At 67.5% G+C, this 114,169-nt stretch carries 110 protein-coding genes and 2 pseudogenes (1 of these 112 only partly in view); 39 read left to right on the top strand and 73 right to left on the bottom strand.

Annotated elements, in window-relative coordinates; translation table 11 throughout:
* Both gltB and AU185_RS02180 read right to left on the bottom strand, forming a co-directional pair.
* Positions 1–3,191, bottom strand: the 5' portion of a protein-coding gene (gene gltB / locus AU185_RS02185) for a glutamate synthase large subunit (protein ID WP_059156938.1). The gene continues 1,393 nt to the left of window position 1, outside the view; 3,191 of the gene's 4,584 nt are visible here — the first part of the coding sequence; the start codon lies at positions 3,189–3,191; the stop codon falls past the left edge of the window.
* A gap of 412 nt (positions 3,192–3,603) precedes the next feature.
* Positions 3,604–5,682 (bottom strand): heavy metal translocating P-type ATPase, encoded by a 2,079-nt coding sequence (locus AU185_RS02180; protein ID WP_059100663.1) that lies wholly within the window; start codon positions 5,680–5,682, stop codon positions 3,604–3,606.
* A 61-nt stretch (positions 5,683–5,743) separates the two neighbouring features.
* Here AU185_RS02180 and AU185_RS02175 point away from each other — a divergent pair, with 61 nt between their 5' ends.
* From AU185_RS02175 to aqpZ, 3 genes are all read left to right on the top strand, one after another.
* Entirely contained in the window at positions 5,744–6,559 is an 816-nt protein-coding gene (locus tag AU185_RS02175; protein ID WP_059100662.1) for a PaaI family thioesterase, read from the top strand.
* 12 nt (positions 6,560–6,571) lie between these two features.
* Positions 6,572–7,963 (top strand): chloride channel protein, encoded by a 1,392-nt coding sequence (locus tag AU185_RS02170; protein ID WP_059100661.1) that lies wholly within the window; start codon positions 6,572–6,574, stop codon positions 7,961–7,963.
* Between the two features lie 103 nt (positions 7,964–8,066).
* Positions 8,067–8,855 (top strand): aquaporin Z, encoded by a 789-nt coding sequence (aqpZ, locus tag AU185_RS02165; protein ID WP_059100660.1) that lies wholly within the window; start codon positions 8,067–8,069, stop codon positions 8,853–8,855.
* Here aqpZ and AU185_RS02160 read toward each other — a convergent pair.
* The 3 genes from AU185_RS02160 to AU185_RS02150 all read right to left on the bottom strand — a co-directional run bounded on the left by AU185_RS02160 (position 8,848) and on the right by AU185_RS02150 (position 10,775).
* Positions 8,848–9,405 (bottom strand): Dps family protein, encoded by a 558-nt coding sequence (locus AU185_RS02160; protein WP_059100788.1) that lies wholly within the window; start codon positions 9,403–9,405, stop codon positions 8,848–8,850. The genes aqpZ and AU185_RS02160 overlap by 8 nt on opposite strands.
* Positions 9,406–9,485: 80 nt before the next feature.
* Positions 9,486–10,397, bottom strand: a complete 912-nt coding sequence (locus AU185_RS02155) for a DNA-3-methyladenine glycosylase family protein (protein ID WP_059100659.1) — start codon at positions 10,395–10,397, stop codon at positions 9,486–9,488.
* Positions 10,398–10,406: 9 nt separating this feature from the next.
* Positions 10,407–10,775, bottom strand: coding sequence for a DUF427 domain-containing protein (locus AU185_RS02150; protein ID WP_059100658.1), 369 nt, complete (start codon positions 10,773–10,775; stop codon positions 10,407–10,409).
* A gap of 82 nt (positions 10,776–10,857) precedes the next feature.
* On the opposite strand from AU185_RS02150, the gene AU185_RS02145 reads away from it, so the two are divergent.
* Together AU185_RS02145 and AU185_RS02140 are read left to right on the top strand one after the other, a co-directional pair.
* Positions 10,858–11,331, top strand: a complete 474-nt coding sequence (locus AU185_RS02145) for an SRPBCC family protein (RefSeq protein WP_059100657.1) — start codon at positions 10,858–10,860, stop codon at positions 11,329–11,331.
* Positions 11,332–11,334: 3 nt separating this feature from the next.
* Positions 11,335–12,012, top strand: coding sequence for an enoyl-CoA hydratase-related protein (locus AU185_RS02140; protein ID WP_059100656.1), 678 nt, complete (start codon positions 11,335–11,337; stop codon positions 12,010–12,012).
* Between the two features lie 55 nt (positions 12,013–12,067).
* Here AU185_RS02140 and AU185_RS02135 read toward each other — a convergent pair whose 3' ends face one another.
* The 4 genes from AU185_RS02135 to AU185_RS02120 form a co-directional block, all read right to left on the bottom strand.
* Complete coding sequence (locus AU185_RS02135; RefSeq protein WP_059100655.1) at positions 12,068–12,886, bottom strand: class I SAM-dependent methyltransferase; 819 nt, start codon at positions 12,884–12,886, stop codon at positions 12,068–12,070.
* Between the two features lie 64 nt (positions 12,887–12,950).
* Positions 12,951–13,955, bottom strand: coding sequence for an NAD-dependent epimerase/dehydratase family protein (locus tag AU185_RS02130; protein WP_059100654.1), 1,005 nt, complete (start codon positions 13,953–13,955; stop codon positions 12,951–12,953).
* A complete protein-coding gene (locus AU185_RS02125; RefSeq protein ID WP_059100653.1) occupies positions 13,952–14,458 on the bottom strand; it encodes a nuclear transport factor 2 family protein in 507 nt (168 codons plus the stop codon). Before AU185_RS02125 ends, AU185_RS02130 begins: the two co-directional genes overlap by 4 nt.
* 40 nt (positions 14,459–14,498) lie before the next feature.
* A complete protein-coding gene (locus AU185_RS02120) occupies positions 14,499–14,900 on the bottom strand; it encodes a hypothetical protein (RefSeq protein WP_059100787.1) in 402 nt (133 codons plus the stop codon).
* 80 nt (positions 14,901–14,980) lie between these two features.
* On the opposite strand from AU185_RS02120, the gene msrA reads away from it, so the two are divergent.
* A complete protein-coding gene (msrA, locus tag AU185_RS02115) occupies positions 14,981–15,496 on the top strand; it encodes a peptide-methionine (S)-S-oxide reductase MsrA (RefSeq protein WP_059100652.1) in 516 nt (171 codons plus the stop codon).
* Between the two features lie 30 nt (positions 15,497–15,526).
* Here msrA and AU185_RS02110 read toward each other — a convergent pair whose 3' ends face one another.
* A complete protein-coding gene (locus AU185_RS02110) occupies positions 15,527–16,858 on the bottom strand; it encodes a cytochrome P450 (RefSeq protein WP_059100651.1) in 1,332 nt (443 codons plus the stop codon).
* Between the two features lie 9 nt (positions 16,859–16,867).
* Positions 16,868–18,232, bottom strand: coding sequence for a cytochrome P450 (locus AU185_RS02105; RefSeq protein WP_059100650.1), 1,365 nt, complete (start codon positions 18,230–18,232; stop codon positions 16,868–16,870).
* A gap of 95 nt (positions 18,233–18,327) precedes the next feature.
* Here AU185_RS02105 and AU185_RS02100 point away from each other — a divergent pair, with 95 nt between their 5' ends.
* On the top strand, positions 18,328–18,930 hold the full coding sequence (locus AU185_RS02100) for a TetR/AcrR family transcriptional regulator (protein WP_059100786.1): 603 nt from the start codon (positions 18,328–18,330) through the stop codon (positions 18,928–18,930).
* 3 nt (positions 18,931–18,933) lie between these two features.
* Here the strand turns inward: AU185_RS02100 and AU185_RS02095 are convergent, their stop codons facing one another.
* Entirely contained in the window at positions 18,934–19,503 is a 570-nt protein-coding gene (locus AU185_RS02095) for a TetR/AcrR family transcriptional regulator (RefSeq protein WP_059100649.1), read from the bottom strand.
* A 73-nt stretch (positions 19,504–19,576) separates the two neighbouring features.
* On the opposite strand from AU185_RS02095, the gene AU185_RS02090 reads away from it, so the two are divergent.
* Positions 19,577–20,224, top strand: a complete 648-nt coding sequence (locus AU185_RS02090; RefSeq protein ID WP_082683694.1) for a class I SAM-dependent methyltransferase — start codon at positions 19,577–19,579, stop codon at positions 20,222–20,224.
* Here AU185_RS02090 and mmpH read toward each other — a convergent pair whose 3' ends face one another.
* The 3 genes from mmpH to manT are packed head-to-tail and all read right to left on the bottom strand — an operon-like array spanning position 20,225 to position 23,251.
* Complete coding sequence (gene mmpH / locus AU185_RS02085; protein WP_059100647.1) at positions 20,225–21,304, bottom strand: MMP endo-(1,4)-3-O-methyl-alpha-D-mannosidase; 1,080 nt, start codon at positions 21,302–21,304, stop codon at positions 20,225–20,227.
* Complete coding sequence (locus AU185_RS02080) at positions 21,291–22,022, bottom strand: class I SAM-dependent methyltransferase (protein WP_059100785.1); 732 nt, start codon at positions 22,020–22,022, stop codon at positions 21,291–21,293. Before AU185_RS02080 ends, mmpH begins: the two co-directional genes overlap by 14 nt.
* Entirely contained in the window at positions 22,016–23,251 is a 1,236-nt protein-coding gene (gene manT / locus AU185_RS02075; protein ID WP_059100784.1) for an MMP alpha-(1->4)-mannosyltransferase, read from the bottom strand. The genes AU185_RS02080 and manT overlap by 7 nt, the downstream gene beginning before the upstream one ends.
* Positions 23,252–23,474: 223 nt before the next feature.
* On the opposite strand from manT, the gene AU185_RS02070 reads away from it, so the two are divergent.
* The 5 genes from AU185_RS02070 to AU185_RS02050 all read left to right on the top strand — a co-directional run bounded on the left by AU185_RS02070 (position 23,475) and on the right by AU185_RS02050 (position 28,761).
* Positions 23,475–23,876 carry a DUF3224 domain-containing protein gene (locus tag AU185_RS02070; protein ID WP_059100646.1) on the top strand — a complete coding sequence of 134 codons (402 nt, stop codon included), beginning with the start codon at positions 23,475–23,477 and terminating at the stop codon, positions 23,874–23,876.
* A 222-nt stretch (positions 23,877–24,098) separates the two neighbouring features.
* Positions 24,099–25,457, top strand: coding sequence for a type VII secretion-associated serine protease mycosin (gene mycP / locus AU185_RS02065; protein ID WP_502687721.1), 1,359 nt, complete (start codon positions 24,099–24,101; stop codon positions 25,455–25,457).
* Complete coding sequence (gene eccE / locus AU185_RS02060) at positions 25,454–26,851, top strand: type VII secretion protein EccE (RefSeq protein WP_059100645.1); 1,398 nt, start codon at positions 25,454–25,456, stop codon at positions 26,849–26,851. The genes mycP and eccE overlap by 4 nt, the downstream gene beginning before the upstream one ends.
* A 27-nt stretch (positions 26,852–26,878) precedes the next feature.
* Entirely contained in the window at positions 26,879–28,423 is a 1,545-nt protein-coding gene (locus AU185_RS02055) for a PPE domain-containing protein (RefSeq protein WP_059100644.1), read from the top strand.
* Complete coding sequence (locus AU185_RS02050; protein WP_059100643.1) at positions 28,420–28,761, top strand: YbaB/EbfC family nucleoid-associated protein; 342 nt, start codon at positions 28,420–28,422, stop codon at positions 28,759–28,761. The genes AU185_RS02055 and AU185_RS02050 overlap by 4 nt, the downstream gene beginning before the upstream one ends.
* Here the strand turns inward: AU185_RS02050 and AU185_RS02045 are convergent.
* The 4 genes from AU185_RS02045 to AU185_RS02030 all read right to left on the bottom strand — a co-directional run bounded on the left by AU185_RS02045 (position 28,758) and on the right by AU185_RS02030 (position 31,967).
* Positions 28,758–29,252, bottom strand: a complete 495-nt coding sequence (locus AU185_RS02045; protein WP_059100642.1) for a TIGR04338 family metallohydrolase — start codon at positions 29,250–29,252, stop codon at positions 28,758–28,760. The two genes, AU185_RS02050 and AU185_RS02045, sit on opposite strands and share 4 nt — an antisense overlap.
* Positions 29,249–30,028: a DUF2786 domain-containing protein gene (locus AU185_RS02040; protein ID WP_059100641.1), complete on the bottom strand. Its 780-nt coding sequence runs from the start codon at positions 30,026–30,028 to the stop codon at positions 29,249–29,251. The genes AU185_RS02045 and AU185_RS02040 overlap by 4 nt, the downstream gene beginning before the upstream one ends.
* A gap of 116 nt (positions 30,029–30,144) precedes the next feature.
* Positions 30,145–31,149, bottom strand: coding sequence for an alpha/beta hydrolase family protein (locus AU185_RS02035; protein WP_156425359.1), 1,005 nt, complete (start codon positions 31,147–31,149; stop codon positions 30,145–30,147).
* Positions 31,128–31,967, bottom strand: a complete 840-nt coding sequence (locus tag AU185_RS02030; RefSeq protein WP_059100639.1) for an alpha/beta hydrolase — start codon at positions 31,965–31,967, stop codon at positions 31,128–31,130. The genes AU185_RS02035 and AU185_RS02030 overlap by 22 nt, the downstream gene beginning before the upstream one ends.
* A gap of 47 nt (positions 31,968–32,014) precedes the next feature.
* Here AU185_RS02030 and AU185_RS02025 point away from each other — a divergent pair, with 47 nt between their 5' ends.
* From AU185_RS02025 to AU185_RS02010, 4 genes are all read left to right on the top strand, one after another.
* Positions 32,015–32,998 carry a sigma-70 family RNA polymerase sigma factor gene (locus AU185_RS02025; protein ID WP_502687978.1) on the top strand — a complete coding sequence of 328 codons (984 nt, stop codon included), beginning with the start codon at positions 32,015–32,017 and terminating at the stop codon, positions 32,996–32,998.
* 141 nt (positions 32,999–33,139) lie between these two features.
* Positions 33,140–34,264, top strand: a complete 1,125-nt coding sequence (locus AU185_RS02020; RefSeq protein WP_059100637.1) for an NDMA-dependent alcohol dehydrogenase — start codon at positions 33,140–33,142, stop codon at positions 34,262–34,264.
* 18 nt (positions 34,265–34,282) lie between these two features.
* A complete protein-coding gene (locus AU185_RS02015) occupies positions 34,283–35,047 on the top strand; it encodes a pirin family protein (RefSeq protein WP_059100636.1) in 765 nt (254 codons plus the stop codon).
* A complete protein-coding gene (locus tag AU185_RS02010; RefSeq protein ID WP_059100635.1) occupies positions 35,025–36,329 on the top strand; it encodes a PQQ-dependent sugar dehydrogenase in 1,305 nt (434 codons plus the stop codon). The genes AU185_RS02015 and AU185_RS02010 overlap by 23 nt, the downstream gene beginning before the upstream one ends.
* Here AU185_RS02010 and AU185_RS02005 read toward each other — a convergent pair.
* Positions 36,326–36,613: a GlsB/YeaQ/YmgE family stress response membrane protein gene (locus AU185_RS02005; protein WP_059100634.1), complete on the bottom strand. Its 288-nt coding sequence runs from the start codon at positions 36,611–36,613 to the stop codon at positions 36,326–36,328. The two genes, AU185_RS02010 and AU185_RS02005, sit on opposite strands and share 4 nt — an antisense overlap.
* A 240-nt stretch (positions 36,614–36,853) precedes the next feature.
* Here AU185_RS02005 and AU185_RS02000 point away from each other — a divergent pair, with 240 nt between their 5' ends.
* Positions 36,854–37,882 (top strand): phosphodiester glycosidase family protein, encoded by a 1,029-nt coding sequence (locus AU185_RS02000; RefSeq protein WP_502687979.1) that lies wholly within the window; start codon positions 36,854–36,856, stop codon positions 37,880–37,882.
* Here AU185_RS02000 and AU185_RS01995 read toward each other — a convergent pair.
* From AU185_RS01995 to fadD5, 14 genes are all read right to left on the bottom strand, one after another.
* Positions 37,879–38,568 carry a YoaK family protein gene (locus AU185_RS01995; protein ID WP_059100632.1) on the bottom strand — a complete coding sequence of 230 codons (690 nt, stop codon included), beginning with the start codon at positions 38,566–38,568 and terminating at the stop codon, positions 37,879–37,881. The two genes, AU185_RS02000 and AU185_RS01995, sit on opposite strands and share 4 nt — an antisense overlap.
* 7 nt (positions 38,569–38,575) lie before the next feature.
* Positions 38,576–39,538, bottom strand: coding sequence for a prolipoprotein diacylglyceryl transferase (locus tag AU185_RS01990; RefSeq protein ID WP_059100631.1), 963 nt, complete (start codon positions 39,536–39,538; stop codon positions 38,576–38,578).
* Complete coding sequence (locus tag AU185_RS01985) at positions 39,505–40,056, bottom strand: Rv1363c family protein (protein WP_059100630.1); 552 nt, start codon at positions 40,054–40,056, stop codon at positions 39,505–39,507. The genes AU185_RS01990 and AU185_RS01985 overlap by 34 nt, the downstream gene beginning before the upstream one ends.
* Positions 40,053–41,036, bottom strand: coding sequence for an RDD family protein (locus AU185_RS01980; protein ID WP_082683693.1), 984 nt, complete (start codon positions 41,034–41,036; stop codon positions 40,053–40,055). The genes AU185_RS01985 and AU185_RS01980 overlap by 4 nt, the downstream gene beginning before the upstream one ends.
* On the bottom strand, positions 41,033–41,677 hold the full coding sequence (locus tag AU185_RS01975) for an Rv1363c family protein (RefSeq protein WP_059100629.1): 645 nt from the start codon (positions 41,675–41,677) through the stop codon (positions 41,033–41,035). Before AU185_RS01975 ends, AU185_RS01980 begins: the two co-directional genes overlap by 4 nt.
* Positions 41,647–43,212 (bottom strand): MCE family protein, encoded by a 1,566-nt coding sequence (locus AU185_RS01970; RefSeq protein ID WP_059100628.1) that lies wholly within the window; start codon positions 43,210–43,212, stop codon positions 41,647–41,649. The genes AU185_RS01975 and AU185_RS01970 overlap by 31 nt, the downstream gene beginning before the upstream one ends.
* A gap of 3 nt (positions 43,213–43,215) precedes the next feature.
* Positions 43,216–44,370: an MCE family protein gene (locus AU185_RS01965; RefSeq protein ID WP_059100627.1), complete on the bottom strand. Its 1,155-nt coding sequence runs from the start codon at positions 44,368–44,370 to the stop codon at positions 43,216–43,218.
* A gap of 62 nt (positions 44,371–44,432) precedes the next feature.
* Positions 44,433–46,085 carry a virulence factor Mce family protein gene (locus AU185_RS01960; protein ID WP_059100626.1) on the bottom strand — a complete coding sequence of 551 codons (1,653 nt, stop codon included), beginning with the start codon at positions 46,083–46,085 and terminating at the stop codon, positions 44,433–44,435.
* Between the two features lie 3 nt (positions 46,086–46,088).
* Positions 46,089–47,663: an MCE family protein gene (locus AU185_RS01955; protein ID WP_059100625.1), complete on the bottom strand. Its 1,575-nt coding sequence runs from the start codon at positions 47,661–47,663 to the stop codon at positions 46,089–46,091.
* Positions 47,660–48,691, bottom strand: coding sequence for a virulence factor Mce family protein (locus tag AU185_RS01950; RefSeq protein ID WP_059100624.1), 1,032 nt, complete (start codon positions 48,689–48,691; stop codon positions 47,660–47,662). Before AU185_RS01950 ends, AU185_RS01955 begins: the two co-directional genes overlap by 4 nt.
* The gene (locus AU185_RS01945) at positions 48,688–49,899 is read right to left on the bottom strand and encodes an MCE family protein (RefSeq protein ID WP_059100623.1); all 1,212 of its coding nucleotides are present in this window, start codon (positions 49,897–49,899) and stop codon (positions 48,688–48,690) included. The genes AU185_RS01950 and AU185_RS01945 overlap by 4 nt, the downstream gene beginning before the upstream one ends.
* Before the next feature lie 4 nt (positions 49,900–49,903).
* A complete protein-coding gene (locus AU185_RS01940) occupies positions 49,904–50,773 on the bottom strand; it encodes an MlaE family ABC transporter permease (protein WP_059100622.1) in 870 nt (289 codons plus the stop codon).
* A 1-nt stretch (position 50,774) separates the two neighbouring features.
* On the bottom strand, positions 50,775–51,569 hold the full coding sequence (locus AU185_RS01935; RefSeq protein WP_059100621.1) for an MlaE family ABC transporter permease: 795 nt from the start codon (positions 51,567–51,569) through the stop codon (positions 50,775–50,777).
* 211 nt (positions 51,570–51,780) lie between these two features.
* Positions 51,781–53,454 carry a fatty-acid--CoA ligase FadD5 gene (gene fadD5 / locus AU185_RS01930; protein ID WP_059100620.1) on the bottom strand — a complete coding sequence of 558 codons (1,674 nt, stop codon included), beginning with the start codon at positions 53,452–53,454 and terminating at the stop codon, positions 51,781–51,783.
* Between the two features lie 134 nt (positions 53,455–53,588).
* Between fadD5 and AU185_RS01925 the strand changes: the two genes are divergently transcribed.
* Positions 53,589–54,281, top strand: a complete 693-nt coding sequence (locus AU185_RS01925) for a GntR family transcriptional regulator (protein WP_231740369.1) — start codon at positions 53,589–53,591, stop codon at positions 54,279–54,281.
* A gap of 79 nt (positions 54,282–54,360) precedes the next feature.
* Here the strand turns inward: AU185_RS01925 and AU185_RS01920 are convergent, their stop codons facing one another.
* A complete protein-coding gene (locus AU185_RS01920; RefSeq protein WP_059100618.1) occupies positions 54,361–54,801 on the bottom strand; it encodes an SRPBCC family protein in 441 nt (146 codons plus the stop codon).
* Positions 54,802–54,817: 16 nt separating this feature from the next.
* On the bottom strand, positions 54,818–55,255 hold the full coding sequence (locus AU185_RS01915) for an acyl-CoA thioesterase (protein WP_059100617.1): 438 nt from the start codon (positions 55,253–55,255) through the stop codon (positions 54,818–54,820).
* A 30-nt stretch (positions 55,256–55,285) separates the two neighbouring features.
* Between AU185_RS01915 and AU185_RS01910 the strand changes: the two genes are divergently transcribed.
* Positions 55,286–56,392 (top strand): alcohol dehydrogenase catalytic domain-containing protein, encoded by a 1,107-nt coding sequence (locus AU185_RS01910; protein ID WP_059100616.1) that lies wholly within the window; start codon positions 55,286–55,288, stop codon positions 56,390–56,392.
* Here AU185_RS01910 and AU185_RS01905 read toward each other — a convergent pair.
* From AU185_RS01905 to AU185_RS01895, 3 genes are read right to left on the bottom strand one after another with little or no spacing between them, the layout of a single operon-like run.
* Positions 56,376–57,266: a mechanosensitive ion channel family protein gene (locus tag AU185_RS01905; RefSeq protein WP_059100615.1), complete on the bottom strand. Its 891-nt coding sequence runs from the start codon at positions 57,264–57,266 to the stop codon at positions 56,376–56,378. The genes AU185_RS01910 and AU185_RS01905 overlap by 17 nt on opposite strands.
* A 48-nt stretch (positions 57,267–57,314) precedes the next feature.
* Positions 57,315–59,123 carry an acyl-CoA dehydrogenase gene (locus tag AU185_RS01900; RefSeq protein WP_059100614.1) on the bottom strand — a complete coding sequence of 603 codons (1,809 nt, stop codon included), beginning with the start codon at positions 59,121–59,123 and terminating at the stop codon, positions 57,315–57,317.
* Positions 59,120–59,803 (bottom strand): TetR/AcrR family transcriptional regulator, encoded by a 684-nt coding sequence (locus AU185_RS01895; RefSeq protein WP_059100613.1) that lies wholly within the window; start codon positions 59,801–59,803, stop codon positions 59,120–59,122. Before AU185_RS01895 ends, AU185_RS01900 begins: the two co-directional genes overlap by 4 nt.
* A gap of 137 nt (positions 59,804–59,940) precedes the next feature.
* Between AU185_RS01895 and AU185_RS25495 the strand changes: the two are divergent.
* A pseudogene (locus AU185_RS25495) lies at positions 59,941–60,051 on the top strand (CAP domain-containing protein); the annotation flags it as partial.
* 8 nt (positions 60,052–60,059) lie between these two features.
* On the opposite strand, the gene AU185_RS01890 reads toward AU185_RS25495, so the two are convergent.
* The 3 genes from AU185_RS01890 to AU185_RS01880 are packed head-to-tail and all read right to left on the bottom strand — an operon-like array spanning position 60,060 to position 62,953.
* Positions 60,060–61,493 carry an NAD(P)(+) transhydrogenase (Re/Si-specific) subunit beta gene (locus AU185_RS01890; RefSeq protein ID WP_059100612.1) on the bottom strand — a complete coding sequence of 478 codons (1,434 nt, stop codon included), beginning with the start codon at positions 61,491–61,493 and terminating at the stop codon, positions 60,060–60,062.
* Complete coding sequence (locus tag AU185_RS01885; protein ID WP_059100611.1) at positions 61,490–61,816, bottom strand: NAD(P) transhydrogenase subunit alpha part 2; 327 nt, start codon at positions 61,814–61,816, stop codon at positions 61,490–61,492. The genes AU185_RS01890 and AU185_RS01885 overlap by 4 nt, the downstream gene beginning before the upstream one ends.
* A gap of 9 nt (positions 61,817–61,825) precedes the next feature.
* Positions 61,826–62,953 (bottom strand): Re/Si-specific NAD(P)(+) transhydrogenase subunit alpha, encoded by a 1,128-nt coding sequence (locus AU185_RS01880; protein ID WP_059100610.1) that lies wholly within the window; start codon positions 62,951–62,953, stop codon positions 61,826–61,828.
* A gap of 113 nt (positions 62,954–63,066) precedes the next feature.
* On the opposite strand from AU185_RS01880, the gene AU185_RS01875 reads away from it, so the two are divergent.
* The 3 genes and pseudogenes from AU185_RS01875 to AU185_RS01865 all read left to right on the top strand — a co-directional run bounded on the left by AU185_RS01875 (position 63,067) and on the right by AU185_RS01865 (position 66,567).
* A complete protein-coding gene (locus tag AU185_RS01875; protein ID WP_231740368.1) occupies positions 63,067–63,963 on the top strand; it encodes a DUF4436 domain-containing protein in 897 nt (298 codons plus the stop codon).
* A 48-nt stretch (positions 63,964–64,011) separates the two neighbouring features.
* Positions 64,012–65,154, top strand: a complete 1,143-nt coding sequence (locus tag AU185_RS01870) for an acyl-CoA dehydrogenase family protein (RefSeq protein WP_059100608.1) — start codon at positions 64,012–64,014, stop codon at positions 65,152–65,154.
* A 63-nt stretch (positions 65,155–65,217) separates the two neighbouring features.
* A pseudogene (locus AU185_RS01865) lies at positions 65,218–66,567 on the top strand (cytochrome P450).
* Here the strand turns inward: AU185_RS01865 and AU185_RS01860 are convergent.
* Positions 66,564–67,742, bottom strand: coding sequence for a sensor histidine kinase (locus AU185_RS01860; protein WP_059100607.1), 1,179 nt, complete (start codon positions 67,740–67,742; stop codon positions 66,564–66,566). The pseudogene AU185_RS01865 and the gene AU185_RS01860 overlap by 4 nt on opposite strands.
* Before the next feature lie 6 nt (positions 67,743–67,748).
* The gene (locus AU185_RS01855; RefSeq protein WP_286142906.1) at positions 67,749–68,399 is read right to left on the bottom strand and encodes a response regulator; all 651 of its coding nucleotides are present in this window, start codon (positions 68,397–68,399) and stop codon (positions 67,749–67,751) included.
* Between the two features lie 177 nt (positions 68,400–68,576).
* Here AU185_RS01855 and AU185_RS01850 point away from each other — a divergent pair, with 177 nt between their 5' ends.
* Positions 68,577–68,819: a hypothetical protein gene (locus AU185_RS01850; protein ID WP_059100606.1), complete on the top strand. Its 243-nt coding sequence runs from the start codon at positions 68,577–68,579 to the stop codon at positions 68,817–68,819.
* A gap of 55 nt (positions 68,820–68,874) precedes the next feature.
* On the opposite strand, the gene ahpD is transcribed toward AU185_RS01850, so the two are convergent.
* Together ahpD and AU185_RS01840 are read right to left on the bottom strand one after the other, a co-directional pair.
* The gene (gene ahpD, locus AU185_RS01845) at positions 68,875–69,405 is read right to left on the bottom strand and encodes an alkyl hydroperoxide reductase AhpD (protein WP_059100780.1); all 531 of its coding nucleotides are present in this window, start codon (positions 69,403–69,405) and stop codon (positions 68,875–68,877) included.
* Positions 69,406–69,407: 2 nt separating this feature from the next.
* Positions 69,408–69,995: a peroxiredoxin gene (locus AU185_RS01840; protein ID WP_059100605.1), complete on the bottom strand. Its 588-nt coding sequence runs from the start codon at positions 69,993–69,995 to the stop codon at positions 69,408–69,410.
* A gap of 224 nt (positions 69,996–70,219) precedes the next feature.
* Between AU185_RS01840 and AU185_RS01835 the strand changes: the two genes are divergently transcribed.
* The 3 genes from AU185_RS01835 to AU185_RS01825 are packed head-to-tail and all read left to right on the top strand — an operon-like array spanning position 70,220 to position 72,569.
* On the top strand, positions 70,220–70,474 hold the full coding sequence (locus tag AU185_RS01835) for a hypothetical protein (protein WP_059100604.1): 255 nt from the start codon (positions 70,220–70,222) through the stop codon (positions 70,472–70,474).
* 35 nt (positions 70,475–70,509) lie between these two features.
* On the top strand, positions 70,510–71,775 hold the full coding sequence (locus AU185_RS01830) for an acyl-CoA dehydrogenase family protein (protein WP_172800366.1): 1,266 nt from the start codon (positions 70,510–70,512) through the stop codon (positions 71,773–71,775).
* Positions 71,772–72,569 carry a tyrosine-protein phosphatase gene (locus AU185_RS01825; protein ID WP_059100602.1) on the top strand — a complete coding sequence of 266 codons (798 nt, stop codon included), beginning with the start codon at positions 71,772–71,774 and terminating at the stop codon, positions 72,567–72,569. The genes AU185_RS01830 and AU185_RS01825 overlap by 4 nt, the downstream gene beginning before the upstream one ends.
* Before the next feature lie 84 nt (positions 72,570–72,653).
* On the opposite strand, the gene AU185_RS01820 is transcribed toward AU185_RS01825, so the two are convergent.
* From AU185_RS01820 to AU185_RS01780, 9 genes are all read right to left on the bottom strand, one after another.
* Positions 72,654–73,817 carry an LLM class flavin-dependent oxidoreductase gene (locus AU185_RS01820; RefSeq protein ID WP_059100601.1) on the bottom strand — a complete coding sequence of 388 codons (1,164 nt, stop codon included), beginning with the start codon at positions 73,815–73,817 and terminating at the stop codon, positions 72,654–72,656.
* 9 nt (positions 73,818–73,826) lie between these two features.
* Positions 73,827–74,312 carry a DUF456 domain-containing protein gene (locus AU185_RS01815; RefSeq protein ID WP_059100600.1) on the bottom strand — a complete coding sequence of 162 codons (486 nt, stop codon included), beginning with the start codon at positions 74,310–74,312 and terminating at the stop codon, positions 73,827–73,829.
* 10 nt (positions 74,313–74,322) lie between these two features.
* On the bottom strand, positions 74,323–75,072 hold the full coding sequence (locus AU185_RS01810; RefSeq protein ID WP_059100599.1) for a methyltransferase domain-containing protein: 750 nt from the start codon (positions 75,070–75,072) through the stop codon (positions 74,323–74,325).
* Between the two features lie 25 nt (positions 75,073–75,097).
* A complete protein-coding gene (locus AU185_RS01805; protein ID WP_059100598.1) occupies positions 75,098–75,802 on the bottom strand; it encodes a haloacid dehalogenase type II in 705 nt (234 codons plus the stop codon).
* Positions 75,803–76,768, bottom strand: a complete 966-nt coding sequence (locus AU185_RS01800) for an NADPH:quinone oxidoreductase family protein (protein ID WP_059100597.1) — start codon at positions 76,766–76,768, stop codon at positions 75,803–75,805.
* A 10-nt stretch (positions 76,769–76,778) separates the two neighbouring features.
* Complete coding sequence (locus AU185_RS01795) at positions 76,779–77,642, bottom strand: SDR family oxidoreductase (RefSeq protein WP_059100596.1); 864 nt, start codon at positions 77,640–77,642, stop codon at positions 76,779–76,781.
* Between the two features lie 72 nt (positions 77,643–77,714).
* Positions 77,715–79,115 carry an aldehyde dehydrogenase family protein gene (locus tag AU185_RS01790; protein WP_059100595.1) on the bottom strand — a complete coding sequence of 467 codons (1,401 nt, stop codon included), beginning with the start codon at positions 79,113–79,115 and terminating at the stop codon, positions 77,715–77,717.
* A 113-nt stretch (positions 79,116–79,228) separates the two neighbouring features.
* Positions 79,229–80,164: a class I SAM-dependent methyltransferase gene (locus tag AU185_RS01785; RefSeq protein WP_059100594.1), complete on the bottom strand. Its 936-nt coding sequence runs from the start codon at positions 80,162–80,164 to the stop codon at positions 79,229–79,231.
* A gap of 66 nt (positions 80,165–80,230) precedes the next feature.
* Positions 80,231–80,866, bottom strand: a complete 636-nt coding sequence (locus tag AU185_RS01780) for a TetR/AcrR family transcriptional regulator (RefSeq protein ID WP_059100779.1) — start codon at positions 80,864–80,866, stop codon at positions 80,231–80,233.
* A 132-nt stretch (positions 80,867–80,998) separates the two neighbouring features.
* Here AU185_RS01780 and AU185_RS01775 point away from each other — a divergent pair, with 132 nt between their 5' ends.
* Both AU185_RS01775 and AU185_RS01770 read left to right on the top strand, forming a co-directional pair.
* Positions 80,999–81,565, top strand: a complete 567-nt coding sequence (locus AU185_RS01775) for a TetR/AcrR family transcriptional regulator (protein ID WP_059100593.1) — start codon at positions 80,999–81,001, stop codon at positions 81,563–81,565.
* Positions 81,566–81,580: 15 nt separating this feature from the next.
* Positions 81,581–83,749 (top strand): FUSC family protein, encoded by a 2,169-nt coding sequence (locus tag AU185_RS01770; protein WP_059100592.1) that lies wholly within the window; start codon positions 81,581–81,583, stop codon positions 83,747–83,749.
* On the opposite strand, the gene AU185_RS01765 is transcribed toward AU185_RS01770, so the two are convergent.
* Entirely contained in the window at positions 83,730–84,698 is a 969-nt protein-coding gene (locus AU185_RS01765; RefSeq protein WP_059100591.1) for a pirin family protein, read from the bottom strand. The two genes, AU185_RS01770 and AU185_RS01765, sit on opposite strands and share 20 nt — an antisense overlap.
* 92 nt (positions 84,699–84,790) lie before the next feature.
* On the opposite strand from AU185_RS01765, the gene AU185_RS01760 reads away from it, so the two are divergent.
* Positions 84,791–85,060: a hypothetical protein gene (locus AU185_RS01760; protein WP_059100590.1), complete on the top strand. Its 270-nt coding sequence runs from the start codon at positions 84,791–84,793 to the stop codon at positions 85,058–85,060.
* Here the strand turns inward: AU185_RS01760 and AU185_RS01755 are convergent.
* Positions 85,057–85,371, bottom strand: a complete 315-nt coding sequence (locus tag AU185_RS01755) for a hypothetical protein (protein WP_059100589.1) — start codon at positions 85,369–85,371, stop codon at positions 85,057–85,059. The two genes, AU185_RS01760 and AU185_RS01755, sit on opposite strands and share 4 nt — an antisense overlap.
* Positions 85,372–85,597: 226 nt before the next feature.
* On the opposite strand from AU185_RS01755, the gene AU185_RS01750 reads away from it, so the two are divergent.
* From AU185_RS01750 to AU185_RS01740, 3 genes are all read left to right on the top strand, one after another.
* Entirely contained in the window at positions 85,598–85,897 is a 300-nt protein-coding gene (locus AU185_RS01750; RefSeq protein WP_059100588.1) for a hypothetical protein, read from the top strand.
* A 102-nt stretch (positions 85,898–85,999) separates the two neighbouring features.
* Entirely contained in the window at positions 86,000–87,382 is a 1,383-nt protein-coding gene (locus AU185_RS01745) for an acyl-CoA dehydrogenase family protein (protein ID WP_059100587.1), read from the top strand.
* A 24-nt stretch (positions 87,383–87,406) separates the two neighbouring features.
* Positions 87,407–88,219 (top strand): DUF427 domain-containing protein, encoded by an 813-nt coding sequence (locus AU185_RS01740; RefSeq protein ID WP_059100586.1) that lies wholly within the window; start codon positions 87,407–87,409, stop codon positions 88,217–88,219.
* A gap of 15 nt (positions 88,220–88,234) precedes the next feature.
* On the opposite strand, the gene AU185_RS01735 is transcribed toward AU185_RS01740, so the two are convergent.
* Both AU185_RS01735 and AU185_RS01730 read right to left on the bottom strand, forming a co-directional pair.
* The gene (locus AU185_RS01735) at positions 88,235–89,719 is read right to left on the bottom strand and encodes a neutral zinc metallopeptidase (RefSeq protein ID WP_059100585.1); all 1,485 of its coding nucleotides are present in this window, start codon (positions 89,717–89,719) and stop codon (positions 88,235–88,237) included.
* A gap of 86 nt (positions 89,720–89,805) precedes the next feature.
* Positions 89,806–90,723, bottom strand: coding sequence for an FHA domain-containing protein (locus tag AU185_RS01730; protein WP_059100584.1), 918 nt, complete (start codon positions 90,721–90,723; stop codon positions 89,806–89,808).
* A gap of 589 nt (positions 90,724–91,312) precedes the next feature.
* Here AU185_RS01730 and AU185_RS25490 point away from each other — a divergent pair.
* The 4 genes from AU185_RS25490 to AU185_RS01710 all read left to right on the top strand — a co-directional run bounded on the left by AU185_RS25490 (position 91,313) and on the right by AU185_RS01710 (position 96,352).
* On the top strand, positions 91,313–92,077 hold the full coding sequence (locus AU185_RS25490; RefSeq protein WP_059100583.1) for a sensor domain-containing protein: 765 nt from the start codon (positions 91,313–91,315) through the stop codon (positions 92,075–92,077).
* Positions 92,078–92,171: 94 nt separating this feature from the next.
* Positions 92,172–92,915 carry a sensor domain-containing protein gene (locus tag AU185_RS24495; protein WP_172800124.1) on the top strand — a complete coding sequence of 248 codons (744 nt, stop codon included), beginning with the start codon at positions 92,172–92,174 and terminating at the stop codon, positions 92,913–92,915.
* Between the two features lie 113 nt (positions 92,916–93,028).
* Entirely contained in the window at positions 93,029–94,246 is a 1,218-nt protein-coding gene (locus AU185_RS01715) for a DUF7373 family lipoprotein (protein WP_059100581.1), read from the top strand.
* Between the two features lie 78 nt (positions 94,247–94,324).
* On the top strand, positions 94,325–96,352 hold the full coding sequence (locus AU185_RS01710; RefSeq protein ID WP_059100580.1) for a serine/threonine-protein kinase: 2,028 nt from the start codon (positions 94,325–94,327) through the stop codon (positions 96,350–96,352).
* Between the two features lie 44 nt (positions 96,353–96,396).
* Here the strand turns inward: AU185_RS01710 and AU185_RS01705 are convergent, their stop codons facing one another.
* The 13 genes from AU185_RS01705 to AU185_RS01645 form a co-directional block, all read right to left on the bottom strand.
* Positions 96,397–97,107, bottom strand: coding sequence for a sensor domain-containing protein (locus AU185_RS01705; protein ID WP_059100579.1), 711 nt, complete (start codon positions 97,105–97,107; stop codon positions 96,397–96,399).
* A gap of 7 nt (positions 97,108–97,114) precedes the next feature.
* Entirely contained in the window at positions 97,115–98,641 is a 1,527-nt protein-coding gene (gene eccD, locus AU185_RS01700) for a type VII secretion integral membrane protein EccD (RefSeq protein ID WP_059100578.1), read from the bottom strand.
* Entirely contained in the window at positions 98,638–100,065 is a 1,428-nt protein-coding gene (locus AU185_RS01695; protein WP_059100577.1) for a MinD/ParA family ATP-binding protein, read from the bottom strand. The genes eccD and AU185_RS01695 overlap by 4 nt, the downstream gene beginning before the upstream one ends.
* A 102-nt stretch (positions 100,066–100,167) precedes the next feature.
* On the bottom strand, positions 100,168–100,461 hold the full coding sequence (locus tag AU185_RS01690; RefSeq protein WP_059100576.1) for a WXG100 family type VII secretion target: 294 nt from the start codon (positions 100,459–100,461) through the stop codon (positions 100,168–100,170).
* 39 nt (positions 100,462–100,500) lie between these two features.
* Positions 100,501–100,830 (bottom strand): WXG100 family type VII secretion target, encoded by a 330-nt coding sequence (locus tag AU185_RS01685; RefSeq protein ID WP_231740367.1) that lies wholly within the window; start codon positions 100,828–100,830, stop codon positions 100,501–100,503.
* Positions 100,831–100,915: 85 nt separating this feature from the next.
* A complete protein-coding gene (locus AU185_RS01680) occupies positions 100,916–102,217 on the bottom strand; it encodes a PPE family protein (protein ID WP_231740366.1) in 1,302 nt (433 codons plus the stop codon).
* Between the two features lie 41 nt (positions 102,218–102,258).
* The gene (locus AU185_RS01675) at positions 102,259–102,552 is read right to left on the bottom strand and encodes a PE family protein (RefSeq protein WP_059100573.1); all 294 of its coding nucleotides are present in this window, start codon (positions 102,550–102,552) and stop codon (positions 102,259–102,261) included.
* 145 nt (positions 102,553–102,697) lie between these two features.
* Positions 102,698–104,479 (bottom strand): type VII secretion protein EccCb, encoded by a 1,782-nt coding sequence (eccCb, locus tag AU185_RS01670; protein WP_059100572.1) that lies wholly within the window; start codon positions 104,477–104,479, stop codon positions 102,698–102,700.
* Complete coding sequence (gene eccCa, locus AU185_RS01665; RefSeq protein ID WP_059100571.1) at positions 104,476–106,710, bottom strand: type VII secretion protein EccCa; 2,235 nt, start codon at positions 106,708–106,710, stop codon at positions 104,476–104,478. The genes eccCb and eccCa overlap by 4 nt, the downstream gene beginning before the upstream one ends.
* Positions 106,707–108,188 (bottom strand): type VII secretion protein EccB, encoded by a 1,482-nt coding sequence (gene eccB, locus AU185_RS01660; protein WP_059100570.1) that lies wholly within the window; start codon positions 108,186–108,188, stop codon positions 106,707–106,709. Before eccB ends, eccCa begins: the two co-directional genes overlap by 4 nt.
* A 2-nt stretch (positions 108,189–108,190) precedes the next feature.
* On the bottom strand, positions 108,191–109,912 hold the full coding sequence (gene eccA / locus AU185_RS01655; protein WP_059100778.1) for a type VII secretion AAA-ATPase EccA: 1,722 nt from the start codon (positions 109,910–109,912) through the stop codon (positions 108,191–108,193).
* On the bottom strand, positions 109,905–110,360 hold the full coding sequence (locus tag AU185_RS01650) for a secretion protein EspD (RefSeq protein WP_082683686.1): 456 nt from the start codon (positions 110,358–110,360) through the stop codon (positions 109,905–109,907). The genes eccA and AU185_RS01650 overlap by 8 nt, the downstream gene beginning before the upstream one ends.
* The gene (locus tag AU185_RS01645; protein ID WP_172800139.1) at positions 110,350–111,126 is read right to left on the bottom strand and encodes an ESX secretion-associated protein EspG; all 777 of its coding nucleotides are present in this window, start codon (positions 111,124–111,126) and stop codon (positions 110,350–110,352) included. The genes AU185_RS01650 and AU185_RS01645 overlap by 11 nt, the downstream gene beginning before the upstream one ends.
* Before the next feature lie 737 nt (positions 111,127–111,863).
* Between AU185_RS01645 and AU185_RS01640 the strand changes: the two genes are divergently transcribed.
* Entirely contained in the window at positions 111,864–113,300 is a 1,437-nt protein-coding gene (locus AU185_RS01640) for a MinD/ParA family ATP-binding protein (RefSeq protein ID WP_059100568.1), read from the top strand.
* Between the two features lie 10 nt (positions 113,301–113,310).
* On the opposite strand, the gene AU185_RS01635 is transcribed toward AU185_RS01640, so the two are convergent.
* Complete coding sequence (locus AU185_RS01635; protein ID WP_059100567.1) at positions 113,311–114,042, bottom strand: hypothetical protein; 732 nt, start codon at positions 114,040–114,042, stop codon at positions 113,311–113,313.
* Positions 114,043–114,169 lie beyond the last annotated feature (127 nt).

Raw genomic sequence — 114,169 nt, 5'->3', positions numbered from 1 at the left:
GTGCCGCCGTCGTGACCGGAGATCAGCACGACATCCGCATGTGCTTTCGAGACGCCTGCGGCCACGGTTCCCACTCCATTTTCGGAGACCAGCTTGACGTGTACCCGCGCCTGCGGATTCGCGTTCTTGAGGTCGTGGATCAGCTGCGCCAGGTCCTCGATCGAGTAGATGTCGTGGTGCGGCGGGGGCGAGATCAGCCCGACGCCGGGCGTCGAGTGCCGCACCTCGGCCACCCACGGGTACACCTTGGCGCCCGGAAGCTGGCCGCCCTCACCGGGTTTCGCGCCCTGGGCCATCTTGATCTGGATGTCGGTGCAGTTGCTCAGATAGTGGCTCGTCACGCCGAACCGGCCGGACGCGACCTGCTTGATGGCGCTGCGGCGCCAGTCACCGTTCTCGTCGCGGTCGAAGCGTTTGACGTCTTCGCCGCCCTCACCCGAATTCGACCGCCCGCCAAGGCGGTTCATTGCGATGGCCAGTGTCTCGTGGGCCTCGGCGGAGATCGAGCCGTAGCTCATCGCCCCGGTGGAGAACCGCTTGACGATCTCGCTGGCCGGTTCCACCTCGTCGAGCGGAACCGGCGAACGGACGCCGTCGCGGAACTTGAGAAGCCCACGCAGCGAGGCCATCCGCTCGCTCTGGTCATCGACAAGCTTGGTGTACTCCTTGAAGATCGAGTACTGGCCGGTCCGGGTGGAGTGCTGCAGCTTGAACACCGTGTCCGGGTTGAACAGGTGGTATTCACCCTCGCGGCGCCACTGGTACTCGCCGCCGACCTCGAGTTCGCGGTGCGCCCACTCGTCGGGGCGATCGAGATATGCCAGGGAGTGCCGGGACGCGACGTCGTCGGCGATGTCGTCGAGCTCGATGCCGCCGACCGGGCACGTCAGCCCCGTGAAGTACTCGGCGAGCACCTGCTGGCTGATGCCGATGGCCTGGAACAGCTGTGCGCCGGTGTAGGAGGCCAGCGTCGAGATGCCCATCTTCGACATCACCTTCAGCACGCCCTTGCCGGCGGCCTTGACGTAGTTGGACTTGGCCGCATCGCTGCTGATTCCGGTGATCACGCCGCGGTCGACCATGTCCTCGATCGACTCGAACGCCATGTAGGGGTTGATCGCCGCCGCGCCGAAACCGACGAGGCAGGCCATGTGGTGCACCTCGCGGGCATCGCCGGCCTCGACGACCAGGCCCACCTTCGTGCGGGTGCGTTCCCGCACCAGGTGGTGATGGACGGCCGAGACCGACAACAGCGACGGAATCGGCGCCATCTGCTCGTTGGATTCGCGGTCGGAGAGCACGATGATGCGGGCACCCTCGCGGATCGCGGTCGACACCTTGGCCCGCACGTTGTCCAGCGCCTCCTTGAGGCCCTGCCCGCCGCGGTTGACCGGATACAGACATCGAATCACCGCCGCGCGCATACCGTGCTTGTGGCCGCGGATCTCGTGGTCGGGGTCGACGCAGATCAGCTTCGACAGTTCGGCGTTGCGCAGGATCGGCTGCGGCAGCACGATCTGGCGGCACGACTCGGCGTTCGGGTTGAGCAGATCGCCCTCGGGACCGAGCGTGCCTTGCAGGCTGGTCACCACCTCTTCGCGGATGGCGTCCAGCGGCGGGTTGGTCACCTGAGCGAACAGCTGCTGGAAGTAGTCGTAGAGCATCCGCGGCCGCGTCGAGAGCACCGCGATCGGGGTGTCGGTGCCCATCGAACCGATCGGCTCGGCGCCGGTGCGCGCCATCGGCGCCACCAACAGGTTGAGCTCCTCGTAGGTGTAGCCGAAGATCTGCTGGCGCAACACCACTCGGTGATGCGGCATCCGCACGTAGTCGCCGGGCGGCAGCTCGTCGAGGTGGAACAGACCGGCGTCGAGCCACTCCCCGTACGGCTGCTCGGCGGCCAGTTCGGCCTTGATCTCCTCGTCGTCGACGATGCGGCCCTTGGAGGTGTCGACCAGGAACATGCGGCCGGGCTGCAGGCGCATCTTCTTCACGACGGTCGACGGGTCGAGGTCGAGCACTCCGGCCTCGGACGCCATCACGACCAGGCCGTCCCTGGTGACCCAGATGCGCGACGGCCGAAGGCCGTTACGGTCCAGGACGGCGCCGATCACCGTGCCGTCGGTGAACGTCATCGACGCCGGGCCGTCCCAGGGCTCCATCAACGACGCGTGGTACCGGTAGAAGGCCCGCCGGGCGGGATCCATCGTCTCGTGCCGCTCCCAGGCCTCCGGGATCATCATCAGCACGGCGTGCGGAAGGCTGCGGCCACCGAGATGCAGCAGCTCCAGCACCTCGTCGAACCGCGCGGTGTCCGACGCTCCGGGGGTACACACCGGGGTGATCTTGTCGAGATCCTGATTCGGGCCGAACACGTCCGTCTTGATCAGCGCCTCGCGCGCGCGCATCCAGTTCTCGTTGCCGGTGACGGTGTTGATCTCGCCGTTGTGGGCGATGCGCCGGAACGGATGGGCCAGCGGCCACGACGGGAACGTGTTGGTCGAGAAGCGCGAGTGCACGATGCCCAGCGCGCTGGTGAGCCGATCGTCCTGCAGGTCGAGGTAGAACGCCTTGAGCTGCGGGGTGGTCAGCATGCCCTTGTAGACGAACGTCTGGCCGGAAAGGCTTGGGAAGTAGACGGTTTCGCGTCCCGGGCCGTCCTGTCCCGGCCCCTTGGTGCCGAGCTCGTGTTCGGCCCGCTTGCGCACCACGTAGGCGCGGCGTTCCAGTTCCATGCCCGAGGCGCCCGCCAGGAACAGCTGCCGGAACGTCGGCATCGCGTCGCGGGCCAACGCGCCCAGCGGTGAATCGTCGATGGGCACCTCGCGCCAGCCGAGCACCTCGAGCCCCTCGGCCTCGGCGATCTTCTCGACGGCCTCGCAGGCGGTCGACGCATCCTTCGACGACTGCGGGAGGAACGCGATACCGGTGGCGTAGCTGCCCGGTTCGGGCAGGTCGAAGTCGACCACCGCGCGCAGGAAGTCGTCCGGGACCTGCAGCATGATGCCCGCGCCGTCGCCGGTGTTCGGTTCGGCACCCTGGGCACCACGGTGCTCCAGGTTCACCAGGGCGGTGATGGCCTTGTCGACGATGTCGCGGCTGCGGCGCCCGTGCATGTCGGCGACCATGGCCACGCCGCATGCGTCATGCTCGAACGCGGGGTCGTAGAGCCCCTGGCTGTTGGGCGCCATTCCCACCTACCCTTTTTCCGCACGTCTCACGAAGCTTCTGCCTGGCAGCCGTAGACCATGGCGTTTCGCCGGCCCCGGCTATGGAGTGCCTTCGTGCAGCATCGAACGCCGGCCTTTTCCCACTTGCCTCAAGTGAAGAAAACGATATGACAAACACCGGGTGACATGCCAACTTAGCGGCCCCTAACCATGGCTGGCCGACGGTGCAGGCGACGTTCGGTGCCCAGCCCGCCGACCAGCGAAATCCCGTGTCCCGATGGTGTTTTCGTGGGTTACCGGCGAGCACCAGCCAGGTGCGGTATACATCACATCAGGCTTCCGCCGCCGCACACGATTTGCTGTGCTGCGAGTAACGGGCGGTTGGCCTGGTGTGATGACCTCATTGGTATTTGCTGAAAGCCTAGTCAGATTCTTAAGAAACCGCTTTCAGGCTGGCTTCGGGGTCGAGGTCGAGCCGACGTAGCAATTGCGCGTTCAGCGCCACCACCACGGTCGAAGCCGACATCAAGATCGCACCGACCGACATCGGCAGCACGAAGCCGACCGGCGCCAGCACGCCCGCGGCAAGCGGCACCGACACAATGTTGTAACCCGCTGCCCACCAAAGGTTTTGCTTCATCTTTCGATACGACGCCCGCGACAACAGGATGACCGACAACACCGAGCGCGGATCCGAGCCGGCCAGGATCACGCCGGCCGAGGCGATCGCCACGTCGGTACCCGCACCGATCGCAATGCCGACGTCGGCCTGCGCGAGGGCGGGGGCGTCGTTGACGCCGTCTCCAACCATCGCCACCTTTCGGCCTTCGTCCTGCAGTTCGGCGACCTTCGCCGCCTTGTCCTCGGGGCGGACACCGGCAAACACCCGCTCGATGCCCAGTTCAGCGGCTACCGCTCGCGCGACCGGCTCCGCGTCGCCGGTGATCATCACCACTTCGACACCCAGTTTGCGCAGCGCCGTGACCGTCTGCCGGGACTCCGGCCGCACCTCGTCGGCGAGCTTCACCGCGCCGACGACCTCGCCGTCGGCCACGACATGCAGGACGATCGCGCCCTCGTCGCGCCACTGCGATGTTTCGGGCAGCTCGGCCAGACCCGCCTCCGCCAGCATTCGCGGTCCACCGACCTGCACGGTTCGCCCGTCGACCGTGGCCGTGACGCCGACCGCGGGTGAGGAGCTGAACTCTGTCGCCGACGCCAGCGTGAGATTGCGGTGACGCGCGGCCGCGACGATCGCGCGCGCCAGCGGATGCTCGGAGTCCGCTTCGGCGGCCGCGGCCAGCCCCAGCACATCGTCGGCGGCATCGGCATGCACCGTTGCGACCGCGGTGACCGTCGGTTCTCCCCTGGTCAGCGTGCCGGTCTTGTCGAAGAGTACGGCGTCGACGGTCCGCATGCTCTCCAGCGCGAGCCGGTCCTTGACCAGCACGCCCCCACGCGCGGCGCGTTCGGTGGCGATGGACACCACCAGCGGGATCGCCAGGCCAAGCGCGTGCGGGCAGGCGATCACGAGCACGGTGATGGTCCGCACGACCGCTTCGTCGGGCATTCCGAGGAACGACCACACCACCGCGGTGACGACCGCCGCGGACAGCGCGAACCAGAACAGCCAGCCGGCCGCCTTGTCCGCCAGCCGCTGCGCCCGGGACGACGAGTTCTGCGCCTCGGCGACCAACCGCTGGATACCGGCGAGCGTGGTGTCGTCGCCGACCGCGCTGACCTTCACCCGCAACGCCGAATCGGTGGCGACGGTGCCGGCGACGACGTGGTCGCCCACGGCCCGCCGGACCGGGCGCGATTCGCCGGTGACCATCGACTCGTCGACGTCCGCGGCACCGTCGACGATGTCGCCGTCGGCCGGCACGTTGCCGCCCGGCCGGACCAGCACGACGTCGCCGAGTTTCAGCTCGGCCGGCGTGACCGTCTCCGTGCCGCCGTCGACGATCCGTTCGGCCTCGTCGGGCAGCAGCGCGGCCAGGGAATCCAGCGCGGAGGTGGTCTGCGCGAGCGAGCGCATCTCGATCCAGTGACCGAGCAACATGATCACGATCAGCAGGGCCAGCTCCCACCAGAAATCGAGCTGGTGGTGCAGCACGCCGAGGCTCGCACCCCACGACGACAGGAACGCCACGGTGATCGCCAAACCGATCAGCAGCATCATCCCCGGTGCGCGGGAACGGATCTCACTGATCGCACCGGACAGGAAGGGGCGTCCTCCCCAGACGTACATCACGGTGCCCAGCACCGGCGACACCCACGTGATTCCGGGAATGTCGGGGATGGAGTAGCCGACGATCATCGCGAACATGCCGGACAGCGCGACGGTCGGAACCGCGAGCACCAGCATGCTCCAGAACAATCGCCGGAACACTGCGACGTGCCCAGCGTGCCCGGCGTGGTCGCCGTGACCGGCGTGGTGGCCGTGGCCGTGTTCGGTGTGCCCGGCCGTCGCAGTATCTGGCTGGTGTTGGCCGTGATCGACGTGCGTCATGCCGCCATCGTATACCCCCTAGGGGTATAAAGCCACCGCCGATCGGCGACGCTGGATCCCGATGTCACACCCTCTGAACACTCCCCTGGGCCGGTTCGGCATCGTGACGTCGCGCGACGCGGCCCACGAGTGTGTGGCCTCGATTCCGGTCGGCGCGATGGTGAACCCACTGAACGGCGCCCCGACCATCGCACCGCTGGCGATGCTGGTCGATCACGCCTGCGGCCTCGTCAACCACCGGCGACGCGCCGCCGACGAGTGGACGGTATCCAGCGAGCTCTCGCTGGAGGCCGACCCCGACGCCGCTGACATCGTCGCGACCGCACCGGAAATTCCGGTGATGGCGACGGCGCAGCCGTTCGGCAGGAAGAGCAACGTGGTGTTGGCGACATGCGCGCTCGCGCACCGCGACACCGTGCTGGCCACCGCCACGGTTCGTTCGTTCTACATCCGCTCGCCCGACAACCTCGCACCGTTTCCCGACGGGCCGACCGGACCACTGCCGGCGGGCACGCTGGCCGACCGGATGGCGGTGCGGGTCGCCGAGAGCGGCGGGGCGGGTCCGGTTCTGCTGCAGGACGAAGACCCCGTGCTGAACAACTCGATCGGCGTCGTGCACGGCGGCGTGTCGGCCATGGCGCTGGAACTGGTGGCATCGGCGGCACTCAACACCGACCGCCTCGACCGGCCGCTACGGACGTCGTCGCTGCACGTCAATTTTTTGCGGCCGTTCCATAGTGGTACCGAATCCCGTTATGTCGGAACGGCTTTGCGTATCGGACGCAGTATGGGCGTGAGCGAGGCGAAAGCCGTCGAGCCGGGTGGCGAAGCGGCGATCATCGCGAGACTGACCGCGTACCGCGCAGGATCGCACTAGCATCTGGAGACCATGCCCGAGACCCGCGAATCCGGCGGCGGTCTGGGCGGATTCATTCGTCGCTCCGGGTACATCCGGAAGTGGGTGATCCTCGGGATCGCGATCGGCGTCATCGCCGGGCTCGGCGCGGTGGTGTTCTATCTGGCGCTGGACTATGCGGGCCGCTTGCTGCTCGGTGAACTCGCCGGCTATCGCATTCCCGAACCAGTCGGCGACGGCGGCGATCCGGGCTCGGCCGACTTCGACCGACCGTGGGCGATCCCGCTGGTGGCGTGCGGCGGCGCGCTCGTATCGGCGTGGCTGGTATCGAAATTCGCCCCGGAGGCCGAGGGGCACGGCACCGACAGCGCGATCGAGGCGGTGCACACCGATCCCCGCGCCATCCGCGGTCGGGCCATCGTGGTCAAGACCATCGCCAGCGCGTTGACCATCGGTTCGGGCGGCTCGGGCGGTCGCGAGGGTCCCGCGGCGCAGATCTCGGCGGGCTTCGGGTCCATGCTCACGCGCTCGCTGGACCTCTCCGACGAGGACGGGCGCATCGCGGTGTCGCTCGGCATCGGCTCGGGTATCGGGGCCATTTTCGGGGCGCCGCTGGGCGGCGCAGTCCTGGCCGCCTCGATCGTGTACCGGCGGGACTTCGACTACAAGGCGCTCATCCCCGGCTTCATCACCTCGGCCACCGCCTACGCCGTGCTCGGATCGATCCTGGGGTTCGACCCGCTGTTCGGGTTCGTCGCCGCCGACTACAGGTTCGACCACCCGCTGGACCTGAGCTGGTTCGTCGTGCTCGGCATCGTCGCCGCCGGCGTCGGATACCTCTACGCCCGCATCTTTTACGGCACGGTCGCGCTGACGAAGCGCCTGCCCGGCCACACGGTGCTCAAACCCGCGCTGGGCGGGCTGGCCGTCGGACTGCTGGCGCTCGTCATCCCGCAGATCCTGGCCAGCGGCTACGGCTGGGCGCAAAAGGCCACCGCCACTGATACTTTGATGGCCATCCCGCTGTGGATCGTTCTGGTTCTGCCGCTGGCGAAGATCGTCGCGACATCGCTGTCGATCGGCACGGGCGGGTCCGGCGGCATCTTCGGACCGGGTGTCGTGATCGGCGCGTTCGTCGGTGCTGCGGTGTGGCGCCTCGGCGACCTCGTGCAGGCACCAGGCATTCCCGACACTCCAGCCGTCTTCGTCGTCGTCGGCATGATGGCCTGCTTCGGCAGCGTCGCCCATGCGCCCCTGGCCGTGATGATCATGGTGGCGGAGATGACCGGGTCCTTCTCGGTGATCCCGTGCGCGATGGCGGCGGTCGGAATCGCCTATCTGCTGATATCGCGCACCGACGTGTCGATCTACCAGGCGCAGCGCCTCGACCGCGAAACCGAGCAGGCGCAGCAACGCGCCGACTGACACCGGTCACGGCAGGGTCGCGATCGGATGGTGACCGTCTCTGTCGCGCCACGATTCGGCCACGAACGTTCGCAACGGTTGCCACACATGTGACCCTCACCGTATGGACGCCCCCACGATGCTGCACCGATTGGCAGCGGAATTCATCGGAACGTTCTGGTTGGTCCTCGGCGGTTGCGGCAGTGCGGTGTTCGCCGCGAAGTTCGTCGACGCTGATGGAACCTCGCTGGGCATCGGATTCCTCGGTGTCGCATTGGCATTCGGCCTCACGGTGCTCACCGGCGTGTACGCGTTCGGCACCATCTCCGGCGGCCACTTCAATCCCGCCGTCACCCTCGGCGCGGCACTGGCCCGGCGGGTCGAGTGGAAAGCGCTGGCGCCCTACTGGATCACCCAGGTGATCGGCGGGGTCGCTGCGGGCTTGATCATCTATGTCATCGCCAAGGGCCAGCCAGGTTGGACCGCAACGGGAAACATGGCGGCCAACGGCTACGGCGCCCACTCGCCCGGCGGTTATTCGCTGTGGGCGGTGCTGATCACCGAGGTGGTGCTGACCGGTCTGTTCATGTTGGTGATCCTCGGCTCGACCGACGACCGCGCGCCGAAGGGCTTCGCCGGCTTGTCGATCGGGTTGACCCTGACGCTGATCCACCTCATCTCGATCCCGATCTCCAACACGTCGGTCAACCCGGCACGCTCGACCGGGGTCGCGTTCTTCAACGGCGACGGCGCACCCGCGCAGTTGTGGGCGTTCTGGCTCGCACCGTTGGTCGGCGCAGCACTCGCGGGCGTCGCCTACCCGTACCTGTTCGGCCGTAGAGAGGAGCTGGCCGACCGGCCGGTGCGAGACGATGCCCTCGGGGATGCCCTCGGGGATTCGCCGGCTACTTGACCGGCGACTTCTTCTTGGCCTGGCTGGCGGCGCCCTTCTCCGTCGAAGCGCCCTTGTTGGCCAGCTGACCGCCGGAGCTCTCCAGATGCGCTCGCACGAACCACTGGAACTTCTCCAGCTCGGCGGCGTGGCCGATCAGCATGTCCTGGGTGACCGGGTCCGGCTCGTCGGTCTCCTCGATGTTTCGGCGGGTGTCCTCGATGACGCCGTCGTAGACCAGATCGAGCGCCGCGAGGTGGGCCTGCACAGTGTCGCGCTCGATGGAGTAGTCGTCCCAGGACCGGTCCTCGATGATCGCGCCCGGGGTGCCCTTCGGCGCGAAACCGAGGGTGGCAATGCGCTCGGCGACCTCGTCGGCGTAGCCGCGCACCAGGTCCACCTGCGGGTCGATCATCTCGTGCACGCCGATGAAGTTCGGCCCCACCACATTCCAGTGAATGTGCTTGAGGGTCAAATGCAGGTCGTTGTATCGGCTCAACTGCTTCTGCAGGAGTTCGGCGACCTGGGTGGCCTGCTTGTCGGTCATGCCGGGGACGGTGTACTCAGACATCAAAAGCTCCTTCGCACGCATAAGGTGTCGACCGTCGGTCTACCCGCTGCCGCTGGGCGGTAATCACGCCGCTGCGCACGTCACATATCGACGAGGTTCGGTATCGCCATGCGTGGCCCGAACCGCGGCAGGACCGCCAGCCCGCTGACTTCCAACAGCCGCACCGCGCGGTGGCGGTGCGGTCGAAGCGGCTCGAGCAGCTCGACCATCGCGGCGTCGTCGATGGGGTGACCCAGCAGGGTCCAGCCGACCATCTTCGCCAGGTGGTAGTCGCCGACCGACAGCGCATCGGCGTCACCGAATGCACGCTGCGCCGTCTCCGCCGCGGTCCACTCACCGACCCCGGGCAGCGACGCCATCGCGGCTCGGGCCCGCGCGGGTGAGCGGGCGCCGAGTCGTTCCAGCGAGTCCGCGCGCTGCGCGCATCCGACGACCGTGCGGGCGCGGCGCGGGTCGACGTTGGCCCGGTGGAACTCCCACGACGGGATCCGGCGCCAGATCTCGCCGGGCGGCGGAACGCGCATGTGTGCGGGCGCCGGGCCGGGCGCCGGCGCGCCGTACTTCGTCACCAGAAGGCGCCAGGCGCGGCGAGCGTCTTTGCCGTAGACCCGCTGTTCGAGCACGGCGGGAATGAGCGCTTCGAGGACCCGGTCGGTCCGGCCCAGCCGCAGATGGCGCACTCGACGCTGGGCCGCGGCGATCGTCGGGTCGCCGGGTCGGAAGCCGAGGCTGTCGTCGTACCCGCCGAGTTGAGCCGGCAGTGCCTCGACGAATTCGGCGGCGCCGGCGCCCCAGGCTTCGCAGTCGACGGCGCCGGGTGCCGATTTCGTGATGCGCGCTGTCACCGGGCCGCTGCGCATGAGGCTGGTCCGCCAGATCGCGCCGTCGGGTGCGTCGAAGTAGCAGGGGTCCTTACGGCCGCGACGCAGCGGCGCCAGCGTCAATCCGGGGCTGGCCGGTCCGTCGAAGACGACGCTGGCCGAGGTGTGCACCGACCAAGGCTATGTGACGACGACGTCGGCCTTGTCCGGATAGAACGCGACGTGGCCGGCGATCGGTGCGACGGCGGGATACGGCTTCTCGTAGGTCCACACGGCGTCTTCGACGGTCGCGCCGCCTTCGGTGACGACGTGGTAGTAGCCGGCGTCGCCCTTGAAGGGACAGTAGGTTTCGGTGTCGCTGGGCCGGAGCCGGTCGGCGACGACGTCGTCGCGCGGAATGTAGTAGACCGCCGGGTAGGTGGACTCCTGCAGCTTCACGGCGCGATCGGTTTCGGCGACGACCTCGCCGGCCACCCGCACGGTGACGTGTCTGCCGGTCGGCTCGACGGTGATCGGGTGCGAGGCGCTGGGCTTGAGGACAGGTCTCATGTGATTGCCAACGCGCGAACCACCGCTGAGGATTCCTGATTTGTCGTACTACGTTCTGACCGGTCCGCCCTAGGATCGGCGCATGAGCGAAACAGGTCCGGCCACCGCACAGGCAGAAGTCACCATCGACGCCGACCCCGACACGGTGTACCGGTTGATCACCGACCTACCGACGCTGGCATCGCTGGCCGAGGAGGCGCATGCGATGGAGTGGCGCAAGGGCGATGCGGCGCGGCCGGGTGCGGTGTTTCGGGGCCATAACCGCAACGGGTCACGCACCTGGACCACCACCTGCACCGTCACCGCCGCCGAACCCGGCAGGGCCTTCGCGTTCGATGTGCGCAGTGCGGTGATTCCGGTCGCACACTGGCGCTATGACATCACCGCGACCGACGGCGGATGCGCGGTGACCGAGCGGACGTGGGATCGGCGGCCCGGCTGGTTTCGGGTGCCGGCCGGTTGGGCCACCGGCGTGAAAGACCGCGAAGCCGCCAACGCCGAGCACATCCGCCGGACGCTGCAGCGGTTGAAGGAAAAAGCCGAGGGATCGCGGTAGCCGATGGCCGATCTGCACAAACGCGGCGCGGTGTTCGTACTGACCCTCGGTGCCGACGAGAACCGCTTCCACCCGGACAGGTTGGCGGCGATCAATTCGGCTCTCGACGAGGTGGAGGCCACCGACGGACCGAAGGCCGTGGTCACGACGGGCGAGGGCAAGTTCTACTCCAACGGGCTCGACCTGGACTTCATGGCGGCCAATCCGGATGCCGCAGAAGCGAATCTGGCCGACGTGCATGCCCTGTTCGCCCGCGTGCTGGCCTTCCCGGCACCGATCGTCGCAGCGGTGCAGGGCCACGCGTTCGCCGCGGGAGCGATGCTGGCGCTGGCTCACGACCTGATCGTCATGCGCGCCGACCGCGGCTACTTCTGCCTACCGGAGGTCGACCTCTGCCTACCGGAGGTCGACCTCGGCATCCCGTTCACCGCGGGGATGAACGCGCTCATCCGGTCCCGGCTGCCGATCGCCACCGCGCACGAGGCGATGACGACCGCGCGACGCTACGGCGGTGATGACGCGCTCGCGGCGGGGATCGTCGCGCAGACCGCGGGTGAGGCGGACGTGGTCGACGCGGCGGTCGACCGGGCGCAGGCATTGGCCGCGAAGGCCGGCGCGGTGTTCGGCACGATCAAGGCGCGGCTGTACGCCGAGGTGATCGCCGAACTCAACGTTCGCTAGCCGCCGAGACTGAGCTTGTGCTCGCGAATCCGATCTTCAGTTTCGACCGCAACGCTCAGAACGCGTAGCGGTGATACTGCGCCATGTAACGCAGCGACGGCAGCAACGACATCGCCCGACCCAACGCCCGGTAATACCACGCGACTGCACGGAACGACGGCGGGTCGAACGGCGACATCCAGGCCAGCAACCGGACGCCGGGCACCGCCTCGATGATGTCGTCGGGACCGTCGATACCCCAGTACAGCGTCGCGCCTGCGCGCCGCACCACCGCGTTCATCCACTGCGACCGGATGCCGAGTCGGTTGAATGCGTCGAAATGCAGTTCGCCGGACGGGAAACCGTCGACGATGCGCCGCAGCAGCGCAACGCCGTCCGCCTCGGTCAGGTACATGGTCAGGCCCTCGCCGATCATCAAAGCCGGTCGGTCGGAGGGTATTTCGGTCAGCCACGCCGGATCGGTGACCGATGCGGCGATGACGCGGTAGTGCTCACGCTCGGGGTAGAGCTGCTTACGCAGATCGGCGACGTCGGGATAGTCGATGTCAAACCAGTCGACGCCCGGCCCGGGATCCACTCGGAACGCGCGCGCATCCAGCCCACATCCCAGATGCAGCACGACGGCTTCGGGATGCACCGCCAGGAATTGGCGCGCCCACGTGTCGAAGTGGGCGCTGCGAGTGGTCACCGACGCTGAATTGGCCGCGGTGATCGATGTCTTCGACCAGTCGTAGTCGATCCGGTCCACGATGTCCTTGGCGAACCGGTCACCGAGGATGGGCGCGGGTAGATCGGCATCGAGCGCCTTGGCGTAGAAGGTCGCCAGCATGGTCTGCGGCGCACCGGACAGATCGACATGCAGTTTGTCGGGCATCTCTGCGACGCTAGTCGCGATCGAATCGACAACGCCAGCAGTTGAACACGCGTCGGCGCGCCGTTCAGCCGGCCTTGCTCTTGCGTCGCGCGTCCCGCAGGGTGGCCCAGAACCGTGCCGCCTCCCGGATCGACTCTTCGACCGGCCTTGGCTCCCAGCCGAGTTCGCGTCTGGCCTTGCTGCAGTCCACCGGCGCCTCGGCACGCATCAGCCGCAGCGACTCCAGCGACAGCTTCTCGTCGGTGCCGGTCAGCCGCGACTTCACGGTGCCCATCGTGGCCATCGCGTACGAGACCGGCAGCGGGATCGACTTCGTCGGCGCCGGCATCCCCGCCGCCTCGGCCGCGATGCGGACGACCTCGGCATTGGTGATCATCTTCTCCGAGATCAGGTAACGCTCGCCGACACGGCCGCGTTCGGCGGCCAGGATCATGGCGCGCGCGGCGTCGTCGACGCCGACGGCCTCGAGCTCGATGCCGCCCATCACGAACGGCAGCTTGCCGAACGCCGCTCCGGCGATGATCGCGCCGTGCGGGGTACGGCCCCAGTCGCCGCTGCCGTAGGTCGTCGATACGCACATCGCCACAGCGGGCAGGCCGTGTTCACGCGCGTACCGCAACACCAGCGTCTCGGCCTGGACGCGCGACCGCACGTACGGTGTCAGCCCCTTGTCGACGATCGTGTCGTCCTCAGTGGCCACATGCCCGCGCCGGCGTCCGACCGTCACGTAGCTGCTCGTGTAGACGAACCGGTGCAGGTTCATGTCCTTCGCGATCTCGAGCACATTGCGGGTGCCGTCGACGTTGGTGTGAAACAGCGGGGCGGGGTCCGTGAGCCAGCCGCGGGTGTCGACGACGCAGTAGTACACGTCGTCGACTCCGGTCATGGCGGCGCGCAACGTGTCGTCGTCCCAGATGTCGCCGTGGAACCGTGCCACGGACAAATCGTCGATGCCCGTCGTGTTCGCGTTCGGCCGGACCATGACGCGGACGTCGTGCCCGTCGCCGACCAACTGCCTGGTGACGTGCGAGCCGAGGAAACCGTTGGCCCCGATGACCAGCTTGCTCACCGGCCGCCTCCGTACTGGCGCATCCAACTCGCCGCCTCGTCGGGCAGCGTGCCCAGTTCGGCGGCCTTGTTACACCATTTGACCGTCGCCTTGACGAACCGCAGGGGGTTGTAGACGTCCTCCTGCCGACGCCACAGCCCGTCGCCTGCGTAGGTGAGGATCGAGAGGTTGGTGGCGCTGATGATGGTGCCGTCGCCGGGATCGCGCATCGGGTTGTCGAGCTCGCAGATGACTCGGCCGGTCGGCTCGTCGAAGACCGCCCACAGTGACGGGAACGACGTCATGTAGCTGCCGGGGAACGTCTCCATGGTCTTCCAGATCCAGGCCCGAACCTCCTCGCGGCCGCGCATGGTGCCCGCCGCGTGCTCGACGTAGACGACGTCGGGGGTGTACTGCTCAACCCAGGGATCCCAGTCTCTCGTCTGGGCGGCGCGGTCGACCGTGGCCTCGAACTTCTCGAACGCCGCGGCGAGTTCGTCACGGCTGAAGGTGCTGCTCGTCACAACCAGAACTAGAACACGTTCTACTGACGTTTGTCGAGTGTCAGAACGCGGTCAGCACCTGCCGGGCGCCCAGCGGATGCTGCAGTGCGATGTCGAGGGTACCCGACACGGCGATCATGATGCACGCGCGGCCAACGGCTTCGGGAAGCGTGCCGCCGCGCAGCGCGACGGTCACGACGTCGGGAGTCTCCTGGACCGTCGCGTGCACGCCGTAGCACTGCGGCGTGCCCGTGGTGAAATGCACCGCGATCACGCGGTCGTCTTCGGATCGGCTGAACGACTCAGCGCGCATGGGATGGGCGTCGACGATCGCCGGGTTGTCGGCGAAGACGACACCCTGGTAGCCGGGCCGTTCGGGGAGCACCGCGGTCTCCGCAGATGCCGCCGGTGCGGCCCACCCGGCCAGCACGGCGACCCCGATAGCGGCCGCGACTGTGCGCATCACCCAACCGTAATCGTCGACAGGCACTATGGGTTGTATACAGAAATTGTCTCGACAGTGTTCGACAGTGAAGGAGCGGCATGAGCACCACCAAGACGGCCATCCTGGCGGGCGGTTGCTTCTGGGGCATGCAGGATCTGATCCGCAAGCAGCCCGGAGTGGTGTCGACGCGCGTCGGCTACACCGGCGGCGAGAACGCCAACGCCACCTACCGCAACCATCCCGGCCATGCCGAGGCGATCGAGATCGTCTACGACCCGGCGCAGACCGACTACCGGGCGCTGCTGGAGTTCTTCTTCCAGATCCACGATCCGACCACCAAGAACCGGCAGGGCAACGACGTCGGCACCAGCTACCGGTCGGCGATCTTCTACCTCGACGACGAGCAGAAGCGCATCGCGCTCGACACCATCGCCGACGTCGACGCCTCCGGCCTGTGGCCCGGCAAGGTCGTCACCGAGGTGACACCGGCGAGCGACTTCTGGGAGGCCGAGCCCGAACACCAGGACTACCTGGAGCGGTTCCCGAACGGCTACACCTGCCACTTCCCGCGTCCGGGCTGGAAGCTGCCCAAGCGCGAAACGGCCAGCCAGTAACCCGCCGAGCAGCCGTGGCCCCAGCTCGCGCTAAGTCCGGTGTCGCACCACGACCCGGCCGCCGTCCTTCGGCGTGAACGCGATCCCGCGGAAGTGCACCTTCTCATCGGGGGCGCGGTCGGTCTCGATCACGAAGTGTCGCAGCACCGTTCGTAGCACGACGTCCATTTCGACGTTGGCGAACGCCGCCCCGATGCACCGGCGGGTGCCGCCACCGAAAGGCACCCACGCCGTCGGTGGTCGCTTCCCCAGGAAGCGGTTCGGGTCGAAGCGCTCGGGGTCGGGGAAGACCTCGGCGTTGGCGTGGATGTTCGCCAGCGCCACCATCACGGTGTAGCCGTGCGGAATCCGCCATTCGCCGAGGTCGAAATGCGGTGCGGCGACGTGGCGTCCGGAGAAGTCGATGACGGTGCGGTTGCGTTGCAGTTCGTTGATGAACGCCTGGCGGTACTCGTTGCCACCCTCGTCGTTCTCCCTGACCAGCTCGGCGAGCACCTCGGGATGACGGCGCAGCCGCTCGAAGGCCCAGCCCAGCGTCGATGCGGTCGTTTCGTGGCCGGCCCCCAACAGCGTGAGCAGTTCGTCGGAGACGTCCTGGCGCGACATCGGCGTGCCGTCCTCGTAGGTGCTGCGCAGCAACAGCGCCAGGATGTCGGTGCGCTCATCACGCGCGGGATCGGCTTCGGCCTTGTCGATCAACGCGAAGACGGTGCGGTCGAAGTGGCGGCGGAAGGTCGCCAGCCGTCCCCACGGACTGAACCGTCCGGTGCTGAACGGCGGTTCGGGCAGGGTCGCCATGCGGGAGCCCAGCTTGGCCCACGGCGGGATGATCTCTCGCAGAAAGTCGAGTTCGGCTCCGTCGGCCCCGAACACCGTGCGCAGGATGACGTTCAGCGTGATCCTGTTCATCGGCTCGAGGGTGGGGAACTCGACGCCTTCGGGCCAGGTCGCCGTCTCGCGGAGTGTCTCCTCCTCGATGATCTTCTCGTAGTTCTTGATGCTCTGACCGTGAAACGGTGGGGCGAGCAGCTTGCGGCGCTTACGGTGCTCGACACCGTCGAGGGCGAAAACCGAACCGGGACCGAAGATCCGGCTGAGGTTCGGTTGCACGTTGATCAGGTCGTCGGTGCTCGCGAGGTAGACCTGCCGCAGCAGCGCGGGATCGGCGACCACCACGCTGCGACCGAAGAACGGCACATTGATCGCGAACACCTGCCCGTACCGCTTGATGGCCTTGGCCAGATACCAGCGGCGGAACGCCGCCATGAGCACCAGCTGAACGGGCTTGGGTAGCGGCACCGCCGGGGGCGTCCTGCCGGGTGCGACCGCTGCGTCCTGCTTGGCTACGGCGGCGTTCGTCATCGGTTCCTCCTAGGCGAGCGGCGTCTCTCGGCGGTGCACCACGATGCGGCCGCCGTCCTTCGGGGTGTAGGCCACACCGCGGGAGTGCACCTTCTCCGCGGGAGCCGTGGTGGTGTCGATCACGAAGTGGCGCAGCACCGTCCGTAGCACCACGTCCATCTCGACATTGGCGAACACGGCGCCGACGCAGCGCCTGGTGCCCCCGCCGAACGGGATGAACGCGAACGTCGGGGGCCGGCCATCGAGGAAGCGCTGCGGATCGAAGCGATCGGGGCCGGGGAATTCCTCGCCACGGTCGTGCATCAGCGAAATGCTGGCCAGCATCGAATACCCCTGCGGTACAACCCAATCACCGATTTCGAATGTCGGCGAGTAGACGTGCCTGCCCGCGAAGTCGATGACCGTCCGGGCCCGCTGCACCTCCAGGATGGTGGCCTGCCGGTACTCGTTGTCGCCGGTGCCGGCTTCGTCGACCAGCTTCGTCAGTACCTCCGGATGCCGGGTGATCCGCTCGAAGGCCCATGCCAGGGTTGACGCGGTGGTCTCGTGCCCCGCAGCCAGCAGGGTCAGCAACTCGTCGCCGATATCGTTGCGCGACATCGCCGTACCGTCTTCGTACGTGCTGCGCAGCAGCAGTGCCAGCACATCGTCGCGGCTCTCGAAGTTCGGGTCGGCGGTGACCCAGTCGATCAGCTTGTCGATGACCGCGTCGTACTGTCTGCGATATTCGGCCAGCCGGCCCCACGGGCTGAACCGGCCGTAGGTTCGCGACGGGGTGGGCAGCGTCGACACCCGGGAACCGAGCGTCACCCAGGGCGGGATGATGCGGCGCAGTTCGTCGAGGTGTTCACCGTCGGCACCGAACACGGCGCGCAGAATCGCATTGAGCGTGATCCGCATCATCGGCTCGAGGCTCGGAAACGCTTGCCCCGTCGGCCAGTTCGCCGATTCCCGCAGTGTCTCCTCTTCGAAGATGCGCTCGTAGTTCTTGATGCTCTTGCCGTGGAACGGCGGGGTCAGCAGCCGGCGGCGACGGCGGTGCTCAGCTCCGTCGAGCGCGAACACCGAGCCGGGCCCGAGCACCCGGGACAGATTCGGCTGGATGTTGCCGACGTCGTCGGTGTTGGCCATGCACAGCTGCTTGGCCAGCTGTGGGTCGCCGATGACGACCGTGCGCCCGAACACCGGAAGGTTCAGCGTGAACACGGGCCCGTAGCGGCGGGCGATCTGGGCGACGGTCCACCGCCGTGAGATGGAGAATGCGGCGCCCAGTACGGGCTTGGGGATCTTTGCCTGCGGCGGCAGCCTGACCGCGCGGGACGGCGTGGCTTCGGCGGGCGTTGCTGTGCCCTTGATGACCGTGACTTCGCTCATGACGCTCCCAGCCATATCTCGGTACTACGATGTACCGCGGGTGTGTGATGTACGGTACCGGTTGGTACCAGTTGTCGCAAGGGTCTGGAGGCGAGATGACGTCAGCGCTCGACAACGGCGCTACCACCGTCGCCGACCCGTTCCGCGATCGCGTTCTCGACGGCCTGGCCGCCTCCATCAACGAGCGCGGCTACCGCGACACCACGGTGGCCGACATCGTGCGGCACGCCCGCACCTCCAAGCGGACCTTCTACGAGCAGTTTCCGAGCAAGGCCGAATGCCTGATCGAGTTGCTGCGCCGCAACAACGAGGATCTGATCGCGAGCATCCGGGCGGCGACACGGCCGGAAGATGACTGGCATGACCAGATTCGGCAGGCGGTGACCGCGTACGTCGACCACATCGCGGCGCGTCCGGCGATCACGCTGACCTGGATCCGCGAGGCGCCCGCGCTGGGCATCGCCGCCCAGCCGTTGCATCGGCTGGCCATGGAGCACCTGACCGACATGCTCGTCGATCTCAGCGGCAGCCCCGGGTTTCTGCGTGCGCAACTGCCCGCGATCTCGCGGCCGCTGGCGCTAATCCTGCTGGGCGGCCTGCGCGAGCTGACCGCGTTGTTCGTCGAGGACGGCCGCGACCTGCGGGGGATCGTCGAGCCCGCGATCACCGCGTCCGAGGCGATTCTCGGCTCGCGCTGACGGTCAGCTCAGGATCAACCGCGCGGATTTCTCCAGCCGCTCCGCGATCTCGGTGTACGACGCGTAGCCCATGCCTGCGCGGACCAGCGCGCCGGAGTACAGCATCTCGAGCGAGTCGATGACGTCGGCATCGACGTCGGAGCCCAGCGCCGCGGCCAGTCGGGCGCGGATCTCGCGGCCGATGCGCAGCCGCAGCACCTCGACGTCGGGGTCGCGGCCCAACAGCGCGGTCGTCACCGCGCCGGCGAACTCGGGTTCATCGGCGACCAGCAGCGAGATGTGCCGCAGCACCTCGATGACGCGGGCGGCGGGATCGTCCGACTCGTGCGCGGCCGGCGGCGACGCCGAAAGCCGTCGCCAGAACACCTCGGCGACGAGGTGCTCCTTGGAGGAGAAGTAGGTGTAGGCGGTGGCCGCCCCGACGCCCGCGTCGGCGGCCACCCGGCGCACGGTGAGACCAGCGAAGCCCTCGCGGCCGAGGAGTTCGACCGCGGCCCGGCCGAGGCGGTCCACGGTGTCCGCCTGCTTGGCGGTCAGACGGCGCCGGGTCGACTCCAGGGCCGTGTCGGACACATGTCCGGACGCTACTACAACGAACCGGCACCAGCAATGAATCGTCGTGCCGGCGCCGGATAGATTGACAACGATGCGTACCACCGATGAACTCTTCGCCCTGGCCGAGCAGGTGACCGGTTTCATGCCCGCCGACGAGGGCCGCGCCCTGTTCGATGCGGCCGTGAAGTATCTCGGCGACGGCATCGGCGTCGAGATCGGAACCTACTGCGGCAAGTCGACCGTGCTACTCGGCGCGGCCGCACAGCAGACCGGCGGCGTGCTCTACACCGTCGACCACCACCACGGTTCCGAGGAACACCAGCCCGGTTGGGAGTATCACGACGCCTCGATGGTCGATGCGGTCACCGGCCTGTTCGACACGTTGCCGACGGCGCGGCACACGCTGGACGCCGCAGGCCTGGACGACCACGTCGTCGCGGTGGTCGGCAGGTCACCGGTCGTCGCGCGCGGTTGGCGAACGCCGTTGCGCCTGTTGTTCATCGACGGCGGCCACACCGAGGAGGCCGCGCAGCGCGACTTCGCCGGCTGGGCGAAGTGGGTGGAGGTGGGCGGCGCGCTCGTCATCCACGACGTCTTCCCCGGCCCCGAGGAAGGCGGGCAGGCGCCATTCCACATCTACCGGCGGGCCTTGGACGGCAACAACTTCCGCGAAGTCTCGGCAACCGGATCCATGCGGGTGCTGGAGCGGACACAAGGCGTGGTCGGCGAGCCGCTGTAGTCAGCGGTCGCTCGTCGCGCACTCGCAGTCGTATTCGCCCTCGAGGCCGCGGGGTAGGTCGTCGCCCCGGAAAAGGCCGCTGGCCGCCGTGGTGCAGGACAGCGCATCGGCGGCGAGGATCATCGCAGCACCGGTCCACGTCGTGCGTTCCTCCGGCCAGCGCTTGCCGTCGGCGAACACCAGGCCCGTCCAGTAGGAACCGTCGTCCTCGCGTAGATGGTGCATTGCGGCGAACTGTTCACGAGCGCGGACCGTGTCCCCCATCGCATCCAAAGCCAGGACGAGCTCGCAGGTTTCGGCGCCGGTCACCCACGGCCGGTCGTCGACACAGCGGATCCCGAGGCCGGGTACCACGAAGTCGTGCCACCGTTCGTCGATGCGAGCCGTCGCCGCCGCACCGCGCACGGCGCCGCCGAGCACCGGGTAGTACCACTCCATCGACCAGCGGTCCTTCACCGTGAACGCCTCGGGGTGGTGGGCTATCGCATGGCCGAGCCGGCCGACGGCCACCTCCCATTCGGGCTGCGGGTCGTCGAAGTAGTCCGCGAGCGCCAACGCGCACCGGATGCTGTGGTAGATGCTCGCGCACCCGGTCAACAACGCGTCGGGCTCGATCGCCGAAGGGCTTCTCGCCCAGGCGATCTCACCACCTTCGAGCTGCATGCCGAGGACGAAGTCGATGGCCTTGGCGACCACCGGCCACATCGTCTCGGCAAATCGGCGGTCGCCGGTGGTCAGCACGTGGTGCCAGACGCCTGTCGCGATGTAGGCGCAGAAGTTGCTGTCGCTGTTGGCATCTTCGATGACGCCGTTGCGCAACTGGATGGGCCAGGATCCGTCGGGCCGCTGGGTCGTGCGCGACCACTCGAATGCAGCGCGCGCCGGTTCCAGCAGACCGGCGGCGGTCAGCGCCATCGCGTTCTCGATGTGGTCCCAGGGATCGGTGTGGCCACCGTCGAACCACGGAAGCGCGCCCGAGGATTCCTGTGTCGCCGCAATCGACTTCGCGGTCTGCCGGCACTGCTCGGGCGTCAAGACACCCGGGACGCCGGGAACGCCGTCGAGTTTAGGTATCAGCACCGACGACCGCCGGTTTGTCGAAGTACAGCGCGACACTCTTGCCGATCAGCGGGTTCAACAGCGACTCGGCCGTCCGGGTCAGCCACGGCCGGCTCATCATGTCCCACACCAGCATGCGGTGGTACGCCTTGACCGCGACGTGATCCGAATTATCGGTTCCCACTGCACATTTCAGCCACCAATACGGGGCGTGCAGGGCGTGCGCGTGGTGGGTGTGCTCGAGTCGCAGGCCGTGGGCGAGCACCTTGTCGCGTAGGCGGTCGGCGTGATAGATGCGCACATGCCCGCCCTCGTTGGCGTGGTATTCGTCGGAGAGCACCCAGCAGAGCTTCTCCGGAAGCCAGCGGGGCACCGTGATCGCCAGCGTTCCGCCCGGCTTGAGCACCCGGACCAGTTCGGCGATCACCTTCTCGTCCTCGGGCACGTGCTCGAGAATTTCCGAGGCGATCACGCAGTCGAAAGTGCCGTCGGTATAGGGCAGATCGAGCGCATCGCCCTTGACCGCCTCGGCCTTCGCCGTCGGCGGCGCCTCGCCCTGCTCGCGCATTGCGGTCAGGATCTCGTCGACGTCGTTGAGGTCGGCCGCGTTCTGGTCGAAGGCCACGACGTCCGCGCCGCGCCGGTACGCCTCGAAGCTGTGCCGGCCGGCGCCGCAGCCCACGTCGATCACCTTCGTGCCCGCGCCCACCCCGAGGCGGTCGAAGTCCACCGTCAGCATGCGCCGACCCGGTTCCGAGCCTGCTCGTACACCGCAACCGTCTGCGCCGCAACGGATTGCCAACTGAACACCTCGAGCGCGCGCTTGCGTCCGTTGGCGCCGAGGCGGGCCAGTTCGCGCGGGGAATCGAGCAGGTCGCCGAGCACCGCGGTCAGCTCCTCGACGTCTGCGGGCCGCACCAGCCGGGCGCATTCGCCGTCGGCGCCGACCACCTCCGGCAACGCACCGGCACGGCTGGCGACGATCGGTGTACCGCTGGCCATCGCTTCCACGGCAGGTAGCGAGAAGCCTTCGTAAAGCGAAGGGATGCAGGCCACTTCGGCCGAGGCGAGCAGGTCGGCCAACTCCCGGTCGGACAGCCCGCTCGAGCTGTGCACGATGTCGGAGATGCCGAGTTCGGCGATGAGCTTCTCGGTCGGGCCGTTCGGTTCGAGCTTGGCGACCAGCTGCAGTTCGAGGTCGCGCTCGACGCGTAACCGCGCGACCGCGTGCAGCAGGTGCCGGACCCCCTTGAGCGGCACATCGGCGCTGGCGATCGCGATGATCCGGTTGCGCACGCGCTGTTCGGCCGGTTTGAACATCGCCGTGTCCACCCCCAGCGGCACGACGTGCAACTGATCCGGCGCAACACCGAAGTCCTCGGAGATGTCGGCCGCCGAGGTCGATGACACCGTGAGCAGTTCGGGGATCTCGCAGGCGACCTGCTTCTGCATCTCGGCGAAGCCGTACCACCGTCGCACCAGCGGCTTGCGCCACCACTTGGCGGCGGCGATGTCGACCACCTTGTCGCGGGTGATCGGATGATGCACCGTGGCCACCACCGGAAGCCCGAGGGCAGCGATTTTGCGTAAGCCGGTGCCGAGGCACTGGTTGTCGTGCACCACATCGAACTCGTCGCGGCGCTCGGCCAGCACGCGAGCGGCGCGCAGGCTGAACGTGCGCGGCTCCGGGAAGCCCGCCGTCCAGGTGGTCAACAGCTCGAGTAGGTCGATGGAGGTCTTGATCTCGGTCGGCCACGGAATGCGGAACGGATCGGGTTCGCGGTACAGATCCAGGCTCGGCACCTCGGTCAGCCGGACCCGGGGGTCGAGGTCTTCCGGATAGGGCTGACCGGAGAACACCTCGACGTCGTGGCCCAGGTCGGCGAGACCGCGGCTGAGGTAGCGGACGTACACGCCTTGCCCACCACAGTGGGTCTTGCTCCGGTACGACAACAGGGCGATGCGCATCTTCAACTCACGCCGATGCACTAAAGCGGATATATCCAGGGCCGGTGAGCTGGACGAATCGTGTCACGCAACAACTCCGAACCTTCTGGACATGTGTCCAGACTATAGTTTGACCTGCTATCGGACGCAACGCGACCGTGATGCCTTGACTATCACAGTGGCTGGCGGCCCCGCCTGTCGGCCTCTCGGTTCACCCGGCCCGCCGATCGGGTATCCGCCCCCCATGAGTAGACATATCGAGGCGACTTTCGAGATCGGCAGCTGGGATGAGACGCCATTCGAGGACGGCGACGACGCCACCAAACTGACCGAGGCCCTGGTCGCCAAACGCTACAACGGCGACATCAAGGGCACGTCGACGACGAAGTGGCTGTTGGCCTACGCGCCAGACAAGAGCGCGCTGTTCGTGGGCATCGAGCACATCACGGGCACCATCGGCGGCAACCCGGGCAGCCTCGTGTTGTTGCACGACGGCTCCTATAGCGATGGTGTCGCCAGCGCCGACGTGCGGATCGCATCCGGCACCGGCGGGTTGGCCAACGCGGCCGGCAGCGGAAAGTTCCGCGCCGATCCGGCCGGCGCGATCACCCTCGACATCGACGGCTTGGACACCGCCGTCCCCTGACGAGGGTCGCAGCACGACAGGTCCCCTCGGCGCCGGCGCGGGCCGGCCACCGGGGACAGATAGCGCAATGACCCACCCCGACCGCCCCTTAAGATTGGCTGCGTGCAATCGGCCGATTGGCGTGACGTGAGAGTTTGCGCCGCTCAGTGGGCGGTGCGCAGTTTGCTCCGCAACTTCCAGCACACTGCCCGGCGGTCCTCGTGCCAGGGAGGTGCGTAGCGCGTGCAGCGCATCTTCGCGCGCGTCGTCGCGCTGATGGCGGCGCTGCTGCTGGCCTTGTTCAGCGCCCCCGCGGCCACCGCGATCGAGCCACCGGCTATCGATCCCGCGGCCGTGCCACCCGATCAGACCGGGCCCGACCAGCCGATGGAACAGCGTCGCGTCTGCTCGGCGCCGACGACGTTTCCCAACTCGAATTTCGTCGACCGGCCGTGGGCAAATGACTATCTGCGGCTGTCGGAGGCGCGGAAGTTCGCGACCGGTGCGGGCGTCACCGTCGCGGTGATCGACACCGGTGTCATCGGCTCACCGCGGGTGCCTGCCGAACCCGGCGGAGACTTCGTCGACCAGGCCGGCAACGGGATGTCGGACTGTGACGCCCACGGCACGCTGACCGCGTCGATCATCGCGGGACGGGCCGGGCCGACGGACGGATTCGTCGGCGTCGCACCCGATGCCCGCATCCTGTCGCTGCGGCAGACCTCCGAGGCGTTCCAACCGGTCGGCTCGCGCCAGGACCCCAACGATCCCAACACCACGCAGACCGCCGGGTCGCTGCGCAGCCTGGCCCGGGCGGTGGTGCACGCGGCGAACCTCGGCGCGCAGGTCATCAACATCAGCGAAGCCGCGTGCTACAAGGTCACCCGCCCGATCAACGAGACCGGCCTCGGCGCCGCGATCAACTACGCGGTCAACGTCAAGGGTGCGGTCGTCATCGTCGCCGCGGGCAACACCGGTCAGGATTGCGCACAGAACCCGCCGCCGGACCCGGCGGTCCCGGCGGATCCGCGCGGCTGGAAGCAGGTGCAGACGATCGTCAGCCCGGCGTGGTACTCGCCGCTCGTGCTGACCGTCGGCGGCATCGGTCCGACCGGCCAGCCGAGCTCGTTCTCGATGTCGGGTCCCTGGGTGGGCGCCGCCGCCCCGGCCGAGAATTTGATCGCGCTCGGCTATGACGGCAATCCGGTCAACGCGTTGCACGGCCAGGACGGTCCGATCCCCATCAGCGGGACATCGTTCGCGGCGGCTTACGTCTCCGGATTGGCCGCGCTGCTCAAACAACGCTTCCCGGCACTGACGCCGGCCCAGATCATCAACCGCATCACCGCCACGGCGCGCCACCCCGGTGGGGGCGCCGACAACTACGTCGGCGCCGGGCCCATCGACCCGGTCGCGGCACTGACGTGGGACGTGCCCGCGGGCCCGGAACGTGCGCCGTACAAGGTCAAGGAGATCCCGCCGCCGGTGTTCACCCCTCCGCCGGATCGCGGCCCGATCACCGCGGTCGTCATTGCGGGGGCCGTGCTCGCGGCGGTCCTGGGTCTCGGCGCCCTGGCTCGTCGCGCACTGAGGCGCCGATGAACAAGATCCTCGGCATCTTCGGGCTGCGGTTCACGACGGGCCACATGATCTGGGCGGCGGCGCTGATCCCGGCCGGCATTCTCTTGTTCGCCAGCCTGGACCTGCTCTGGCTCGGGATCACGCTCGCGGTGCTGATCGCGCTCGGTTCCGTGGTGACGATCCGCGGTCGACGGGTCACCGGATGGGTCGCGGCGGTGTTCGCCTGGCGCCGGCGGCACCGCAATGTGCCGACGCGGCCGTCGGAGCCCGCGGTGGGCGCCACGGTGATGCCGGGTGACCACGTCGCGGTGCGGTGGCAGGACGAGTACCTGGTGTCGGCCATCGAGTTGGTGCCCCGCCCTTTCACCCCGACGGTGATCGTCAACGGGGCGGCGTTCACCGACGACGTTCTCGACACCCGGCTGGTCGAGCAACTCGTCGCGGCGCACTGCCCGGATCTCCAAGCCGACGTGGTGTCCTCGGGCTACCGGGTAGGCAAAACCGCTCCGGCGACGCTGGTTTCGCTGTACGAGCAGGTGGTCGGCCCCTATCCGGCACCGGCCAATCGGCGGACATGGATCGTGTTGCGGGCCGACCCGGAGACCACCCGCAAGTCGTCGCAGCGCCGCGACTCCGGCGTCGCGGGACTGGCCCGCTACCTGGTGGCTTCGGCGACGCGAATCGCAGACCAGTTGGCCGGCAACGGAATCGACGCTCGCCCGGCGCGCAGCTTCGACGACCTCGACCGGGCCACCGAGATCAGCTTCGAGCGCGAGATGTGGTCGGCGATCAAGGGGCGCAGCACGTTCACCGCCGCCTACAGCGCACCCGGCGGTCCAGATGTGTGGTGGTCGGCACGCGCCGACCACACGATCACCAGGGTCCGGATCCGGCCCGGAGAAGCCCCCACGTCGACGGTGCTGTTGACGACGTTGGCCAACCCCACGACGCCGCGGGGCTTTTCGTGCCTGTTCGGTGGTCAGCGGGCGGCGCTGTACGGCATCAGCCCGGTCAATGACCGCCACTACGAACTCCCGATCGGATCGGCCGGGGTGCTGGTCGGCGAGACCGCCGACCGCTACCCGGTCTACATGCCGTTCGATGATGTCGACGTGAGCATCAACCTCGGCGATGCGCGACTGTTCACCCAGTTCATCGTGCGCTCGGCGGCGGCGGGCGCCGTCATCACCCTGCTGCCGCAGTTCACCGAGTTCGCCGGGTTCGTCAATGCGCGGATCGGTGAAGAGGCCAAAGTTGTCTGGCCCAACGCGACGACCTACCTCGGCCCGCATGCCGGCGTCGGCCGAGTCATCTTGCGCGACAACTTCATCGACACTCCACGTCACCGCCAGCTCCCGATCCGGCTGATCAACCCGCGGGAGGAAAGCCGCTACCAGATGGTCCTCGAGGGCTGAGATCGCCATGCGGACAAAGGGATAGCCATGGGCGAGGTACAGCGGGTCGACCCGGTGGAACTCACCAGGCAGTCCGCCGAGATGCAGAGCCAGAACTGGCACAACCCCGCCGCCGAAGCGGTGGTGCCGCCCGACGCGCTGCCCTCGTCGGCCGCCGCGGTCGCCAACCTCAACGACAACGCCCAGTCGCTGCTCGGCTTCCAGCGGTGGGCCGAAGCGGAGAACCAACGCATCGCCGAGATGCTGCAGATCGCGGCCGACGCCTACACCAAAGTCGACGAGACCTACGGCAGGGTGATCGAGGACCCCGAGCGCCGGGCCGCGGTGGAAGCGATCACGGTGCCCGCCCCGTCGACGCCGCCGCCCCCTCTCCCGACACCCGTCGGAGCGCCGCGGAGCCTCGACGCCGACGGCTACAGCGATGTGCACAAGACGCAGGTCGACCTGAGCGCCGGGGACAACGGCGCGTCGTTGAAGACGGCGATGCTGCAGTGGAGCGTGGCGGCCACCCGGATCAGAGGCAACGCGCCGCGTCCGCCGGCCGGCGACTGGGAGGGCGCCGCGGCCGACGCGGCCTACGCCCGGATGGCGGAGTTCGGCGGCTGGCTTCAGCAGCTCGCCGAAGGCTGGCGGGAGCTGGCCGAATCGGCCGCCAAAGTCCTTGAGGCGCACGACAACGCGAAGAGCGAGCACACGGGTATCCACAGCGAGTACGTCACGCTGGAAACGCAGCTGCGCCAGCTCGCCGCGCAGATGACCCCGAGCAACTCCGTCGCGACGCAGAACGAGATGGCGAAGGTCCAGAAGCGGATGCAGGAGCTGCAGCAGCGCTCCGACGAAGTGCGCCGGCAATATGCCGGCGATGCGACGTTCTCACCCGTCCGCCCGGCCATGCCGTCGCGCGGCGACGCCGAGGGTGCGGCCATGGCCGGCGGCGGCGGCGGTGGCGGTGGGCGGCCCGGCGGAGATCCCGCGGGTATGGCCGAGACGACGGCCGCGCCCCAGGGGCAGCCGCGAACGGCCGCGGCGGAACGCCAACCCGGCGGCGGGGCGCGCGGCGGTGCCCCCACCGGTGGCGGCGCGCCCTCGGGCGGTGGCGCGCCGACCGGAGGCAGTGGTGCCGGCGCGGGCACGCCGAGCGGGCCGTCCGGTGGCGCACCGTCGACTCCGAAACTGCCGACCGATCCGAGCCTGCGGCCCGCTGCGGCCTCCGGTGGCGGTGGGTCCGGCGGCGGCTCCGGCGGTGGCGGTGGCGACATGCCGGCGACACCGATGTCGGCGCCGGTGACGGCCGAGACGGTGGCGCCCGCGCCGACGACGCCGGCCACGGCCAGCGCGACGGCGGGCCCCTCGGCGGACCGCACCGCCGGGGTCATGGGCGGCGGCATGGCGCCGATGGGCCACGGTGCGGGCGCGCAGCAGGGCCAGGAGAAGCGGCGCGATCCGCGGTTGGCCCCCGACGAGGACCTGTACACCGAGGACCGGCCTTGGACCGAGGCCGTCATCGGCAACCGCCGGCGCAGGGACGTCGGCGACGGCGGCGGGGGCGGCGGGGTCAAGGACGCCACGTGACCGATGAGATGCACCCCGAAGTCGCCGCCGTGCTGCAGCAAGCGCAGCGGCTGCAGTCGATCATGGACGATCAGCTGCACCGGATGAGCACTCAAACCTTCACGGCCGCAGACGAAACGGGGACCGTCGAGGTGACGTTGAACGGTCACCACCACCTGACGGGCGTGTTCATCGAGGATGGCCTGCTGCGCCTCGGTGTCGAGACCGTGCAGCGGCGTCTCAACGAGGCGCTGCAGAACGTCAACGCCGCGGCCAGCGCCTCAATCGAGGCGGACCGTGAGCGCATCGACGCCGCCGTCGCTGATATCGCCGGCGACCCCAGCGGCGAAAACCGTTAGCGCACACCTTCTTTCGCGTATACCACGCGCAACACGTGGGCGACCTCTGGACCCATCACCGCGTCGGCGAGGTCGCAGAAGGTCGCGGCGAATTCGGGCCCGTGCGGGGGCGGAACCGTACAGAGGTGATGTGCGACCTCGTGCAGAACGACCAGCTCACGCAGCGCCCAGCGGGTCCCAACTTCGGGCACCGCGATGACGGCGCCGTCCTCGCCGCCTTCGTAGTGCGCGGCGGCGGCTCCGCGTCTGGCCCGCACGGCCAGCGGCGCCGCGTGCGGCCACCGTCGCCGCACCGCCGCCAACGTCAGCACGTCGTCGACATAGCGCTGCACCGATTCCACCGACGCAAACCGCGCCTCCGGTGGCAGCGTGAGCGAGGTGCCGAAGAATTGCACGGCGCGGTTGCCGTGCTCGGCCGCCCGGTCGAACAGTGTGCGCACGAACTCCTCGGCGGCGTAGACCTTCGCGCGTTGGATGTCGCGGCCGGTCACTTCTCCCCGGAGGCGCTGCGGCGCCGACTTCCGTCCAGCGCCGAGCGCGCCCCCGCGAGTTCGGTGCTGGGTCCGAGCCTGGCGTTGCGCCCGGCCCGGTCACCCGCGCGCCGGGCGGCCGAGGAGTAGCCGGCGGTCGCGCTGGTGGCCCGCCAGGTTCCCCGCGCCTCCGAGGATTTGCGGTAGAAGTCGCGTAACTCGAGATCCTTGTCGCGCAACGCGATCGCGGTTCCCGGCCGACTGTCGCGGCTGCTGGTGGCCTCGTCGCGGGCCTGTTCGCGGGCCTGCGCCAGCCGCTGCCCGATGCGCGCGCCGAACGCCAACTGGAAGTTGATCCGCGCGGTGATCGTCGGCGTCGGCCGATGCGCACCGGAGGCGATGTAGCCCTGCGAAGCGCGGACCATCTGCATCACCAGGCTGGCATAGAGCGCGTGGCTGGCGTCGATGTCCTCGGGAAAGCCGTAGGCGTAGACGAACGTCGAATTCGACGCGACGTCGCACTTCACGTCGTTGGCAAGCGCGATCACCGTGAACAACTGCGCAAAGGTGCGCAGGCCTCTGGTGCCCGCGTTGCCGATCGTGATGGTCCGCTGCACCGGCATCTGCGCCTTGGTGCGCAACTCGGAATGCGACCGGGCGACGGCGAGGTCGATCGAGGTCGCCGTCGCCAACCGCTGCGCGGCGGCCATGAACGCATCGGCCTCGTGCGGGTTGTCGGTGCCCTCGGCCTGACGCAGCAGGGCGGCGATGCGGGCCAGCATCTTGTCGTCGGTCATGCCTCGACTCCCGCTCGTCCCGCTCCTCGCTCGTTCCTCATCCCCTGCCCTTCGGGCGTGGGCCCAGCGATCCTCGCTCGCGGTCGTCTTCGGATCCTCATGGCGCCAGATTAGGGCTATTCGGCGACAAACCCGTTCAGCGCTTCGACCACCTGTGGAGAAAGCGGATCTTGTGAGGCGTAATTGGCGACGTTGTCGCTCGGGTCGTCGCGCAGCACGTGGTTGACGCCCTCGAGTTCCACCAGCGTCAGCGCGGTGTGGCGCAGCGCATCGGCGAGTGGCTTGATCGCGGTGCAGTCGGCCTGACCGTCGGAGTCCGAGCAGGTGAGCAGGACCGGCGTGCCCGCCGGAATGTCGGCCGCCAGCGTCAGCGGGTCGATCTTGTCGGCCTGGATGACGGCGTTGACGTTGCCGGGGTTGAGCAGCGCGCCGAGACCCTCGGGGAGGTTCGGGGGCACAGTCCCCTTCGTCCGGACCTCGTCGACGGCCTTAAGCCACGTCGACAGGGCCGCGGGGCTGGCGTTGGCGCGCACGCGGTTGGTGATGATGTCCAGGTAGCGGCCGGGCAGGGGCTGAAAGAGGCCCAGCGAGTGGATCTTCGGCGCATCGGGACCGGTGTCGCCGGCCAACTGCATCGCGTGGATGGCGCCCTCTCCCAGCGCGTAGACCGAGATGCGGTCGCCGTCGGTGCGGGGCTGACCGGCCAAATAGCGAACGGCGGCCTTCGCGCCGGAGGTGTACACGGCGCTGACCACCTCGGTGGGCCGCTGCGCGTAGGGACCCAGACCGGTCTTGCCGGTGCCGATCTTGTCGTAACGCAGGCTTGCGACGTCGCGGTCGGACAGCAGTTCGGCGAGTTGGCGCATGTTGCCGACCGGGCCGGCGACCTGGTTGTCGCCGTTGCGGTCGGTGGCGCCGCTTTCGGAGATCAGCAGCGCGGCGGGACCCGGCGTCTCGCCGGACGGATGCCGGTAGGTGCCGTGGACCGTCAGGCCGTCGGCGGTGAAGGTGACCTCCTCGTCGACCCATTGGGTCTGACCCGACGACGAGCACGCGGCCAGCGTAAGGGCGAGTGAAAGAAGGCCGGCGGCAACGCCTTTCAAAGCTTGGCCTCGATCCACGAGGTGACGTCGTCGAGCACCAGGTCGCGCTCGGGCTCGTTGAACACCTCGTGGTACAGCTCGGGATAGACCTTCAGGTGCGCGTCGCTGGAGCCGACGCATTCCAACAGGTGGCGGCTGCCGGCGACGGGGATCAGCTTGTCCTGCTCGCCATGCACAACCAACAGCGGCGCGGTGAGCGCAGAGGCCCGCTGCGGCATGGATTCGCCCACCTTGATCAGCGCCTTGGCGATGCCCGCGGGCAGCTTGCCGTGATGCACCATCGGGTCGGCCATGTAGGCGGCCACGACCTCGGGGTCGCGGGACACCGCTTCGGTCGGCAGCTGTTCGACGGGCAGGCCCGGCAGGATGCTGCCGACGACCTTGGCGACGGCGATCATGAACGACGACACCGCGTCCTGCGCGTAGACGGCAGGCCCGGACAAGACCATCGCGGTGTAGTCGCCGGGGTGCTCGACGCCGTAGGCGAACACGACCCCGCCGCCCATGCTGTGGCCGACGACTATCCGCGGCAGTTGTGGGTGCTCGGCGGCGGCGAGGCCGACCAGGCTGCGGAAGTCCTCGGTGTATTCGCCGATGTTGCGCAGATACACCCGCTTGCCACCGGACCGGCCGTGGCCGCGCAGGTCGAGGGCATAGGTGACCAGTCCGGCCTCGCCGAACCGGGCCGCGACGTGGTCGTAGCGGCGGGCGTGCTCGGCGTATCCGTGACAGAGCACGACCACACCGCGGGGGTCACCCTCGGGGGTCCAGACGTCATAGACGATGCGCGCGCCGCCGACACCGGCGAAAGTGTGTTCGCTGCGGGTAGTGGCCACTCGCCGAGACTATCCGTTTGTCATACCCACTGATTAAGCTCGGCGACGTGACGGTGCTGGCCCACGATGTCGACGACAGAAGCGCCCAGGATGCCTTCCTGGCCGACGCGCAGCGGTACCGCCGCGAGTTGCTCGCGCACTGTTACCGGATGACCGGCTCCCTGCATGATGCCGAGGACCTGGTGCAGGAAACCTATCTGCGCGCGTGGAAGTCGTACGACGGATTCCAGGGCAAATCGTCGGTGCGGACGTGGCTGTACCGGATCGCCACCAACACCAGCCTGACGGCGCTCGAAGGCCGACAGCGGCGGCCGCTGCCGACCGGGCTCGGCGCGCCGAGTTCGGATCCGGTCGACGACATCGTCGCGCGCGACGAGGTGCCCTGGCTGGAGCCGCTCCCCGACGATTCGACCGACCCGTCGAACATCGTGGGCTCGCGTGAATCCGTGCGGTTGGCGTTCGTCGCGGCACTGCAGCATCTGTCGCCGCGGCAGCGCGCGGTGCTGGTGCTGCGTGAGGTACTGCAGTGGAAGGCCGCCGAGGTCGCGGATGCGATCGGCGCTTCCACCGCGGCCGTCAACAGCCTTCTGCAGCGGGCGCGTGCGCAACTGGATGCCGTCGGCCCGAGTGAGGACGACCAGCTGCAGCCGCCGGAGACGCCGGAGGCGCAGGATCTGCTGACGCGCTACATCGCTGCGTTCGAGAGCTACGACATCGACAAGCTGGTCGAGTTGTTCACCGCGGACGCCGTGTGGGAGATGCCGCCGTTCGACGGCTGGTACCAAGGCCCGCAGGACATCGTGCAGTTGTCGAAGACGCACTGCCCGGCGGAGGGCCCCGGGGACATGCGGTTCGTGCAGACCACCGCGAACGGTCAGCCGGCCGGCGCGCTGTACATGATCAATCGGGAGACCGGCGTCCACGAGCCGTTTCAGATGCATGTTCTCGACGTCGGGCGTGACGGCATCACGCACGTGGTGGCGTTCCATATGACGTCGTTCGAGAAGTTCGGCCTTCCCACTTCGCTCTGATCGCCGAGTGGCCAGTTATGCCACGCAATCGACAAGAATCCGCACGATAAGGGCCGCTCGACAACGCGGGTAAGCGCCTTAACCCGCAGGTCAGCGGGCTCTTTGACACCTGTTCTGCAACGTGTTCTATAGTCAGCCTCCATGAGAACCAAAGGCGCGCTTCTCTGGGAGCTCAACTCGCCGTTCCGCATCGACGAGATCGAGATCGGTGACCCCGTCGCCGATGAGGTCCAGATCCGCCTGCACGCCGCGGGCATGTGCCACTCCGACTACCACCTGACTACCGGCGCCACCCCGATCGCGCTGCCGGCGCTCGGCGGCCACGAGGGCGCGGGCGTCATCACCAAGGTCGGCCGCAACGTCACCGGCCTGGCGGAGGGCGATCACGTCATCCTCGCGTTCATCCCCGCGTGCGGCGAATGCCCGCCGTGCCTCAAGGGTTACCGCTCGCTGTGCGACCGCGGCGCGGTGCTGCTCGGCGGCAAGGCCATCGCCGACGGAACTTCGCGGGTGCACGCCGGTACCACCGAGGTGTCGCCGATGAACCTGCTCGGCACCTTTGCGCCGTACATGACCGTGCACAAGGACTCGGTCGTCAAGATCGACAAGGACATTCCGTTCGAGTCGGCGGCCCTGCTGGGCTGCGCGGTGCCGACGGGCTTCGGGTCGGCCACCAACGTCGCCGAAGTGAAACCCGGCGAGACCGTCGTGATCGTCGGCGTCGGCGGCATCGGCATGAGCGCGCTGCAGGGCGCGGTGATCGCCGGCGCCCGCAACGTCATCGCGATCGACCCGAACGAATGGAAACGCGACCAGGCCATCAAGTTCGGCGCCACCCATGCCTACCCGTCAATGGCCGAGGCGATCGCACCCGTCATCGACCTCACCCACGGCATCATGGCCGACAAGACCATCATCGCCGTAGGCGACATGAAGGGCGAGTACATCGAAGAGGCGTTGACCCTGACCACCAAGACCGGTACCTGCGTGGTGACGGGCATGGGGTCGATGATGGACGTCGACGTCAAGCTCAACCTGTTCCTGTTCACGATGTTGCAGAAGTCGCTGAAGGGCAACATCTTCGGCGGCGGCAGCAGCCACATCGAGACGCCCAAGCTTGTCGGGCTGTACAGGTCCGGCCTGCTCAACATCGACGACATGGTCAGCAAGACCTACCGGCTCGAGGACATCAACTCCGGCTACCAGGACATGCTCGACGGGAAGAACATCCGCGGCGTCGTCACCTACGACGAGGCGGACTGGTAGCGCCGCTACCCTGGAGGCATGGCCGCAGCGGAAGCCGTCGACATCCGGCGTGCCGACGACCGCGCGAAGACCAAGATCTCCTGGCTGGACTCCAAGCACTCGTTCTCCTTCGGCAGCCACTACGAGCCCGAGAACACCCACCACGGTTTGCTGCTGGTCAACAACGACGACATCGTGGCACCGGGTGCCGGGTTCGACACCCATCCGCACCGCGACATGGAGATCGTCACCTGGGTATTACGCGGATCGCTGGTGCACCAGGACTCCACCGGTCACTCTGGAGTCATCTATCCCGGTCTGGCACAGCGGATGTCGGCCGGTCGCGGCATTCTGCACTCCGAGAAGAACGACTCGTGGACGGTGACCGGCGCCGAGACGCATAGTGAGCCGGTGCATTTCGTCCAGATGTGGGTCGTGCCGGACGAGTCCGGGATCGACCCGGGTTATCAGCAGCTCGAGATCGACGACGAACTGCTGCGCGGCGGGTTGGTGACCATCGCCTCCGGTATGCCCGAGCACCGCGGTCAGACCGCGATCGCCATCCGCAACAGGCACGCCGCCCTGCACGGCGCCCGCATGCGACCCGGCGACACCGTCGAGTTGCCGCAGGCGCGGTATCTGCATCTGTTCGTCCCCCGCGGTGAGGTGACGCTCGAGGGCGCGGGTGCCCTGCACGAGGGCGACGCGGTGCGCTTCACCGGGTCGGGCGGGCAGCGCGTCACGGCCACCACGCCCGCCGAGATCCTGGTTTGGGAGATGCATGCGAGTTTGGCTGCGGTGTAACGCAATTGCGTGTCTGGCCGGCGCGGCACTGGTGGCGTCCTGCTCCACGAGCCCCGAGCCGAGCCGTGCGCCGAGCCCGCCGTCGACTCCGGCGGCTCCGACGGTGGCCGCCTCCGCGGACCTGGCGCCCGTCAACGTGGCGGTCGCGTCGCCGCTCGCGCAATCGCCGTTCGACGAGCCTCGGCAAGCGATGGTGCCGCCGGGATGGTCGATGTCGGTGTGGGCCCGGGTACCGAAGGCCAGGCTGGCGGTGTGGGCGCCCGACGGCACGCTGCTGGTGTCCCAGCCGAGCACCGGCCAGGTGTTGCGGCTCGAGCCCACCGGCGCCGAACCGCGCCAGTCGACGCTGCTCGAGAACCTCGACCAGCCACACGGAATGGCGTTCGCCGGTGACGCGCTCTACATCGCGGAAAGCGACCAGATCGACGTGTACGACTACGACGACGGTGCTGCGACGAACCGACGCACCGTCGTCGCGAACCTGCCCGACGCCAAGAGCCCCGACCTGAAAGGGGCTTACGCGCATGCGCTCAAATCCGTTGCGGTCGGCCCCGACGGCAGCGTCTACTTCTCGATCGGCTCGACCGGCAACATCTCCGCCGAGGACCGCGACGCCGATCCGCCGCGGGCGACGATCATGCGCGTTCCGCCCGGCGGCGGTGAGGCGCAGCCGTTCGCCACGGGCGTGCGCAACGGCACCGGCTTGGCGATCGCCCCGGATGGGTCGGTGTGGACCGCGGTCAACAACCGTGACAATGTGGCGGACCCGCGGAGCGGGGAGGTCGTTCCCGACTACGTCGACGACCATCCTCCCGAATCGGTCGCCCGACTCTGGCAAGGACGCGAATTGGGCTGGCCGTACTGCAATCCCGATGGCGGCCCGGCGAACCTACCGTTCATCCGCGACGTTCAGACCAATGCCGACGGCAGCCGTCTCGACTGCGCTTCGCTGCCGCCGGTCGAGCAGAGTCTCGGTGCACACGCGGCGCCGCTGGGCATGACCTTCACTACCGGCGTGCTGCCGGAGCGGTATGCCAGCGGGGCGCTGGTCGGTGTGCACGGGTCGTGGAACAGAGAGCCGCCGCGTACGCCCGAGGTGGCGTTCTTTCCTTGGCAAGGCGGCACTTTGGGCAACCAGCAGACGCTGGTCACCGGCTTTCAGGCAGCCGACGGTTCCCGGTGGGGACGCCCGGTGGCCGCCGTGACGGGACCCGACGGGGCGGTCTACATCACCGACGACTACGCGGACGCCATCTACCGGTTGGCGCCGCCGCAACGCTAGCGGGCCGTCGGTGCTCCGGTGCCTTTGCGACCGGTGACTGCAACGTAGATCGCGATCAACACGACCGCGACGATGACACCGACGATGAACGGGATGACCGCCCATCCGCCGTTCTCGTTGCTGTAACCGAACAGGCCGGTCAGCCACGACCCGAGGAATGACCCCACGATGCCCAACAGAATCGTCATGAGCACACCGATGTTCTGCTTACCGGGCATCACCAGTCGGGCCAATGCACCGATGATCGCGCCGACAATTATCGCGCTGATAATGGTCCAGATCATTGCCGCTCCTCACCACGTAGTCCGCCGTACACGGCTTACCACCTCTCCTTACCCACTTCTCGGGCTCGAAACTCAGGGTTCTGGCAGGACGATGCACAACTGTGATGCAGATGTGACGAAAGTTGACAGCGTTTCTCCTGTGGTTACGGTTGGCTGGAGTTTATGGGCTTCCGGAAAGGGGCGACGGTGCCGACGGCTGCGGCAAACATCCGGCGATTCGCGGCGTCGGCCGCATCGTTGATGCTCTGCGCGGTGCTGTCGGCGACAACGGGGGTCCCGGCCGCGAAGGCCGCGAGCGCACGCGAACTACTCGCCAATGCCATTGCCACGACGCGCGGTTCGTACCTTGTGTACAACTTCGGCGGCGGGCACCCGGCGCCGATGCTCAATGCGGGCGGCGGTTGGTACGAGATGACCAGCGGCGGGCACTTGATGATCATCAAGGCCGCGTCCACTCGTCTCGCGCCACGCCTTCTCGTCGACTCGCACCGGGGCTTCCAAGCGCGCTGCGAACGCGATCCGCGGGCCCGCACCGGGGAGGGCCTGTTGCAGGCGTCGGAGATCTTCACCCCGCTGCAAGCCTGGCAGGCCCTCGGCCAACCGACGATCGCGATCAACGCCAACTTCTTCGACGTGCGCGGCCAGAAGGGCGGTTCCTGGAAGTCGACCGGCTGCAGTTCGCCGTTGGGTGCATATGTCGACAATACCCGCGGGCAGGGCCGGGCCAACGCCGCGGTGACCGGCACGATCGCGTACGCGGGCAAGCAAGGGCTCTCCGGCGGCAACGAGCACTGGAAAGCGTTGTCGACGATGGTCCTTCCGGTGGGCGGGGCGCCGTATGTGGTGCCGCCCAAGAGTCCCGACGACTACGACGCGGCGTCGCCCGTTATTCAGGCGCTGGTCGACGAGGGCGCGCGGTTCGTCGCGGTGGCAGGCATCGGACTGCTCGCGCCCGGCGACACCGGCCAACTCAACGACGGTGGGCCGAGCGCGGCCCGCACCGCGATCGGGTATGCCAAGGACAAGGACGAGATGTACGTCTTCCAGGGCGGCAGTTACACGCCCGACCAGATCCAGGATCTGTTCCGCGGCTTGGGCAGTGACGCGGCGGTGCTGCTCGACGGCGGCGGATCGTCGTCCATCGTGTTGCGCCGTGACACCGGCGGGATGTGGGCCGGCGCGGGCGTGCCCCGCGGCTCGTGCGACACCCGTCAGGTGCTGTGCGACTCGCGCGAACGCGCCTTGCCCAGCTGGCTGGCGTTCAACTAAGAGTCGGCCCCGGATCTCCGGCCGCCGAACCAGAACAGCGCCCCGCTGATCGCGACCATCACCGCGGCCAACGCGATGATCGGCGCGACCGTGAAGCGCGTCATCGTCGCGCCGACGATCGCGCCGCCGCACATGGTGAGCACCACGCTGTAGCGCAGCTTTTCGCGGTCCCCGGTGCCGCCGGCCAGCCTGCTGTCGAACCCGATCCGCACGATCGTCGTCGTCAACACCGTGGTGGACAGCTCCTGGATGCCGAACTGCTGGGCAGTGGAATTCTGCACGCCGAAGGTGACGGCAAGTCCGGCGATGAGAAGCAGCTTTCTGTCGTCCTGGTAGTCGAGCACGCCGGCACCGGCGAGCACCGAAAGTGCCGCCAACATCAGGACTTCGAAGGCCAACGTGATCGCCAGCCATCGCCGGATGTCGGTCCCGAGGTGGCGGGCGAAGCGGCCACTCACCACCGCACCCGTCACGAAGCTGACGAATGCGACGAGGGCGGCGGTGACGTCGACGCTCGAGTGCGGAACGAACCAGAAGCCCAGAAAGATCACGTTGCCCGTCATGTTCGCGACGAAGACATGCCCGAGCTTCAGCACGCTGACCGCGTCGACCAGGCCGGTCGCAAACGTCAGCAGCAGCAGGCAGGTGATCGTCAACCGCTGTGAGACAGGGGATTCGACGGCCACGACCGGGTTACAACTGCGGCGTCAGATCCAGCGACGTGATGGTCGACATGCGGGTGATCAGCCACTTCGCATCTCGGCGTTCCATCGTCAACCGGTAGGACAGGTAGCGCAGCGACGGGATGTTCTTGGTCATCGGGCTGGTGGCCACCGAATTGGTGTAGACGATCGCGGTGGCTTCCGTCGGGGTCAGGGTTTCCACCGCAGCGCCGAGCACCTGGGTGGTGTTGGTGACCTTCGCCTGCTTGTTCGTCGCGACGATCGCGTCGATGTACTTGCGGTACTCGTAGGCGAAGTCACCGCCGAGGAACGCCGCCGCTCTGTCCGGCAGTGTTTCCATGTTGTCCGGCGTGTACGTCCACAGCGTGGAGATCGCCCTCGCGGCCGTGCTCGCCACCTCGAGCTTGGTGTTGACCTCGGCACGTTCGGCGAGGTACGGCTGTAGGGTCGCCCCGGCGAACGCCGCGGCGCCGACGAACAACACCGCCGCCGCCACCGCAGCGGCGATGAGCCGCCTGCCCGCGGGCCGATGCGGCACGAACCTCACTTCCTGTGGCTCCGCGTCGGATTCGGCGGTGTCGGACTCGTCGGCCGCCTCCGCTTGCGGTTCGCCGGCGGCGGATTCGACGTCGGGTTCGGCGTCAGGTTGCGGCTCGTCGACATCGGATTCGGCGTCGGGTTGGGCGGGCTCAGCTTGCGGTTCGTCGACTTCGGATTCGGCGTCGGGTTGCTCGGCCGCCTCCGGTTCAGACACTTGGGTTCGGGCCCTGCGGTTCGCCTTGCCCACCGGCCGCGGCGCGGGCTTCGCTTCGTCGCGAGCCACGTCCTCCGTCTCCTCGGCGACGGCCGAATCCGGCTCGGACGCCGACTCTTCCGGCCGCCGGCGGAGGGAGAACCACCGCCGGCGACGACGCGGCGTGGCGGCGGCTTCCCCAGTGGTCAGATCACCTGGATCAGCTGGCTGATCTTCCACTGCTGTCCTTCCTTGATAGCCGTTGCTATCCAACGATTTCCGCTTTCGACCGTCGACTTGCCGTCCGCCGCTTTGGTGGTGACCTTGGTCGCGACCAGGACGTCGGCGCTGCCGTTGTCGTTCCACCGCTGCACCCCCGCGGCGAGCACGGTGCCGGTGGTGGGCTCGGCCCGCGCCACCTGGATCAGGATCTCGTTCTGCTTCTCCTTGAACATCTTCGCGAAGTCGCCGGTGCCCTCCGCCAGGATCCGTTCCACATACGCGTTGGCGTGGAACGGATCCAGCGTCGTGTAATCGGTCATGAACTGGCTGACGTAACCGAGTGCGGCGGCGTCCTTCACCGCGGCGCGCCGATCGGATTCGTGGCTGACCAACATCAGCGCGCCGGCCGTGATCGAGGCGGCCATCAACAGCGACGCGACCACGGCGATGACCGGTAGCGCCCAGCGCCGCGGCGGCCTCGGCGCCACTTCGAAGAAATCCCGCTCGTCGGATCCGACCTTGCGCCGCGGGCTCATCGGCCCTGCGCGTTCATGTGCGGTCTCTTCAACACCGTGAGATTCGCGACCTGCCACTGGCCGTCGTCCGACTTCTCGAAATCCGCTCGCACGGTTGCGGTGATGAACTTCAGGTTCTTCGGATCGTCGCCGCGCTGGCCCTGCATCGCCAGCAGCATCTCGGCCTCGTCGGGCGACGCTGAAAGCACCGCGCTGCTCACTGCCCAGTACGAGTTGGAGGTGATGCCCGCGTCCTGCGCGGACCGCTGCTGGGCGACCAACTGATCCCGGTAACCGTCGGTGGTCAGGGCCTGGGCGCGTGCGAAGTCCTCCTGCATGGTGTCGCGCTTGTAGCTGAGCATCTGCTCGACGATCCGTGGTCCCTGCTCAGTGATCTGCTGCCTGGTCTCCTCCACCGCGCGCTCGTGCCGGTACACCACCCAGTAGTTGATTCCGATCGCGGCCGCGCAGCCGATCGTCGCGACGATCAGCGCAATTGCGGTCAGCTTGCGCACATTTCGCGCCGGCCGCGCCGTCGGCCGAACTTCGGTCCGCAGCAGAAGGTCGGCGAAGGTCCGGCGGCGGCGATCCCATAGCGGCCACAACCAGCCGATGAACAGCGCCGCGGTGTCGAGCAGGTGCGCGACGTCACGAATCAGCAGCCGCCACACTCCGACCGGTGAGCCGTCCCGCTTCACGACCGCGATGCCGAACACCGCGCGGCCCAGCGAGAAGCCGGCGATGCCAGGCAGCACAAGGCGATTGACCGCGATCAACAACACCACGACGACCACGGCGGCGATGTATCCCCACCACAGCGGACTGCGCAGCGGCGCGGTCAGCGAAACCAATGCCAGCGTCACCAGCACGGCGACACCGATCAGGACATCGATGGCGAACGCGCCGGCCCTGGCCGCCCACGACGCCACCGGCTCCACGGCGACCTCCTCGGCGGTCGGCGAGTCCGGGGTGGTGTCGAGTGTCAGGGTCGACGACGTCACGATGTGACCTGATCCAATTCGGCGATCTTGTAGGTCCCGTCTTCCGGCGCCATCCGCACACGCAGCCGGTAGCCCTGCTCCTGATCGGCGGTGTCGGAGTTGGTGACCTTGACCCGCACCGCGACCAGGATGTCGAACGATCCGTCGTCGTTGTGCTTCTCCACCGCTGCGCGCATATCCGAGACCTGCACCCGCACGTCGGCGGCCTGGTACGCGTCGACAAGGACTCCCGCGTACAGCGAGGACTGCACGGCGAAGTCGCCGGTCGAGCAGTCGATGATCTTGGTCTGCGCCGCGGTCATTGCGGCGGTGTCGGGCGCATGTGTCGCCGCCACACAATCCTTGGCCGCCTGCAGTGCGGCCGCTTCGGCGCGCTCGCTGGCCGCGACCCGTTGGTCATTCTTGAACAACAGGAAACCCGCGACGCCCCCGGCGACAGCGAGCGCGAGCAGCGCTGCGCAGATGCAGCCGGCCATGCCGCGGCCGATCCGCGATGGTCGGCGTGGATCGGTCGAAGTCTGTTCTTCGGTGGTGTCCGGTTCCTCGGCGGGCTCTGGATCTGGGGATACTGCTAACGACTCGTCGGGCGTCTCATCAGCATCGGTGGGGTTCAGCTGGCGGGTGCCAGCATCTCCTTCCATCCGTCGTCTCCTGGGTTACTCGAGTTGCTGACGTTGTACTTCACGCCGTCGGGTCCGACCACCTGGCCGCTGGTCGGGCTGTACACCGCCGTAGAGCCGGGTGGCCCTGGTGCCGGAGTGTAGATGCAGGGATTGGGTTGTTGTCCACTGCAGGTCACGCTGCCCTGTCCGGGCGGGCTCAGGGGATCACTGACCGGCGCCGTTGAGTTCGGCGGCGGCAGGTCGCTGGCGGGTGCCGGGTTCAGTCCGTTGTTGACCGACGGCGCCTGCATGACGCCGCGGCCCGGGTTCACGCCCTGGTCGCAGCGCGCGCCAGGGGCCGGGCAGGACAGGACCTGGTTCGGGTCGCCGTACCACGGGTTGGTGCCCAGCGGAACGTACGGTTCGTCGCTGCGGCACTCCATCGGGGTCGCGGCCCGCTTACCCGGAACGTCGACGCACGGATAGTTGCGCGCGCCGCGTACGACGTTGCCCTGGTAGTCCTTCGGGATCTTGCAGTAGGTACCGCGCGGCAGCGGCGCCATGCTGGTGTCGGCCGGCGAGCGCCATTCCGACGCGGGCAGGAAGCCGGTCAGGCATGGCGGCGGCTGGTTGATCCCCAGCGCCAGCGGGAGCTGACCCAGGTCCTCGAACAACGTGCCCGCCTGCGCGGCCACCGAGCCCTGGGGCAGGACCACCAGCGTCTGCTCCAGGCCCTTGTTGTACCGCTTGAGCATGTCGATGACGACGGTGAGGTTCGCCAGCGTCTGCGGCAACGACTCGCGCACACCGCTGAACACCGCCGACAGCTGGTCGAGCGTGGGTGGGGCCTGCTGCAGGCCGCTTCGCAGCGCCGCATCCTGCTCGGCCGCCTGCGCGGCGATCACGTTGAGGTTGCGCGACCACTGCTCGATGTTGTCGCCGGACTGCACCTGGCTGTCCAGGATCGGTCCTGCGTTGGTGATGATGTCGTTGACCTGCGGCAGGTTGTCGCGGAATCCCTGCGCGATGTTGGTCGTGGAATCCACCAGCCGCTGCAGCGCCGGGCCGAGCCCGCCGACCGCCTGTGACGTCTCGGTCAGTAGCGCGTCGATCTTCTCCTTGGGCAGTACGGCCAGACCCTTGTTCGCGGCATCCAGCGCCGGGCCGACCTCGCTGGGCACGGTGCTCTCGGTGATCGTCGAGCCCGGCGCCAGGTACTGGCCCGGGTCGCCCGTCGAGACCAGATCCAGGTACTGCTCGCCGATCGCCGATACCGAGTGCACGTTCGCGGTCGCGTCGGCGGGGATCTTGTAGCGGTCATCGATGCTCATCACCGCCAGCGCTCCCCGCTCGGTCGGCTCGACCGAGGTCACCTTGCCGATCTGCGTGCCGCGGTAGGTGACGTTGGCCGTCGCGTACAGGCCGCCCGAGCGTGGGAGCTCGGCCTTCAACTCGTACTGGCCGATTCCGACAAGGCTGGGGATGCGCAGGTAGTACCACCCCAGCACCACCACCGCGATGATCGTCAGGATGGTGAACAGCACAAGCTGGATTCTGATGAACCTGGTCAGCACAGCTCACTCACCCCTTTCCACCAGCGGGCCGTTCGGCGCGTTGTGCGCGTTCGGCGTGAACCGCACGTCCGGAATCATCGTGGCCGGGTCGCGACCCCACGCCTGCTCGAGCGCGCGCAGCATGCCCGAGACACCGGTACCCGACAGGATGCCGTTGTCGACCGCGGACAGCGTCAGGTCCACCATCAGCGACACGTTGAGGTAGTCACCACGTACCACCTTCGGCACGTTCTCGATCGAGAACGGCGCGGTCAGCATGATCTTGAGCGCGCCGATCAGGTACGGCGACGCGCGTCCCAGCTGCTTGAGGGGGCGTTGCAGGTTCTGCAGGTTGGTGTGCAGGTTGTCGCTGGCAGGTGCCAACGCGTTGTCGGCGGCCCGGCTGATCCGGCCGACGGCCTCCACCGCGTCGGCGAACAGATCACGCGTCTCGGCGAAATGCTTGATCAGCGGCGGGAACTCGGTCAGCACCCGGTCCAGGGTGTCGTTGCGCTCAGCGACGATTGTCAGCAACCGGTCGGTGGAATCGATTGCGCGGGTGATGTCCTGGCGCTGCTGGTTTAGCTCGGCGGTGAAGGTGTCCAGCTTGTTGAAGAACTCGCGGATCTCATCGGCCCGGCCATTGAGCACGTTGAAGATCTCGGTCTGGATCACCTCGAGGTTCTGCACCCCCCCGCCCTGCAGGATGGTGGCGATGCTCGCCAGCACCCGCTCGGTGCTCGGGTAGGCCGACGAGTTCGCGAGCGGGATCGTGTCACCGCTTTGCAGCGGCTCCGGCGACGGGTTTGGTGGCGGCTCCAGCTCGACATGCTGCGAGCCCAACAGGCTGGTCTGACCGATGCGGGCCAGGGCGTTCTTGGGCAATTCGATGTCGGGCTGCACGTCCAGCGTCAGCGTCGCCACCCAGTTCTTCAGTTCGATCGCGCGCACCCGGCCGACGTAGACGTCGGCGACGCGGACGCGGCTGTTGACGTTGAGCGCCAACGTATCCGGCATCTGGACGTAGATCGTCATCGCGTCCGGCCCGGTGCCCGGCCCTCCCGGCAGCGGTACGTTCGCGATGCCCTTCCAGTTACCGCAGGAACTCACCACGAGGACCAGCGCGCTCAGCGCGACTACGCGCTGAGCGATCCTGCGCCACTTGCGCACGCTCATCATCGGCCGTCTGTTCTTCGCGCGAGCGCTCATCACCGGCTGTCTGTTCTTCCCGCGAGCGCTCATCACCGGCCTGCCTCTGCTGGTAGCGGCGGTCCTGCCGGCGCCGGCGGCGCGGCCGGCGCAGGCCCCACACCGGGAGCCGGTAGCGGCCCGGCCATCGCCGCTCCGCCCGGATCACCGGGGACCACGCCCGGCGCCGGCGGTGGCGGCGGCCCCGGCTGCGGGTACCACGGCGGCGGTAGGGGGTTGTTCTGATCGAACGCGTTCGGCGGGCCGGGCAGGTTGCCGTTGCGCGTCGTGCCGAATGCCGGTGGCGCCGCGGGGATCACGCAGTTGGGTCCACCGAGCAGTTCCGCGAGGCACTCCGGCGTCATCATGTTCGCCGTGAACGGCTGCACGTCGACGCCCTGCATACCCGGTGCGGCGACCCAGCCCGGTTCGTGGTTGCCGTGCGAGAACAAGGTGTCGCGCGACCAGATGCCGGGGACCGTGGTGTCCTTGTATCCCGGCGGCGGTTGCAGCCGCGGCTCGGAATACGCGATGTGCTTGGGCAACGTCAGCGCCGAGGTGAACATGTTCATACCGAACGGCGGGAAGTTGAACTTGATCGCGTCCAGGATCGGTGCAAGGTACTGCGCACACATCTCCGCTGATTCCTGGTAGCCGAGCCTGCTGCCCGCCTGGATCGAGCTGCAGATGAACTGAAGCGGGTTGGCGAAGTTGTTGATCACCGGGATGCCCATCACGCCACCGGTCACCGGCGAGATGATGTTCATCAGGTTCGCGGCCAGCGTGGGGAACACGTGCAGGGCGGTCTCCAGACCGTTGCGCGGCTCCGGCTGCAGGATCGCGGTGGTCGCCTCGGCCAGGTTGTTGACGTCGGTGGTGAGCACCTCGGCGTTCTCGTCGAGGAATCCGCGGGTCGTCGTCAACAGCTGGTTGAGGTCCTGCAGCGCGTTTGCGACCTCACGGTCGGTGTTGGTGAACGCGTTGGTGAACTCGGCGAGGTCGTTGTTCAGCGCGACGAACTGCTGATCGCTCTGGTGCAACGCGTTGACGAACAGCGCCAGGCTTTTCACCACGCTGAAGAAGTCGTCGCGGCCCTCGTTGAGCGCGAACAGCGCCTCGGACAGATTGTTCAACGTCTCGTTGAGCTGCTTGCCCTTGCCCGCGAAGCCGTCGGCGGCGGATTCGATGATGTCGCCGAACGGGCCCTTGGGCTGGTCCGGCGTCGGCCCAAGATCGGTCAGGATGCGGTTGATCGAGTCACGCAACTCGTCGTACTCGACCGGCACCTGCGTACGGTCCAGCGGGATGACCGCGCCGTCCTCCATCACCGGCCCGCCGGTGTACGGGGGCGCCAGCTGGATGGTGCGCGACGCCACCAGGCTCGGGTTCAGGATCGACGCGGTGGCGTTCGCGGGCACCTTGTACTTGTTCTCGTAGTGCAGGGTGACCTTCATCTTGTCGCCGGCCGGTTCGATCTTGTCGATCGCGCCGACCTTCACGCCCATGATCTGCACCTTGTCGCCGGGATACAGCGCCAGCGTGTCGGTGAAATAGGCGACGACGGTGTTGGTGGTCAGCTTCTTGTACAGGTTGTAGCCGACGAAGGCGGCCACGAGCGCCAGCACCACGACGAGCGCGCCGATGATGACGGTCACCCGGGAAACCTTGGGCAACTTCAGATTTCGGATGTTGAAGATCGTCGTCATCGATCAGCCCCCCTGTCCCTGAGAGAGCGGCGGCAGGAACGGCGGGTTCCCCGGCAGCGGTGGCGTGTTGGCGGGCGGCAGCTGCTGACCGGGCCCCGGAACCGCCGGCGCAGGCAACGCCGGTGGCAGCGGCGCGATGCCGGGCGTGAAATCCGGAGGCAGCGGCGGTTGCGGCCCGACCGGCACGGTGCGCGCACCGGGCGGGGCCGGCTGCAGCGGCATGTCCGCACCCGGCACCGGCGGCGAGATCTGACCCGGGATCGCCGCGGCCGGCACGCCCGGCGACGGTTGTGGGCCGTGCGCGTTCGGGTCGGAGGTCGCCACATTGGGCGGCGGGTACGCGGGACCGCCGAACGGTCCGACGGACAGATCCGCGCATGGCAACGGGTCGGCGGGTGTCGGCAGACCGTCGGCCGGCGGCGTGTACGAGCACGGCGACCCCTTCAGCACACCGGGTCCCGGGTTCTCGGGAGTGCCTTCGAGCACGGCGGGTCCCGGCGGCGGGGCGCCGTTCTCGAAGCCCTGCGCGTTCGGGTCCGGGAACCGCCAGGCGGGCAGGCCGGCGTCGCGCCAGAACTTCTGCGGGTCGATACCGCGCTTCTTGAAGGCGGCGTCCACGAACGGCTGCAGGATCTGGCCCGGCAGCAAGTTGACCAGCATGACCTTGAAGTAGGGGCCCGAGGCCACCGCTTCACCGAGCGACGCCACGAAGCTTGCGACCGTGGTCAGGGTGTCCATCAGGTCGTACTTGCGGTCGACCAGCACGCCGCTGACCTCGCGCAGTTGTTCGAGCACCCGGTTGAGGTTCGGGTTGTCGTCGATCAAACCCTTGACCTGTTCGGAGAAGGAGCCGACGCGTTCGAGCAGCATGCTCACCGCGTACTGGCGCTCGGTGATCGCGCCGAGCAGCGTCTGGGCGTTCACCAGCAAGTTGTTGATCTGCTGGCTGCGGTTGCCGAGGATGCCCGCAATCTTGTTGGCGTTGGCCAGCAGCTTCTTGATGTCCTCGTCGCGCTTGCCGATGGTGTCGGAGAACCGGGCCACCCCGTCGAGCGCGGCGCTCAGGTGCGGATAGGTCTGGTCGATGGTCTCCGAGAGCACGTTCAGCGAACGCTTCACGGTTTGGGTGTCCCAGTCCGAGGCGGCCTTCGTCACGTCGAAGAACGCGTCGTAGATCTGGTACGGCGTGGTGGTCTGGCCAAGTGGCAGAACACCGTTCGCGCGCAACGGTTCCGAACCGCGTGGCTCGATCTCCATGGTGCGGCGGCCGAGAATGGTGTCGGTGCGGATGGCCGCGCGGCTGTCGGTGCCGATCTGGGTGCCGCCGAGCCCGTAGCCGATCTTGACCTTGTCGCCCTCGATCTCCATGCTGCGCACGGTGCCGACGTCCACGCCGGCGATGCGCACTTTGTCGCCCGTGCCGATGCCCCCGGTGTCGGAGAAGTACGCGTAGTAGGTGGGTGACGCGAACAGCATCGGGACGCTGGCGAAGCTCTGTCCCACGCCGATGACGATGACCAGGATGACGATGCCCATCAACCCGTTTCGAACCCGGTTCGACCCCTCGAGCGTCCTCATTGCGGCGTGCACCTACCCGACGGCTGGCTGAAGAGTTTGACGGTCCGTACCGGCCCGCCCGGCTGAAGGCCGTTGAGGCGCAGCGAGATATCGCAGGCGTAGAAGTTGAAGAAGTCGCCGTAGATACCGCCGGCCCGGCCGATGATCTTGAACGCGGTCGGCAGCCTCGTCAGGATGTCGTTGAGCTGGTCCTTCTGATCGATCAGCGGTTGCTGGATGACCTCGAGATGGCCGACGGTGCTCTGCAGCAGCGGCCGGTTGTCGGCGAGCAGGTCGGCGACCGTGCCCGCCGCGTCGCTGATGTCGGCGACGGAGCTGGCGATCGGATCCGCGCGGTTCTTCAAGCCGGTGATCAGCTTCTCGAAATCCTGCACCGTTTGGTCGAATTCGGCCTGGTGCTTGACCGTGGTGTCCAGCACGGTGTTGAGGTTGCGGATCACCTCGCCGATCGCCTGGTCGCGGTCGGCCAGCGCCGAGGTGAGCGAGGCGGTCTGATCGAGGATGTCGTTGATCGTGCCGCCCTGGCCCTGGAAGACCGTGATGATCGACTGGGCGATGGTGTTGACCTTCTCCGGGTCGAGCGCCCGGAACACCGGCCGGAAGCCGCCGATCAGCGCGTCGAGGTCCAGCGCGGGCTGGGTCTGCTCGAGCGGGATCGTGGCGCCGCTCGGCAGCCGCTTGTCGCTGTCGCCGCGCTTGAGTTCCAGGTAGCGGTCGCCGATCAGGTTCAGGTAGCGCACGGAGGCGGTGGTGCCCTCGAACAACGGCAGCGATCGGTCGACATTGAACTTGACCTTCGCGTGCGATCCACCGTTGACCAACTCGACGCTGTCGACCTTGCCGACCTCGACGCCCGAGGCACGGACGAACTGGCCGGCGCGCAGTCCGCTGGCGTTGGAGAAGATCGCCGAATAACTGGTGGTGCTGTCGAAACGCATCTGACCGAACACCACCACGATGATCGCGGTGAACAGCAGCAGCACCACTGAGAAGGCGCCGAGCTTGATGGCGGTACCGGTGATTTTCATGGGTTGATCGTGTTCTCCCCGACCTGGCGGCCCCAGACGTACTCGATCAGGATCGGCTGGCCCAACTCGAAGTGGTTGTACGGCGCGATCGAGGCTCCCGTGTCCATGACGAGGTACGGGGCGGGCCACAGGTCGCGGGTGACCGGCTGCCAACAACCGGGACGTCCTTCAGGGCCGCCGCGCGCATTCACCCGTGGCAGGTTGTCCGGATAGACGTAGGGGTTCGCCGCGCCCATCAGCTCCGACAGCGTGCGCAGGGAGTAGCCGTTGCCGCCGAGTGACGCCGCCACCTTGGGCTGCACATCGTGGAAGTTGCGGATCGTGCAGAACAGCGCCGGGCTGTATTCGTCGAGGAGTTCCGAGGTGATGATGAGGTCCTCCGCGCCACGCACCAGATACGGCCCGCTGCGCTCGAAGACCTCCCCGCCGATGTTGCCGAACCCGACGGCCGCCATCAGCGCCTGATCGATGTTGCCCTGCTGCTGGTTGAGCGTGCGGGCGGTGGTGACCGCGTTCTCCAGGCCCGCGAACAGATCGGGCGCCGCGTTCGCGTACACCTCGCCGAGGTCGGCCAGCAGCCGGTTGTCCCGGCGGAGTTCGGGCATCCGGGCATTGACGTCGGTGAGGATCTCGTTGCCGTTGATGATCGACTGTCCGAACCGGTCGCCCAGCCCGTCGAGCGCCTCGGCGGTCGCGGCCAGTGTCTGGTTCAGCTTGATCGGGTCGACCTGCTCGGAAAGCGACACGATGGTCTCGAACAACGTGTTGAACTCCGTCGTGACGTTCGTCACGTCGATCACATCGGCCGGCGTGATCCGTTGCGGTGTCGGGTTTTCCGGCGACGAGAAGTTGACGTACTTGTTGCCGAACACCGTGGTCGCGTCGATGCTGGCATCGACGTTCTTCGGAATCAGTTTGAGGTACTTGGGATCGACGTTGAGCGTGATCTTGGCTCTCGGCTCGTCACCGACGGTGACTGCCTCGACGTTGGCCACCCGGCCGATCTCGACGCCGTTGTAGGTCACCTTGGCGCCGGGGTCCATGGACAGGCCGGACCGCGCGGCCATCAAGGTCAGCTGCTCACGGTTGAGGAAGTCGCCGCGAAACTGCATGTACACCAGCACCAGAGCGACGATCGTCAACAGCGTCAACACCAGGCCCGCGAGCTTGTACGGCGGGGTGCGCGGATTGTTCAGCGGTGCGGTCATGGCGCTACACCGTCAGGTTGAAGTTCGGGTCGACGCCGTAGAGCGCCAACGCAACCAGCAGAACCACCACTGCCACCGCCACCAGTGACGCCCGCATGGCTCGGCCGACGGCCTCACCGACGCCCACCGGACCGCCGCTGGCGAAATAGCCGTAGTAGCAGTGGTTCACCATCACGATGACCGAGATGATGAGTACATCCATGAATGACCAGAAAACGTCCTCGGGACGGAGGAACGTGCGGAAGTAGTGCTCGTACGTGCCCGTCGACTGGCCGTAGAAAAGTGTGGTGGTGACCTGACCGGAGAGGAACGACAGGATCATCGCGATCGCATACAGCGGGATGATCACGACGAACCCGGCCATGATTCGGGTGGAGACCAGGTATGAGATCGACTTGATGCCCATCACTTCGAGCGCATCGATCTCCTCGCTGATCCGCATGGCGCCGAGTTCGGCGGTGGCGCCGGCACCGACCGTCGCGGCCAACGCGACCCCAGCGACCAAGGGCGCGGCGGATCTCACGTTGATCATCGCGGCGAAGAAACCGGTGAATGCCTCCACACCGATGTTGCCCAGGGAGGCGAAACCCTGGATCGCGACGAGCGATGAACCGGACAGGCTGACGAATCCGACAATCGCGGAGGTGCCGCCGACGACCGCCATCGCGCCGGTGCCCAGGCCGATTTCGGCGATCAGTCGCAGGGTTTCCTTGCGGTAGTAGCGCAGCGCGTGCGGAATCGAGCCGATCGTGGTGACGACGAACCACGCGACGTGTCCGACGCTGTCGAGGAAACGGGTGGGGGCGCCGGCCACACTCTTGGTGCGCTCGTATGCCCGCGGAAACCGAGAGCGCAGGACCGTTGTCGTCGACACGTCAGCTCCCTGTACCGAATCGGACACCGATCGTGGTCAGCACCACGTTGACGGCGAACAGGGCGATCACGCAGAGCACCAGCGTCTCGTTGACCGCGGTCCCGACGCCCTTGGCGCCGCCCGACACCGTGAGTCCGCGGTAACAGCCGACCAGTCCGGCGATCAAGCCGAACGTACCGGCCTTGACGATCGAGATGACCACTTCCGGTAGACCGGTGATCAGCGTGAGCGTGGATACATATGCGCCCGCGGAGACGTTCTGGAGGTAGACGCCGAACACGAATCCACCGACCAGGCCGATGGTGATCACCGCGCCGTTGAGCAACAGGGCGACAAAGGTGGAGGCGACGACGCGGGGCACCACCAGTCGGTGGATCGGGTCGATGCCGAGCACCTCGAGCGCGTCGATCTCCTCGCGGATGGTGCGCGCGCCGAGGTCGGCGCAGATGGCTGTGGAGCCAGCCCCGGCGACGACGAGCACGGTCACCAGCGGACCGAGCTGGGTGACCGCACCGATCGCCGCCCCGGCACCGGAGACGTCGGCAGCGCCGAACTCCGCGAGCAGGATGTTCAGCAGGAAGATCAAGAGGACCGTCAACGGCGCTGACACGGCGAGGGTCGGCAGGAACGACACCCGGAACAAGAACCAGCTCTGCAGGATGAACTCGCGCCACTGAAACGGTTTGAACAGGGCTTTGCCGGTGAGCACGCACATGCGCACGAAACCGCCCACGGCCTCCAGCGCGGGTCTGGTCTGATCGCGGACGTAACCGACTACGCCGGTCGACGCCGTCACCAGTGTGCTCCCGCGGCGCAACGGCGACTGTCGCGGTGCACCGGCAGCCCCTGTCGCACGTCCCCTCCTTGCCCCGACCTCACGGCTGTAATCCCGGTCTCCCTACCCGTCGGTAGTAAGACGGACCACAGGAATGTACCCGATGCCTTTCGCGCCGTGCAGTGCATCCGGCGGATTGAGCCCATAACCGTTAGCAAACCCAATTCGGCCCTCAGTCGGTCGGCGCCGGAGCAGAATTCGTTGGCGCACCGATACTTTCATCAGCGTCAATCAGACCTACGGTCCCAAAACGTGCGCGCAGTTCGGTTTTCAGAACTTTGCCGGCGGGGTTGCGCGGCAACGCGTCTACGACCTCGAGCGCCTTCGGGTGCTTGTACCGGGCGAGCCGCTCGGTGAGGAACGCGTCAAGATCACGCAGGTCAAGATCGGTCTGATCTCCTGTGCCGAGCGCGACGACCGCCACGGGCACCTCGCCCCACCTGTCGTCCGGTCGACCGATCACGGCGACCTCGGCGATGGCCGGGTGGGCGGCGAGCGCGTTCTCGACCTCGGCGCAGTAGATGTTCTCGCCGCCGGAGATGATCATGTCCTTCTTGCGGTCCACGACCCAGACGTAGCCCTCCTCGTCCTGGCGGACGAGGTCGCCGGAATGGAACCAGCCGCCCGCGAACGCTTCCGCGGTGGCCGCGGGGTTGTTCCAGTAGCCGGCCATCAGCGTCGGTGCGCGGTAGACGATCTCGCCGACCTGTCCGACCGGGACGTCGTTCATGTCCTCGTCGACGACGCGGGCGGCCACGGTGGGGATCACCTTGCCGACCGAGCCGAGCTTGCGGATCGCGTCCTCGCCCAACAGCATGCAAGTCACCGGCGACATCTCGGTCTGGCCGAAAGCGGCGAGGATCTGGGTGCCCGGGAACGTCTCGGCCATCTGGCGCAGCAGGGTGTCCGACGCCGGTGCGGCGCCCCAGGACAGCACCCGCAGGCGCAGCTCGCGCGGCCGGGCCTGCTGTGCGGCGCACACCGCCTGCCACTGCGCGGGCACCAGGAAGATGCCCGTGACCTGCTCGGCTTCCAGCACGTCGAGCAACTCGTCGGGGTCGAACGCCCCCAGCGGGTAGATCACGGTCGGGCGGCCCAACAGCAGGCCGGGGATCATGTTGCCGATGCCCGCGATGTGGAACAGCGGCACGCCGATGAAGCCGACATCGTTGTTGATGTCGGCGCCGTTGGTGAACAGGAACGTCAACGCCTGGCCGGCGAGGTTGGTGTGGGTGAGCACCGCGCCCTTGGGCCGGCCGGTGGTGCCCGAGGTGTACATGATCAGCGCCGGGGAGTCGTTCGGGATGTCTGCAATCTCGGGGGGCGCCGCATCTTCGCCGGCCTCGGCGACCAGGTCGTCGTAGCCGATCACCTGCTGGTCGGTCGCACCCCCGGCGACGATCACGGTGGTCAGCGTCGCTCCGGCGTCTCCGAAGTCACGCACCGCGGTCGCCACGTTGGCCAACACCGCCTCGGTGATTACCACCTCCGCCTGGCAGTCGCTGACCAGGAACGCGATCTCCGGCGGAGTCATGCGGAAGTTGACCGGCACGGCGATCGCGCCGAGCTTGTTGATTGCGAGGAACGACTCGATGAACTCGGTGCGGTTCAGCATCAGGATCAGCACCCGATCGCCGAACTTCACCCCGCGCCTGCTCAACGCGCCGGCGAGGGCGCCCACTCGCTGATCGAGTTCCCGCCAGGTCGTCGTCCGGCCGAGGAACCGCAGCGCGGTGGCTTCGGGCTGCATCAACGCGTGGCGAGCAAGCTGGTTCGTCCAGTTCTGCCTGCGGGCGAGATAGGGCTGTGCGGTGGGATCCGGCTCGATCAACTGCTGATGCTCCATCTGATCCGGGTTGCGCCTGGATGATTTGATCAAAGATATTTGATTACACTGGGTGTTGCCCCGGTCACACTATGGCCTCGGCCGCTTTGGGACAAGCCCGCCTCAGCGCTGGCGAGGAACGACTGGAGACCGCAGTGAACGCACCCACCGCAGCTCGGCGGCGACCGCCGCGGGCGGTGCGGCGCGAACAGCTGTCCGACGAGGTCGCGGCGCTTTTGCGCGCCGACATCATGACCGGCACGCTGCGGCCGGGCACCTTCATCCGGCTGGACGAAACCGCCGCGGCGCTCGGGGTGAGTATCACGCCCGTGCGCGAGGCGCTGCGCACGCTTCGCGGCGAGGGCATGGTGCAACTCGAGCCGCACCGCGGCCACGTGGTGGTACCGCTGACGCGCACCGATGTCGAGGACATCTTCTGGCTACAGGCCACGATCGCCAAGGAGCTGGCGGCCACGGCGGCCGACCGCATCAACGACGCTGAGATCGACGAGTTGGAGGGGCTCAACGACGAGTTGGCCGCCGCCATCGAACGGCACGACGTCGACGAGATCGCCGCCGCGGAATTCGCCTTCCACCGGGCGCTCAACCGGTCCACCGGCCGGATCAAGCTGGCCTGGTTCCTTCTTCATGTCGCCCGCTATCTGCCCGGCCAGATCTACGCCGGCGATCCGCAGTGGGGAGTGTCGGCGGTCGCCGGCCACCGCGAACTCATCGCGGCGCTTCGTCGGCGCGACGTTGCCACCGTTGTCGCGCTGACCGGCGGCGAGTTCACCGACGGCGCGCAGCGTCTGATCGCGCGGCTCGACGAAACGGGACTGTGGAGCTGACTTCCATCGCACGCCGAACGTGGGTTACCCGCACACGTCCGCGTGGATTCGCGTGCAGCGAGCCCACACTCGCCGGATGTCAGGTCGCGGCGAGCTGCTCGGCGCGCGCCTTCAGGTTGCCAGCCAGATAATCGAGAGTGTCGCCGATCGCCTTTTTCACCATCTGCTTGGGAATCGGCAGCTTGGTCTCGACGTCGAGGTCGACGGTCAGCAGTGACGTCGGCCCCATCGACACCACCGAGAATTTCTGTTCCTGCTTGTCGAAATGGTCACCCTGCTGCAGGACGGTGAAGATCTGGTTCTCGCCCGGGTAGTACACCGCGGTGATGAAGGTGCCCGCCTGGCCCTGTACGACGACGTCGAGACGCAGCTGGCTGGGCCGGCCGTCGTCGTAGCGCGCCAACACCCAGCACCCTTTGATCTCTTCGTTCCACTGGGGGTAGGCCTCGAAGTCGGCGACGATCCCCATGATCGCCTCGGCGGAGGCCGCCACCTCGACGGTCTTGCTCACGAGCGGCATCCGACGAGCATATCGACTAGTCGGCCCGCGCCTTTTCCAGCAGTGCGCGGATCTGCTCCGGGATCGGCACCGGTCTGCGGGTGGCCCGGTCGACGTAGACGTGCACCCAGTGCCCCACCGCGGCGACCGGGCGGTCGTGCTGCCACAGCCCCAGCCGGTAGGTGACGCTACTGTTGCCCAACCGCGTCACCGCCAGGCCGACCGACAGCGGCTCCGGGAACCGCAACTCGGCGAGATACCGGCAGCCCGATTCGGCCACCACGCCCAGCCAGGGCACGGCCAGCGGGTCGATCCCGACGCTGGTGTTGATCCAGCCGTTGATCGCCGTGTCGAAGAGTGCGTAGTACACCGCGTTGTTGAGGTGACCGAACATGTCGTTGTCGGCCCACCTGGTCGTCACCGGCCAGTGCACCGGAAAATCGCCCGACGACGGCGACTCCTCGCTTCTGGTCATGGCAGCAGTGTCGCAGGCAGGCTGGTGGCCATGAGGATCCGCGGTGCCGTGTTGGAAGAGATCGGCCGCGCGCGGCCGTACGCCGAGACCAGGCCACTGTCGGTCGGTGAGCTGGACCTCGACCCGCCGGGCAGCGGCGAACTGCTGGTGCGCGTCGAGGCCGCCGGGTTGTGCCACTCCGACCTGTCGGTGGTCGACGGCAACCGGGTGCGACCGGTGCCGATGCTGCTCGGCCACGAGGCGGCCGGGGTCGTCGAGGCGCTCGGCGCAGGCGTCTCCGACGTGAGCGTCGGCGACCGCGTCGTGATGACCTTCCTGCCGCGCTGCGGCCAATGCCCGGCGTGCGCCACCGACGGCCTCACCCCCTGCGAGCCCGGCAGCGCGGCCAACGCGGCAGGCACGTTGATGACCGGGGCGCGCCGGCTGTCGCGCGACGGCCGGCCCGTGCACCACCATCTCGGCGTCTCCGGTTTCGCCACCCATGCGGTGGTCGACCGGCGCTCGGTGGTGCCGGTGCCCGACGACGTGCCCGCGGCCGTGGCATCGCTGCTCGGTTGCGCGGTGCTGACCGGCGGCGGCGCGATGATCAACGCCGGCCGCCCCCGCCGGGGCGACACCGTGGCCGTCGTCGGCCTCGGCGGCGTCGGCATGGCAGCGGTGCTCACCGCCTTGGCTCAGGACGACGTTCACGTGGTGGGCGTCGACCCGCTGCCCGACAAGCTGGAAAGGGTGCGCCGTATGGGCGCGCACGAGGCTTACCCGCCCGACGAGGCGCGTGATCGGGGCCTCAAGGCGACCGTCGTGGTCGAGGCGGTCGGCCATCCGAGTGCGCTGGAGACCGCGGTCGATCTCACTGCTGCGGGCGGCCGGACCGTGTCGGTCGGCTTGCCCCACCCCGACGCGCGAGTTTCACTGTCCCCGTTGGGCTTTGTGGCCGAGGGCCGGTCACTGATCGGGAGCTATCTCGGATCGGCGGTGCCCTCGCGTGAGATCCCGTACTTCGTCGGGCTGTGGCGTGCGGGCCGGCTGCCCGTCGAGTCGCTCGTGTCCTCGACGATCACCCTCGACGAAATCAATTCGGGCATGGATGAACTCGCCGACGGCAAAGCCGTACGGCAGGTCATCCGCTTCGACTAGACGCCAGTTCGGCGTCGGCGACGCCTTCGCGCCGCAGCGTCGAGACGATCAGCGCGCGCAGCCTGCGGCCGACCTCGAACTGCTTACCGGGCAACGTGCGAGCGACCACCTGTAGGTTCACTGTGTCCTTCTCGATGCTCTCGACGCCCATCAGCGCAGGCTCGTCCAGCAGCAGATCTGGCAGGCCGTCGTCATCCATGGCCGTCTTCGAGACGTCCCGGAGCAGATCGGTGACGTGGTTGATGTCCGCACTGGCCGGCACCGGCACGTCGACCACGGCGCGGGCCCAGTCTTTCGACAGGTTCAGCGATTTCACGATCTGACCGTTCGGCACGGTGTAGACCTCGCCGTCGCTGGTGCGCACCTTGGTGACACGCAGCGTGACGTCCTCGACCGTGCCGCGGGCGTCGCCGCCACTGGTCACGCTGAGCTGCACCAGATCGCCGAAGCCGTACTGCTTTTCGGTGATGATGAAGAACCCGCTCAGCAGGTCCTGCACGATCCGCTGCGCACCGAAGCCGAACGCCGCGCCCAACACCGCGGCGGGCGCCACCAGCGAGCCGATCGGCAAGCCCAGTTGGTTGGCGATGTCGACGGCCACCACGATGTAGAGCACCGCGATAGCAACCGACGAGATCACCGATGCGACGGCCCGCCGATGCTTGACGCGTTCGGGCTGCAGCGCCGCATCGCCGTCGCCACCGCGATCCAGTCGCCTGCTGATGCGCCCGGCCCCCCAGCGGATCACCCGGGTGGCGACGAGCGCGAACAGCACCACCAGCGCGATGTGCAACCCCTTCGTCGCCAGCCAGTTCCCGACGTGTCCGGTCCAGAACTGATTCCAGGTGTCGTTGAACGCCAAGTTGGAAGTCATCGCACACGCGGCTTCCCACTACCGCGGGGAAGCCAAACGACGTGCCGGTCAGAACCAGTCGGCGCGCATGTCCACGGTGGTGCGGTCCAGGCTCGCGAGCAGATCCAGTTGCGGTGCGGTCCTGGGTAGTTCGTAGCGGAAGAAGTAGCGGGCGGCCTGGCGTTTGCCGTCGTAGAAGTCACCGCTGTGACCGTACGCGGCGAGTTCCTGCTGCAACCAGATCCAGGCGACGACGATGTGTCCGAACGCCTCGAGGTAGACCACGCTGTTGGCCATCGCGGCCTCGATGTCACCGGAGCCGAACATCTCGGCGGTGACAGCGGCGAGGCGTTGCCATGCGGCGTCGAGGAGCCTCGCATGCTCGGCGGGCTGAGCGCCGAGTGCGCCGGCCTCCGCCACCGTCCGGCCGATCGCGTCGCCCACCGCGGCCAGGCCGGCGCCGCCATGCGATGGCACCTTGCGACCCAACAGGTCCAGGCTCTGGATGCCGTGCGTGCCTTCGTGGATCGGGTTGAGCCGATTGTCGCGGTAATGCTGTTCGACGTCGTACTCGCGGGTGTAGCCGTACCCGCCGTGCACTTGGATGGCCAGATCGTTGGCGGCCAGGCACCACTGCGAGGGCCAACTCTTGCCGACCGGCGTCAGCATCTCGAGCTGCAGCGTGGCGCTTTCCCGCTCTTCACCGGACGAAGCGCTGTGCACAAGGTCGACGAGCTTGGCGCAGTACAGCAGCAGCGCCAGGCCGCCTTCCGCATACGCCTTCTGCGCCAACAACATTCGCTTCACATCTGCATGCTCGATGATGGGCACCTGCGGTGTCGAGGGGTCCTTGGCGCCGACCGGCCGGCCCTGCGGACGCTCGCGTGCGTACTCCACCGATTTGAGGTAGCCGGTGTAGCCCAGCGCCACCGCGCCCATCCCGACGCCCAGCCGGGCCTCGTTCATCATCGTGAACATGTAGGCGATACCGCGGTGCGCTTCGCCGACGAGGTAACCGACCGCGCCGGGTTGCCCACCCGGCGTGTAGGCGCCCTCACCGAGGTTGAGCACGGTGTTGGTGATGCCGCGTTGGCCCATCTTGTGGTTCAAGCCCGCCAGCACCACGTCGTTGCGCTCGCCGATCGCACCGCTTTCGTCCAGCAGGTACTTCGGCACGATGAACAGCGAGATGCCCTTGGTCCCCGGCGGCCCGCCCGGAATCTTCGCGAGTACCAGGTTGACGATGTTGTCGGTCAGCTCGTGTTCGGCGCCGGAGATCCACATCTTCGACCCGAACAGCCGGTACGTACCGGGCTGAGCGGAATCGCGCTGCGGTTCGGCGCGGGTGAGGATGTCGGCCAGCGACGAACCCGCCTGCGCTTCCGAGAGCGCCATGGTGCCGGAGAACCGTCCGGCCAACATCGGTTTGACGAACTCCTCGATCTGCTGCTGCGTGCCGAACCGGGCCAGCAGGTTGGCGTTGGCCATCGTGAGCATGAGGTAGCCCGTCGTGCTGATGTTGGCCGCCGAGAACCAGGCGAATGCCGCCTGCGCCAGCGTCGCGGGCAACTGCGCGCCGCCGAGCCGATGATCCATCGACATCGCGATCAGGTCGGCTTGCGCGAACGCGTCCCACGCTTCCTTGACCTCGGGGATGACGGTGACCTTCTCGCCGTCGAAGCACGGCTCGTTGGCGTCGCTCTTCTTGTTGTGCGTCGCGAAGTACCGCGTCGCCAACTGCTCGCACAGCTCCAGCACCGCGTCGAAGGTCTCGCGCGAATGTTCGGCGAACCGCTCACGGCTGGTCAGCTCATCGACCCGCAGCCACTCATAGAGCAGGAAATCGAGGTCGCGGCGCGAGAGCAGCAGGGACTTCACGGTGCGGTGGCCGTGTCCGGTTCGCCGGGCAGCGCGTCGACCTCGATGCCCAACGGTGACTCCGTGCGCACCGACTCGTCGCGGATCAAGCCGCGCAACAGCGCCGTGCTGAACTCGACGGCTATCTCCTGCGCCGTGCGCCTGCCGTGCGGCCGCAGCCAGCGATAGGCCCCCAGCGTCATCCCGATGTAGCCCAACGCCAGCACGTGGGAGTCGCAGTCGTGGAACTCTCCGCTGGCGATGCCGCGGTCGATGACGTCGCGAACATGCTCGTAGACCTGGGTTTCCTTCTCGCGGATGTAGGCCACCTGGTCTTCGGTGAACCACTCGCCGATGTATGGGCCCTCCTGGAAGTACACCGCCGCGCGCTCGATGTCGCTGGCGATGCCGACCAGCAGCCGCCGGGTGAAGTGGTAGATCGTCTCTCGAGCCGACGCCGACGGGTCGTCGTGCAGCGCGTCGACCGTGGAGTCGGCGGCGCCCTTGTAGATGTCGTAGAGGATCAGCGACTTGCTCGCGTAGTAGTGGTAGACGGTCGCCTTGTTCAGGCCGACGGCGTCGGCGACGTCGTCCATCCGGGTGCCGTGGTAGCCGCGCGCGGCGAAGAGCTTGGTGGCGACGGCCAACAACTCATCGCGACGGGTCCTCCCGTTCGGGGGGGCGGCTTCCGGAGAGGGCATGGCGACTCACTATATGCAGGGCCGAACGTCAGCCGGGCGTCAATCAACTGGTTGGAAGTGTAGGTGTTGGGGGTGTCGCAGCCCGCATGCCGGGTCTAGACTTCGGGCATAACCAGCCGCACTCGAGAGGTGACCACATGGATCCGAACCCGGACTATGACGCGAGCGACGAGCTGGAATACGGGGTCAACTGGTTCGCCTGGATACTCCGCGGCGTCTACCCGCCACCCGCCTACCCGCCGGTCTGAACCGCCGACTACAGCGCTTTGAGTTCCTCGATCACCGAGGTGACGGACTTCTTGGCGTCGCCGAACAGCATCGAGGTCTGGTCGAGGAAGAACAGCGGATTCTCGATGCCCGCATAACCGGCGTTCATCGACCGCTTGAGGACGATGACAGACCGCGACTCGTCGACGTTGAGGATCGGCATGCCGTGAATCGGGGAGCTCGGGTCGTTGCGCGCCGCCGGGTTGGTGACGTCGTTGGCGCCGATGACGAGCGTGACGTCGGTGCGGCCGAACTCGCCGTTGACGTCGTCCATCTCCTTCATCGCGTCGTACTCGACGTCGGCCTCGGCCAGTAGCACGTTCATGTGCCCCGGCATGCGGCCCGCGACCGGATGGATGGCGTACTTCACTTCCACGCCTTTGGATTCCAGCAGGTCGGCCATCTCCTTGACGGTGTGCTGGGCCTGCGCGACGGCCAGCCCGTAGCCGGGGACCACGATCACCTGGTTGGCGTAGGCCATCTGGATCGCGGCGTCCGCGGCGGAGGTGGATTTGACGGTCCCCTGGTCGCCGTCCGGGCCGGCCACTGCGGCGCTGCCACCGCCGAAGGAGCCGAACACGATCGCCGGGATGGAGCGGTTCATCGCCACGGCCATCAGGTTGGTCAGGATCGAACCGGACGCGCCGACGATCATGCCCGCGACGATCATCGCGGTGTTGTTCAACGCCAAACCCGCTGCCGCGGCCGACAATCCGGTCAACGCGTTGAGCAGTGAGATGACGACCGGCATGTCGGCGCCGCCGATCGGGAACACCACGAACAGGCCCATCAGGCCGGCCAGCGCGAGCACCGCCATGATCGTCCAACCCGGGCTGCCGGCACCGGCGTTGAGCCCGATGTAGACGGCGGCGGCGGTCGCGCCGAGCAGCAGCAGCACATTGGCGGCCTGGAACAGCTTGGCGGAGGCGACAAGTCGCTTCTCGACGTTCTTCGGAATCGACTCCTGCAGTTTGAGGAACGCCACCAGCGAGCCCCAGAACGACACCGAACCGATGATCGCGGCGAACAGTGAACCGGCCACCAACGCGACCGTCGGGTGCTGATCGGGCGTGAAGTGTGCGAAGCCGTCTGTCTCGATGAACTCCGACCACGCGATCAAAGCGACGGTGCCGCCGCCGACACCGTTGAACAGCGCGACCAACTGCGGCATCGCGGTCATCTTGGTCTTCTTGGCCGGCGGCACACCGAGAATCACGCCCAGCGCCAGTCCGGCGACGATGAGGATCCAGTTGATCGACGCGGTGTCGCGCACCTTGATCAGCGTCGCGACCACGGCGATGGCCATACCGGTGGCCGCGATCCAGTTGCCGCGCACCGCGGTCTTCGGTCCGGTCAGCCCGGACAACCCGAGAATGAACAGCGAGAACGCCAGGATGTAGAGGACGGTGACGAGGTAGTTCACTTGTCTGCCGCCTCAACAGCTTTGGGTTCCGGCCTGCGGGACTTGAACATCCCGAGCATCCGGTCCGTCACCAGGAAGCCGCCGATGACGTTGAGGGTGCCGAAGATCAGCGCGACGAACGCGATGATCCGCACCCCCCAGTGGGCGTCGGCGGGCAGGTCGCCCAGCACGATCAGCGCGCCGAGCACCACGATGCCGTGGATGGCGTTGGTGCCCGACATCAGCGGTGTGTGCAAGGTGTTGGGCACCTTGGAGATCACGGCGAACCCGACGAACCCGGCGAGCACCAAGATCGCGAGGTTGGCCAGCAAGTGGTCGTACATCTATGCCCTCTAGCTCTCTGCACCGCTCGCGGTGCGGGTGACGCAGGAGGCCGCCACGACCTCGTCATCGAAATCGGGTGCCAACGCACCATCGGTGATCAACAGTTCCAGCAGCGAGGTCAAGTTCTTCGAGTACAGCTCGCTGGCGTGCTCGGGCATGGTCGCCGGCAGGTTCAGCGGCGAGGCGATGGTGACGCCGTGGCGGACGACCGTCTGACCGGGCTCGGTGAGCTCACAGTTGCCGCCGGTCTCCCCCGCGAGGTCGACGACCACGCTGCCCGGCTTCATGCCCTCGACCGCGGCGGCCGTCACCAACCGCGGCGCCGGGCGTCCGGGCACCAGCGCGGTGGTGATCACGACGTCGAACCCGGTGATCGCCCGCTCCAGCTCCTTCTGCTGCTGGGCGCGTTCCTCCTCGGACAACTCCCGGGCGTAGCCACCCTCGCCGGCGGCCTCGATGCCCAGCTCGAGCCACTGCGCGCCGACCGAACGGACCTGGTCGGCCACCTCCGGGCGCACGTCGTAGCCGGTGGTGCGCGCCCCGAGTCGCTTGGCGGTGGCCAACGCCTGCAGCCCCGCCACCCCGGCGCCCAGCACCAGCACGGTCGCCGGCTTCACCGTGCCCGCGGCCGTGGTCAGCATCGGGAAGAAGCGCGTCGACTCCGACGCCGCAAGCAGCACCGCCTTGTAGCCGGCGACGTTGGCTTGCGAGGACAGCGCATCCATCACCTGGGCGCGGGAGATGCGCGGAATCGCCTCGACGGCGAACGCCTGCACGCCGGCGGTCTTCAGCGCGGCGATCTGGTTGTCGGCGTTGCGCGGCGCCAAGAACCCGATCAGCGTCTGGCCGGAGTTGAGCTTGCCGACCTCGTCGGCGGTCGGGGGCGCCACCTTCACCACCACGTCCGCCGCCCAGGCGTCGCCGATCGTCGCGCCCGCGTCGGTGTAGAGGTCGTCGGGGAGAAGGGCCCGCTCGCCCGCGCCGGATTCCACGACGACGGCCACACCGCTGTTCACCAGCGACGCGACCGCCTTCGGCACCAGCGCGACGCGGCGCTCGTCGGAGCCGGATTCGCGCACCACCCCGACCGTCGGAGCCGCCCGACCGGCGACGTCCGCATCCGTCGTCTGCGTCATGACGGAACACCTTAACCGCAACCGCTGGTCACAGCTAAATCGGTACGGACCGTCGCGGATTTCTATCGGCAAGGCGCGGCGGTTGAACCCCTGGTCGAACTAGCATCCCGTCCGTGCCACAAGACGCGCCGTCGAAAACTCGCGGTAGCACGCGTGGCCGGCTGGCCAGTATCGGCACAGTGCTGATCATCCTCGTCGTCTACGCCGGGTCGCTGGTCGGCTATCACTACGTCTCAGGTTCGGCCCGGTCGTTGGGGTCACCGGACCTCGGCGAGGACAGCGACACGATCGTGCAGGTGACCCTGGGGGCGCTACGCACCGTCGGTAACGAGTTGGACGTCAAAGTCGTCGTCTTCCCCTCCGAGGACCACATGAACACCGACCTCAATGTGGTCAACACCGATATCGCGGTGCGGCTGTTCATGAACGAGGTCAATCTCGGCATCGATGATTTGAAGACGCCGAAGGGTCAGTTGCCTGCCCAGGTCAGCACGACGATCACCGCCACCGGTGACCCGGACAAGTGGCCGTTCGACTCGTACACGGTCGGGGCGCTCGGCGCCGACCTGATCGTCGGGACCGGTGACGACCGCCAGTTCGAACCCGCCCGGGTGGTGGTGACGGGCGGCCTCGACGGCTGGGACATCACCAGCGCGCGCAGCGGCCCGGCCACCCAGTCGGCCGGCGACGGCGACTACGAGACGGTGACGTTGACTCGGGCGCGGGGCCCGCTCGCTTTCGATGTCGGCCTGTGCCTGGTGCTCATCACCCTGCCCGCGCTGGCGCTGTTCGTCTCGATCGAGATGCTGCGCGGCCGCAAGAACTTCCTTCCGCCGTTCGGTACCTGGTATGCCGCGAGTTTGTTCGCGATCATCCCGATTCGAAACTTCATGCCCGGCGCACCGCCGCCCGGCGCATGGATCGACCAGATACTCGTGTTGTGGGTGCTGCTCGCGTTGACCGGGGCGATGGTCTTGTACTTCACCGCCTGGTGGAGGCGCAGCGACTGACCATTACTTTGATGGTTAGTTGACCAGCACAACACGGGAGGCCATCGGATGGCTGTCGACCGGCTGCTGCCCACCCGGGACGCCGAAGACCTGATCGCGCTCACCCGAGACGTCGCCGACAAGGTGCTCGACCCGATCGTCGACGACCACGAGAAGGCCGAGCGTTATCCCGAAGGTGTGATGGCGCAGTTGGGCGCGGCCGGATTGCTGAGCCTGCCGCAGCCCGAGGAGTGGGGCGGCGGCGGCCAACCGTTCGAGGTCTATCTGCAGGTGCTCGAGGAACTGGCCGCGCGCTGGGCGGCGGTCGCGGTCGCGGTCAGCGTGCACAGCCTGTCGTCGCATCCGCTGCTGGTGTTCGGCACCGACGAGCAGAAGCAGCGGTGGCTGCCGGGGATGCTGTCGGGCGAGCAGATCGGTGCCTACAGCCTGTCCGAACCGCAGGCCGGGTCGGACGCCGCGGCGCTGCGGTGCGCGGCGACCAAGGCCGAGGGCGGCGGTTATGTGCTCAACGGCTCCAAGTCCTGGATCACCCATGGCGGGCGCGCCGACTTCTACACGCTGTTCGCGCGGACGGGCGAAGGCTCCCGCGGGATTTCGTGCTTCCTGGTGCCCGGCGATCTTCGGGGGCTGAGTTTCGGCAAGCCCGAGGAGAAGATGGGCCTGCACGCGATCCCGACCACATCGGCGTTCTACGAGGATGCCCACCTGGAGGCGCAACGGCTGATCGGCGCCGAGGGCCAGGGTCTGCAGATCGCTTTCTCCGCACTGGATTCGGGGCGGTTGGGCATCGCCGCGGTCGCCACCGGCCTGGCACAGGCCGCGCTGGACGAGGCCGTCGCCTACGCCAACGAACGAACCACGTTCGGCCGCAAGATCATCGACCATCAGGGGCTGGGTTTTCTGCTGGCCGACATGGCCGCCGCGGTGGGCAGTGCGCGCGCGACGTACCTGGACGCCGCACGTCGGCGCGATGCCGGGCGGGCCTACTCGCAAGATGCCAGCGTGGCCAAGCTGGTCGCGACCGACGCCGCGATGAAGGTCACCACCGACGCGGTCCAGGTGTTCGGCGGCGCGGGCTACACCCGCGACTACCGCGTCGAGCGGTACATGCGCGAGGCCAAGATCACCCAGATCTTCGAAGGCACCAACCAGATTCAGCGCATGGTCATCGCCCGCGGCCTCACTTCCTGATGGCGTTGCTCACCAGCGGTTCACGCCGTAGACAGCCGTATTGGACGGGCGTATAACCAGGTCATGGCGATCGAGACGACCGGCAATCGGATTTCGTCGTGGCAGCGCACCGCCACAGCGGCGAAGGTGACGTCCGCCGAAGGACTTCCACCCGGCCCACGGATGCCCCGCGCACTCCAATCGGTGCTGATCTGGACGCAACGCCAGTGGTTCGTCCCCGCGATGCACCGCCGTTACGGCGACACCTTCACCATCAACGCCGAGCCAACCGGATACGGTGTCGTACTGCGTGATCCAGCCGATCTGCGGACGATATTTCGTGGTGATCCGGACGTGTTCCACGCCGGCGAAGGCAACGCACTACTGGCGCCGATTGTCGGCAGACGCTCCGTGCTGACGATGGACGCCCCGGAACACGTCGTCGAACGCAGGCGCATGCTGCCGCCGTTTCACGGCGAACGCATCGCCCAAGCCATCGAACTCATGGTGGAAGAGACGGAGCGTGAGGTCGCACGATGGCCAGTCGATCGTGACTTCGAGCTCTTACCACGCATGCAGGAACTCACGCTGAACATCATCGTGCGAGTGGTCCTGGGTGTGGACGAGGACGACCGCGCGCAGGCCGTCGGTGCGGCACTGCGCCGCGTGCTGACGATCCGCCTGCGCAACATGCTGCTGTGGCTTTGGCCCGGACTGCAACGTCTGCGGCCGTGGACGAAGGTCGTGCGCGACATGGACCGCGCAGACGAACTCCTCTACGCCGAGATCGAGCGTCGCCGCGCGGATCCCGGCCGCGCTGGCCGCCCCGACGTGCTGTCGATGCTGCTGGACGGTGACCCCGATCCCGAGTTGGTGCGGGACGAACTGGTCACCCTGCTGGTCGCCGGACATGAGACGACGGCGGTGGCGCTGTCGTGGACCTTCGAACGGCTGCTTCGCCACCCCGGCGCGCTGGCCAAGGTACGCGCCGGACTGGACGATCCCCGCGATCCGTACCGGGCCGCGGTGGCCAAGGAAGCGTTGCGCCTACGTCCGGTGATCTTGAACATCGCGCGCCGGCTCACCCGGCCGGTCGAACTGGCCGGCTGCGTCATGCCCGCCGGCACCTTGCTGATCCCGTCGATCATCGGGATTCACACCGATCCGAAGATCTGGGGCCCGGACGCCGCCTAGTTCCGGCCCGAGCGCTGGCTGGCCGACGATCCCCCCACCTATGCGTGGATTCCGTTCGGCGGCGGCGCCCGACGCTGTCTGGGCGCGACGTTCGCCCTGACCGAAATAGACGCGGTACTGCGAACCGTGCTGCGGCGCATTGATTTACGCGCCGACCGGCCGCGAGATGAATCGCGCCACATGCACCACATCACGTTGGTGCCGTCCCGGGGAGCGCGGGTGCGCGTGGCGGCCGGTTAAAGAGTCTCGGGCGGCGAGGTGACCGTGACCTGGGTGCCATGGCCGGGCACGGAATTGATCCGCATCGACCCGCCCATCGCGTCGAACCGCGCCAGCAGTGAACCCAAACCGATATGGCCGTCGGCCACGTACTGCTCGACGCTCGCAGGGTCGAACCCCTTGCCGTCATCGGCGACGGTCAACACGATCCGGTCGCCTTGGCGCAACAGCCCGACCCGCACCAGAGTCGCGCCGGCGTGCTTGTGGATGTTGGCGAGCAGTTCCCGCGCCGCCCGGTACAGCAACTGCTGCGACTCCGGCTTGCCGACATCGTCGAGATCCGCCTCGATCACGTAATCGCCACGAGACTCGAACTGGCGCAACAGGTCCCGTATCGCAGGCGTCAGACCGAGCTGGGCGAGCACCTGCGGGTGCAGTTCGGTCACGGTCGAGCGCAGCGCCGCGGCAGTCTGCTGCAGTGCGATGTGCACCGTGTCGAGCGCGGGGTCGTCGGCGCGTTCCCGGACCTCGTCGAGGTCGAGGCGCGCGGCGAGCAGCGTCTGCAGCGGTCCGTCGTGCAGGTGCTCGGCGACCTCCCGGTTGTGCCGCTCGTCGGCCTGCATCGCCTCGGACACCAGTTGGCGCCGCACATCCTGCAGTTTGATCACGCGGGCCTGGCGGCGCACCAGCACCACGCACAGCGCGGTCGCCGCGGCCGCGGACCACAGCAGGAAACCGAACTGCGTGTAGACGACATCCGGCAGGCCGACCGAGTCGTCGCGCCTGGAATACACGATCCACACCGCCAGATAGCCCAGCGCGGTGCCGATTCCGAGCAGCGCGGTCAGCGTCGGCCGGTCCTGGAACGCGACCGCGATCGGTAGCAGGAAGAACACCGGAAGCAGCGCCGCGGTGGCCCCTCCGGACACCAGGCACAACACCACGACGACGAGCACGTCGACACCGGTGGACGCCCAGTTCGCCCACCGGGGCACCGGGCCGCGCAGGATCACGACCAGCCACAGCACGGCCGCGGCCGCCCACACCCCGAGCACCACGGCGTAGACACCGGGCAGCCAGTGGTCGACCTCCCAGATCCACACCAACACCGCGACCAGCGCGATCAGTGGCAGCCGCAGAACCGCGGTGACGCGCACGGGTTCGGCGGTGAAGAAGTTCGCGATCCGGTCCAGCACGACGCGTCAGTCCAGCAGCTTGCGGCGCATCGCCTCGGCGACCGCGGCACCGCGGTCATTGACCCCGAGCTTCTCGTAGAGCCGCTGCACATGGGTCTTCACCGTCGACGGCGCGAGGAACAGCTGCTTGGCCATCGCGGGGATGCTGGTGCCCGACGCGATCAGGCGGAGCACCTCGCGTTCGCGCGGGCTGAGCACCGGGCCTTCGGGCTCGGCGCGCTTGCGGATCTCGCCGGCCAATCCCCCGGCCAGACTCGGTGCGACGACGTCTCTGCCCTTGGCGCAGTCGAGCACCGCGGCGACGAGTTCCGAACGGGTGGACTCCTTGGGCAAAAATCCCGCCGCGCCGTTCTGCAGCGCCTGGTAGACGATCGCGGACTCGTCGTGCGCGGAGATCAGCAGCACCCGGGTGGGCAGTTCGTCGCGCAGGACGGCGGCGGCCACCTCGGCGCCGTCCATACCCGGCATCCGGTAGTCCAGCAGCGCCACCTGCGGCGTATGCGATCGAATCGCCTCGAGGGCGGCTGTTCCGTCGTCGGCCTCGGCCACCACCTCGATCTGACCGCTGGAGATCAGCGCGCGGACCACGCCGTCGCGGAACATCGGGTGGTCATCGCCCACCACCACCCGGACCTTGTCACCGGTCGTGCCGCTCACCACGCAGTCAGCTTGGCACAGCAGCGCGCCCGCTTCCTCCGATTGGCGGACACACGATTCATCCGTACCGTCCTCCGGTCGGCCGACAGACCGCGGCTGCGCGTTGCAGCATCCTTGAGCCATCGCCGGAACAACCCGGTGGCAGGCCCGAAAATCACACGCACACAGAGGATTACGATGAACACCACCGCAACTCGCCGCTTCGCCCAGCTCTTCGCGCTGTCAGCCGTCTTCGCCGGAATCGTCGCGGGCGCAGTGGCCCTCGCCGGTACCGCCAGCGCGGGCACCTACTCGCACGACATGACGCCGCACCCCACCACGACCGCTCCTGCGCCCGTCACCGCGCACCCGGCGCCGGGCGCCCATCCGCACCACGGCATCCCGCATCTGACGTACGTGCAGCCCGACTACCACCGCTGAGACGCACGCAAAAGGCGGGGACACCATCGGGTGTCCCCGCCTTCGCGGTTCAGATCTAGACGCCGGCGAGTACGTCGGCCGTCTGCAGCGCCTGGGCGACGCCAGAGACGATCGACGCCAGCCGGATCGCCTCGAAGATCACCGGCCGCGCCACATCCGCGTCACGGAGGGTCTTCTCGTGCGCGGTCACGCAGTGTGGGCACCCGTTGATCGCCGAGACCGCCAGCGACCACAGCTCGAAATCCTCTTTCGGGACACCGGGATTGCCGATGATGTTCATCCGCAGGCCGGCCCGCAGCTCGTCGTAGCCCTCGAGCTGGCCCCTCGTCCGGTAGAACACGTTGTTCATGCCCATGATCGCGGCCGCGCCCAGCGCGGCGTTGTAGGCCTCCTGGCTGAGGACGTCCAGTGCGTCCTCGGCGATCTCGCGCAGCAGCCGCTCCGACTTGGTCGCGGCGGCGGTCGCCACCAACGCGCCCCACAGCTGCTGTTCGGACAGCTCGGTGGTCTTGACGATGCTGCCGAGGTTGAGCTTCAGGTCCTTGGCGTACTCGGGCAGCGCGTCCTTGATGTTGTCGATGCTCACGGTCACACCGCCTCTGCCAACAGCTCGGCCGGCTTGATCGTGGGATCGCCCTTCTTCCAGTTGCAGGCGCACAGCTCGTCGGACTGCAGGGCGTCGAGAACCCGCAGCACCTCGTCGACGTTGCGGCCCACGGAGCCGGCCGTGACCGACACGAACTGGATCTCATTGTTCGGGTCGATGATGAACGTCGCCCGGTCGGCGACCCCGTCGGCGTTGAGCACTCCGGTGGCCAGCGCCAGTTCCCGCTTGAGGTCGGAAGCCATCGGGAACGGCAGCTTCTTGAGGTCCTCGTGCTGGGCCCGCCACTGGAAGTGGACGAACTCGTTGTCGACGGACACTCCGATGACCTTCGCGTCGCGGTCCTCGAAATCGTCGTTGAGCTTGCCGAACGCGGCGATCTCCGTCGGGCACACGAAGGTGAAGTCCTTCGGCCAGAAGAAGACGATCCGCCACTTGCCCTCGTGGTCGTCGCTGGTCACGCGGATGAAATAGTCGTCGGGCTGCTTGGCATCGACCTCGGAGAGGTCACCGCCGACCACCGCCGCCATGTCGTAGCGGGGAAACTGGTCACCGATCGTCAACAATGCCATCGCTCGCACACCATCCTTATTGCTTAGTTTGGATTCAGTCCAGATTACCTATCCGATTCTGCGCGGTCGGCACTGCAAAGACAAGGTCGGCGGACGTGATTGTGGCCACACCCGCGCGGTGAAATTGGTTCCGTTTCAGCCGATTTCGGGGGACCGATGGCGGGCTCGCCGCCTCGCCGGCCGCGCGAGACCGCAGACAGGCCGTCGTTGCTACCGTCGGGGGGATGTCGAACATCTCTGAAAACGACCGCATCGAGGACGTCACGCCGGGCGACCTGGTGCTCGTCGACCGCGGCGCCGGCCCCGTCCCGTGCAAAGTGGTCCACAAGGACGAAACCGACGGCACGTGCGTGGTCACCTACGAGGTCGACGACGGTGGAACGTTCCAAGTGGAGTACGCCGCCGGGACGCGCGTCACCCGCTCGCTCGAGGCGAAATGGGAGTCCGAACAAAGCCCGACGCAGCACAAGCCGCTCTGACCGGGTGTCATATCGTGGCTGGCATGGACTTCGCGATGTCGGCCAAGGCACAGGACTACCACAAACGCCTGACCGAGTTCATGACGGAATTCGTCTTCCCCGCCGAGGCCGAATACCACCGCTACCGCGAAGAGGCGGGACCCAAGGACCACACCGTTCCGCCGATCGTCGAGGAGCTGAAAGTCCTCGCCAGGGAGCGCGGGCTGTGGAATCTCTTCCTGCCGTCGGTCTCGGGGCTGACCAACCTGGAGTACGCGCCGCTGGCCGAGCTTTCGGGGTGGAGCCTGGAGATCGCGCCCGAGGTGCTCAACTGCGCCGCGCCGGACACCGGCAACATGGAGACGCTGCACCTGTTCGCCACCGAGGAGCAGCGCCGGCAATGGCTTGATCCGCTGCTGGGTGGCGAGATCCGCAGCGCCTTCGCGATGACGGAACCGGCGGTGGCCTCCAGCGATGCCCGCAACATCGAGACGACGATGCTGCGCGACGGGGACGACTACGTCATCAACGGCCGCAAGTGGTGGATCACCGGGGCCGCCGATCCGCGCTGCAAGATCCTGATCGTGATGGGCCGCACCAACCCCGACGCGGCCAGCCATCAGCAACAGTCGATGATCCTGGTTCCGGTCGACACACCCGGCGTCGACATCCAGCGCTCGCTTCCGGTATTCGGCTGGCAGGACCAGCACGGACACTGCGAGATCGTCTTCGACAACGTCCGGGTGCCGGTCGAGAACCTGCTGCACGAGGAGGGCAGCGGGTTCGCGATCGCCCAGGCCCGGCTGGGTCCCGGCCGTATCCACCACTGCATGCGGGCGCTGGGCGCGGCCGAGCGGGCTTTGGCGTTGATGGTCGACCGGGTGCAGAAGCGGGTCGCCTTCGGCAAGCCGCTGTCCGAGCAAGGCGTGGTGCGTGAGGCGATCGCCAAGTCGCGCAACGAAATCGATCAGGCGCGGCTGTTGTGCGAGAAGGCCGCGTGGACCATCGACCAGCGCGGCAACAAGGAAGCTCACGTGTTGGTGAGCCAGATCAAGTCGGTCGCGCCCCAAGTGGCATGTGACGTGATCGACCGCGCCATCCAGGTGCACGGCGCCGCCGGGGTCAGCGACGACTTCCCGCTGGCCCGGCTGTACAGCTGGCACCGCGCGATGCGACTGTTCGACGGGCCCGACGAGGTGCACATGCGCACCATCGCCCGGGCTGAACTCGGTAGGGAGAAAAGCGCTTTCGTATCGGCGGCGAGCCGTCAATCCAACCCGGCGGCGAGCCGCCAATCCAACACGGCGGTGACCGGCCGGTGACGATCGGACTCGGCGAGCTCTCGGGCGCATGGAACTTCCGTGACGTCGCGGCCGAGACGGGCGTGCGCCCGGGCCGGTTCTTCCGGTCCAGCGAGCTGAGTGGTCTGGACGACACCGGCCGTCGCCGCCTCGTCGAACTGGGCATCACCGATGTGGCCGATCTGCGCTCGGCGCGGGAGGTGGAGCGTCACGGCACGGGGGCGGTGCCCTCGGGCGTGGAAGTGCACCACCTCCACTTCCACGAGGTCACCGCGGTGTCCGCCGAGGCACCGCACGAGTCGGCCTTCCAGAGGATGATGACCGACAAGCCCGACGACGAGGACGTCAGCGTGGCCGCCCTGCGGTTCATGACCGAGGAGTACCAGCGGTTCCCGACGTTGCCCGGCGCACAACGCGCTGTGCGGCAGGTCATTTCACTACTGGCGGCGGGCCGTCCGGTCATCGCGCACTGCTTCGCCGGCAAGGACCGCACCGGCTTCGCGGTGGCCACCGCCCTCGGCGCGGTGGGCGTCGACCGCGACGTGATCATGGCGGATTTTCTGCGCAGCAACGACGCGGTGCCGCAACTTCGGGAGCAGATCATGAGGTCGGTGCGCGAGCGGACCGAGACCGACGAGGAAGTCACGTTCGTGGAGGCGCGACTGACCGACGCGGTGCTCGGCGTGCGCGAGGAGTATCTCGCCGCCGCGCGCCGTTCGATCGACCAGAACTACGGTTCTTTGCGCGGCTATCTCGAGGCAGCGGGCGTGCCAGACGACGAGGTCACCCGGCTACGCGCCGCGCTGCTCGGCTGATCTTCGCCCGCAAACGTGGGTTACCCCGCACGCTGTTTGCGGTTTTGGCGTGACATGAGCCCACGCTCGGCCGGCTACTAGCGGCTACTTGCCGCCCTTTTCCGCCTCGTACTTCTTGGTCATGTGGTCGATCGCGCTGAGCTGCGACTGGGCGAATTCCTCGCGTACTTGGCCGGCCCGCGCCGCGGCGTCCAGCGTCGGCTGCGCCTGACCCTGGAAATGCGGGAACACCTCGGCGGCGAACAATTCCGCCGAACGTTTGGTGGCCGCCGGGTTGGCCCACTCGTGGCCCATCTGCAGCAGGCACCCGAACCCACCGGACTGATCCCACAACCGCTGCACCTGAGCGCGGGCCCGCTCCGGCGTGCCGATCACCCCGGCGCCGGCCTCGTTGATGATGTCGATCATGTCGTCGATGCGGTCGCCCGGAATCGTCATCTGCGGGAACGCCGCGATTTTCTGGAAGTAGTTGAACCATGGCTCGATACCGAACCGGACGTCGGCGCGGGCCTGCTCATCGGTCTCGGCGATGTGGAACGGCCCGACCAGCGACCAGTTGCGGCGGTCGACTGTGGTGCCGAACGTGGCGGCGCGCTCCTCGACGATGCCCCAGTGATGGGCGAGCGCGTCGAACCCCTCGACGACCAGCGTCGCGCCGATCGACAGCAGGCCGATGCCGTGCTTGCCCGCCAGCCGCGCGCCGGTCGGGGACGCCACCGCGGCGACGGCCAGCGGGATGCCCTCCTCCGAGTAGGGCGCCAGTTGCAGTCGCGCATCGAACAGTTCGTGCGTCGGGGTCTTCGCCGAGACGGTCTCGCCGTTGAGTAAGCGGACCACGATGTCGAGGTTGGTCTCCAGCAGCTCGCGGGTGTCGGTGGGCGTCAGACCGATCATCGCGGCGTCGGTGGGCAGCGAACCCGGTCCCATACCGCCGATGATGCGGCCGTGGGTGAGGTGGTCGAGCAGCATCAGCCGGTCGGCCGTCCACAGCGGGTTGTGGTACGCCAGCGAGATCACGCCCGTGCCGAACCGGATGCGTTTGGCGCGCTGGGCCGCCGCGGCGATGAACACCTCGGGCGAGCTGATGATCTCGCTGCCCGCCGAGTGGTGCTCGCCGATCCACGCCTCGTCGTATCCGACCGCGTCGAGGTGCTCGACGAGTTCGAGGTCGCGTTGCAGGGCAAGCGTTGGATTCGTCCCGGCGCGGTGAAACGGTGCGATGAAGTATCCGAAGCGCAGCTTGGCCATTCCAGCAAGCTACTGCGTCAAGTACACCCCGATGACCCAAATGACGGTGGCGAGCAGCGCGCCGGCCAGTTCCACACCGACCGACAGGGCGACGCCTTTCAGCGCATGCTTTGTCGATGTCCAGGCGACGCGTTGGTCGTGCCGATTGGCCAGTTCAGCGAGGTAGATGCCCAGCACGAAGCCGATCGGCAGGCCGAGAACCGGGATCACGAAGAAGCAGATGATGCCGAGCGTGCCGCCGGCGACCAGGCTCCACGTCCGCACATCGGCCTCGCGCATCCGCCGCATCGGCCAGGTGTACTTGATCAGCATGGCTGCGCCGAGGAGCACCGTCGCCGCGCCGAACGTCACCCATGCGGTGGGTTCATTCTCGACGACGGCCCACACCGCGATCGCGCCGAACACCAACAGGGTTCCGGGCAGCAGCGGAACCACGATGCCGACGATGCCGACCGCGATGGCCAGCGCCACAAGCACGATGCCGCCGGCGCTCATGGCTCGCGCCTCACGGACGGTGCGCCCGCACCCATTGGATGTTGGCGAGGGATTTGGTGCGCACGCTGATGAACCCCTGTTGCTCGAACAGGTCGCCGAGTTCGTCCTCACCGAAGAAGTGCGCCCCGCCGCTCGACAACAGCCGAAGCGGCGCAGGCACGTGGCCCACCGTGGGCACCATGATCGCGATCCGGCCGCCGGGCCGCAGCACCCGATACATCTCCGCGACTGCCGCCGAGGGCTCGGGAATCAGCTGCAGCACCGCGAGGGAGCTCACCGCGTCGATGCTCGCTTCCCGAAATGGCAACCGCTGGGCGTCGGCGCGCAGGAACCCGACGTTCGAGCCGGCCTGTGCGCGCACCGCCCGAGCCAGCATCGGTTCGGAGATGTCGACGCCGAGGGCCAGACCGTCCGGACCGGCGACACGCGCCAGCGATGCGGTCACGTTGCCCGGGCCGCTTCCGACGTCGAGTGCGATGCCGCCCCGGGGGATGTTCAGCGAGTCGATGGGCAGCTGCCACGCGCCGACGAATCTGCGCGCGAACGCCTGCGCGTTGTCGTAGAGCATGGACCCAAGGCCCGATGCCCAGGCGGCCTGGATGAAGCCGGTGTTCTTCGGCGGTGCATGGTCGGTCGACGTCCGATCGCTGAGCAGGTCCAGGTAGCCCTTGCTGACGTCAACAGACGATGGCGGGTCGGGGAAGAGTTCGACCGCCCTGCGCAACGCGGGCGGAAGCGTGGTTGTCGACTGATCGGTCACTCCTCCACGCTAGCCGTTCGCGATGTCACGCGCCCAGCTTCGTCGCGAGGTCAAGGAAATCCGTTGCCATCACGTCGAATTCACCATCGCCGATTTTCGACGGGCGGCGCCTTCCCGCACCGTATTCCAGCGGCCTGTCCACCCATGCCGTCATCAGCCCTGCGCGTTTCGCCCCGCGCAGATCGCTGGTGTGCGCGGCCACCAGCATCAGCTCATCGGGCGCCACGTCGAGCAGTTCGGCGCAGCCGAGGTAGGCCTCGGGGTCGGGCTTGTAGTGGCGGAACAATTCGGCCGAGATCACGCAGTCCCACGGCAGCGCGGCGCGCTTGGCCATGTTGGTCAGCAGCGAGACGTTGCCGTTCGACAGCGTCGTGATCACGAACTTGCGCTTGAGTCGCGTGAGCCCAGCGACCGTGTCGGGCCACGGGTCGAGGCGATGCCAGGCGCGATTGAGGTGGTCGACAGCATCGCCGTCGGCGGTGATGTCGGCCTTGGCGAGCAGGTCGACGAGGATCATTCGGTGCAGGCCGTCGATCTTGGTCCACGGCAGCTCGCCGCGGCGCACCCGGTCCATCGCCGGCGGGTAGCCGGCACGCCAGTCATCGGCGAAGGCAGCCCAATCCCGTTGCACGCCTTTGGCTTTGCCGAAGTCCTCGAGCTCGCGGATGATGCACGAGCGCCAGTCGACAACCGTGCCGAACACGTCGAACGCCAACGCCCGCGGCGCCATCTAAGGCTCCAGCACGAGCTTACCCAGCACCCCGCCGTCGGCCAGCGCCTGCAGCGCTTCGGCACCCTTGGACAGCGGAAAGCGCACCGGCGGCGGCGGCCGCAGCCCGGCTTTGACCAACTCCGCCACCCCGAACTCGAACACGGACTGCGAGCCCGGCTTGCGGTTGACGTACTCGCCGTAGCCGACGCCGATCACCGCGACATTGCGCAGCAACAACCGGTTCACCTTCACCGTCGGAATTCCGCCTGCCGCAAAGCCGATCACCAGCAGTCGGCCCTCGACAGCGAGCGCGCGGATCGCGTCGTCGAAGGCGTCGCCGCCGATCGGGTCCACCACCAGGTCGACGCCTCGGCCGTCGGTCGCATCTTTGACCGCCTCCAGCCAACCCTCGGCGAGCGGCAACACCACATCGGCGCCCAGCGATTCGACGAAATCGGCCGCGTGCGGTCGGTGCACCATCGCGATCACCGTGGCGCCCAATGCCTTTGCAATCTGCACGGCTGCAGTGCCGACGCCGCCGGCCGATCCCAGCACCAGCACGGTCTCGCCCGGCCGCAGCGCTCCCCGTTTGGCCAGTGCGAAGTACATCGTCTGGTAATTGCCCAGCAGCGCAACGGATTCTGCGTCGTCCAGGTCGTCCGGGGTGCGCATGAGGTTGGCGGGCTGCACCGCCACCTGCTCAGCCCACGCCCCGAGCATCGAGAGCGCGGTCACCCGCTGACCCGGTTTGAACTCCGACTCGTACGGTGCCGACCGCACCACCCCGGCGACCTCCATGCCGGGAATGAACGGCGGCTCCAGCCGCAGCTGATACTCGCCGCGCAACAGCAACAGGTCGGGGAAACTGACTCCGGCCGCGCCGACGTCGACGACCACCACGTCGTCGCCGCCGGCAACCTCGTCGACATCGGTTAGGCAAAGCCCGCTGGGTCCGGTGAGCTCCTGCGCGACAAGCGCTTTCATGCAGGGAGGCTCAGCCGAGGCTGAAGGTGGCCCGCTGCGCCGCCGACAGGTCGGTGATCTCGCCCCACTTCGCGGCGATGTCGTCGACCGAGGGAACCTCGGAGAACGTGATGCCCTCGTTCTGGAACAGCGCGGTGCGCTGAACCTTGCCGCCGCCGACGATGAACACCGATGCGGTCTCGGGCAACTCCTCGGTCATCAGGTAGGCCACGACCGGGGCGACATACTCCGGCGTCAGCTTCTCGAAGACCTCCGGCGGCAGGATGTCCTGCGTCATCCGGGTCGCCGCGATCGGGGCGACCGCGTTGGCCTTGATGTTGTACTTCGCGCCTTCCTGGGCCAGCGTGTTGATCAGGCCGACGAGACCGAGTTTGGCGGCCCCGTAGTTGGCCTGGCCGAAGTTTCCGAACAGCCCACTGGTGGAGGTGGCGACGACCACGCGGCCGAAGCTGTTCTCCCGGAAGTGCGGCCACGCCGCACGGATCACGTTGTAACCGCCGTACAGGTGCACCTTGAGCACCGCGTCCCAGTTGGCGAACTCCATCTTGTGGAACGTGCCGTCGCGCAGGATGCCCGCGTTGGAGACCACGCCGTCGACCTTGCCGAACTCGTCGAGCGCGGTCTTGATGATGTTCTCGGCGCCCTCGGGCTCGGCGACACTGTCGTAGTTTGCGACGGCGCGTCCGCCCGCGTCCTTGATCTCCTTGACGACCTGGTCGGCCATGTTGTGTCCGGCACCGGTGCCGTCGCGTGAACCGCCGAGGTCGTTGACGACGACGCTGGCGCCCTCCCGGGCGAGGGTCAGCGCGTACTCGCGCCCGAGTCCGCCTCCGGCCCCGGTGACGACGATGACGCGATCCTGCACTCCTGGCATGGGGTTCCTTTCTAGAGTCTGCGATTTCGGCGTAGTTGGTTGCGCTGAGCGCGTCCGGTTACACCGAAATCGCTAAAACAGCCGTCTGGCGAGCTTCCAAGCCTTTTCTGTATACGGGGGGTAGATGAAGGCGCCGACGTCGGGTCGGGTCGGCTTGGTCATCACGGTCTTCTTGTGGCTGAACGTCTCGAAGCCGAACTTGCCGTGGTAGGCGCCCATGCCCGACGGTCCGACGCCACCGAACGGCAGCTTGTGGGTGGCGAAGTGGAACAGCAAATGGTTGACCACCATGCCCCCCGCGGAGATTTCCTTGACCACGCGTTCGCGGATGCTCTTGGTCTTCGTGAACAGGTAGGCCGCCAGCGGCTTGGGCCGAGAGTTCACGAAAGTGATTGCGTCGTCGAGTGATTGGACCGTCATGATCGGCAGGATCGGGCCGAAGATCTCGTCGGTCATCAGCGGCTCCGCCGGGTCGGGGTCGACGACGACGGTGGGTTGGATGCTGACCTTCGCGGCGTCCGATCCGCCGCCGATCACGACGTCGCCCTTGGTGGCGGCCAGCGCGGCGGTCAGCCGGTCGAAGTGGCGCTCGTTGACGATGCGCTTGCCTTCGGGGTTCTCGGACTCGAAGGTCTGCACCGCGGCCTTGATCTTGTCGACGAGCGGGTCGCGGATCTTTGCGTCCGCCAAGACGTAGTCGGGCGCGATGCAGATCTGGCCGGAGTTGATCAGCTTGGTCCACGCGATGCGCTTGGCCGCGACGTCGAGGTCCGCGTCGGCGGACACGATCACAGGGCTCTTGCCGCCGAGTTCGAGGGTGACCGGAGTCAGGTGCGGCGCCGCACCCTCGTAGACCTTGCGGCCGATCTCGGTGCCGCCGGTGTACAGCAGGTAGTCGAAGCCCTGCGCGATGAGTTCCTGGCTGACCCGGCCGTCGCCCTCGATCACCGCGATCGCGTCATTGTCGAGGTACTTGGGCACCAGCTCGGCCATCAGCGCCGACGACGCCGGCGCCACCTCGGACGGCTTGAGCACGACGGTGTTGCCCGCGGCGATCGCACCGACCGCGGGTCCCAGTGTCAACGCGAACGGGAAGTTCCACGCGCCGATGATCAGCACCGTGCCGAACGGTTCGTACTCGACCCAGCCGCGGCCGGGCAGCTGGCTCATCTCGAGCATCCGGTACTTGCGCTTGGCCCATTTGCGGACGTTCTTCGCGGCGTCCTTGGCTTCGCCGGCGACGCTGGCGATGTCGGCGAGCCACGCCTCGAACGGTTTGCGGCCGAGGTCCTGTTCGAGCGCGGCAGCGATCGCCTGCTCGTTTTCGAGGACGAGCCGCTCCATCGCTTTGAGCTGCTCTCTGCGCCAATCGATGCTCTTCGTGCGTCCGGTCTTGAAGGTGTCGCGCAGCCGACGGACGACGTTCGGAATGTCCTCGGTGGCTTGCGCCGACGCGGCGATTTCAGTGGTCATGATGGGTGTCCTTCCCGACCCGAGCACGAGGATCTCCGCTCCTCACGCGCACCCGATCCTAACCAACTGGTTGGGCAGGTGATACCCCCGCGACGGTCCACCCCAGCGAGAATTCAGCCCTTCGCGGCGATGACGAACTCCGAGAACCCGTCGTCCTCCGACAACTCGGCGGGCAGCACCCAGCGCCCCAATCGGCGCATCTCCTGCTGCGAGGTGACCGCGCTCGACCGCCACCCGTGCGCGTCGAGCCACTCGGCGACGTCGGCACGGTCCGGGTCGTTGTACATCAACTCCGCGACGTCGACGGAATCCTCCATCCCGAACTGCGCGCGGATCCGCGCGAAACGCTCCCGCATCTGCTCGCGCCGCTCATCGGCCTGCACCCCGACGGTCTCTACGGACACGCGGCTGCCCGCAGCGCTGAGCGCGGTGATCTGCTCGAAGAGCCGGTCCTGGGCATCGGCGGGGAGATACATCAGCAGCCCCTCGGCCAGCCACGCCGTCGGCGAGTCGGGGTCGAAACCGGCCTCCTGCAACGCTTTCGGCCAATCATGGCGCAGGTCGACGGCCACCGCGACGCGTTGGGCGGTCGGCAGCGCACCGTGTTCGGCCAACCGGGCGGCCTTGAACTCGAGCACCTTGGGCTGATCGATTTCGTACACCACCGTGCCCGCGGGCCACTCCAGGCGATACGCGCGCGAGTCGAGACCAGACGCGAGAATGACGACCTGCCGGATGCCCGCCGCGGCGGCTTCGGTGAAGTACTCGTCGAAAAAGTGCGTGCGCACGGCCTGGTAATTGCCCATGTGCTCGAAGATCGCACCGACCTCGGGGTCCGTCTCGGCTACCTTCGCGCCGACCTCGGGGTCGAGCATGATGTCCCACACCCCGCCACCGGCCTTCGCGACCAGCACTTCGGCGAACGGGTCGCGGATCAGCGCGTCGTCCCGCGCGGTCTCGGCGGCGCGGGCGGCGGCCACCATCACGGCCGTCGAACCCACGCTGGTCGCGATGTCCCAGGTGTCGTCTTCAGTGCGCAACGAACTCATCGGCCGCCATCGTACCGCAAGAACTTAGGACAGCTATACGAAGGTTCAGCCGGTCACACGCGCCGCTCAGCCCTTGAGCCGCCAGAGGTTGTTAGCCATCAGCAGCTCGAACTGCTGCACCACCGCCTTGAGCTCGTCGTGGGTGCCGACGAAGCCCGCGTAGAAACCCATCCCCCACATCACCGCGACCAACATCTCGACGAGCGAGTCGACTTCGGTGTCGGTGGTGAGCTCGCCGCGCTTGATCGCATCGTTGACCGCCCACGCCACGAACTCGCGCGAGTGCTTGAGCGAGTCGTGCTCGTCGTCGCTGAGTTCGGGATGGCGCTGAGCTTCCAGCACCGATGTCACCAAAAACGCTGCCGCTGAACGATCTTCGGAGTCGGTCTGCATCGCCGCGGTGAAGTATGCGGACAATCGGCTGAGCAGGTTCGTCTCACCTTCGGCACGCGCCCTGCCGGCGTTGACGATCACGGCGTTGGTCTGCTCGACGACTTGGCGCCACAACACCTGCTTGCTCGCGAAGTAGTGATTGATCGCGGGACGCGTCAAATCCGCGCGGACGGCGATCGCCTGAAACGTCGCAGCGTCGTATCCGAGTTCGCTGAAGACCTCGCGAGCGGCTTGTACGATGCGCTCCCGCGTCTCGGCCGCCTTCGCTGCGGGGGGACGGCCCGGACCTCTACTCGCCGTATGCGGCACGGTCAAATTGTGCCACACGTCACTTGCGTCCTCCGACACTGCCTGTCGGGGGTTGCCGGCCGGGCATGCCAGCGATCCACCGCAGAGTCGGCCGTAGAGAATTCGGCTGGCGAAGAACTAGTGTCGCGTCCCATGGCGGGCGTGGTATCGCGGGAGGGCTACTTCGAGACCGGCCTCGACATCCTCTCCAATCTCGGGTACGGCGGCTTGAAGCTGGCCGAGGTCTGTCAGCGCCTGGGCGTCACCACCGGGTCGTTCTACCACTACTTCCCGAACTGGCCCGCCTACACCAAGGAACTGCTCTCGCACTGGATGCAGGTCCGCACCGTGCGGGTGATCGAAGCAGTGCGTGCCGAACCAGATCCTCGACGCCGCATCGACGCGCTGATCCAGACCGGCCGCGAATTGCCCCACGGCGCAGAGGCCGCCATCCGGGTGTGGAGTGCGCTGGATCCGCATGTGTATGCGGTGCAGGTCGCGGTCGATCAACAACGCTTCGACGTCCTGTACGAGGCGGCGTTCGAGGTTCTGCAGCACAAGCGGCAGGCGCAGGCGTTCGCGGCCTGGGCGGTGTACCTGTTGGTCGGCTATGAGCAGGCGACACTGCCGCGCGACGCCTCGGTGCTGCGATGGATCGCCGATCAGCTGATCGATGCGCTCGACTCGGGGCGCTTCGAGTCGGTTCCCGGCGCCGAGTAGCGCGGAGGTAACGGGGTGTCGCTCACTGACGTCGTCACCCCCGTGCGACGCCGTGTGGTGAACCGGATCCGACGGCGCGACCCCGAATTCGACGCGCTGCGGCGCGCGACGCGGGCGGCCATCGTGTTGCCGATCGCCGCGGCGGTGAGCTTCGCGGTCGGCGGCGGCTCGCAGACGCCGATGTTCACCATCTTCGGTTCGGTCGCGTTGCTGATCCTGGTGGACTTTCCCGGCAACCGACCGGCCCGCGCACTGGCGTACTGCGGGCTGGCCTTCAACGGCGCGATCCTGATCACGCTGGGCACGTTGGTCTCCCCGTATCCGTGGCTGAGCGTCGCGGCGATGTTCGTTCTGGGGGTGGTGGTGACGTTCTCCGGTGTGCTCAGCGAGATCATCGCCGCCGGGCAGCGTGCGACGCTGCTGACCTTCGTGCTGCCCGCCTGTACGCCCGTTGGGCCCATTCCGGACCGGCTGCTGGGCTGGCTCATCGCGCTGGCGGTCTGCGTGCCGGCTGCGCTGTTCCTGCTGCCGCCACGCCACCACGACGAGTTGCGTGGTGACGCGGCCAGGGTGTGCAACCGGCTGGCCGACTCTCTGGCGGGCGCCGTGCCGGCCAGGGAGGCGACCCGTGCGATGAACCAGCTGTGGGAAACGTTCCTCAGCGCAGACTTTCGTCCGGTCGCCCTGACAGCAGGCAGCCGTGCACTCGTTCGGGTGGTCGACGACCTCGGCTGGCTCGCCGACCGGATCACCGACGACACCGGTCGGCTGCTCGGCGACATGAAAGACCCACTGGTCCGGGTGCTGCGGGATTGCGCTGCGGTGCTGCGGATTTCCGACGCCGCCGGACGCAGCGCCCGGAGCGCCGATCTCAACGAGGCGCTGGCCGCACTGCGCACCATCGCGCAGGGCCGCTACCGTGAGGACATCCTCGAGATCCTCGCTTCCCCGGACGACGCAGCCGCCGTCGCCGTCGGCCGAGAGTTGTTGGGGCGTCGCACGTTCTCGGCCACAGTCGGGGTGACCGGACGCGTCATTCGCAACGCGGCCGAGGCCGACGCACGTCCGGTGTGGGCGCGGGTCCTGGGTCGTCGGCTTCCGAAGACGGGCACCGCAGACTGGGTGATGCCCGAGACGACGGCCGTCGCCGCAATCACTCGCGGGTTTCTCGCCACTCGAGCTGTGGTGTTACGCAACAGCCTTCGCACCGGTCTCGGCTTGGCGATGGCGGTCGCCGTCACCCACCTGTTTCCCCTCGAGCATGGCTTCTGGGTGGTGCTGGGCGCGATGTCGGTGTTACGCAGCAGCGCGCTGACCACCGGCACCCGGGTGGTGCGCGCGGTGGCCGGCACCGCGATCGGATTCTTGTTGGGTGTCGGGCTCATCGAACTGGTCGGCGTCGACCCGGTGGTCATGTGGGGGCTTCTGCCGGTGGTCGCGTTCGGTTCGGCGTTCGTGCCGGAGGTGGCGTCGTTCATCGCCGGTCAGGCCGCGTTCACGATGATGGTGCTGATCATCTTCAACCTCATCGCACCGACGGGTTGGAGCGTCGGGTTGGTCCGCGTTGAGGATGTTGCGGTCGGCGCCGCGGTGGGCGTGATGGTGTCGATTCTGTTGTGGCCGCGCGGCACACGTGCGCGGCTGTCGCGGGCCATCGATGACGCGTTCGCCGTCGGCGCGACGTTCCTCAATGCCGCGGTGCTGCGGGTGACGCGCGGTGCATCCGAAGATGCCGCCAACCGGGTGATCACGCTGAGCCACGATGCCCTCGAGGCGTCGCGGACCGTGGACGATGCGGTTCGGCAGTTCCTTTCGGAGAGCAGCGGCCCCACCGACATCCGCGGGCCGGCGGTCCGGTCGGCCAACCGCGCGATCAGACTGCGGGCCGCCGCGGAACAGATCGCCGACGTCGTGCCTCCGCCATACGGGGTCTACTCCGGTACCCGCACGGTGCTGGAGGCACACGCGGAGGCGATCTGCGCGAGAGTCACCGGCGGCAAAGCCGATTCACCACCAGCGATCAGCGACGACTTCGTGAGGACGCTGCGCGCCGAGGCGACCGGTGACGACCTCGCGGTCGCTGCGGCGCTGCCGCTGGTGACCGTAGCGGCTCATCTCGGCGAATTGGAGTTGCTGTACCCGAAGGCCACCTCGGCCGATGCGACTAAGGGCGGTGCGGCATAAGGGCGTTCGGCGGTATCGTGCCGAACTTGCCGGCCTGGTAGTCCTCCAGCGCCTGGACAAGCTCGGCCTTGCTGTTCATCACGAACGGTCCGTATTGGTAAACCGGTTCGCGAATCGGCCTGCCGCCCAGGATCAGCGCCTCGAGCGCGGGCCGGTGGGCGTCCTGTTTCGGCTGTGCCGCAACGGTGATCCGGTCGCCGGGACCGAGCACTGCGAGCTGTCCCTGACGGATGGGATGGGCCACCGGCCCCACCGACCCCTGCCCGGACAGGATGTATACGAGCGCGTTGAATTCGCGGTTCCAGGGCATATCGAGTCGCGCGCCGGGCTGAATAGTCGCATGCGCCAGCGTGATCGGGGTGTGCGTGGCTCCGGGGCCGACGTGACCGTCGACGTCGCCCGCGATGATGCGAAGCAGCGCCCCGCCGTCGTCCGATGACAACAGCTGCACCTCGTTACCCTCGATGGCCTGGTACCTCGGGGTGGCGAACTTGTCGGTGCGGGGCAAGTTCACCCACAGCTGGATGCCGTGGAATACGCCGCCACGCTCGACGAGTTCGGCGGGCGGAGTTTCGATGTGCAGGATGCCCGAACCGGCGGTCATCCACTGGGTGGCGCCGTCGGTGATCAGGCCGCCGCCGCCGTGGGAGTCCTGGTGAGCGAAGCGACCGTCGATCATGTAGGTGACGGTCTCGAACCCGCGGTGGGGATGCCAGTCGGTGCCGCGCGGTTCTCCGGGTTCGTACTCGACCTCGCCCATCTGATCCATATGCACGAACGGGTCGAGATCGGCAGCGGCAACGCCGGCGAAGGCGCGCACCACCGGGAAACCTTCGCCTTCAAAGCCCCGCGGCCCGGTGGTGATCGAGCGCACGGGGCGTTCGGTGTCCGCCGGGGCGGCGGCGGTGATGCGCGGAAGGGTGAGGGTATCGGCTGTGATTGCAGGCATGCCTGAGATAACCGGACTGCGGTCCGATACATTCCCGCGGGGCTCATGGCCGACTTTCTGCCGGCGTCACTGCGCGGAGTTACCATTCGTACATGCGTTCGAAACAGGTTACCGACGTGCTCACCGCGCTCGAGTCCGCCTACAAGCAGGTAGCGGCCCTGCGGTTGGACGATTTGTCGCGCACCGATCTCTACGCGCTGATCGAGCGACTGGACCGACTGGACCACCAACGCGCGGCACTCGACCGGCGGCTGTTGGGACGGCTCCTCGCCGTCGGCGGTTCGTCGGCCAAGGAGGTCGCCAGACGACTGCGGATTTCCCAGGGAGAGGCGCAGCGGCGCTTGGGCCAGGCGGCCTGCTAGCCATCACTCGGTTTGGGCTTGAGGGTCCATGCGGGGATCCAGTGCGTCACCGCCTTACGGCGCGTGCCGTAGGCGATCTCGTAGGTGACCAGGCCCCACCAGTGGCCCTGCTCGCACAAGCCCCAGCACGTGAGTCGCCCGTCGACGACGGCGTGCATCTGCAGCCCCGCCGGGTTGTAACCGCCGACGGCATGCGGTTCGCGCGGGAACACCGCGGCAAGATCTATGAGGACGGTGACCGGCGGGTCGACGCGGCGGAAGGCGTGCGCAACGGGCTGGCCGTTGTACCCGATGCCCTTCAACCCACCCACGGTTCGATCATACGTTCGACCAGCCTACCGCGAGCCATGGCCGTATTCGGCCGTCCGAACATCGGCGATCGGCTGTCCCGCAGGCGAATTGCTGCCATCCGGCAACCAATTTCTGCCATCGGAATTAAAAGCGTTGACCTCGTGGTTTCCAAGATCAGCTGCAGCTACGAACCGCGACACACGCCACGGCTCGGATACCAAACGCACGAGGGAAGAAGGGTCCGAAATGAAGAAGTTTGGGATCGCCACCGTCGCCGCCAGCGCCTTGGCCGCCGCTCTGATCGGACTGGCAGCGCCTGTCCAGGCTGCTCCGTCCGGACCGGGAAACGCGCAGCAGACCATCAGCGAGCTCCAATCGCAGGGCTACAACGTGATCGTGAACCGGATCGGCAACGCCCCGCTGGACAAGGCGTCCGTCGTGGCGGTGCGCCCCGGTCAGACCTACACCGAGACCAACAGCCTCGGCGTCGGTGGTGACCGCACCACCCGGGTGACCACCAAGACCGTCTATGTAGACATCAAGTAGCTCGCCCGCCAGACAGGCCCCCGTGATGCCACCGCATCCGGGGGCTTTGTCATGTTGGCGAACAAGTGTTTCGCAACGCCCTCGGCTGGCTAACAGACTGACGTGGCCTTCGACCTCACGCCCACCGCCGCCCAGCACGACCTCGCGCAACGGACACACGAGTTCGCCGAGCAGTGCATCCGTCCGGTTGCTCTCGAGTACGACCAGCGTCAGGAGTTCCCGTGGCCGGTCTTGGAAGAAGCGGCTGTTCGGGGGTTCTACAGCCCGCTGTTCTATCGGGACCTCATCGGGGATCCGACCGGGCTGTCGCTGCCGATGTTCATGGAGGAGCTGTTCTGGGGATGCGCCGGGATCGGGCTGGCGGTGGTGATGCCCGCGCTCGCGCTGTCCGCGATCGGGCAGGCCGCGTCTCCGGAACAGATGCTGGAGTGGGCGCCCGAATGCTTCGGCACACCAGGGGACCTGAAGCTGGCCGCGTTGGCGATATCCGAACCCGAAGGCGGCAGCGACGTTCGCAACCTGCGCACCCGCGCGCACCGCGACGGTGACGATTGGATCATCGACGGCCACAAGATGTGGATCGGCAACGGCGGCATCGCCGACGTCCATGTGGTCAACGCCGTCGTCGACGAAGAACTCGGGCACAAGGGACAGGCGCTGTTCATCGTGCCCGGCGGCACGCCTGGTCTGGAGCTGGTCCGCAAGCTCGACAAGCTCGGCTGCCGCGCGTCGCATACCGCGGAGTTGAGGTTCAACAGCGTCCGGGTGCCGGCCGCCAACCTGCTCGGCGGTCAGGAGAAGCTCGACCACAAACTCGCCAAGGCGCGCGAGGCCGTCGAAGGTGGGCAGCACTCCGGTTCGGCGACACTGGGCACCTTCGAGCAGACGCGTCCGATGGTCGCCGCGCAAGCACTCGGGATTGCCAGGGCTGCACTGGAATACGCGACGGAGTATGCGAACCGGCGGGAAGCGTTCGGTGCGCCCATCATCGACAACCAGGGCATCGCGTTTCCGCTCGCCGAACTGGCGACGGGGCTCGACGCCGCCCGCCTGCTGACCTGGCGCGCGTCCTGGATGGCCGCGAGCGGCGTGCCGTTCGAACGCGGCGAGGGGTCGATGTGCAAGCTGGCCGCCAGCGAGGTCGCGGTCCGCGCCACCGAACGCGCCATCCAGACGATGGGCGGCTGGGGGTACATCACTGACCATCCCGTCGAGAAGTGGTATCGAGACGCCAAGTTGTACACCATCTTCGAGGGCACCAGCGAGATTCAACGCATCGTGATATCCAATGCGCTCGGTGCCGCCGACGGCAAGCCGCCACTGCATTTCGACCTCGAACCCACCGGCGGCCCGATCAATCGCGTCTTCGGCCGTGGCACGCCGCTACGCGGACGCGCCGCCGACGCCGCACTCGCCGCCAAGGATCGGGTGCCTGCGCCGATAATGCGGTTGGCGATGAACGTGTTGCGCCCGCCTCGAAAGTGATTCGCGGACAGGGGGTATCCCGAAATGAGCGTCAGTATGGCCGAACTCCTGCGCGGGAGCCTCGACACTCTGCGATACGAACCGACACCCAAGCGGATCCGCGTCAGCCTGGCCGGTGAACCGCTCGTCGACACCGGTTCCGCCCTTCTCGTGTGGGAGCCGCGCCGAATCGTGCCGACCTACGCGGTTCCGGTGTCCGACCTGGTCGAGAGACTGGCGCCAGCGGGCGCCGAGTCCGGCGACGACGATCTCGATCGCCCCGGGTCCGACCGCGCGATGCTGGATCCGACAGTTCCGTTCGGCGCTCACACGTGTCCCGGCGCCGAGTTCGATGTGATCGCCGGCGAGGAGACGGCGCCGGCGGCGGCGTTCCAGCCTGGCGACGCCGACCTGGCCGACTATGTGGTTCTGGAGTTCGGCGCCTTCGAATGGCTGGAAGAGGATGAGCCGATCGTCGGCCATCCGCATGATCCGTTCCACCGCATCGACGTGCTGGCCAGCGGACGGCACGTCCGCATCGAGTCCGATGGACACCTGCTTGCCGAGTCGAACCGCCCGCTGCTGCTGTTCGAAACCCACCTCCCGGTGCGGTTCTACCTGCCGCGCGATGACGTACTCGCCGACCTCACCGACAGCGACACGGTCAGCTACTGCGCTTATAAGGGTCGGGCGTCCTACTTTTCGGTGCCCGACGGGCCTCGCGATGTGGCGTGGAGCTACCCCGATCCGCTGCCGGACGGTGCGCGGGTGCGTGACCGGATCTGCTTCTTCGACGAACGAGTCGACGTCACTGTCGATGGCGTTCGCCGCGAACGCCCGGCGACGCAGTGGAGTTAGCGCCGCAGACGCGGTCTACTCAGGGAAGCGAGTGAAGCACGCGTCGGTGTCCGGATTCACCAAACCTGAACGAAACGCCATGATGCGGGTGAAGCCGGCCGCGACGGTGTTGCCGTTGACGTCACTGGCCGCCAGGCCGTTGTTGAGCAGGCCGGCAACGGCCTCATCGAGGTCACCGGCGGTCAACACGATGGAGTTGCCCGACGGCAACTTCACCTCCGAAACCATGCCGCGTTGACCGACCCCGGTCAGGCAGGCGGTGCGCAGTGCCGCCGCAGCCGAATCGAGCTCTGCTTGCCGTTGATGTTGCAGCGCAAGCATGTAACGCGACGTGAGCACCGAGATCGCGGTGTTGTCCCCCTGTACGAGCACACCCTCCTCGGTTCCCGCCTGGGTACCCAGAGCCTGCAGCCCCGGCAGATCGACCGAAATCGTGTTGTTCTCAGGGCAGTACGACGTCGGCTCGGTCACCTTGGCATCGCCGCATGACTGTCCGGGCTGCATCGACAGCGTCGGCGGCTGCGCAGGCTTGAACTCCAAATTGAGGGCCTCGATCACGGTCTTGACCAGTGCCTCATCGAGCGCCGTCTCGCCGGTCTGCAAGGCGCCGCTGTCATCGACGTCGAGCATGATCGGCAGATCCGCTCGACTCTGCTCGACCGAGTCGAGATCGATTGCCGCGCAAGCTGAAAGCCCGTCCGTGAATCCTGATTGGAACGCGCTGACGCGATCCAGCGCGGTGCCGTGGCCACCCTCGACCATCTCGGCGTCCTCGGGTGTGAGGATCGGGTCCCGGATGGTGATGACCCCGGCGAGCACCTTGTTCAGCCCATCGCCGGTGCTCATCTCGAAGCGCGGTGACGACCCCTCGGCGACCCAGCGGGTGTAGCTGCCCGCGAAGCAGTCGGCTTGCTGCTCGCGCACGATCGTCGGGGTGGTCCGGTCGACCAGATCGGCCATGTTCTGCACCGCGTGGCCGTACTCATGTGCGATCAGCGCCGCGACCGACATGTCACCGAAGAACTTCTGACCGGTGGGTACCAGAACGCCTCTGTCCCAGGCGATCAGGTCGCTTCTGGGACAAAAGAAGGCATTGGGTTCCTGGTAGAGAATCTGGCCGCACAACGGCGGGCCGAGCGGGTCTTCGGAATCGTAGGACGCAAGGTTCTCAACCGGCTCGAACCTTCCGTCCAGCGCCTCGCTGTAGTGCTCCTCCCAGTACTGCACGAGATCGTTGACCGCCGACAGCGCCATCCGGTCGACGGGCCCGTCGTCGGTGAAGCGGACTTCTCCGGTGGGTTCGGCAGCATCGGGGCGAAGGCCGCTCGGGCCGTCGACAACCGGCAGACCGCCCACGCTGTTGGGGTTGTACAGACTGGACACCGCCTGGCCTTCGACGGTGGAGCAGCCGGTGAGCACGACGGCGCTGACCGCAGCCGACACCAAGGCCGGCGACAGCCACCCACCGCTACGGCGCGACACCTGCCCGATAAGCCTCATGGCCCCTACTTTCCGCTCTGGCGTTGCGCTCTGATGCTAACGGCGCCACGACCCCTACCCCGACACCAATTTGGCCCGCCGGAGCTTCATCGCCGTTCCCAGCCGTGCTCGAGGATGTCGACGAACCGCTGCAGGGTGGCCGCGGCGGGGCCCGGCACCGCGAGGTCGGATTCAGTGTTGATGACGTCATCGACGGTGACGCCGGCGGCGTTGGCGGTTTCCTGCACCGTCAATTGGCAGCGGTGGCGCGCTTCGTAGAGACGCTGACCCAGGGTCGCTGCGGGGGCGCGTGCGGCGCGGCGCATCAGATCGGTGTATGCCTGCCGGACCTCGCCGAGGGCGATCGCCAGTTCGGGCCGCCCGGTAGCGCTGCGCGCGGCGTTGGTGAGCGACGTCTTGAGGCGGCGCAGCTCGGACAGCAACGCGGCGGCTTCGGGGGCGAACTGCGGGTCGTCGCTCATGGGCAGCATGGCCACGCGCGCGTAGAGACCGCGCAGCGCGATGTCGGCCGCGTCGATGGCGACCGCCACCTGCACGGTCGGCGTGATCGCCTCGGTGGACTCTTCCTCGGGCTCGGGCTCGGCGTCGTCGGTGTCCGTCGCCGTCACATCCGGGGAGAACGTGTCCGTTGACGCGGGCGCCGCCACGGCGTCGGTGTCTGCACCGACCGAGGGACGCAGCCGCAGACAAACGCCGTCAGGGTTGCCCAAATAGACGTCGAGTTCGCGGTCGATCGCAAGGGAATCGACGCGCCGCCTGTCGAAGTAGGTGCCGTTCCGGCTTCCGGTATCGGTCAAGACCCAGTGGTCACCGGCCGGTTCGAGGCGGACATGCATGCGTGAGATGCGTGGCTCGTCGATGCGGATCTGCGCAGGCAACTCGCGGCCGATCGTGACAGCGCCCCCGTCGGGATGTGCGGTGTAGTCGACGCCGGCGACGTGCACCGTCAGCGTCGCCACCTCGCCTTGTCGCGCTTCGGCTCCGGCGGACCGTCCCTCGTGCATGAGACCTCCCGGTGCGCCCGCGACGCTGACCAACGGCGAGCGCTCATGCTAGCAATTCCGCTGGCCCGCTACCGTTTCGCCCCAACCGTCGCCGTGCCAAAATTCCTGCACTGAGGGTGCGCTCGTTCGTGCGATGATTTGCGTGGCCGCACGGCCGGCGTACTCGACGCATGAGACAACAGTGGTGAGGGGACTGAGCGTGAACCCGAACGACCCGGCAGAAGGTCCTCGCGGCGAGGAGACGGCGGACTGGCCAGCCGGTCAACAGCCACCGACGGGCGCGCAGCCCCAAGACCCGGAGACCACCGTTCCGGCGCCCGCCACCCCGCGCAGCCTCCACGAGGAAAACACTCTCGACGCCGGACAATTTCTTCGCTCACAGCAGCCTCCGCCGGCATCACCACCACCGTCCCAGGGGTGGCCAGGTCAGCCCGCAGGGCCTCAGCAGCCATCTCAGCCCGGGCCGGGCGGTAATCCGCCGCCGTACCAACAGCCCGGTTCCTGGCCCCCTGGGTATCAGCAGCCGTCAAACGTCGTCCCGCGCCCACAGCCCAGCCTGGCGAGCCGGCTCGCCGAACACCGCAAGTGGGTGATCGGCGCCGCCGCGGCCCTCGCTGTCGTCCTGGTCATTGCGCTGATCGTGATCAGCAGCGGCGACGACGGCTCCTCCGAAGCCGGGCCGCCGACCAGCCCGGCGCAGGTGCCCGCCCGTCCCACGACGAGCCTGCCCGCCTCCCCGACGGCCGCGCCGCCGTCACAGCCGCCACCCCCGCCCCCGGCACCGATGGTCGCGCCCGATGCCCTGCCCGGCCTGCTGCTGCCGGCCGAGCAGATAAACCAGCGCCTGAACACGACCGGGATGACTGCGTTGCCGACGGAGCATGCGCCGCTGGCCGGAACCGTCACTCCGCCCCACTGCACCGGTGTGTGGGCTCCGGCGTACCAGGCGACCTACGACGGCTCGGGCTATACCGGGCTGGCCATTCAAGGCGTCCACCGGGAGCCGTCGCACAAGGTGGCCCAGGCCGTCATCTCATTCCCCGACGCCGGGCGGGCGAAGGCGTTCTACGACAAGCAGGTCGCCGATTGGAATGCCTGCAAATCCAGCCACGTCAGGTGGGAGTTCGGCGGCAATTCCACCGAACTCGACGTCGGCGTGCCCGCGACCACCGCGGGAGTGATGACCGTAATGCTCTTCCCCACGAACTCGCCAACCGCCGGTCAGCAGTGTGAACGCGATATGACAGTGCGCGGCAACGTGATTGTCGATGTGCGCGCTTGCTCGCCGACCGTGGGCAGCGCGGGGTTGTCGATTGCGACCGCCATCGCCGACAAGATCGCGCCGGCACCGTAGCCGGGCAGCGTTGTCCGGATCCCGGCGTTCCGATCCGGTGAGCGGAGGTCGGCACCCGGATAGAGGCCCGAGTCATTGGAAGGAGATCACCGCAATGCGGTCAATCCAAGTGGGCGTGACGGTGTGTGCTTTGGTGGCGCTGGCCGGGTGCTCGTCGACCGTCGAGGGTGATGCCGGCCCGGACGAAGGTTCCGGGACGACAACTTCATCAGCGCCGCCTCCAGTCACCTCGACCGCCGGAGGGCCGGCGCCGACACTGGTGCCGACGACCGCGGGCGCCGACTTGCTGCTCAAACGCAGCGAACTCGGCGACATCATCGGTGACACCGATCTCGTCGAAACGCAGGCCTACAACCGACCGCAGCGGTCGAACGTGACGATCGAGCCGTGGGCGTGCAGATCCCGTGCGTTGGCCGGCGAAACCGGAGTGTGGGCGAAGAAGCCGGCCTTGGTGGGCAATGCCAATCGCGGTGCCCACGGACAGGCTGTCACCCAGATGGTCGCCGTCTTTGAGGATCCTGCCGATATCACCGGTATCGCCGGTCAGGGCGGGGCGATGTGGACGATCGAGCACGAGTGGGGCAACTGCCCTGACGGCGACATCTTTTTCATCGAGCTCGATCCCACCAACAATCAGCGGTGGGTGCCCTATCCGATCACCAAGGGGCCTGACCGGATAGGCACGACCTTCCAGCGCGACGGGCTGCCCCGCAACTGCCACCACGTGGTCGCGCACCGGGCCAACGTGCTGGTCGACGTCGTGGTCTGCACCGATGGGGACAGCAAGGCCCCCGCCAACACGCTCACCGATCGCATTCTGGCCAAACTGCCCGGATAGCCGCCGTTACCAGTCTCTCGGTGCGGCTCCTCACAAGGGAGTACCGCGGCTTGGGGTTTCGGCGACCCGATCGGGCGCATCGTCCGGCCCGCGTACCGCTAATGTACGGGCATATGAGGTTCTTCCCGCGCGGCATGTTGGCAGGCGCAGTCGCGATCCTGACCGCCACGGCGTGCACCTCGGTGGTGGATGGAACGGCGCAGCGGCCACACGGCGAGCCCCCGCCGACGGGAGTTGACGTGGCGCTTCTCGACACCGGCAATTACCCCACCAAGCCCGCGCCTGCCACCGGCACCGCTGGTACCCAATACCAGGGTGGGCTGATCGAGGCTGCGCGGATGGCCGAGCACGTCGTCGGGCCGTGGGAGGTCGACCCCTCACTCACGCACTGGGTCATGCCGACCGTCATCTTCAAGGACGCCGCGGCGCTTCAGATGCTTCTGCTCAAGCAGTTCGCCGCAGCCGCAGGCAAGCACAACTTCGTCACCGGATTCTCCTCAGCCCGGCGCACCGAGCCCGATCGTGTGAGTCTGGTCAACGCAGTACTGCGCTTCCCGAATCCCGAGTCAGCGGCCGCAGCGGCGGCTGAATTCGGCGACCTCGCACTGCAGCCCGGCCTCGCGGAGTACCTGCCTCAAGCGCAGCCGGTAGCTGTCCGCAATCATCCCCAGACCCGCGCCTCCACGTACGCAACAACTCCGCCAGGCTCGAGCACCCCGGAAACCAGCGTCAATGCCTACACGGCGCGCGGACCGTTCGTGCTCGTCCAGTCCGCGGACACCTTTGACGGGGTCGGCCCGACCGCCGACATGGTCGCCAGGACGCTGGATCAACAGATCCCGGCGATCGACTCGTTCGTGCCCACCGCAGTACCGGAGCTTGCCAATCTTGCTGTCGACGAGAGCGGGCTCCTGGCCCGCACTGTCCCCGAGACCGCCGACAATTCGCCTGTCGGTCTGAACCAGGTATACGGGCCGCACGCCGCTCTGCACTTCCAGTCGCTGCCGCTGGATTCGACGAAGCTGTTCGCCGAGACGGGCATGGATGTGTGGTCCAGGGGGAAAGCCTCGGTGTATCGGGTTCGGGATGAAGGGGCCGCAGCGAAGTTGCTCGAGCAGTTCGCGGCCGAGTTGACAGGCGCTGAGGGCCGTCCGGCCGCGGCGGTGCCGAACATGCCCGGTTCGCGCTGTATCCAACGCGATGAGCCGTCAGGTTCCTACCTCACGTGCCTCGCCGTCGCCGACCGGTACTTCATCGAATCGACCTCGGCACAGCTGACCGATGTCCACCAGCTGACCGCCGCGCAATACACCATGCTGATGGCGCCATGAACCGGCCCGCCTCCTGGCCGGGATTCGTCTGCCCGACCGCAGTCACGCTGAACGGAACATAGCGAGGTTCAAACACAGATGGCGCTCGACGTGGGATCGGTGGTGGCCGGCTACCGCATAGAAGCGGTGCTTGGCAGGGGTGGCATGGGCACCGTCTACCGCGCCGCCCATCCGACGTTGCCACGCTCGGACGCCCTCAAGGTGTTGTCATCAGACTTGTCTCTCGACAAGCATTTCCGTGACCGGTTCCTTCGCGAGGCCGACTTGGCCGCAACGCTGGATCACCCCCATATCGTGTCGGTCTACAACCGGGGTGAAACCCCCGATGGACACCTCTGGATCGCCATGCAGTATGTCGCTGGTAGCGACGCGTACCGCGAGCTGAAGGCAGGACGCATGACCCCGGTGCGCGCGCTGCGCATCACCGCAGCGGTCGCCGATGCCCTCGACTACGCCCATCAGCGCGGTCTACTTCACCGCGACGTCAAGCCCGCTAACTTCCTGCTGGCGGCCAACGATCAGCGGATTTTCCTGGCGGACTTCGGAATCGCCAAGCGAAGCGACGATGCAGCCGGGCTGACGCAGACCGGAATGGTGATGGCCTCTATCGCCTACGCCGCACCCGAAACACTCACCGGCGAACCCGCCGACCACCGCGCTGATATCTACGCTCTGGGGTGCAGCCTGTACACGATGCTCACCGGTCAGACCCCGTTCGCACGCCCCGGCGCCGATGTGGGGGCGACGATAGCCGGTCATTTGTCGTCGCCACCGCCAAAGGTCACCGAGCGGATACCCCACGCGCCCACGGCAATCGACGCCGTCATCGCCAAAGCGATGGCCAAGGACCCGAACCATCGCTTCCAAACCGCCAGTGACCTTGCCGCAGCAGCGGCCGCGGCTCTCGATGACACCACGGTGCAATTGAGGACCACACCCACTGCGCCGCGCCTGCCCACCGAGTGGACGCCATCGGTACCTACCGGGGGCCAGCCCAGCGGTCCGCCGCCGGCGTACCTGGGGCCCCCCGGACCCCTGCACGCCGCGGACGCCATCACTTATCCGAGTGGGTGGGGCGCCGCTCAGCACCAGTCCCCGACGCAGGCTGCACAGCCAGGCCCGGCCGGAGTCGGCGGACTCAACCGCCGCCGTAGGCGCACACTCATCGCTGCCGGTATCGCTGTCGTCGTTGTCGCGGTCGTTGCCGGCGCAGTGATGCTGTGGAATCGAGGGCCGGACGAACCGGCCTACCAGGCGCAGACGTTCACCCACGAATACGGCGCCACCGAGCTCACCGCCCGGCCCCAACGGGTGGCAGCGATCGGTCCCGGTGACGGCGATGCCGTGCTGTCCCTGGGTGTCCAACCTGTCGTGATCGGCTCATCCAGCAGTGCGCTGCCCAGCTGGGAACAGTCTGCCGTCACCGGCGATCCGACCGTACTGAGCGGATTCACCAACACCGCCGCGGTCGCCGACGCCCGCCCCGACGTCATCATCGCCACCGGCCCGATCGACCAAGCCACCTATGACAAACTCGCCGCCATTGCACCGACGCTGACAAGGCCCAGTGACCAAGCCGCGGAACAATGGACATGGCAGAACCGGCTGACCTGGATCGGCGAGATCCTCGGCTACGAAGCAAAGGCCAAGGACCTCATCAGCGAAGTGCGTTCGCAGCAGGACGATCTGAAGAACCAGAATGCTTCGTGGGTCGGGAAATCCGTTGAGGCTCTGATCAATGCAGATACGGGTGTGTCGGAGATACTCACACCGTCCACAGCCGCCAACTACCTCGAAGCGCTTGGACTGCGCTACAGCCAAGATCTCGCCCGTGCTGCTACCGACACAGGTGACATCCGTCCCATGCCCGACGCGAGCGCTGTCTACCGCATTGAAACCGACGTTCTCGTCGTCGTCCGCACCGACAGCAACGCCGGCGGCGGCGGGTTCGACGGCCTGCCAAGGCCTTTTATCGGCTATCAAGGAACGATGGTCATCGTGGACGATGCGGACACTATCGCCGCATTGACTGGCCCGGGGGGTTATCTCGCAAGCCGGTATCTCGACGCCAATTTCGCGCCGAAGCTGGCCCGCGAGGTGCGATAGGCCCCGTCCGGTCGAGGTTCTTGGCGACTCGGGGTACGACTCGATCAGCGCGGAAACCGCGCCAGGATGCGGTCGGCGATCTCACTGGCCTGTGCCGCGGTATCACCCTCACCGCAGGCCGCAGTCTCCACTGCGATGTTGGCCTGAATCGCGACGAGGTGGTGACAAGTCCAACCTGGTGGCTCCTGACGCTCAATGACTGTGCTGACCCGGGATTCACCCATGGTGCTGATCTGTCCGGCCACCCAGTACTGGCCGCGCTCGCCGTATGGGGCCACAACGGTGAATGGCTGACCGTCGCGGCAAAGTGCCCATCCCCGTGCAGTCGAGGCGAGGAGGTTGCGAGGCTCGTGGTGGTTCTCCCACACACTGATGACCTGTGCGGCGATTCGCCCGTTGGCGCCCTGGTTCGTGTTGCCGACAATCGCCTGGTCCTCTTCGCCGACGTATCCCAGGGCGGTGGCGACCCCCGCGCGGTTCAGACATTCGCGAGGCTCGAACCCTTGGGTCGTGGTGTCGGGACCGGTGTAGGACTCGACCTCAGTCATGTCGGTGTCGCCCACGATGGCTTCCAGCTCGCTGCGCTTGAGCAGATTGGCTTCAACCCCCGTCGCAGGTATCACCACAGGCCCAGCTGACGTGGTGGTCGCTGTTGAGGTGCCCAGGTCGGCGGCCGGATGGGCACTGCCGTCGACGACATTTCCGCACGCCGAGCACACCAAACATGCGACCAGGCAACCGAACACGAGACGCACGAGAAACCTAGAAGCGCAAGTTGCGCAAGAGGTCGTAGACGCTGGCGATCCACAGCAGCATCGGGATCACGGCGGCGATGGCGGCACCGTCGAGCAGTTCGAGGATGCGCTTGGTCACCGGTGAGACCCGGCGCACCCCCGCGGTTGCCCCGACGACGATCAGCGCGATGATCGCGGCGGCGACGTAGCCCGCCAGCACCAGCCACGCCGAGTCCGGGTACCAGAGACAGAGCCGGATCATCACGCCGGTCGGAATGAGGACGACCGAGCCCAGGAGCGCCCACGCACACCAACGCTCGGCGTAAAGCCGAGAACGGAAGGCGCAGATCGCGGTGACGAGACCCGCCACGATCATGCTGTGCACGAAGAAATGTCCCTGCACCACAACGGCGATGGCGCCGACGGACAACACTAGCACTCCGGCCGTGACGAACCCGATCAGCAGGCGCTTGGCCAACTGGCTGCGCTCGTGCAGGCGCGCCGCGGAATCCGGTACGGAGGCGATGATGGCTTGCCAGGTCGGTGACTCCTCATCCGTCCCAGAGGTTGTCACCGGATCCAGCAGTTCGTCGTTGGAAACCGTCTCGCCCGGCGCCGGAATGGGCGGCAGCGCGATCCGGGCCACAGCGACCGTGAGCTTCGCCGCGTTGGTGACGACGATGAGGCCGAACGCGATCGCACCCGTCGGCACCCAGTACTGCCATCCGTAGCCGTAGGCGATCGCCGCGGCCGTCGCCGCGACCGCTGTGACCGCAGTGAAGGAGGCGAACTCCGCTCGCCGGCGAGGTCCGCCGCGCGTTGCCAACGTCAACAGCAGCACAACGGCGGCCGCTCCCGCGATCTGCGGTGCCCCAAGCGAATCGACCCCGCGGGGTAACGGTACGGCCAGCGCAACCGCACCGGCGAGCGTCGGTATCGACGCCGCCAGCAGGCATTCCGACATGTCGAGGTTCTGGTAGCGGTTGGTAGCCAGCGCGCTGCCGACGAGCAGACCCAAACCCAGCACGCCAAGGGCCGCGGACCACCACCAGTCGTGGCCTGCCCGCGTCCACGCCACCAGCGCCATCACCGTCACGACGAGCGCCACCAGCGGGATAGCAACGCCGACAAAGCGATTCAGCGCGGTCCGGTCGAACTCCGGCGACTCGTCGAGCACTGCGATGGCGTCGATGACATCCTCGACAAGGGGGCGGTACCGCTCGGTGCGGCTCACCGAGACCAGGGTCAGCAGCGACCCGTCGACGACCCCTGCGTCGTCCAAGGACTCGTTGAATTTCAGCGGCGGGGCACCGGGCCTGGCGAACGCCCACACGCCCTGCGCCGAGAAATCAAACCCGGCCAGTACGTCTTTCGGTGTGTCTTCGAGAAGTTCGGCCAGCACCGAGACCGTCTCATCGATGTAGGTCTCGATCGGCGCCGCCGCGGGCAGCACCAAATCGGTCATCCGCCTGCCGGTGAGGATCGTGACCCGCGTGGTCGACGGCCGGCCGGGCGTGACGCTCGACGTGGATGCTGCTGCGGCGGTGGAGGTCAACGCCGTTCGAGCCTGTCGAAGTCGTCGGACAGCGCGGCAGCCAACTCGACGACCCGGCGCCGGAACGTCTTGCCCAACAGGTCGAGTTGGATCTCGGTGCCCGCAGCGATGTGCTTGTCGAACGGCAGGACGATGACCCGGCCCGGCGGGACATGGCGCTCGAACTGCGCGACCAGATCTTCGACGTCGATGTTCGGCTTGCCCGGGACGACGTGGTTGATCACCACGCACGAACGGCCGAGCAGATCCTGATATCCGTTCTGGCGCAACCAATCCATGGTCATCGCCGCTTGTCGTGCACCGTCGATTGACGCACTGGCGACAATGACCAGACCCGACACCGTGGACAGGACACCACGGGCCGCGGGCTGGAACAGTCCGGCCCCGCAGTCGGCGAGCACGAGGTTGTAGTAGCGCGACACGATGCCCGTCACGCCCTTCCAGTCCTCGTCGTTGAATTCGCGGCGTGCCCCGCTGTAGTCCTCGCTCGAGAGCACTTCGAGGTTGGCGGCGTTCATGCTCGTGTATGCGCGAATGTCGTTGTAGCGGGCCAGTTCCTTGTCGGCAAGCAGATCGGCGACGGTGGCGGCGGACTGGCGTCCCGCCCGGTCGCCGAGATTGCCGCCGTCGGGATCGGCGTCGATGGCCAGGATCCGATCGCCGCGCACCTTGCTCAGCGCTGATCCGAGTGCCACGGTGACGGCGGTCTTGCCGACGCCGCCCTTGAGGCCGAAGATGCCGATCTGGTAGGAGTCGCGGGCGTTGCGGCGGATCCGGGTGTGCAGCTCCATCTCGTAGAGCTCATCGGGCGACAGCCCGAGGTTGATCCGGGTCAGCACGTACAGCAGATGCCGCCAGCCCCGCTGCGACGGCATCTTCACCGCGGACTTGACCCCGACGTGGGACAGGGCGTCGATCGCGCGGTGATTGCCGATCGTGGCCGCCGATGTCTGTGCCGGCGCGGCGCTGCCGAAGGCGCCGTTCTTGTCGGCCTGCACTTCGGCGAAGTGCTGGCTCGGGGCGGGGGAAGGCGCGTGCCGCGGTGCCGGCGCCGGCGACGGCCGGGGCTGTTCGTATCGAGCACCGGCGGGCATGTTGTGGGCCTGCGGCGTGCGCATCATCCCGTTCGCCGGAAGCGGCGGCGCTGTTGAACGCGCGGGCGGCATCTGCGTGGTGACCTCGGTCTGCCCGGGCGGGGGCGCCGGCGCAGCCTTGGTTTGGCCGACAGGCATCGTGGGCGATGTCAGCTCGCTGTGGCCCTGGCCGGTGGGCATGGGCGGTAGCGCCTCGGCGTGCGCCGGCCCGCTGGGCGTGGGCTTGCCGTCGGCGGCCGCGACGATCTCGCGGTCCACCGTCACGGTGTCCTCTTCGGTCGTGGTCGCGGCATCCGCGGAATGGAAGAGCCGGTCATAGTCGGCCGACATGGGTACCTCTCGAACAATCGATTTGGGTAATTGTGCACGAGACGGGCGAATAGGCCGATCGCCTAGCTGAGGGCCCATTCGCCCGTCTACGTGGTCGCCCTGCTAGCCGCCGAAACGGCCAGCGATGGTGGAGTCCGCGTGAGCCATCGTATGTCCGGCCTCACTAACAGCCAGGCCCAGATTCTTGAGCGCGTCATTCAACTCCTCAGAAGAGGCGTCCCAGCGCATCTGCAACTGCTGGTAAGCGTCGGAACCGCTGCCGCCCCACACGGACTGAAGCGCCGTGAGCGACCCCTTGCCCTCAGCGAGCAGTCCTTGCACCTGAGCGACAGCCCCCGCGAGTTCGCCTGCGTCGCCTTCGATTCCACCGAAGTTGTATCTCATTGGTCCGCTCATCGTTATTTCCTTTCCTGGTAGTTGCTGTGGTTGAGGGGCCTAGTGGTTGATGTCCATGTTGGCCATGGTGCTCTGGAGGTTGGCGGCCTGGTCCGAGTCAGTCGAGGTGTACTCGACGCCTGACTGGTGGATGTTTATGCTGATCTCGTCCAACAGAGTCGTTTGCTGGTTCTGCGCCTCGTGGTACCGCGTCAGCGCGGCCTGGGCGGCAACACCTGCCTCCGGTGAGTCGAGGTTCGCTTTGAGGGCACCCGCGGTGGCTTCGACCTGGCCCATCACGGTCTTGAGCTCAGCCGCGATTCGCTCAAAGTTGCCGGCCTCTTGGGCGAGGACAGCAGCGTCTGTTTCCATTCCTGCTGGATTTGACATGATTTGCTTCCTTCTCTTCTTCTTGTGTCCTCACCACGAGAATGGCGAGTGTCGCTCCTGACCGAGTGGCCAGGAAGTCTTTTGGTTACCAGTCGTCGCCCTCGTCTTCACCGAGGTCTTGCGGCAACACGCGCGGCGCGTTGAGACCCTGCTTGCTACCGCCACTGGTGCCGCGCTGGCCCATCGCTCCCATCGGGCCCATGCCGCCCGCGCCGACGGGTGCCAACCCCGCTGCGCTTCCGCCCGCTGCAGCGCCCGGTGCCACCGCGACAGGCTTCGTCTCGCCGATCAGATTCGCCATCAGTGGTGTCTGGGCTCCGATGCCGCCCGCGCCGGGGAGAGAAGCCGCGCGCACCAGGCCCGCCCCCGAGGCCGCGCCGGATCCGCCCGCCAACGGGTGGTTGGAGAAGGGGCTGGCTCCGATCAGGCCGATCTGTGCCTTGTCGCTTCCTACGCTGCCCAGCTGACTGAACATTGAAGTCACCTGCTGCAACGGCTGCGTCAGCTGCTGCATGGGCTGACTGACCATCTGCATGCCCTGCTGCGGGAGCTGACCAAGGGTCGAGCCCAATTGCGACGCCATCTGCATGCCCATCTGCATGCCTTGTTGCATGCCCTGCTGCATCGTCTGTTGCCGGCCCGCCTGTTGGGCGGCGTTCTCCGTCTTCTGGACCTGACCCTGCGCACGCTGAGCGGCCGAGTCGGCGTTTGCAACCGCGCTCCCGGCCGACAGGCGCGCCGTCTCGACCTTGCCCCACGCGCTGACCTTGGCGATCACCGCGTTGCGTGCAGCACCCGCGACGGCCCTGCCTGCCGCCTGCCCGATCGCGCTGGCGGCGCCCGCCTCACCTACGCCCGGGATGACGATCGGTTTCATCGGCATGATCGGCTCGAACATGATGTTCAGCGCCGTCTCTGCCTGGTAGACGTCCATTGCCCCGGCCGCCTGATTCCACATCCGGACGAAGTAGTCGAACTCGTTGATTCCGATCGGGACGGTATTGACTCCCAGGAAGTTCGTGGCATGCAGGACGGCGCGGGTGACGTGGTTCGCCACGATCTCCATGAGAGGAGGCGTGGTGGCCATCGCGAGGCTGTAAGAGTTCGCCTGTGCCGTCGCCTGCAACGCCCGCTTTTGCGCCTGAGCACTCACTGTCCTTAGCCAGACAATCATCGGCATGGTTGCAGCAACGGCACGCTCGCTTGCTGCACCCGTCCACATTGACGCCAGGTTGGCCAGGCTTGCAGCCAATTCGTCGGCCTGTGTTTCCAGCGAAATCGCGAAAGCCTCCCACCCAGCGGCAGCCTGCAGCATCGGCGCCGGACCGGCGCCCGCCATCAGCCGCGCGGTGTTGATCTCTGGCGGCATTCCATGCCACGAGTACATCTTCTTGGCTTCCTCGACCTGTCCTTGAACGGACGATTTGGTCAGAAGGTGGCAGCGTTGGCGCCGTCGACCGCGGCATATGTGCCCGCGGCCTCGATGTACGCAGCGCCAGCCCGGGCCAACTCTTCCTGGGCGAACGTGTTCTGCAACAGCGTTTCGACACCTTCGCTGGCGAACGCCGCCGCTGCCAGGGCGGAGACTTCCTCGGCTCCCGCGGGAACTAGGGCGGTCACCGCTGCCGAAGCCGTCGTGCCGGCGGCCAAACCGCGGGTGCCATTTGCAACTACCTGGGCACCGATTGCGACGGCCGCGGGGTTATGCGTCATGGGTTGCATTTGCGGTATCTCCTGGTGTGTTTTGAATGCACTAGATATTGATTTGTACAAGAGCAAACAGCGATTGCCGACGGCTGAGGAATCTTCCCCCGGTCCCGTTTGCTGGCGCCTAACCTCGATGTTTGCTGTGGCGTCTCGGTATATCCTAACCGGGTCTGAGGGGTGCTGCCGACACTTCTTCTTCCGGTTGATCCACGTAGGCCGCCTGGATCACCTCTTTGCCGTCGGGAGTGACGAGAAACGCCTGGCCAGGAGGCCGCTTCTTAACGATGATCTCCCGTGACGGAAAATCGTTCTTCTCACCGGACAAGAACATGGTGGGCGTCCCCGCCCCGTATGCGGCACCGACAAACTTGTCCATGGTGGCGCGGTGCGCCTGACTTATCTGACACGTCACGATGAGGTGCAGACCGATGTCGGCGGCCGCAGGCAACAGCGGGAACAACGGGGCCATCGGCGGCGCCAAGCCTGCCGCGGCGACGATCATGTGCCAGTCGTCCACCAACAGCACGATGTCGGGCCCACTCCACCAAGACCGGGACCGTAATTGCGCGGTGGTGAGGTCCGGCGGCGGCAGCCGCTTCCGCAGGTTGCCGGCCAACGCCTGGATCGATACCTCCAGCGTCGACTGGTTCCGGTTGACCGCGCCCGCCTTGAGCAGATGGCTTTGCGGCACCGCGTCGAGCAGACCGGATCGGTAGTCGGCAAGCATGAACCGCACCTGATCCGGGCTGTTGCGCGCACAGATGGCCTGCGCCACCGCGTGCGCGATGCGCGTCTTGCCCGACTTGGGCGCCCCGAAGATCAACTGGTGCGGGGTCAGGTACATGTGGTTGTAGGCGACGCCCATGTCGGATTCGCGAAGGCCGAGCGGGATCGTCCACCGGGTCCGGTAGTCGGCGTCCGGGCCGGGCGGGTTCGGATCAAGGTCGTGCAGGTAGATGCGGTCGGGCAGGACACGAACCTTCGGCGCCTGATCGGTGTGACGGGCGGTGATCGCCGCGACCGCCTCCGACATCGCGGCGACAAGGTTGTCCGCGCTGTGCACGCCGTCGAGCCGTGGTACGCCCATCATCAGATGATGTTTCTCCATCGAGACCGCCCGACCGGGCCGGTTGGCCGGGATCTCCCTTGTGATGCGGTCGATCTGGGTCTCGTTCACGTCGCCGAGCCGGAACTCGACCTTGGTGCCGAGGTAGTCGCGCACGCGTGACTTGAGCTCGGTCCACCGCGGCGTCGAGATCACGGTGTGCACACCGAATTGCAGGCCCTGCCCGGCGAGGTCCTGCACGACCGACTCGAGATCGGGAAATTCCGCCACGAAGGCCGGCCAGCCGTCGATCACGAGAAACACGTCGCCGAATGGATCGGCCGCCAGCGGATGATTGACGTCCTCACGCAGCTCGCGGTACGCGGCCATCGAGCCGACACGGTACTGCTTGAACAGCGCTTCCCGCTGGCGCAGAACGGCTTTCATCTCGGCGACGACGCGGTTGACGCGGTCGGGCTCCGACCGGGTCGCGACGCCACCGACGTGCGGCAGGTCCTCTAGGTACAACAGGCCGCCGCCGCCGAGGTCGATGCAGTAGAACTGGACCTGTCGCGGGGTGTGCGATGCGGAAGCCGAAAGCACGAGCGTCTGTAGGAAGGTGGACTTACCGGTCTGCGGCGCCCCGCCGACGGCGATGTTGCCGCCGGCCGCCGACACGTCGATGCCCCACACCTCCTGGCGGTGCCGGCGCGGCTCGTCCATGATGCCGAGCCCGAAGCGCAGCGGCTGGCGCTGGTGGTCGTTCGCGATCAACTCGTTGACCGGAGTGGGATCGGCCAACGGCGGCAACCACATTCGATAGGCCCGGGTCTCGCCGGTGGTCAGCTGGTCGAGGACCACCTCGCGTAGCACGCGCTGCTCGGATTGGACGCTCACGATGTCACCGCCGTCGCGTCGAGGATCGGCGCCGCGGTGAACGGACGGATCTGCGGGCGCCTCTGACCGTTGGTCCGCGGCTTGGATTCGCCGTCGTCGTGTTGTGCAGCCGTCGGCGCATAGGGCACACCAGTGTAGACGGCCTGGAACTTGACCGGGTCCTCCATGCCGACGCGCAGGAACCCGACGCCGCTTTCCTTGTTGGTGATGTACTGCGCCTCCGGTGTTCCGATCACCGCCTTGGATTCGGCGGAACTGGTGGTGCGCAATGCGATCCGGTAGGTGAGGTTGGGCTCGAGCTTGTCGATACGCACCCCGCCGGTGTTCAGCGACTGCGTCGCGAGCAGCAGGTGTACGCGCAGCGACCGGCCGACGCGGCAGATGCGGTCGAACAAACCGATGAAGTCCGGGTGGTTCTGCAACAGCTCGGCGAATTCGTCGACCACCACGAAAAGTGTTGGCAGCGGCGGGAGGTCGGCCCCGCGTTCCCGGTGCTTCTCGTACTCGGCCACACCGGACAGCGCACCGGCCGCGCCGACCTGCATTCCCGCCTGCCGCAGGATCGACTGCCGTCGGTCCAGTTCGCCGGACAGCACCTCGCCCATGCGGCTGACCAGTTCTGCCTCCTCCTCCATGTTGGTGACCACCGCCGCGGTGTGCGGCAGTTTCTCCATGCCGAGGAACGTCGAGCCGCCCTTGAAGTCGGTGAGCAGGAGGTTGACCTGATCCGGATGGTGCGTGGCGGCCAGCGACAGGATCAACGTCCGGAGAAACTCGGATTTACCGGAACCCGTTGTGCCGATCAACATCCCGTGCGGACCGGCACCGAACTCCGCGCCCTCCTTGATGTCCAGGTGCATGATGTCGCCGGTCTTGAGCTCGTGACCGAACGGGATCCGCAACCGGTCGCGGTCGGTGTCGCTGAACATCCGCCACCGCGCCGGGGTGACTTCCTCGATCGTCTGCGCCCCGACCAGTTGATGCCATTCGGTGGCGACCTTCTTCTGCACCCGCACGCTCTTGTCGATGATCGTGCCGGTGATCGACCAGCCGGCCAGTTTCCGCGCGACGCGACCGGCCTGTCCGGGTGTCATGTGGTCGACCGCGGAGGTGATCAGCCTGAACGTCTGGTTGGGCAGCCGATCGTCGGCGGTGCCGTCAGTGGCGACCCGGATCCGGTACGCCGAGCCGCGATGGTTGCCGAGCGTGATCACCGTGACGCCGGCCCGACCGTCGACCGGGAAACCGGCCTTGCCGCCGGTGAGGTCGAAGACGACGACGTAGGGTCCGCTCGGCGCCGCGTCCGCGGTGTGGGGACCGCGGGCGGTGAGGTCGCTCAGACCGTCGGGACGGGTGAAGATCATCCGGGTCGGACCCGCCGCGTCGGTGTCGGTCTGATGCTGCACATGCGGCAACCACTTGAGCCACGCCCAGTTCGGGTCCTCGGGGTTGTCGGTGAGCACCCGCATCTGCAGCAGGTCTGGCGGATGGAAGACCGCGAGGTGGCAGATCATGGCGGTCAGCAAGCCCGCGGCGCCCGCGGGATCGCCGCCGACGGCAATGGTGGGAAAAGTCCGTAGCTGCAACAGCTTCGGGCAATCGTGGATCAGTCCGTGCGTGCGAAGGAACTTCGTCACCCACATGTGACTCACCGGCTCCAGGTGCGGCTGCGGCGCTCCCTGCGGGCCCGCCAGCTCGCCACCGACGGCCGGCTTGAGCAGCCGGTCGACCGCGGGTTCGGCGCCCAGCCCCACCCGGGTGGCGGTGTAGAAGTCGGCGTTGGTCTGCCGGGACCACTGCCGGTTCGTGCCGATGATCGACAACAGGTCCGCCGGGTGTGGCGCGTGATAGTTGAAGAACGTCACCTGCGCCGCTGCCGACGACGTGACCCGGGTACGCAGCCCGGACAGATAGCGCAGGTACTCCTTACGGTCGGCGTTGATTTCGGGCACCCGCTTGCCGCCGGGCCCACCACCCGCCATGAACCCGACCGTGGCCATGATCATCATCAGCGGCATCATCAGCATGTATGGCGAAAGCTGCCGAATGCCGGTGAAGATCATGATCGCGATCATTCCGAGCATGCCGCCGCCCATCACCCAGGGCAGCGCCTTCTGAATGCCCGACGGCGGGATCTCGACACCGAGGTCGTCGGGCGGCGCGACGTTGACTTCACCCGGCGTCAGCCGCGGTCCCCGCTTGATGATCGGGGTGAATTTCTTTGTCGTCATCCGCCGCCTCCGGTCTGGGACGTGGCCGGCTGCGCCGCACCTGCGGTGCCGTCGCCGACCTTGCGCGGGTTGGGGTCTGGCGGCAGGGTGTCGTGTTCGACGAGGGCCGCCTCCCTCGACAGCACCGGTCCGTCAACGAGAAGGCCGACCACCTGCCACGGTGCGGTCACCGGCCCGCTGAGCCCGAGCACGTTCCCGGTGTCCTCGTTGGGTAGCCCGTAGCGCACGCCCTGCGGGTCGACGTAATACAGGCTCTCGCCGTACCGCGGATCGGGCGACTGCAACCGGATGTACTGCCCACCCTCGATGTAAACCGTTGCGTCGCCGCCGATCTGCTTGATCCCGGTGTTCATCGCCGACGCCGGGATCGGCAGGTGGCGGCCGGCGATCACCGTCGTCTTCGGCGCCTGATCACCCGGTTCGCGCCGCCAGGACCAGCACAGCGTGGGGGCGTCCCCACGCAACAGAATGTTCAGCGGCTCGGCGGGCAACGGTGAGGCGAACACGTGCTCGGGGATTCTCGCGACCACGCTCGCCTCCACCGCAGGCGGTGTGACGAGACCGAACGAGTTGGTGGCACGGATAGCCGCGGCGGTGGTGTCGTTGATCCGGGCGACGCCGTCGGGGAGTACCACGAAATGTTGGTTGCCATCCTCTGTGAGCGCCTTGAACACCGAGCCGATCACGAGATTCGGCGGTAAGCCAAGCGAATTCGGCGCGCCCGAGGAGGGGATCACGGGCAGCCGCCACGGACCTGCGTTGGGCAACGCGTTGAACAGTCCCTCGGAGATCGGCGTCGCCTTGGCGGTGACCGGAATCCCGACCGCCGACGTTATCGCGCGATCGGCGAGATCGATGTCGTGCCTGCCGCTTTCGGTGACCAACCAGCTTTCGTTCTCGTAGGTCACCAAGATGCCCTCCATGGCACGCATCGGCCCCACCGAGGCGTCGGTCACCAGGGGTCGCACGATGGCCGAGGTCTCTACGATCGGGGCCACGCTCTCCGGTTTGGTCACCGTGTCACACAGCGTCCACATCGAGCTCGCGCTGCCGACCGGTGTTGCGTAAGGGGCTCCGGGTATTCCGACGGGCTGACCCTTCGGCATCCGGTTGAGCTCATCGGATTTCACCGCCGACGGTGTTCCCGAGTTCCCGAGAACGAGCCGCGCGGAAGTCAGGTTGTACACCGGGCGCAACTGGCCGCTGTCCGGGAGCACGACATAGAGCTGGTTGGTGCTGCGGTCGACGAGAAGGGTGTCGCCGCTGCGCTTTCCGAGCGGCTTGAAGTACGCCAACAGCGCGGCGCCCAGACAGATCAGTACCGCGATGACGACGCCGGCGGACACGGCGCGGCTGTAGAACTGCAGCGGGTCGTCGAACATCCGGGTGTCCCGTCGCACGATCGCGTGCTCCACGCGCCGCAGCAGGAAGCGCCACCCGCTGACCTGCACCTTGGTGGTGAGCCGGAAACCCGCCATGCCTACTCGCCGATGCTCAGACGTCCGTGGACCGCGGCGATGGCGGCGGCCATGTCCTCACCGTTGATCTCGCTGAGCTGTTCGACGTCGAGGCTGTCGACGTCGAGCGAACGGGCCAGCCGCATGTCCCGGTTCTGTTCACCCGCCTCGACGAGCTGGCGGGCGTAACGGCCGTTGCCGGCGATGTCGAGGGCGGGTTTGCCGTTCAGCGTCCGCTGGCTCAGCAGCGTGGCGGCTTCCAGGACCCGCTTCGCCGCCTCCTCGTCCAGCGCCGAATCATTCGCCTTTGCAATGACTTTGCCGATTTCGACGATCTCGTCGGGGGTGTAGGAGTCGAACTCGATGCGGGTCGCGAAACGCGACCGAAGGCCGTCGTTGGACTCCAGTAGGCGGTCGATGTCGGCGCTGTAGCCGGCGATGATGACCACCAGGCGGTCGCGGTCGTTCTCCATCCGGGCCAGCAGCGTGTCCAGCGCCTCGGTGCCGAACGGGTCGGCGCGGCCGTCGCGTTCCTGCACCAAGGTGTAGGCCTCGTCGATGAACAGCACGCCGCCGATCGCGCGGTCGATGGTCCGGCTCGTCTTGACCGCCGACTGCCCTTCGTACTCCGCGACGAAGTCTTTGCGCGAGGACTCGACGAGTTTCGGCTCGCTGATCACCCCGAGGCCGGCGAGGATGCTGGCCACCACGCGGGCGATCGTCGTCTTCCCGGTGCCGGGCGGTCCGGCGAAGATCATGTGCTTCGACGCCTGCGCAACCTTCATGCCTCGCGCCGCGCGGATCTTGGCCATCTGTGTTGCGGCGCGGTACGCCTCGATCTGCTCCTTGACCCGGGTCAGCCCGATCTGGCGCTCCAATTCGGCCTGCGCCTCGGCCAGTAGCCGGTCACGACCGGCGGTGTCGGCCTCCACGCTCGTCGGGTCCCAAGGGTCTTTGCGAGCGGCGATCTTCTCCGCGGTGGTCGTGGTCAGCCGGTACGACGGATCACGTAGCGCTTCAGTGACTTTCGGCTCCGGATGGGTGGCCTGCAGCCATTCCAGCAGCGCCACCGCGGCCTCTTCGTTGCCCTGGCTGCGCCGGGTCATCGCCAGAAACCACGCGATCGCGGGTGCGCATGCTTCTCCTGCGGGCGAGGAGTTCGACTCGGTCAGGCGCCGCTCGGCCTCCGTGAACAGCCCGAGGTTGGCCGCGGCGACGCCGTGCGCCACACCTGCCGCGGCCGCGAGGAACTTGTCGGGCCAGCCCGCTGCCCCGCGAACCTGCTCGATCACATCGGTCCAGCGCCCGGCCGCACCGTAGACAACGGCCTTGACCCAGGCGACCAGGTGCTCGGCTCCGGCGGACGGCAGGTCCTCGAGTGCCTCCATCGCGTCGGCGTAATTGCCGACCGACGCCTCGTTCACCGCGAAACCCATCGCGATGGCCAACGGGGAGTTGACCGGGTAGGTGATGTCCCCGAACTGCCCCCCGATCGGGACCCGCGCGTTCACGCTGTTCATCGAGATTTCGGCGGAGCCGGCGAGTTGGCCGAAGTTGGCGCGGGAATACCAGGCCCGAAAAAGGGTGACCCGGTCGGTGTCTCCGCAGCGGATGCGACCCACCCAGGCGTCGCAGGCGGATTCGTCCAGAGTGGTGATCTCGGTGAAGATCTCGAACGAGCGCGCGGGCGCGCTGGGCAGCATGCCGACCGCGCTTCCGAACAGGCTGGCGAGGTGCTCAGTCATCGTCACCCGCATATCTTGTCGCGAACACCCGTGCGCGTTCGGCCCGGGCCTGTTCCGGGCTGGGCAGATCAAGATCGCGGGTCAGGAAGTCGCGGGTCGCCGCGTCGTCGTGGCCCTGTTCCCGCATTCCCTCGAGCATCATCGCGTGCTGGGCCGACTTCGCCTCTCGGGTCGCCAGGCCGGCGATGACCACGACTTCGGCAGCGAGGTCGGCTTCAGTCAGCTCGGCGGCCTTCGGCGACAGTTCGATCTGGCTGACCCGGCCGTCGAGGAACGTGCTGACGGCGACCGTGCCCGGCGGGTTGGTCACGGTGAAGACGGGGTCCGTGGTTTCGGTTTCGACGGGTTCGCCCGGCGAGTAGATCGCCAATGCGTCAAGGACCGAGTCCGTCGGATCCTCGCCGCGAATGAAGGAGTCGAACCCTTCCGGAGGCGTCTCACTCGCCATGGACGCCTTCCTCACTGTCCGCGGTCTGCTCGAACCAGGTGCCCGAGGGCAGGAATTCGATCAGCCCGTCGAGCGCCCGCTGCAGATTCTCGGTAGTCCCCGGCAGGAAGCTTCCGTACAGTTCGCCACTGACCCGTCGCGGAATCGACACGATCCGCCCGTGCTTCGAATCGAGCACCCCGGCCGCGACATCGGCCTGGGTGAAGGTGCCGCCGGGATGGCGTTCGATCGCGGTGATCTCCACCCAGCTCTCGGGCTCGGCGATGATGTCGGCATACGCGCGCGCGGAGGTCGGCGCGAGCCCATAGGCCGCGAGCTGGTTTGCTTCCCGGCATTCGGCCAATTTGCTGGCGACGCCCGTCAGGGGTTCCACGTCGGCCGCCGTCGCAGGGCCCAGCACCGTCGTCACCATGCCCGCGAGCCCGACCTGCGGGGCGATCCGCTGCAGCACCAACATGTCACCGTCACGAGCCGCGACGACATGCCGATCGCCCTTGCGGCAGACGACGAAACGCACCATCTTCCCGCCCACGTCGCGCCGCCACCATCGGGCTTCCAGCGTCCGGTCGGCCCTACTCAGGGTGTCGACCATGGCCGCCACCTCGGGGTGCGGTTGGCCGAAAACGTCGAGCACAGCCTGCTCGGTCAGGTCCCGGGCCACCTGCTCCCACACCCGGTCACGCAGATCGGGCTGCGGAATGTTGAGCCGGATTCCCAGCGCGGTCGGAAACTCCGTCAGCCCGAGCCGGTCTGCGATCACCAGCATGCCGTCGATCGTGACCTCGACGCCGACGACGTCGTCGATGTGCGTAGCGTCGGGGCTCACGGCCGATCCGCCAGAACGCAAAGGTGGGCGGTGGTGGCGCACAGGTCTTCGCCGGACATGGATCCATCGCTCCTTTACTTCTCGTCGTTGGCAGCCCGGCCGGCGGCCCGGGTGAATACCCGCACCAACCTAACCGCCAACGGAGGGCCGCGCTTCACCGATTTCGGTGCGCGAACCCATCGCCGCGAGGCTCGTCGGCCGGATCCACCACGCGTTGTCCGCCGCTTCTTTGCCGCGGTTCACGCCCGCATCGCAGTGATTCGTGTCCGCAAACCCCTTTGCCGCACGTCAGCGTACCAGCGCTTCAGGGCCGCCCATGTCACCAATTTTGCCCTCCGCCGGAGGGCACCGAGGTCCGCCATGATGCGCTGATGGCGAACGTCAAATCATCGTCAGAGAGGATAGACACCGGATACAGCAAAAATTGTCGTCGGTCTGGCCGACGTTGGCCGTGCAACGACATCACGTGCGGCTGTGGGGCTCTCCGGGGGCCGCTTCCGAGCTTTCTCGCTGTTGGTGCCGTGGCTCGAAGAGCGCTTCGACCGTCGCCGCAACCACCGCGACTGTGTTTGCTGTTACCTGGCCACGGCAGCATGCGGCACGCTCGAGAGGCCGCCTGGCTGGGTAGTTGATACTTGTGGAGGGGGCCGACGCACCGACATCCGGAGGAGATCGCAGTGACCGACCGCGATGACGCATTGCGGAAAGAACTCGGCTGGACGGGCCCCGAAAAGACCGACTACGAGCCCTCGGACCCCGACCCCGATCCGGTGACTCCCCCGCATTCGCCGGTGGCGCCGCGGCCGCCCGTCGACTATCCCGCTCCCGAGCCGCATGAAACCCGTGACGACGATCTCCCCCGCGCTGCGCCGTCGCCGGAACCTCCACCGGGATTCCAAGCGCCGGAACGGTCTGGTGTCAGCTTCCGTCAGTCGCCCTCCCGGTTCGGGCCGCCGCCAGGGTCTCCGCGCGACACCGGGCCCGTGCCCACCGGCGGCCGTCCCGATCCAGCCGCCTGGGGTCAGCCGCCGGCCACCAGGCCGACGCCGCCTCGCCCACCTCAGCGGCCGGCTCCCCCGCCGCCGCAGCAGCAGGCGCCGTTATCCGGCCAGTGGCCGGGTGGCGGATACGGTCCGGACGGTCGGCCGACGACTCCGCCGACGACCGGCTCGTATGCCGAGCGGATCAGGGCCGACGAACTGGTTCCCCCGCGCCGGGTTCCGCCCAGCCGGGGTTGGCGGTTCGTTCTGTACCGGGCCACTTTCGGACTGGTGAACCTCGGGCCGGGTCCGGACGAGATCCGGCAGGCCGAGATGGAAGCCACGATCCGGGGGCCGCTGCGGGGCCACTTCAAGATCGGTGTGATGGGCAAGGGTGGGGTCGGCAAGACGACGGTCTCGGCCAGCATCGGCTCGGTGTTCGCCGAACTGCGCCAGGACGACCGGGTGGTCGCCATCGACGCCGACACCGCATTCGGCAAGCTCGGCAGCCGAGTCGATCCCAAGGCGCAGGGCTCGTACTGGGAGCTCGCGTCCGACCAGCATCTGGAGACCTTCGCCGACGTCCGCAGCCGGGTGGGCAACAACGCCGCCGGCTTGTTCGTACTCGCCGGAGAGGCCACCCCCGCCCGCCGCCGCGTGCTCGATCCGGCCATCTACCGGGAAGCCACCTCCCGGTTGGACCGCCACTTCACGATCTCGATCATCGACTGCAGTTCGACGATGGACGCGCCGGTCACCCAGGAGGCCCTCCGCGACCTGGACGCATTGATCGTGGTGTCTTCGCCGTGGGTTGACGGCGCCGCGGCGGCGGGCCAGACGTTGGACTGGTTGGCCGCGCGGGGGCTGACGCGGCTGCTCGAGCGCACGGTCATCGTCCTCAACGACTCGGACGGGCACGCCGACAAGCGAACGCGTTCGATTCTGGCGCAACAGTTTTCGGGGCAGGGCCAGAAGGTGATCGAGGTGCCGTTCGACGGGCACCTGCGACCCGGTGGCGTCATCAACGGGACATCAGAGATGACCGCGGCGACGCGGCGTCGGTTCCTCGAGATCGCCGCCGCGCTGGCCGAGCACTTTCCGGCCAGCGACGACCGCAGTCGGGAGCGGTACTGACGTCGCCCTCTCAGGCGAGTTCGCGGACGAGCACCTCGATCGCCTCGGCGGCCGCCGCGGACACCGCCTGTTCGGCTTCGACGTGGATCACGTCGTCGTCGGACACCCCAGCGGCTTGCGCGGTTTCGGAGATCGTCAGGTTCGCACCGCGACGGGCGGCGTAGAGCCGCTGGCCGAGCGTCGGTTGCGGACCCCGCGCCGCCCGCAACATCAGCGTGTCGTACCGCGTCCGGACCGCGCTCAACGCCTTGATCAGCGGCGGGGTGACCTTGCTGATTCGTGTCGCCCGTGCGGCGACGGCCTCCAGCTGGCGCAGGTCGGCCAGGATCTTCGTCACCTTCGGTCCGAACTCCAAATCGTCCTGCGCGGGCAGCGCCGCGATCGCCGAGTCGAAGGTGCTCACGGCCGTGATCACCGCTTGCGCTATCAGCGGCACCTCGTCGGCGGGCGGGGGCGGCGGCGTACGGTCGTCGCCGTCGACCGGTTCGCCTTGGCGGATTCGCGCGATCGCGCCCGGCGGCCACTGAAGCACCTCCTCGAGCTTTGCTCGGGTGCGCTCCCGCGGCCAACTCCTGCCCTTCTCGAACGCGATCAGCGCGCCGGCGTTGATGATGCCGTCGGCGGCGAGGCTGCGCTGGCTGATGTTGAGTTCGCGACGCCGCGCCGCGGCCGCCGCACCTGCCCGGGCCATGCCGGGATCGGGCGCCTCGATCGATTGGTCGATCGACTCCGGGTGGGTCATGGCGCGGCGATCCTCATGGGCGGGCGGGGCGGAACGGCCCCGTAATCGTAGCCATCGTTACACCCGGTGCTACGGCTTGGGCTTGGCGTGGCGAAGCAAAGACGTCTCGACGCTGTGGTTCTGCAGT

It is taken from the genome of Mycobacterium sp. GA-0227b (assembly GCF_001499855.1).
Taxonomy (GTDB): Bacteria; Actinomycetota; Actinomycetes; order Mycobacteriales; family Mycobacteriaceae; genus Mycobacterium.
This window is presented reverse-complemented; position numbering and strand designations above follow the sequence as displayed.

What these genes read in the sequence shown, in the direction of transcription:
- AU185_RS01910 (WP_059100616.1), top strand. Translation starts at nt 55,286, where the DNA reads ATGAGGATCCGCGGTGCCGTGTTGGAAGAGATCGGCCGCGCGCGGCCG.
- AU185_RS01735 (WP_059100585.1), bottom strand. Translation starts at nt 89,719, where the DNA reads ATGAGGCTTATCGGGCAGGTGTCGCGCCGTAGCGGTGGGTGGCTGTCG.
- AU185_RS02090 (WP_082683694.1), top strand. Translation starts at nt 19,577, where the DNA reads ATGCGTACCACCGATGAACTCTTCGCCCTGGCCGAGCAGGTGACCGGT.
- AU185_RS01695 (WP_059100577.1), bottom strand. Translation starts at nt 100,065, where the DNA reads ATGTCGGCCGACTATGACCGGCTCTTCCATTCCGCGGATGCCGCGACC.
- AU185_RS01985 (WP_059100630.1), bottom strand. Translation starts at nt 40,056, where the DNA reads ATGAGCCCGCGGCGCAAGGTCGGATCCGACGAGCGGGATTTCTTCGAA.
- AU185_RS02145 (WP_059100657.1), top strand. Translation starts at nt 10,858, where the DNA reads ATGAGCGAAACAGGTCCGGCCACCGCACAGGCAGAAGTCACCATCGAC.
- AU185_RS02120 (WP_059100787.1), bottom strand. Translation starts at nt 14,900, where the DNA reads ATGCGCACAGTCGCGGCCGCTATCGGGGTCGCCGTGCTGGCCGGGTGG.
- AU185_RS01690 (WP_059100576.1), bottom strand. Translation starts at nt 100,461, where the DNA reads ATGAGCGGACCAATGAGATACAACTTCGGTGGAATCGAAGGCGACGCA.
- AU185_RS01965 (WP_059100627.1), bottom strand. Translation starts at nt 44,370, where the DNA reads ATGATGAGCGTGCGCAAGTGGCGCAGGATCGCTCAGCGCGTAGTCGCG.
- AU185_RS01945 (WP_059100623.1), bottom strand. Translation starts at nt 49,899, where the DNA reads ATGACCGCACCGCTGAACAATCCGCGCACCCCGCCGTACAAGCTCGCG.
- AU185_RS01960 (WP_059100626.1), bottom strand. Translation starts at nt 46,085, where the DNA reads ATGACGACGATCTTCAACATCCGAAATCTGAAGTTGCCCAAGGTTTCC.
- AU185_RS02005 (WP_059100634.1), bottom strand. Translation starts at nt 36,613, where the DNA reads ATGATCTGGACCATTATCAGCGCGATAATTGTCGGCGCGATCATCGGT.
- AU185_RS02040 (WP_059100641.1), bottom strand. Translation starts at nt 30,028, where the DNA reads ATGACCGACGACAAGATGCTGGCCCGCATCGCCGCCCTGCTGCGTCAG.
- AU185_RS02105 (WP_059100650.1), bottom strand. Translation starts at nt 18,232, where the DNA reads ATGAGCGAAGTCACGGTCATCAAGGGCACAGCAACGCCCGCCGAAGCC.
- AU185_RS01790 (WP_059100595.1), bottom strand. Translation starts at nt 79,115, where the DNA reads ATGACCACTGAAATCGCCGCGTCGGCGCAAGCCACCGAGGACATTCCG.
- AU185_RS02160 (WP_059100788.1), bottom strand. Translation starts at nt 9,405, where the DNA reads ATGTCTGAGTACACCGTCCCCGGCATGACCGACAAGCAGGCCACCCAG.
- AU185_RS01830 (WP_172800366.1), top strand. Translation starts at nt 70,510, where the DNA reads ATGTCGGCCAAGGCACAGGACTACCACAAACGCCTGACCGAGTTCATG.
- AU185_RS01750 (WP_059100588.1), top strand. Translation starts at nt 85,598, where the DNA reads ATGAAGAAGTTTGGGATCGCCACCGTCGCCGCCAGCGCCTTGGCCGCC.
- eccCa (WP_059100571.1), bottom strand. Translation starts at nt 106,710, where the DNA reads ATGACGACAAAGAAATTCACCCCGATCATCAAGCGGGGACCGCGGCTG.
- AU185_RS02175 (WP_059100662.1), top strand. Translation starts at nt 5,744, where the DNA reads ATGTCACACCCTCTGAACACTCCCCTGGGCCGGTTCGGCATCGTGACG.
- AU185_RS01880 (WP_059100610.1), bottom strand. Translation starts at nt 62,953, where the DNA reads ATGACGCAGACGACGGATGCGGACGTCGCCGGTCGGGCGGCTCCGACG.
- AU185_RS02135 (WP_059100655.1), bottom strand. Translation starts at nt 12,886, where the DNA reads ATGCCCGACAAACTGCATGTCGATCTGTCCGGTGCGCCGCAGACCATG.
- AU185_RS01950 (WP_059100624.1), bottom strand. Translation starts at nt 48,691, where the DNA reads ATGAAAATCACCGGTACCGCCATCAAGCTCGGCGCCTTCTCAGTGGTG.
- AU185_RS01740 (WP_059100586.1), top strand. Translation starts at nt 87,407, where the DNA reads ATGAGCGTCAGTATGGCCGAACTCCTGCGCGGGAGCCTCGACACTCTG.
- AU185_RS01905 (WP_059100615.1), bottom strand. Translation starts at nt 57,266, where the DNA reads ATGACTTCCAACTTGGCGTTCAACGACACCTGGAATCAGTTCTGGACC.
- AU185_RS01820 (WP_059100601.1), bottom strand. Translation starts at nt 73,817, where the DNA reads ATGGCCAAGCTGCGCTTCGGATACTTCATCGCACCGTTTCACCGCGCC.
- AU185_RS01645 (WP_172800139.1), bottom strand. Translation starts at nt 111,126, where the DNA reads ATGCTGGTGATCGCAGACCGGCTCGGGCTGACGGAGTTTCCGACCGCG.
- AU185_RS01885 (WP_059100611.1), bottom strand. Translation starts at nt 61,816, where the DNA reads ATGTACGACCACTTGCTGGCCAACCTCGCGATCTTGGTGCTCGCCGGG.
- eccA (WP_059100778.1), bottom strand. Translation starts at nt 109,912, where the DNA reads ATGACTGAGCACCTCGCCAGCCTGTTCGGAAGCGCGGTCGGCATGCTG.
- AU185_RS01850 (WP_059100606.1), top strand. Translation starts at nt 68,577, where the DNA reads ATGAACACCACCGCAACTCGCCGCTTCGCCCAGCTCTTCGCGCTGTCA.
- AU185_RS01895 (WP_059100613.1), bottom strand. Translation starts at nt 59,803, where the DNA reads ATGCCCTCTCCGGAAGCCGCCCCCCCGAACGGGAGGACCCGTCGCGAT.
- AU185_RS02020 (WP_059100637.1), top strand. Translation starts at nt 33,140, where the DNA reads ATGAGAACCAAAGGCGCGCTTCTCTGGGAGCTCAACTCGCCGTTCCGC.
- AU185_RS01795 (WP_059100596.1), bottom strand. Translation starts at nt 77,642, where the DNA reads ATGCCAGGAGTGCAGGATCGCGTCATCGTCGTCACCGGGGCCGGAGGC.
- AU185_RS01635 (WP_059100567.1), bottom strand. Translation starts at nt 114,042, where the DNA reads ATGACCCACCCGGAGTCGATCGACCAATCGATCGAGGCGCCCGATCCC.
- AU185_RS02100 (WP_059100786.1), top strand. Translation starts at nt 18,328, where the DNA reads ATGACGTCAGCGCTCGACAACGGCGCTACCACCGTCGCCGACCCGTTC.
- AU185_RS01975 (WP_059100629.1), bottom strand. Translation starts at nt 41,677, where the DNA reads ATGGAAGGAGATGCTGGCACCCGCCAGCTGAACCCCACCGATGCTGAT.
- AU185_RS01775 (WP_059100593.1), top strand. Translation starts at nt 80,999, where the DNA reads ATGGCGGGCGTGGTATCGCGGGAGGGCTACTTCGAGACCGGCCTCGAC.
- AU185_RS02150 (WP_059100658.1), bottom strand. Translation starts at nt 10,775, where the DNA reads ATGAGACCTGTCCTCAAGCCCAGCGCCTCGCACCCGATCACCGTCGAG.
- msrA (WP_059100652.1), top strand. Translation starts at nt 14,981, where the DNA reads ATGAGCACCACCAAGACGGCCATCCTGGCGGGCGGTTGCTTCTGGGGC.
- manT (WP_059100784.1), bottom strand. Translation starts at nt 23,251, where the DNA reads ATGCGCATCGCCCTGTTGTCGTACCGGAGCAAGACCCACTGTGGTGGG.
- fadD5 (WP_059100620.1), bottom strand. Translation starts at nt 53,454, where the DNA reads ATGGAGCATCAGCAGTTGATCGAGCCGGATCCCACCGCACAGCCCTAT.
- AU185_RS02000 (WP_502687979.1), top strand. Translation starts at nt 36,854, where the DNA reads ATGCTCTGCGCGGTGCTGTCGGCGACAACGGGGGTCCCGGCCGCGAAG.
- AU185_RS01955 (WP_059100625.1), bottom strand. Translation starts at nt 47,663, where the DNA reads ATGAGGACGCTCGAGGGGTCGAACCGGGTTCGAAACGGGTTGATGGGC.
- AU185_RS01915 (WP_059100617.1), bottom strand. Translation starts at nt 55,255, where the DNA reads ATGACCAGAAGCGAGGAGTCGCCGTCGTCGGGCGATTTTCCGGTGCAC.
- AU185_RS01760 (WP_059100590.1), top strand. Translation starts at nt 84,791, where the DNA reads ATGCGTTCGAAACAGGTTACCGACGTGCTCACCGCGCTCGAGTCCGCC.
- AU185_RS01785 (WP_059100594.1), bottom strand. Translation starts at nt 80,164, where the DNA reads ATGAGTTCGTTGCGCACTGAAGACGACACCTGGGACATCGCGACCAGC.
- AU185_RS01710 (WP_059100580.1), top strand. Translation starts at nt 94,325, where the DNA reads ATGGCGCTCGACGTGGGATCGGTGGTGGCCGGCTACCGCATAGAAGCG.
- AU185_RS01680 (WP_231740366.1), bottom strand. Translation starts at nt 102,217, where the DNA reads ATGTACTCGTGGCATGGAATGCCGCCAGAGATCAACACCGCGCGGCTG.
- AU185_RS01870 (WP_059100608.1), top strand. Translation starts at nt 64,012, where the DNA reads ATGGCTGTCGACCGGCTGCTGCCCACCCGGGACGCCGAAGACCTGATC.
- AU185_RS01715 (WP_059100581.1), top strand. Translation starts at nt 93,029, where the DNA reads ATGAGGTTCTTCCCGCGCGGCATGTTGGCAGGCGCAGTCGCGATCCTG.
- AU185_RS02180 (WP_059100663.1), bottom strand. Translation starts at nt 5,682, where the DNA reads ATGACGCACGTCGATCACGGCCAACACCAGCCAGATACTGCGACGGCC.
- AU185_RS01835 (WP_059100604.1), top strand. Translation starts at nt 70,220, where the DNA reads ATGTCGAACATCTCTGAAAACGACCGCATCGAGGACGTCACGCCGGGC.
- AU185_RS02010 (WP_059100635.1), top strand. Translation starts at nt 35,025, where the DNA reads ATGCGAGTTTGGCTGCGGTGTAACGCAATTGCGTGTCTGGCCGGCGCG.
- AU185_RS01920 (WP_059100618.1), bottom strand. Translation starts at nt 54,801, where the DNA reads ATGCCGCTCGTGAGCAAGACCGTCGAGGTGGCGGCCTCCGCCGAGGCG.
- AU185_RS02140 (WP_059100656.1), top strand. Translation starts at nt 11,335, where the DNA reads ATGGCCGATCTGCACAAACGCGGCGCGGTGTTCGTACTGACCCTCGGT.
- AU185_RS02080 (WP_059100785.1), bottom strand. Translation starts at nt 22,022, where the DNA reads ATGCTGACGGTGGACTTCGACCGCCTCGGGGTGGGCGCGGGCACGAAG.
- AU185_RS01815 (WP_059100600.1), bottom strand. Translation starts at nt 74,312, where the DNA reads ATGAGCGCCGGCGGCATCGTGCTTGTGGCGCTGGCCATCGCGGTCGGC.
- AU185_RS02170 (WP_059100661.1), top strand. Translation starts at nt 6,572, where the DNA reads ATGCCCGAGACCCGCGAATCCGGCGGCGGTCTGGGCGGATTCATTCGT.
- AU185_RS02015 (WP_059100636.1), top strand. Translation starts at nt 34,283, where the DNA reads ATGGCCGCAGCGGAAGCCGTCGACATCCGGCGTGCCGACGACCGCGCG.
- AU185_RS01840 (WP_059100605.1), bottom strand. Translation starts at nt 69,995, where the DNA reads ATGGCATTGTTGACGATCGGTGACCAGTTTCCCCGCTACGACATGGCG.
- aqpZ (WP_059100660.1), top strand. Translation starts at nt 8,067, where the DNA reads ATGGACGCCCCCACGATGCTGCACCGATTGGCAGCGGAATTCATCGGA.
- AU185_RS01800 (WP_059100597.1), bottom strand. Translation starts at nt 76,768, where the DNA reads ATGAAAGCGCTTGTCGCGCAGGAGCTCACCGGACCCAGCGGGCTTTGC.
- AU185_RS01805 (WP_059100598.1), bottom strand. Translation starts at nt 75,802, where the DNA reads ATGGCGCCGCGGGCGTTGGCGTTCGACGTGTTCGGCACGGTTGTCGAC.
- AU185_RS01675 (WP_059100573.1), bottom strand. Translation starts at nt 102,552, where the DNA reads ATGCAACCCATGACGCATAACCCCGCGGCCGTCGCAATCGGTGCCCAG.
- AU185_RS24495 (WP_172800124.1), top strand. Translation starts at nt 92,172, where the DNA reads ATGCGGTCAATCCAAGTGGGCGTGACGGTGTGTGCTTTGGTGGCGCTG.
- AU185_RS01650 (WP_082683686.1), bottom strand. Translation starts at nt 110,360, where the DNA reads ATGGCGAGTGAGACGCCTCCGGAAGGGTTCGACTCCTTCATTCGCGGC.
- AU185_RS02110 (WP_059100651.1), bottom strand. Translation starts at nt 16,858, where the DNA reads ATGACGAACGCCGCCGTAGCCAAGCAGGACGCAGCGGTCGCACCCGGC.
- AU185_RS01730 (WP_059100584.1), bottom strand. Translation starts at nt 90,723, where the DNA reads ATGCACGAGGGACGGTCCGCCGGAGCCGAAGCGCGACAAGGCGAGGTG.
- eccB (WP_059100570.1), bottom strand. Translation starts at nt 108,188, where the DNA reads ATGGCGGGTTTCCGGCTCACCACCAAGGTGCAGGTCAGCGGGTGGCGC.
- AU185_RS01765 (WP_059100591.1), bottom strand. Translation starts at nt 84,698, where the DNA reads ATGCCTGCAATCACAGCCGATACCCTCACCCTTCCGCGCATCACCGCC.
- eccE (WP_059100645.1), top strand. Translation starts at nt 25,454, where the DNA reads ATGAACAAGATCCTCGGCATCTTCGGGCTGCGGTTCACGACGGGCCAC.
- AU185_RS02055 (WP_059100644.1), top strand. Translation starts at nt 26,879, where the DNA reads ATGGGCGAGGTACAGCGGGTCGACCCGGTGGAACTCACCAGGCAGTCC.
- AU185_RS02070 (WP_059100646.1), top strand. Translation starts at nt 23,475, where the DNA reads ATGAGTAGACATATCGAGGCGACTTTCGAGATCGGCAGCTGGGATGAG.
- AU185_RS01685 (WP_231740367.1), bottom strand. Translation starts at nt 100,830, where the DNA reads ATGTCAAATCCAGCAGGAATGGAAACAGACGCTGCTGTCCTCGCCCAA.